We start from the raw sequence: 106,250 nt of genomic DNA on the forward strand, positions 1-106,250 counted from the left end.
CCCACACGACGGCGGCACACTATACTCAAACGGCACCATTCTCACCTCACTCTTACCACCCTCCTCCACAGTGGCCTTACCCTCCTTCGGAAGGTGAGCAGTCTCTTCTTGCGACAGGCCAACCGTTGCGCCGTCTCCCCCGACCTTGCAGTCGTCTCCGCGGCAGGATCCAGCAACAGAATCGACAGTCCGCACAACGGCGAACGGGGTAAACGCACTCACGGGAACCGCAACAATCATGACTCCCCCTGGATCGTCACAACCCGCCACCCGGAGCGCCAGTCCAATCTAAAAATGGATACGCTCTTGAGAACTTCCGGGTATCGTTTGACATTCGAACCGGATGCAGCCACTATGCTTACTGCGGGTTCAGAAGCTTCCACACGAATGAACGTCGCAATCTCAGAATACCCGGTGACATTTGATTTCTTGATCTTGTACTGCGGACCATCAAATCTTTGCTTGTGCGCGACGAAATACTTGATTGTTCCTTCAAAATTGTCGCACGATTTGCAGGACGCCAGCGCAAGTGGTTCAAGAACTCCAACCTTCGGCTCTTGACCCACCGAGTTAATGAGGCCGATGTAGTGCTCAGCAAACGCAATCGCTCCGGCCTTGGTGTGCTGCCTCGCCGGCTCGGGAACACCAGGAGCACCGGCAGCACCGGCTGTGGTGCCGCTCGATGTCGTCGGCAGAGCCGACGATGCGGCCACGCCGCTGCTCGTCGACCCGGACGAGGTGGGGGCAGGCGTCACGCGCACCGCCACCGACGTCGTGGCAGCCGTCGACGCACCCGCAGCCTGGTGTCCCGACCCGCTGCTACACCCCGCCACGCCCCCGACGCTCACCGCGGCCATAACCGCACCGATCACTCGACTCGTGCGCATGATCCGCCCTCCCTGGGTGACGCCTGGGTGTTTGGTGATTATCGACTAACCACGTTGCATGGCACGGGCCGAAACCGTCAAGACTTCGTCAAGAAGTTGTGGACAGCGCCATACCCGCCTCCCTCACATCATCCGCCACCCGGGACACCGACAATCTGTTGTCCACAGGAAGGCAACGGGTGCGCCTCGCTACACCCTCCTCCGCTTCGCTCCCCCGAGCTACTCGGCCAGCAACCAGGTGCGCCTCGCACCCCCGCACTACTCGGCCAGCCAGTCACCGGGTGCCGCTTCGCCGCCAGGAGCCGTACTTGCCAAGTAAGTGTCCACTCGGGCCTGCTGGCCACGACACGGCACTGTCCCGACCGGCACCGGCCCGGCCAGCCATCCCACCGCCGAGTCACCGCCGGTTGACGGTCGAAGCGCTCGCTGACGCTCGAAACGGCCGCTGACGCCGCTGCTGCACCGTCAGCGGCGGTTTCGGCCGTCAACCGCAACGGCCACGGTCACCCGAGGGTGACCGTGGCCGCGCGTGGGACCGGACGCTGGAGGTCAGCGCATGGTGCCGTAACTGGACGGCGTCGTCCAAATAGCCTGCTCCTGCACCACCTGGCCGGGCCTCGGCGCAGCGATCATCATGCCGGGACTGACATAGATGCCGACGTGATAGGCCGGGTAGCCGAAGAAGACCAGGTCACCCGGCTGCGGGTTCCAGGTTGACCGCATGTACGCCTGCTGCGCGCTGGCCGTGCGCGGGATGTAGATGCCCGCCTGCCGGTAGACGTATGACGTGAGCCCCGAACAGTCGAAACCCTGCGACGGGGAGGAGCCGCCCCAGACATACGGGATGCCGAGGTACTTCTCCGCGATCGAGACAACAGCGTTGACGCCCTGGTTATTGGATGGCGGCGGGGTCGGATTGCCGCCGCCACCGGACGTGCCGCACGGGTAACCGCCCAGAGCTGCCCAGGTCAGCGGGCCGATGATGCCATCGACCGAAAGACCCTTGCTGCCCTGGAACGCCTTCACCCGCGCCAGCGTGTCGACGCCGAAGATGCCGTCCGTGGCCAGGCCACCCAGGCGCTGCTGCGCGACCTGGACGTTGGCGCCGGTCGACCCGTAGCGCAGCACCTGCACCGTGCAGGAGGGCGGCGACGGCTTCGGCGGAGTGGGGCTCGTTCCGCCTCCGGGATAGCCGCCGAGAGCGTTCCAGGTGAGTGGACCGATGATGCCGTCCGGCACCAGCCCCTTGCTGCTCTGGAATGCCTTCACCCGCGCCAGCGTCAGGGGACCGAAGATGCCATCCACCTGCAGCCCGCCCAGCCGCTGCTGCGCGACCATCACGAGGCTGCCGGTCGACCCATAACTGAGGTAGGTAACGCCCGCCGTGGCCGCCGTACGTATGCCGCCCGAAGCGGCCGCCGTACGTCCGTGGCCGGCCGCGCCCGCTGACCCAGTGCCCGGGTCAGCGAAGGACGGTGCGGCCTGCACCAGGCTCATTGCGGTCGCGGGGACGCTGAGCAGCGTTCCGCTCACCACGAGCCCCTTGCGGGAGGTGATCGCGGGGGCGACCTTGGCCGAGAGGCCAGGCCGGGGTTTGCGATGTCTAGGAGTAGTAATCGTGGTCATCTGACCCTCTCGGTACTCGTCCGGTCCGGATACACGCGCAGGGGAATGACACGTGTGCCGTGTCATCCCCCGATGTCGCCTTACTCCTTCCCCGAAGAAGGCGCTGCACGAGAAAGCACTATGCCGGGGTGTGAGCGCCTGTGAAAGACGCGAAATCTGAGGGTCTAGCAGCCCGCCGTGGCCTCTGTTGCCTGTGTGACGCATGTGACTTAGAGGTGCAAGAGACCCGCACGTGGAGCATTGTTGCAATTCCAACGATGCCGCAACGAAGAGCCGCCGCAAATAACAGCACTGCCATTCACTGCGTTCGAACGACACGCCGAATTGAAATCTTTACCAAGAAATCTCACGATGCGAGACGACAGGGGCCGCCGGTTGTGGCCCGACTCGGGCGGCCGACCAGGACGGGCGTCCACCATCGCCAGGTCGGGTCGTCCGGCCCGGCACCAGCCGCCGGCCGCCATACCCCACGGAGCACCCCCCTGGACGCACATGAGCCCTCGTCGACGCGAGGTCGACGAGGGCTCCTGCCCGGGCGGCACGCTCAGATGCGGCCGAAGTAGTGGATGCCCCAGAGGTTCTGCACGCCGACGACGGTGCCGGGGTGCCGCGCAGCGACGATCTTGCCGCCGCCGATGTAGATCGCCACGTGGTATGCCGGGTAGCCCCAGAACACCAGGTCGCCAGGCTTCGGCGAGGACACCCGGGTCGAGCGCGCCGCCTGCGCGGACGCGGTGCGCGGGATGCTGATGCCCGCGCGGCGATAGACGTAGGACGTGAAGCCCGAGCAGTCGAAGCCCGAGGGCGATGCGCCACCGTAGACGTAGGGGACCCCGCGCAGGCCCATCGCGATGCTGACGATCCTGGATTGCGACTTCTTGGGAGTCGGCGTCGGGGCCGGCGTGGCTGCCGGGTAGCCGCCCAGGGCGGTCCAGGTGGCGCGTCCGACGATGCCGTCGACTGCCAGGTGGTGCGAACGCTGGAAGGACCAGACCTTCGAGCGAGTCTTTGATCCGAAGATCCCGTCGGTGGTCAGCCCGCCGAGCTTCTTCTGGAGCACCTTCACGGCAGCCCCGGTCGAGCCGTAGCGAAGGGTCGGCCCGACGCGAACCGAGGTGGCCAGCGTGCCGACCGCGGCGACGTGGCCGACAGTGGCGTGAACAGCAGCAGGAACAGCCGAGCCGGGGGCAGCCGACGCGCTCTCCATGCCGGCCACCGGAACGACCACCGCTCCAGCAGCTGCGACAGCAGCGCCGCGGCGTCCGAGTTTGCTCAGAACTTTCGACTCACGCTGCAGATGGCGCGGGGAGTACGAACCCATGAATCCAGGGACCCTTCGATGACGGAACTGCTCTGATACATGCGAGCCGGGCGACGTTGCCCCGGGGCGTGACCGCCCCACCTGCTCCTGTGCGTCCGACTCCCCGATCGCCGGTGGCACGGTCATCGACTATGGCCTACCCGCGCGCCGCACCAAAGTTGATCCAGCAAATCTGTGGACAACCGCTTCTGGACCTGTGCGTGCGGTCGTGTCCTCGCGATCATCACGTCCCCGTAATCATTCCGTGATAATCCGCGGAATGCCGCGGAATGCCGGGTCTCGCGGCCAGCATTCGGAACCCGTGACATTGCCCATTCGCCGCATCCAAATATTGAGATTCATATGTCTCATCATACGAGACATAGGGCGGTCGTGGCAACCCCTACCCGTCTGATGCGTCGAGACAACCCGCCCTACTCTGAGCGGGTGCCCGTCACTCCCGCCACATCCGGCCCGGCGACCCCCCGCGCGGTCCACCGGCAGATCCTCGCCCTCGCCATACCCGCTTTCCTGGCGCTCGTCGCCGAGCCGCTCTTCCTGCTCGGCGACTCCGCGATCGTCGGGCACCTGGGCACCGACCAGCTCGCGGGGCTCGGTGTCGCAAGCGCGGCGCTACTCACCGCCGCCAACATCTACGTCTTCCTCGCCTACGGCACCACGGCACTGGTCGCGCGCCGCCTCGGTGCCGGCGAGGACTCGGCCGCCATCGCCGCGGGAGTGGACGGCATCTGGCTTTCGGCCGTGCTCGGTGCCGCGACCACCATGCTCGTCACGCTCCTCGCCGCACCCATCTGCGACCTCTTCGGCGCGTCCGCTGCCGTCGCGGACCAGGCGATCACCTACCTGCGGATCAGCGCGTTCGGCATACCCGGAATGCTCGCCATCCTCGCCGCGACCGGAGTCCTGCGCGGCTTCCAGGACACCCGCACACCGCTGATCGGCGCCACCGCCGGCTTCGGCGTCAACCTGCTGCTCAACATCATCCTGGTGTATGGCGCGGGCCTGGGCATCGCCGGCTCCGCGCTCGGGACCGTGATCGCCCAGACCGGCCTCGCCGCCGGGCTGCTGACCGTGGTGCTGCGCCGCGCTCACCGTCTCGGCACCAGCCTGCGCCCGCACCCCGGCCGGGTGCTTGCCGCTGCTCGGTTTGGTATGCCGCTGCTGGTGCGCACCCTCGCGTTGCGGGCCGCCATGCTGGCCACCACCTGGGTCGCGACCGAACTCGGCGACGTGCCCCTTGCCGCCCACCAGGTCGCGCTGACCATCTTCGGCTTCCTCGCTTTCGCCCTCGATGCGCTCGCGATCGCGGCGCAGGCGATCACCGGGCACACGCTCGGCGCACGCGACGTCCCCGGCACCCGTGCAGCAACACGGCTGATGCTGTGGTGGGGCTGGTGGATGGGCGTGGTGCTCGGGCTGCTGCTGGCGGCGAGCCACTCCGTGCTGCCGGTGCTGTTCACCGCGGACAGCGACGTGCGTCGTGCGCTCGCGACGGCGTTGCTCGTCATGGCCGTCGGCCAGCCTGTTGCCGGACTGGTCTTCGTGCTGGACGGGGTGCTCATCGGGGCCGGAGACGGCACGGCGCTCGCCTGGCTGCAGGTCGTGGTGCTCGCGGCATACCTGCCCGTGCTGTGGGTCGTGCACCTGCACGCCGGTCCGCTGCGTGCCACGGGCGCCACCCACGCGCTCGCGGTGCTGTGGTGGACGTTCAACGGGTTCATGGTGTTTCGGCTGGTCGCGCTGTCCCTGCGGGCCCGCACTGACCGCTGGATGGTGACGGGAGCCTGAGCCGCGGCCGCCGCGTCGGAAACCGGCGACCGTTGCTGGAAACGCACGGATTTCGGGTGCGGGGCCGGCGCGGTTTCGCGTCCCTAACCCTCGACGGTCGAGCCTTCGGGACGGGATCGGCGCCATCTCGCGTCCCTAACCCTCGACGGTCGAGCCTTCGGGACAGGATCGCCGCCGAAGCCCCGCGCTCGACCGGCGACTGTTACCTGATACACCCGGGACCAGACCGCCATACATGCCACGAGCCGGCCACCCCCATCGGGGGCGACCGGCTCGCAGCTGAACTCAGGCGTTCGTCACTTCGCGGCGACGACCGCCAGCTTCACGGTTGCCTGCACCTCGGGGTGCAGCTTCACGCTGACCTCGTGGCTACCGACGTTGCGGATCGGCTGCGCAACCTGCACGGTCCGCCGGTCGATCTCGCCGGCGCCGGAAGCCTTAACCGCGTCGGCGATCTCGGCGGTGGTGACGGCGCCGAAAAGCCGGCCGCTCTCACCGGCGCGCGCCGCGAGGGTCACGACCGAGGCTTCGAGGTTGCCCTTGAGCGACTTGGCGTGCTCCAGCGACTGCACCGCGCGGGTAGCGCGGGCCTTGGTGATCGCGTCGACCTGCTTCTGGCCGCCCTTGGTCCACGGCGTCGCCAGCTTGCGCGGCAGGAGGTAGTTGCGGGCGTAGCCGTCCTTGACCTCGACCACGTCACCGGGCGCGCCGAGACCGGCGACCTCGTGCGTCAGGATGATCTTCATAACTGTCTTCTTTCAGCGATTCGGCGGATCTCAGCGCGCGGAGCTCGAGTAGGGCAGCAGAGCCATCTCGCGGGCGTTCTTGACCGCGGTGGCAATCAGGCGCTGCTCCTGGACGGAGACGCCAGTGACCCGACGGGCGCGGATCTTGCCACGGTCGCTGATGAACTTGCGCAGCAGCGCGACGTCCTTGTAGTCGATCGTCTCGACCTTGGCCAGCTTCAGCGGGTTGGCCTTCTTCTTGGGCTTGCGAATGACGGGCTTAGCCATCGTGGTGCTCTCCTTCGTTGTCCGAGAGCCCGAGCCTTCACTCGGGATGGGTTGTTCTGCGAATGTATGACGCACCCGGCCCTTCGATACGGCCACGGCTAACGCCTCGGCCTACTCAGGTGCCCCGGGACGTCCTAGAAAGGGGGCTCGTCGTATGACGGGCCGGTGCTCCAGCCGCCCTGGCCACCATCGGACTGCGGAGCCTGCTGGCCCCCGCCCTGCCGGCCGCCCTGGCCACCGCCACCGGTCGCCCACGGGTCGGACTGCTGTCCGCCGCCGTAGCCACCACCGGAGTTGCCGTTGCCGAAGCCGCCGCCCTGCTGGCCGCCGCCGAAACCGCCCTGACCGCTGCCACGCTGGGTCTTGTTGACCTTCGCGGTGGCATAGCGCAGGGACGGGCCGACCTCGTCGACCTCCAGCTCCATGGTGGTGCGCTTCTGGCCGGTCTCCTTGTCGTCCCACGAGCGGGACTTCAGGCGACCGGACACGATCACACGCGACCCGCGAACCAGCGACTCGGCGACGTTCTCCGCCGCCTCCCGCCAGATCGAGCAGCGCATGAAGAGCGTCTCGCCGTCCTTCCACTCGTTGGTCTGCCGGTCCATGTAGCGCGGCGTCGACGCAACGGTGAAGTTGGCCACAGCCGCCCCTGACGGGGTGAACCGCAGCTCCGGGTCCTGGGTCAGGTTGCCGATCACAGTGATCGGGATGTCGCCAGCGGCCATGTCTGAGCTCCCTCGGGTGTTGGTGCGAGTCTCAGGCGTCCACGCGCAGCAGCTTGGTGCGCATGATCTGCTCGTTGAGCGACAGCTGGCGGTCGAGCTCCTTGGCGGTAGCCGACTCGGCGGTCATCGTCACAACGGCGTAGATGCCCTCGGACTTCTTCTTGATGTCGTAGGCAAGACGGCGACGACCCCAGATGTCGGTGTTGTCGATCTTGCCGCCTTCGGCGGTCACGACCTTGAGCAACTTGTCCAACGTGGGCTGGACGGTGCGCTCGTCGAGCTCGGGGTCGATGATGATCATCAATTCGTACTGACGCATGCGTTAACCCACCTCCTTCGGTCTCAAGCGGTCACGGTCTCTCCGTGACAGGAGGGTTGCAGCGTGGCCCGCACCCCGGTCGCACCGCTTGCGGTGTTTTCGGAGAGTATGCCGCCCGGCACCGACAACGTCGGGCGAGCAGCCTCGGGCCGGGAGCGAGTTTATCCGCGAACGACGCCCAGGCGTTAATCGAGCGCCCACCCACTGACGGCCCCCCGCCGAGCGACGGCGCAATCACGGCGTCACTCGCCGGGGAAGCCGTCATTCGCGAGAAGAGAGTGCTGCCGCCGCCCCTGTCGCAACAGCCGGTTCGCTGTAGGCCTCGACGGGATCCTCCGGCAGGTCCCGCGCGGACTCCCACGACGCCCACGCGACGCCGACATACGCGATCGCCCGGATCAGCACGAAGAAGCTGTATGCCGCGCCCGGCATCGCCTTTGCCGGGTTGGTCGGACTGGCGATATACATCCAGGTCATCACGAAGTAGGCGATCTCCGCGCCGGCCCACATCAGGTGATCCCGCCACCGCATCGCGGACAGCGCCAGCAGCGGGAGCACCCACACGCAGGTCTGCACCGACATCGACTTGCCGGTGAGCAGCACGATCACCAGCATGGTCAGCGCCAGCGGCGCGACCTGGGTGCGTTCGGCCGGGCGGCCGGACAGGTAGAGGCCGAGCAGCACGGCGATGGCCCAGCCCAGGATCGCGACGACGGACGCCGAGATCGCCGGCAGCGGGTGCCCGGCGACGCTGAGCAGGTAGGACAGCGAACCGTATCCGGGTGCTTGGTGCCACCACATCCGGTAGGGATCCAGCGGATCACCACCCAGCAGATACGCCAACCCGAGACAGACCACGACGGCGGCAGCCACACCGGCCAGCATCCGCACGAGCGCTTCCTGTGCCCGGTCACGCAGCGCAACCATCGCGATCGCGGCAATGATCACCAGCGGGTAGGTGCGGGACATCACGGCAGCACCGAGCAGGACACCTGCGGCAAGGGGCTGCTTGCGGGCCCACAACGCCATACCCACGGTGGCCAGCGCGACTCCGAGGACGTCGAACGACACCAGCGCAGCCGTGATCAGCACCGGGCTGAGCGCGACGTGGGCCGCGAGCCACGGCGTCGAGCGTGCCATCGAAGCAGTCGCGACCGTGCTGAGTGCGATCAGCAGCACGATGATCACGGCGCCCAGTGCGAAGTAGATCCGCTGTGCTGCGAGGCCGCCACCGGTGGGGGTGAACTGCTGCACCACCCAGGTCAGCATCGCGGTGAGCACCGGCTGGCTGTGCCCGGCGCCGCCCACAGACCACGGCGTCCCACCGTGCGAGCCGGTGGCAGCAACCGGCAGATCGGAGTAGCACGCGCGCCACAGTGCGCCCGGCGATCCCCAGCCGTCCTCGACGCAGTGCCCCTTCTGCGCGACATCCAGGGCGACCAGCACCGACGCGGCCGCGGAGAGCAGGGCCGCGACATACGTCCACCCGCGCCGGCCGATCGCCGCGAACCGGCCGACCGGTCCGCCGATGATCTCGGTCGCGAGCGCGGCAGGCTCTTCCCCTTGGCTGGGCGCGGTCAAGCGAGTGGTCGCGTGCACGGACGCGAGCCTAACCCTCGATGCTGCGCCACGGGCAAGGACCGCGCACGGGTCACGGGGTGCGCTGCGGCTCCGCAGACGACGCCTGCTCGCCGGGATTGGCCGTCGGCGGCTTCACGGGGTTCGTCGGCCGAGTGGGGGCCGGCGTCGACGTGTGGCTCGGCGGCTCGGTCGTGGGAGTCGTGCTGGAGGGCGACGAGGAGGACGATGACGAACTGCTCGTCGACGAACTAGACGGCGTGCCGGACCGGGTGCTCGACGGCGTGGTGCTCGTCGGGGCCGGCTGCGTGGTGGACGACGAAGCCGGGGTGTAGGTCGTGCTGGACTTCACCTGGGTGGTCTGTGGTAGCTGAGCGACCGGCTGGCCCTTCAGCGCGGCATTCATGAAATCCAGCCAGATGGTGGCCGGCACGTCGCCCCCGTAGAACGAGGAGTTGTGCGTGGCCTTGTCCAGGCCGATGGTGCCGTTCCCGGCATACATGCCAACCGAGACCGTCAGCTGGTTCGGGGTGAACCCAGTGAACCACGCGGAGAGGTAATTGCTCGAGGTGCCGGTCTTGCCGGCGGCCGGGCGCGAGAACTGGCCGGCGGTCGAATAGGCGGTCCCTTCGGGGTCCCGCAGCGGGCCGGTCATCCCATTGACCAGATTGGCCGCGATGTCCTTCGGCAGCGCCCGGGTGGTGGCGGGGTGCGCGGTGTAGCCGTAGTCCCCGACGACGCTGGTGACCTTGCGAATGAAGTACGGATCGGCCTTCTTTCCCTCCGCGCTGATCGTGTTGTACGCGTTGGCCATGTCGATCACGTGCACCGCCGCATAGCCGAGTACGTCGGTGGCCGACGGGTCGTTCATGCTCGACGCGTTGGCCGGTATGCCGAGCTGCTGTGCCGCCGCCAGGGTCTTGCCGGTGCCGAGCGCCTGGTTCAGCCGTACGAAAGCCGTGTTGGACGACACCGCGAAGGCCCGCTGCAACGTCAGCGACCCGAACTGTTCCCCGTTGTCGTTGGAGATCTTCGTGGGCTTGGCGCTGTTCGGATTGAGGATCAGCGGGGACGCACCACTGAACTGCGTCTGCATCGTCATCCCGTCCTGTAGCGCCGCCGCCAGCGCGAATGCCTTGAAACTCGACCCGCCTTGCAACGCGGCGCTGGTCGTCGCACTCGCCTCCTTGGCGATGTCGGTGCCGCCATACATCGCCACGATCGCACCGTCCGGCTGCTCGGCGATCAGGCCCGTGCGCAGCGCGTCCAGTCGCGCGGTCTGACTCGACACGTTTGCCTCGACCGCGGACACGGCCGCTTGCTGCGAGCTCTTGTTGATGGTGGTCGTGATGCGCAGGCCACCACGGTCGATGTCCTCGGGCGTCAGCTTCAGCTTGGACTGCAGCTCGCTGCGGACTGCCGCGACGATGTAGCCGTTCGGTCCGGTGACGACGCCGGCGTTGGGGTTGTAGGTCTTGAAGGTCGGCATCTGCTGCTTGTCGCGCTCGGCCTGCGTCATCCAGTGTTCCTTGACCATGCCGTCCAGCACGTAGGCCATCCGCGCGTTCGCGCGCGCCTTCGCGGCCGCGCCGTACTGCGGGTCGTAGAGGCCCGGCGCGTTGATCACCGAGGCGAGGAACGCACCCTGGCTGGGGTTGACGTCCTCGATGTCGACACCGAAGTAGGCCTGGGAGGCGGCCTGTATGCCGTAGGCGCCCCGGCCGAAGTAGATGTTGTTCAGGTAGTCCTGCAAGATCTCGTTCTTGGAGTATTTCTGGTCGATCTTCAGCGCGATCATGATCTCTTTGACCTTGCGCTTGACCGACCGGTCCTGGGTGAGGAAGTAGTTCTTGACGTATTGCTGGGTGATGGTCGAGCCGCCCTGCTCCTCACCGCCGGACAGGGTGCTCCAGGCCGCGCGCAGGGTGCCGCTCACCGACACGCCCGGCTCCTTGTAGAAGTTGCGGTCCTCCGCGGCGAGGAACTCCCGCTGCACCGTGAGCGGCACCTGGGAGAGCTTCACATCCTGCCGGTTGACGGTGCTGAATCGCCCGATCGGGGTCTTGCCATCGCTGTAGTAGACGATCGACAACTGCTTGCCGGCGTCGGCCTGCGGCTGCGGGATCGACGTGCGCAGGTAGATGACCACCAATGCCACGAAGCAGATCACGCCGAGCCCCACGAAGCCCAGCACCGTGCGCCAGAACACCTTGAAGAACAAGCCGTGTTCCTTCTTGCGCCGCTTGCCCGGGCGACCTGAGTTGCGGGTCCGCCTTGTCATACCGCCGCGACTCGCCCCGCCCCGCGAAGGCACATCTCGCTCATCCGTCACCGATGCAGCGTAACCGGCGACCTGGTGAACCCCGGAATCTTTCGCTGCCGACACGCTATGCATGGCGGATGTATCGAACCGATACATCAGATGAGGTATGCTCACGGCAACAGCCAGGTGAACACCGAGACACGAGGAGGCTCGCATGTCACGACGCGGCGCCATTCTCGAGCTCGCGATCCTGGGCTTGCTGCACGACCAGCCGTTGCACGGATACGAACTGCGCAAGCAGCTGTCCGGTGTGCTCGGTGCGTTCCGTGCGGTGTCGTTCGGCTCGCTCTACCCCGCGCTGCGCGGCCTGGTCGAACGCGGCTGGATCACCGAGCGCCACGCGTCCGATGACGCAGGACCGGCGGGACTGGCCGGCAAGCGCAGCAAGATCACCTACGAGCTGACCGCGGAGGGCAAGGAGCAGTTTCAGACGCTCATGGCCCAGACCGGACCGGCGTCGTGGGAGGACGAGAACTTCGACGTCCACTTCGCCTTCTTCGGCCGGGCGTCCAGCGATGTGCGCCTGCGCATCCTGGAAGGCCGTCGCAGTCGGCTGGAAGAGCGCCTGGACGCCTCGCGGGAGCAGTCCCGCCAGCGCCGCGAGCGCACCGACAAGTACACCGCCGAGCTGCATCGCCACGGCCTCGAGTCGACCGAGCGTGAAGTTCGGTGGCTCAGCGAGCTGATCGAGACCGAACGTTCGGCATACCGCACCACCAACCCCGGCACGACGGCACCCGCCGCTCAGCCGGTCGATGGGGATGTTCCGGAGCAACCCTCCGACCCCAGCGAAAGATCCGACAAGGAGTAGGAAATGGGTTCCATTCGCGTCGCCATCGTCGGCGTCGGCAACTGCGCGAGCTCGCTCGTGCAAGGCGTTGAGTACTACAAGGATGCTCCGGCCGACAGCACCGTGCCCGGCCTGATGCACGTCACGTTCGGCGAGTACCACGTCCGCGACGTCGAGTTCGTCGCCGCGTTCGACGTGGACGCCAAGAAGGTCGGCTTCGACCTCGCGGAGGCGATCAACGCCTCGGAGAACTGCACCATCAAGATTGCCGACGTCCCGCCGACCGGCGTGATCGTGCAGCGCGGCACCACCCTCGACGGCATCGGCAAGTACTACGCCGAGACAATCACCGAGTCCGACAGCGACCCGGTCGACGTCGTGCAGGCGCTCAAGAACGCCCAGGTCGACGTACTCGTCTCCTACCTGCCGGTCGGCTCCGAGCAGGCCGACAAGTTCTACGCCCAGTGCGCCATCGACGCGGGCGTCGCTTTCGTCAACGCCCTGCCGGTCTTCATCGCCTCCGACCCCGAGTGGGCCAAGAAGTTCGAGGACGCGGGCGTGCCGATCATCGGCGACGACATCAAGAGCCAGGTCGGCGCCACCATCACCCACCGCGTCATGTCCAAGCTGTTCGAGGACCGCGGCGTCACGCTGGACCGCACCTACCAGCTGAACGTCGGCGGCAACATGGACTTCAAGAACATGCTCGAGCGCGAGCGCCTGGAGTCCAAGAAGGTCTCCAAGACCCAGGCCGTCACCTCCAACCTCACCGGCCCGCTCTCCGGCAAGGTGCACGACCGCAACGTGCACATCGGCCCGTCGGACTACGTCGCCTGGCTGGACGACCGCAAGTGGGCCTACGTGCGCCTCGAGGGCCGCGCGTTCGGTGACGTCCCGCTGAACCTGGAGTACAAGCTCGAGGTCTGGGACTCCCCCAACTCCGCCGGCATCATCATCGACGCCATCCGCGCCGCGAAGATCGGCAAGGACCGCGGCATCGGCGGCCCCCTGCTCTCCCCGGCCGCCTACCTGATGAAGTCCCCGCCGGAACAGCGCGAGGACACCGAGGGTCGTGCCAAGGTCGAGGCGTTCATCGCCGGCGACGTCGAGCGATGAGCTCACCGCGCTGATCTGATCGAGCGGACCCCTTCCGCATCGAGCGGACCCGCAATCCACGCCGGATTGTGGGTCCGCTCGTTCGGTCTCGGGTCCCCTCGATCGGGGCCGGGCGGTCAGGCGTTGGCGGCGAAGACCGGGAGGTAGCCGTCGGCGTGGCCCTCGGCGGTCGGGTGGTAGGACTCGTCGATGTCGAGCACGTTCACCGAATGCAGCCAGCGATCGCTGTCGCAGATCTCGTGACCGCTGAAGGCGGAGCGCACGTCGGCATACGTGAAACCGGCCTGGTTCGCGGCGGTCTGGATAATCGAGTCGAGCAGGTCAATGCCACCGTCGATGGCTGTGCGGGACTTCTGGCTGAGGCCGACGCAGTCATTGCCCAGGTCGTAGAAGTCGGGATATCCCATCACCACGACCTGCGCGTTCGGGGCGTCGGCGCTGATGTCGCCATACACGGCCGCGAGCTTGCCGGGCAGGTTCGCCCGGGCATCGGCCTCGGCGGCGTCGATCTCGCTGACGCAAGTGCTGGTCCCGTCCAGGATGCAGTCCTGCATGATGCCGCTGAAGTTCTCGTCGTTGCCTCCGACGGTGATGCTCACCAGCGTGGTGCTGCTGGACAGGGCGGACAGCTGGTTGGCGATGACGTCGGTCGTCTTGGCGCCCGAGCAGGCGACTGAGGTGTATGACGCGGGGTCGTGCTGCGCCGCCCACAACGCGGAGTAGGCGTTCGGGCTGCGATCGCACGACCCGCTGCTGCGGATGTAGTCGCCCGCGCCGACGCCCGAGGAGTAGGAGTCGCCGAGCGCGACATAGTTGACCGCCGACGCGTGCGCGCTGAGGGCAGGGACGAGGCTGAGCGCCAGTGCGGTTGCTCCGACGCCGGCTTTGAGGGCGAGCGAACCACGAGACATGTGTGGACTCCTTTGGGGGTATGGCGAGGGGTGGGCCATCTCGCATTGAAGCGCTCGGCGGCCCGGCGCCGGTGGGTATCGGACTCCCAGGTTCCGCACTTGACCGAATCTTGCCGGAGAGTTTGCGCAGGTGTGACCGTTCCAAGGCGAATCCCTTACGGATGGGGCAGATTCGGCACCTGGCGGCTGGCTGCCCGATGCCCGGGCGGCCGAATATCCGGTGGTGTCCGGACGAGGTGGCACCTACGCTCCACTCATGTCGTCGACGGTGCAGCTGATCCGATGCGCGCAGCTCGCTCCCGCGCCGTACGCCTATGCCGCGAGCGCGCCGCCCGGTGCACGCCTGATCCACTTGGCCGGAGCCTGTCCGCTGCGTGCCGATGGCTCGACCGCTGCGGTCGGAGATGTTGCCGGCCAGACGCGGATTAGGGCCTGTTATGAAAGTCGTCGGAGCCAGTGATCGATGACGGTGACGCGGACGGTGGCGGCGTAGCGGACGGCGAGTTTGTCGTATCGGGTGGCGAATGCCCGATGGTGCTTGAGGATGTTGATGCCGCACTCGACGGCGTGGCGGTCTTTGTACTTGGCCTTGTCGAATGCCGGTGGTCTGCCGCCGCGGGCTCCTTTGCGGCGCCGGTGGCCGGCTTGATCATCAGGCACCGGGATGGTGGCTCGGATGTGATGGCCGGCCAGCCAGGACCGGTTGGCACGGGAGGAGTACGCCTTGTCGGCCAGTACCCAGTCGGGGCGCGTCCGCGGACGCCCGCACCCGGGCCGGGGCACCCGGATCTGGTTCAGCACGGTGATCATCTGCGGACTGTCCCCGTGTTGGCCGGGAGTCAGCACGAACGCCATCACGCCACGATGCCGATCGATCGCCACGTGCGTCTTGGTCGACCAGCCTCCCCGGGACGTGCCCAAACAGTGGTGATCCGGTTCTCCCGCAACACGTTTCGGGCTGTCCCGGCGGGCGCCGGCGGCATGCACGTGCGCCCGAGCAGTGGTGGAGTCCACACTGACCTGCCAGGACAGCTTGTTGGCCTGCTCGGCTTGCTGCAACAGCGCGGTCTCGATGCGCTCCCACACGCCCAGCAGTTGCCAGCACGCGAACAGCGCGTAGACCCGCCACCACGGCCCGTACGAATCGGGCACGTCCCGCCAGGGGCAGCCGACCCGAGTCCGGTACCGAACGCCGTTTACCAGTGCTCGCAGCGGGTACGCGCGTGGGCGACCCCGACGGGGCGCTGCCGGTAACAGCGGCTGCAGCACCTGCCACTGCGCATTGGTCAGGTCATGACGTGCTGTTGCGTTTATGGTGGACACGAGGCCTCCCGCAGTGGCGGATTTGCTTTGACACCAACCGCGTTACTCGGGAGGCCTCACCTCATGCGTGAAGACACGCCGACACCACACCAACCACTTTCGTAACAGGCCCTAGCCTGGAAAACCTCACGATCGCGTTGTCGGCCGCCGGAGCCACCCTCACCGATGTGCTCAGCACACGAGTGCTGGTGGCGAGTCGGGATCGGGCCGATCTGGTTTCCGCCTGGGACATTGTCGCGGCGCGGTTCGGAGTGCACGCTGTACCCAGCACTCTCGTGGGCGTCACCGTGCTCGGCTATCCCGGCCAGTTGGTGGAGATCGAAGCCGTCGCGGCCGTGACGGACTGACCGGCGGCACATCCGGCAGGCGGCGCACTAGGGTCGGCCCATGAGTGGCGAACGGGTCGCGGTCTACATCGATTTCGACAACGTGGTGATCTCCCGGTATGACGCCGTGCACGGGTCCGGGCGCTGGCGCAAGGACGACGCGCGGCAGCACGCACCGGGCGAGCCCGACAGCGACGTGTCGCGCCGCCTCGCTGAGGCCGAGGTCGACCTCGGCGCCATCGTCGACTACGCGTCGTCCTTCGGCACCGTCGCGTTGACGCGGGCGTATGCCGACTGGTCGGTGCCGGCGAACGCGGCATACAAACAGCAGTTGATCGACCGGGCCGTCGACCTCGTGCAGCTCTTCGCGACGTCGGGCACCAAGAACGGTGCCGACATACGGCTGTCGATCGACGCGGTCGACGATCTCTTCCAGCACGCCGACCTCACGCACGTCGTGATCGTCGCCGGCGACTCCGACTACATCGCGCTCGCCCAGCGGTGCAAGCAACTGGGCCGGTTCGTGGTCGGCATCGGCGTGACCGGCTCGACCAGCCGGGCCCTCGTCGCGGCATGCGACGACTTCAGTTCGTATGGCGACCTGCCCGGTGTCGCGGACGCCACGCCTCCGGCCGAGGCGCCGCCAGCTGCCGAAAAGGCCATGCCGACAACGAAATCCGCGCCCGGTCGCAAGTCAGCCAAGAACAGCAGGCAGGCCCAGGCGACCGCGTTGCTACTGCGCGCCGCCCGGATCGGCGCCGAGAAGAGCGACGACGGCTGGCAGCACTCCTCCAGCCTGAAGAGCCAGATGCAGCGGCTGGATTCGACGTTCAAGGAGAAGTCGCTCGGGTTCTCCTCGTTCCGGGCGTTCGTGGAGAGCCACGACGACATCGTGGAGACCAAGCTGCTCGACAACGGGCAGTTGGCCGTACGGCTGCGGTAGCCGGATCGGACGCGCCGGCCGGGTCCGCGAGTGGGCAGTAGACGCTGCGAGCGCGCAGCTCTCAAGACAACTACTGCACACTCGGTGGGCTGGAGCGGGCGAAACGGGCGGCAGCATACGTATGGCGCGACACCCCCGAAGCTGTCGCGCCATACGTCTTCCGCGTCGCTCAGATGGTGAGCTCCGAATCCCCGCGACCGAACTTCTCGGTCAGGAAGCGGTGGTTGGCCAGCAACTCGTCGCTGCCGAGCCGCGAGGCGCGGTGCAACTGCGCATCGACCTGCGCGAGCAGCAGATCCAGCTGCTCGACGACGAGCTGGTGACCGGTCTTGCCGTCGAGGACCTCGGTGGTGTCCTCGGTGCCGGGCGCGAGGGCCAGGTAGGAGCGCAGCGCCTGCGGGCCGAAGTCGCTCTGGATTTGCTCGACCTCGAAGACCTGATCGGCCGGTGCGCCGTGCTCACGCAGGTAGATCAGCGTGCTGGTGCACTCGCGATCGAGCCGTTGCGCGCGTTCACGGATGTCGGCCGGGATGCGGGCAGTTGCGGCGAGCCCGGCCAACGTGGGTGCCGCATCGTGCTTGGCCAGGTCGACCCCGTCAGCGTGCTGCGAACGTGAGCCGTGCGACTGCTCCCAGCGGGCACGATGCCGCTCGAAGTGTTCCTGGTGACGTTCCCAGTGTTCCTGATGACGCCGAGCATGCTCTTGGCGACGCTCCCACTGCTCCTGCCGGCGCTGCGCAAGCTGCTCGCGCCGGTCGCTCTTGCTGCGGCACCCACCGAATCCGAGGCCGCCGCCGATGAAGATCGTCACCAGCACCATCGGTATGACGAGCCAGTGTCCGACGACGCCGACCATGACCCAGCCCAGCGGGATGAGCAGCCACAGCTGCGGGCGATGCATCCGTACCGGTGCCATTGCGAGCGCTCCTTCTCGACAGTTCGCGTGATTACTCCCACCGTAAGGAGACCAACGCGCTCGCACCTGTGCCGAATGTCATGACTGACCCCCGCGCCGGCTCACGGGTGCCCGGGGGCGCCGAAGCGCAGGCCGTCGTAGATGAGGTCGACCACGGCCAGGGAGGTCTCCTGCCCTTCGGGGGTGCCCGAGGCCAGGCACACCCCGCCGAGGCCGCGCACCAGCTCGGCCGGATTGGCGTCGGCGCGGACAACTCCGGCATCGATGGCGGGCTGCAACACTCGGGCCGCAGATTCGCGCATGACGCGTCGCGCGGATTCGAAGGTCTCCGGGTCGCCCTGGGTCATCGACCGCAGCAAGTTGATCAATCCCATCTTGACGGCGTAGTACTCGACGAACCCGCGCATCCACTCGTGCAGCGCCTCGCCGGGCTCCAGCTCCTGGGGCAGGTCGTAGGAGCGTTGCTCCAGGCCCGCGACCTGGTCGCCATACACGGCGAGCACCAGGTCGCAGCGGGTCGGGAAGTGCCGGTAGAGCGTGCCAATGCCGACACCTGCTCGTTTGGCGATTTCGTCCAGCGGGGTGTCGACGTCATCCGTGAACGCGGTGGTGGCGACGTCGATCAGCTTCTGGCGATTCCGTGCGGCATCGGCCCGCAGCGGCTTGCCGCACACAGCCGAATCCGCATCATTCGCAGCGGTTTTCGTCTTGGCGACAGCAGTCTCCGCAGACACCTCCGGCTTCGTCGCCGCGCTGCTCCGGGCCATCGTCCACACACCTCACGGCATCACCGGTTGCAAAACCGGAGGATGCCTCCGTATAGTTCTAAGCGGAGTTACGCTCCGCTTACCTGTCCATGGTACGCCTCGCTCTCGCGAAGGACCTATCTCGTGACCATTCCTACCAAGCTTCGCCTCACCGCGTCCGCTTCCGGCGCATCGACGTCACCAGCCCCGTCCCCCATCCGGACCAGGCTGGTCCTCCCGGCCGTGCTGGTGACGCAGCTGATGCTCGTGCTGGACGCCGCGATCGTGAACATCGCACTGCCCGACATCGGGACACAGCTGCACATGAACTCCACCTCGCTGTCCTGGGTCGTGAACGCCTACACCCTCACCTTCGGCGGCCTGCTGCTGCTCGGTGCGCGGGCCGGCGACCTGCTGGGGCGGCGCACCACGTTCCTCGCCGGTATGGCGGTCTTCGTCGCTGCTTCGATGGCCGGCGGGCTGTCGCAGGGAGAGGGACTGCTGCTCGCCTCGCGGGCCCTGCAGGGTGCTGGCGCCGCGTTCGCAGCGCCGTCCGCCCTGGCGATCCTGATGTCGCTCTACAAGCCCGGCGCCGAGCAGACCCGCGCCGTCGGCTGGTACACGGTCGTCTCCGCGTCGGGAGCTGCCACCGGCCTGCTCGCGGGCGGCATACTCACCTCCGTCGCCTCCTGGCGGTGGGTCTTCTTCGTCAACGTCCCCATTGGACTCGCGGTGCTGGTCGCCGGCTACCGAGCCCTGTCACGGGACAAGGGGGTACATGGCTCCGTCGACGTGGCGGGTGCACTGCTCGTGACAGTCGGAATGTCCTCTGTCGTCTACGGATTCATCCGGGCCGCCTCCGACGGATGGCTGGAGTCGGGCACGCTCGCCGCCTTCGGCGTCGGCCTCAGCCTGCTCGTCGCATTCCTCGTGGTCGAATTGCGCGCGACCTCGCCGGTCATGCCGCTGCGCCTCTTCGCCGACCGCGACCGAGCCACGGCATACGTCGCCCGGCTGCTGCTCGTCGCCGGCTCGCTCGGCTCGTTCTTCTTCATGAGCCAGTACATGCAGATCGTGCTCGGCTGGACTCCCTGGCAGTCCGGACTCGCCTTCCTGCCGTTCCCGGTGACCATCTTCATCAGCTCGCAGGTGGTCGCACGAGTGGTCTCCCGGCATTTCTCGACCCGGACGATCGCTGTGGTCGGCACCGGCCTGTCCACGGTCGGCATGCTGCTGCTGACGACACTGACCGCACACACGACCTACTTGCAGATCCTGCCGGCCTTCCTGGTCTTCGCACTGGGCAACGGCATCGCGTTCGTCCCGCTGACCACAGCAGGCCTCGCGCGAGTCGACAAAGCCGACACGTCGGTAGCCTCCGGCCTCGTCAATGTGACACAGCAGCTCGGCGGCGCGCTCGGTCTGGCAGTACTGGTCACCGTGTTCGCAACCGCTGGAAAGCACCCCGCTGCCGCACACGGGGCCGGCGCCCACTCCGTGGACGTCTTCGTGACCGGAGCAGACCGCGGATTCCAGGTCGGCGCACTCCTGCTGCTCGTGGCGTTCGCCATGGTGCTGCTGGTGATGCGTCGCAGCCCGGGTGGCGCGCAGCAGAGACGAGCCGCCGATCCGGTGGAGCAACTGCGCGACACCGAGGAGATCGCGCTCGAGGTCGGCTAATGGGCCGAACTAAGGGTATCCTCAGGAAGCGGATGTCAGAATGAATTCGTGCCGTTCCCGAGGAGGTTGCTGCGATGGTGTCCCTGAAGGCTGCCGACGTGCGCGCCACGATCGCTGCGCTGATCGATGTCCCGATCGACCGCATCTCCGACCAGGAGAATCTCATTGAGCACGGGATCGACTCGTTCCGGGTGATCCAGCTGGCCGAGCGCTGGTCGAAGCTCACCGGCCACGTCGTGCGCTTCGCCGATCTTGCGGCCGAGCCCACCCTGGCTGCTTGGAGCCGCATCGTCGGGGTGACCGCCGACGCCTCCTCGGCGTGACCGGCTGACCGGCCGGCGGTGCGAATGAGGTTGCCCGGCACCGTAGCGCTCGTCACCGGCAGCAGTAGTGGCCTCGGCACCGCGATCGCCCGCGAACTCGCCCGGCGCGGGGCGAGTGTCGTCACACACGGCCGGGACGCGGAGCGCGCCACTGCGGTGGCCGCCGAGTTGGGCGCGTCATACGTCCTGGGCGACCTGGCCGACCCGGAACAGCCGCAGCGCATCGTCGACGAGGCGACGCAATCGCACGGCCGGCTCGACCTGGTGGTGCACAACGCCGGCCGCGGCTGGCAGGGCAGCTTCGACACGATGACACCCGAATGCATCGGCGAACTGGTCGCGACCGACCTCACCGGGCCGATGCTGCTCTCCCGTGCCGTCCTGCCGCTCCTGCTGCGCCAGGGCCGCGGTCATCTGTGCTTCGTCACCAGCATCGCCGGACGCACCGGAGTCGCCGGCGAGGCGGTGTATGCCGCAACGAAGGCCGGACTCGACGCGTTCGCGGATTCGCTCCGGCTGGAAGCCGAAGGCACCGGTGTCGAGGTCAGCACGTTCGTGCCGGCGGTCATCGACACGGAATTCTTCGCGCGCCGCGGGACGCCCTACGCTCGACGATCGCCGAAGCCGCGCAACCCCGATCATGTTGCCCGGCAAGTGGTTTCGCTGATCGAGTCGGGCAAGACCGAACGCTGGAGCGACCCCCTGCTGCGCATCGCACCGGCGGTGCGCGCGGTTTCGCCCGCGGCATACCATCGAATGGCGAGACGTTGGGGGGAGAAGACACGCATGCCGGGAGGAGGCTGACCGATGCTCTGGCTGGTGCTGGCGCTCGCCTGTGCCGCGGCCTTCGCGTTCGCGCTCTCGGCGATGCTCGAGCAGCGTGCGGCGGCGCAGTCGTCCGCGGCGCATCCCCTCGGCACGGCGCACGGCTTCGCCGCGTTCATCCGCGCGCTGGTGCGCCGCAAGCTCTGGCTGACCGGCTTCGTCATCAACAACGTCGGCTTCCTACTCCAGGCGGCCGCGCTGCACTTCGGCAGCGTCGCGCTCGTCCAGCCGGTGATGGTCAGCCAGGTGCTCTTCACCCTGCTGCTCACCGGCCTCGGCGGCCGGCTGCAGCCGTCCGCCAGGGACTGGCTCTACGTGCTGTGCATCTGCGCCGGGCTGATCGTGCTGCTGTCGGTCAGTGGCGCAGCGCCCCTGCACGGTTCCGCGGACCGCGGTCAGGTGATCTGGGTGCTGCTCGCGATGGCCGCGGCCGTGGTGCTCCTGGTGGGCAGCGCGCGGGGACAATCCGACGCACGCATCGCGAGTCTGTTGCTGGCGATCGCGGCTGGCATGTGTTTCGCGGGCAACGCGGTGCTGACCAAACTGACCACCGAGGACCTCTTCGGGCACGGCGTTCTGCACACTGCGCTCGACTGGCCGGGGTACAGCCTTGCCGTGGTCACAGCGTCGGGCCTGCTGATCGAGCAGGCCGCCTTCGCGCACGGCTCACTGCCGTGGGCCGTCGCCGCCATGAGCATCACCAACCCGGTGATCAGCTACCTCGCCGGCATCTTCGGCTTCCACGTGACCGCACCGCACACGCCAGGTGCACTCGCGGCGGTTTCGGTGACCGCCGTGCTGGTCGGCGTCGGCATCAGCGGGCTGGCGCATTCGCCGCTGACCCGCAGCAAGACACTGGACCGTTCACAGGTGGCGGTGTCATCGTGAATCATGCCAATGCCACCCGCGGCGACCTCGCCGGCGTGTCGACTGATCATCGACAAGAAGTTCGTGCGCACCTGCGCGATCCGAGCGGTGCGCCTGGCACTCGAAGCCGCCGTCATACCCGCGCTGCTGCTGTATGCCGCGCTCGCCACCGTCGGCCAGGTGTGGGGGCTCGTGTCGGTGCTCGTGTGGTCCGGCCTGATCGTCGCCGTCCGGCTGCGGTCCCAGTCGACCGTGCCGCGAACGCTGCTGCTCGCGGTGCTCATGCTGGTGGGGCGCACTTCGCTGTCGCTGGCCCTCTCCAGCATCTACGTCTACCTCCTGCAGCCGATCGCCGGTTCGCTGCTGATGGCCGTGATCTTCCTGGGCAGCGCGGCGATCGGCAAACCGATCACCAAGCACCTGTGCCGCGACTTCATCGCGCTGCCGCAGATGCTGTTTCACGACAAACGCGCACACCGGATGTTCACCCAGGTGTGCGTCCTGTGGGGCATGTCCCGGCTGCTGGATGTCGGGATGAACCTGGGTTTCCTGCACCTGGGTGCGCGCGACGCGCTGCTGTCCCGGGGGGTGTTCAGCACCACCTTGACGGTGCTCACCGTCGCCGTCTGCATCGCCTGGGGCTGGAGCAGGTTGCGACGGATGCCGAACTTCACCATCGCCTTCGCCTGAGCCACGGCGGCCGGGCTTCCGATCGGCCGACCTAGGGCGGTATGACGTCGTGACCGCGCACTCCCAGCACCACCTGCACGTGCACCTGCCGCAGGTGCGTCGACCGCAGCTGCGCTGGCCGGGCCTGCCCAGGACCCGGCGGCCCGGGTTGCTGGGCGAACTCGGCCTGGCGGCGTTGCTGCTGGCGGCATACCTAGGTGTCGACACGATCCGCGGCGCGGGGCGCGCGGCGGCCGCCAGATCGCACGGCGAGCACGTGCTCCGGCTGGAGCAGTGGCTGCACATCGACATCGAACACGGCCTGAACGCCTGGCTCGCCACGCACCCGGGCCTGATGACCGCGGCGAACTACGAATACGCGACGACCTACGTGATCTCCGCGATCCTCCTGCTGGTCGGCACCTACCTGTGGAGTCCGCGGCTCTACCGGCAGGCGCGCAACTCGTTCATCGTGCTCAACCTGCTCGCCTTCGCGTGTTTCGCGCTGCTGCCGATGACCCCGCCGCGGATGCTGCCAGGTTTCATCGACACCGTCGCGACCGGGCGAACCGTGGGGTCGTGGGGTTCGCCGATGGTCGCGGACGCCAACCAGCTGGCCGCCATGCCGTCCCTGCACATGGCGTGGGCGCTCTGGGTCAGCGTGATGCTCGCCCGGACGTCGCGCCGGCGCTGGCTCCAGGTGCTCAGCGCGGTGCACGTACTTGTCACACTGTATGTCGTGCTCGCCACCGCCAATCACTATGTGCTGGACGTCCTGGGCGCTGCGGTCGTGGTCGCCGCGGCGGTCGTGGCGACCGAACGATGGGACGCGCATCATCCGGGAGAGCGGATGCCCACCTCCGACGCGTTCTTCCTGGACGTGGAGACCGACGACAGCACGCAGAACGTCGGCGGGCTGGCCTTGCTGGCCGGCGACGCGAGCTACGAGGAGATCCGCGCCAATCTCGACGAACAACTCGACGTGCTGCCGCATTTCACCGACCGGCTGGTTTCGGAGGAGACGCCTCGCTGGCTGCCCGCGGGCCCCATCGACTGGTCGCATCACCTCGTCGAACTCACCGTGCCGGACGGCGGTGACCTGGAGTCCGTGGTCGGTGCGCTGACCGCGCAGCGACTGCCGCGGGATCGCCCGCTCTGGCGGGTGTGGCTGATCCGCGGGCTCGGAGATCGCGTCGCGTTCTGCATCGTGATGCATCACTGCATCGCGGACGGAGTCGGGGCGGTGGCGAAACTGCTGCACCTGCTGCAGCCGTCCTACGAGCTGCCGATCCCCGACCGCGCGGGTCCTGGGCCGCTGCGGCGCGCCGGCGGCGTCATACAGGGCCTGGCGCAGCTGGCGACCGACGGCAGACCGGCGGCCCTGCTGCCTGCAGGTGGTCCGGAACGCGGGTTCGCGACCGCGCAGGTGCCACTCGCTGCGGTGCAGCAGGCGGCCCGCAGTCACCGGATGCGCGTGACCGAGCTCCTACTGGCGGCTGCGGGCACCGCGCTCGCGGAGGTCGACCCCGCGCTCGCCGATGCCTGCGGCAACCGGCTTCGCGTCTCGGTCCCCGTCATGCTTCGATCACCCCACGAAGTTTCTCCCCCGCTTCGCTCCTCCGAATACTTCGCGGGGACCCCGATGAGGAAGCGGCGATCACCCGGAGCCGATGAGGACGGCAACCTGACGGGCGCGGTGATCGTGGACGCACCGGCACTCGATGCGCCGATCGACGAAGTGCGCGACGAGGTGCGCCGAGCCACCGCGGCGCTGCGCACGCCGACGCGCGCTCTTGCCTCTCGCTGGGTGATGGCGACTGCGCTGCGTGCCGTGCCGCACGCCGGGCGGCGCTGGTTCGGCCGAACCGTTTACGGCCGCAAGTATTTTCAGGCCATCCTCTCCAACATGCCGGGCCCGGACCGGCCGTTCACGATGGCGGGATATCCGCTTGACGAGGTCTACCCGATCCTGCCGCCGGCACCCGGCATACCACTGACCATCGGCGCGCTCAGCTGGAACGGCGTCCTGGGGTTCACGGTCGTCACCGACGCGAACACCCTCGACGCGCGCACGTTCCTGGACGTCCTGCAGGACAAGGTGCAGCAGCTGCGCGGCGTGCCGGACGACGCGGAGCCCGTGCTCGGGTGAAGCGCCGTCGCGGGCCCGGATCACTCCGGCGGCGCGCCCCAGACCAGTGCGAGGAAGAGTTGTGCTCGCTGCTCGGGGTCATCCAGCGCGTCGCCGAACAGGCCGCGCAACTGGTCCAGGCGGTAGCGAACCGTCTGCGGGTGAATATGCAGTTCCGCGGCGACGGCCGAGCGGGAACCGAAGTGCCGCAACCAGCTGGTAAGCGTCTCGGTGAGGCGCTCCCGAGTGCCGGCAGGTAGCTGAGTGAGCGGTTCGAGCACGCGAGATCGCAACGCCACCAACAGTTCCGGGTTGCGATGCACCAGGACCGTGTCGATGTGCTCCGGGACGAAGATCAGTCGCGCCGGCAACACACCGGCATCCTGCAGGCGTCGCGCACCACGCGCCGCGCGCATGCTGCGCCGGGCTTCCGTCACGGGAACGGGGGCTCCCACGACGGCAGGGATCCGTCCGAGCGCTCGCTGCAGCCGGGGCTCGATGCCGGCAACCCATGGCACCAGCCAGCCCACCACGTCGCCCACGTGCACGACGAGCCACTCCGGGTCCAGCCGCGGCCGGTAGGTCAGCGGTGGCTCGTCCTGATCACGCAACAGCACGAACGCCAGCTGATCCGGCACCGCCCACCCGGCCTGATCGGCAGCCAGCAGGATGGCGTTGCTGTCGGGCACCGTCGACATCAGCAGGCCGGACAGTTCCCCGCGGGCCCGGTGCGACACGAGTCCGCGTTCGGACTGCTCGCGGACGTAGCCCTCGGTAGTGCGGGCAGAGATGTCATGCGTCAGGGTGAAGAGCGTCTCGGCCAGCCGCGACAGCCGGTATGCGTCCAGGCCGACCTCCATCGCCTCCCGGGAGATGTGTGCCCACGCGATGCGCGCACCCGCCTGGTATGCCGTGAGGATCCCGTTGAGGTCCCGGCCCTGCTGGAACTGCGCGCGCCCCAGCTGATCGAACATCTCGACCAGCAGCGGATCCAGGTCGGGAGACACCACGGCGTGCTCGAGCGGATCGCCGCTGAGACCTGCCATCAACCGCGGCACGACCTGGTCGGCCGCTTCTTCGAGGGATGTTCCACGCGCTGCGACGAACGCCAGACAGGCGGGCCACAGCACCGCGAGCTCGTCGGCAACCTCCGCCATGACTTCGGGAAAACGGGCGCGCAGCCGTGCCTGCAAAGCCTGCAGTTGCGCCGGCGGTTCCGGGGTCTCGACCGCCTTCAGAGTCTGCCCCATAACAAACATGTCTATCACTCAGTGACAAATGAACCCGCGCAACGTCACACAATCCGGTGCAGCGCATGGGTATTGGTAGGGACCATCCTGGTATTGAGATGATCGACGTAACTCCGTCCCGCGGCGTCGAAACCACGGACAGCGCCCCGAATGCAAGCACCGAGAACTTCCCGGTTGCGTTGCGGATCCTGCCTGCCGCCCGCCGGCACGCATTGCTGGCGATCTACGCGGTTGCCCGGGCGATCGATCAGTTGGGGGACGCCGCACCCGGCGACCGGACTGCTGCACTGGCTGCGTTCCGCAGCGACCTGCACCGGCTGGGCGACGGAGACACTCCCGCCGAACGGGTGCTGCGCGACCTGGCACCACATGCCAAGCGATTTGCGTTGCCGTTGCAGTGTTTCGACGACTTGATCGAGGCAAACCTGGTCGACCAGACGGTCACCCGCTACGCCGACTTCGACGCGCTGCTCGGCTACTGCGCGCTCTCGGCCCACCCGATCGGCAGGCTCGTGCTCGCCGTTTTCGAACAGACGACCCCGGCGCGCGTTGCCTGGAGCGACTCCGTGTGCGCCGCGCTGCAGGTGCTGGAGCACTGCCAGGACGTCGTGGAGGATCACGCCGCAGATCGAATCTATCTGCCGCAGAACCAACTTGCCGCTGCCGGCCTGACCGACACCACGATGCTCCGGCCCGCCAACGCTCTCGCGCTGCGGCGAGTCGTCCTGGACCAAGTACGCACCGCGCGCGAAATGCTCGGCGCAGGAACGCCGCTCGTTGCCGGCCTGCGCGGCTGGGGGCGTGTCGCGGTCGCCGGATATGTCGCCGGCGGACTGGCGACGGCCGATGCGATCGACCGCGCGGGCGGTGACGTCGTCACTGGCGCACCAGTGCGGCCGAGCCGGACACGCATGGCACGTCACGCGATACGACTGCTGGTGACAGCGCGCGCCACTGCCCGGACGCCGTCCAGGAGGCCGTGAAGTGACCATCGAACAGGCTTACGCCGCAGCCGAGACCGTCACCCGGACCGAGGCGCGCAACTTCTACTACGGCATCCGGTTGCTGCCGGTCCGCAAGCGGCACGGCCTCTGCGCGCTCTATGCGCTCGCCCGGCGTATCGACGACATCGGCGATGGCAACGCGCCCTTGGAGCACAAGCGCGCTGCGCTGGCCAAGGTCCGGAAACAGTTGTCCGACATCGACTCTGCAACCGATCCCGTGCTGGTCGCCGTCGCTGAGACCGCGCGACGCTTCCCGGTGCCGCTGGAAGCCTTCGACGAGTTGATCGATGGCGTGGAGATGGACTTGGCGGACACCTCCTACGAGACATTCGACGACCTGCGCGTCTACTGCCGGTGCGTCGCCGGGTCGATCGGCCGGCTGTGTCTGTCCATCTTCGGCAACGGCACCGACCCGAGAGCACCGCTCTTTGCCGACCAGCTCGGGATTGCGTTGCAACAGACGAACATTCTGCGCGACATCCGCGAGGATCTACTGCTCGGGCGCATCTACCTGCCGCGCGAAGAACTGGCCGACTTCGGAGTTCGGCTGCAATTGGACGACGCGGGCACGCTGCACGACCCGGACGCGCGACTCGCGTCATACATCGAGTTCGCCGCCCAGCGCGCACAGCACTGGTACGAGCTCGGGTTGCGTCTGCTGCCCGAGCTGGACCACCGCAGCGCGGCATGCTGCGCTGCGATGTCCGGCATCTACCATCACCTGCTGGTGCGGATCCAGCAGAACCCGACCGTGGTCTACGAACGCCGAATGTCGTTGCCAGCACACGAGAAAGGTCGTGTCGCACTCGTCGCACTGACCCGGGCGGTGTTGCCCGGATGACGGCGCGGACCCGGCCTTCAGTCTGCGTGATCGGCGGCGGTCTCGCGGGCATCACGGCTGCGCTCGACCTGACGGATCACGGTGTCGACGTCACCCTGCTGGAGACCCGCGCGCGGCTCGGCGGCCTCACCCACTCCTTCCAGCGCGGCGAATTGTGGGTCGACGGTGGTCAGCACGTCTTCATGCGGTGCTGCACGGCATACCTCGGCCTGCTCGACCGACTCGGCGTGCGGCACCTGACCCACCTCCAGGACCGACTTGACGTGCCCGTCGCGAGCGAGACCAGCGAGCGGCGGACACGCCTGCGCCGCAACGCAATGCCGGCGCCGCTGCACCTCGGCGACACGCTGCTGCGGCATACCTGGATGTCTCTGGGGCAGCGGGCGCGTGTCGGACGCATCGCACTGGCGCTCGGCCGGCTCGACCCGGCCGACCCGGCTGTCGACGCCCAGTCGTTCGGGCAGTGGCTGCGCCACAAGGGCGCCGACGACCGGTCGATCGAGGTGCTCTGGGAGCTCATCGGCAAGGCAACGGTCAATGCGGCCGCAGATGACTGTTCCCTGTCCTTGGCAGCGACCGTCTTTCAGGTAGGGCTGTTGTCGAGCGCGGCTGCTGCCGACCTCGGGTGGTCGCAGGTGCCGTTGCAGCAATTGCACGGGGATGCGGCGACACGGGCGCTCGCCGATGCGGGCTGTGTGGTGCACCTGCGCACCAAGGTCGTCGACGTCCGCACCGACAGCACCAGTGTGCGGGTGATGACGCCCAGCGGGTCTGCGTCGTATGACGCCGCGGTGCTCGCGATCCCGCCGCAGGCGCTGGAGCGCGTTGTGGATCCGGCGGAGCTCGGACTGCGTCACGATGTCGCGTCCCGGCTCGGGCTGACCCCGATCATCAACCTGCACCTCGTGCTCGACCGCCCGGTTCTGGACACTGATTTCGTTGCGGCAGTGGATAGCCCGTTGCAATGGGTGTTCGATCGCACGGCATCCTCCGGGCTGCGCCGCGGCCAATACCTGGTCATGTCGCTGTCGGCCGCGGACGAGCTGATCGGCCGGTCCGGTGCATGGCTGCGCGAGTGGGCGATGCCGCACGTGCACAGCCTGCTGCCGCGCGCAGCCGATGCGATGGTGCTCGACTTCTTCGTCACTCGTGAGCCGGAAGCCACCTTCCGGGCGGCACCCGGCAGTGCCCGGTTGCGTCCGACAGCACACACCACCCACGAGCGCGTCGCGCTGGCCGGCGCCTGGACCGACACCGGCTGGCCCGCAACGATGGAGGGCGCTGTGCGCAGCGGGCATTCAGCCGCTCAGGTGGTGCTCGACACGGTGCCCCGGACGGCCACCCAAGCTCCCCGAGCTGACCGTAATCCGCACGGTATGACGGAGGCAACGCCCATGAACGACTTCGCCAAGGCCCAAGAGCTGACCCGCACGCTCATCACTCCCGCACTGCACAAAGCAGTGGACACCCTCGACGGCCAGGAACGGCTGGTGGTCGCCTACCACCTGGGATTTGTTGACGCACAAGGAAACCCGGTCACGGACGACGGCGGCAAGAAGCTCCGGCCGACGCTTGCACTGCTGGCGGGCGCGGCCGCGGGCGTCGACCCCGCACAGGTCGTTCCGGCTGCGGTGGCCGTCGAGCTGGTGCACAACTTCTCCCTCGTGCACGACGACATCATGGACCGCGACCGCACCCGGCGGCACCGCGAGACGGTCTGGTCGGTCTGGGACGAAGCGACGGCGATCCTGGCCGGAGATGCACTGCAAACACTCGCCTTCGAGACTGTGCTGGCCGACGGCACCGCCCGTGCCGCATCGGCTGCCTACCTCCTGGCGACGACCACCCGCGAACTCATTCACGGCCAGATGCTGGACATGCAGTTCGAGACCCGGACACAGGTGCCGCTGTCCGAATGCCGGGCAATGGCAGCAGCCAAGACCGGCGCGCTGCTGGCCTGCAGCACCGAACTGCCGGCCGTTCTGGCCGGAGCCGACCGGGAACAGCGGGCCGCTCTGGCGTCATACGGCCGTGGGGTCGGGCTCGCGTTCCAGCTCGTGGACGACCTGCTCGGCATCTGGGGCGAACCGGAAGTCACCGGGAAGTCCAACCACTCCGACCTGCTCGCCAAGAAGCACTCGCTGCCGGTCAGCTGGGCGCTGGAGCAGCCCGACTCCGACTCACTCGCTCAGTGGTATGCCAACGGCGTGCCATCGGACACCGAACTCGCCCGAATCGCAGCAGAACTCGACGACATCGGCGCACGCGACTGGTGCCGGGAGAGCGCCGACGCAGCCGTCACGGACGCCATCGCGGCCCTTCACCGAGCCGACCTCGACCCGAACGCCGTCGCCGGTCTGACCGCCGCGGCCCACTACGTCACCGGAAGGGACGCGTGACCCTCTCATGACCGACCTGCTGACCGGATCCACCGAGACCAGCGACGGTTTCGCAGTCTCCGCACGCGCAACGCTCGACCGCGCAGTGCAGTGCCTGCGTGACCTCCAACTGCCGAGCGGCGCCTGGAAGGGCGAGCTCGAGACCAACGTGACGATGGACGCGGAAGACATGATGCTGCGCGTCTTCCTCGGCATCGACACCCCTGACACCCGGGACCAGACGGCCCGGTGGATCCGCAGCCAGCAACGCTCCGACGGTACCTGGGCGACGTTCGCCGGTGGCCCGGCCGACCTGTCCACGACGGTCGAGGCATGGATCGCGCTACGGATGGCCGGCGACAAACCCACCGCGGAGCACCTTGTCCGGGCGCGCGAATTCATCGTCACCGCAGGCGGTCTGGAGCAGACACGAGTTTTCACGCGCGTGTGGTGCGCGCTGTTCGGGTGGTGGGACTGGAAGGACCTGCCCAACTTGCCACCGGAACTCCTGTATCTCGGCAAGCACCTGCCGTTCAACATCTACGACTGGGGGTGCTGGGCTCGTCAGACGATCGTCCCGCTGACCGTCGTCGGCACGCTGCGGCCCAAGCGCCGGATGACGTGGAACATCGACGAGTTGCGGACCCACTCCGGCGCGAGCCGGGCGCCCCGGTCCGCGCGGTCCACAGCAGACAAGGCATCGGACGTGGCGTTCCAGCAGCTCGACAAGGCGCTGCACGTCTACCACCGGCACGCTCTCCGGCCGATCCGGCGGGGCGCGCTGCGCCGCGCTGCGGAGTGGATCGTCGCGCGCCAGGAAGCCGACGGCGGGTGGGGCGGCATCCAGCCGCCGTGGGTCTACTCGATCCTTGCGCTGCACGCGCTCGGCTATCCGCTGGACCACCCCGTGCTCAGCGCGGCCATCACCGGCCTGGATGGTTTCGTGATCACGCAGGACACTCCCGACGGCCCGGTGCGCCGCCTGGAGGCGTGTCAGTCACCGGTGTGGGACACCGGACTGGCGTTGAACGCCATGCTCGACGCCGGTGTGGATGCTCGCGATCCGGCGCTGCGGAAGGCGGCAGATTGGCTGATCGACGAGCAGATCACCGCGCCGGGAGACTGGACGGTGCGGCGACCGAAGCTCCCGTCCGGCGGGTGGGCCTTCGAATACGCCAATGACAACTACCCCGACACCGACGACAGCGCCATCATCGTCATGGGCCTGAGCCGGGTGCTGACGACCCGGGCGCCGCTGCAACAGCAGGCGGTCTCGCGCGGCATCGCCTGGACCGCCGGCATGCAGTCGAAGGACGGCGGCTGGGGCGCGTTCGACGCCGACAACACCAGCGGCTGGCCGGCCCGGCTGCCGTTCTGCGACTTCGGCGCGGTCACCGACCCGCCGTCCGCCGACGTGACTGCCCACGTCGTCGAAATGCTTGCCGCTGCAGGACGTTCCCGCGGTGCACGGTGCCAGCGCGGGGTTCAGTGGCTGCTCGATCACCAGGAGTCCGACGGCTCCTGGTTCGGGCGGTGGGGGGCGAACTACGTCTATGGCACCGGTGCGGTGGTGCCTGCACTCGTCGCTGCCGGCGTGTCGCCCGACTCCGCCGCCATCCGGGCGGGCGTGCGCTGGCTCCGCGACCACCAGAACGCCGACGGCGGGTGGGGTGAGGATCTGCGGTCGTATGACGACCCGGCCTGGATCGGGCGCGGGGACTCGACCCCGTCGCAGACCGCCTGGGCCCTCATGGCGCTCGTGGCTGCAGGCGAGCTGGGCGAGCCGCTGCAGCGCGGTATCGACTACCTCGTGAAAACCCAGCTCCCGGACGGAAACTGGGACGAGAACCGCTTCACCGGCACCGGCTTCCCCGGCGACTTCTACATCTCCTACCACCTCTACCGGTTGATCTTCCCGGTCTGGGCACTCGGCCGGGCACTGCGCGCGCTGCGGGGCGGCGAGCAGGGTGATCGACCGAGCCTCGGGCTGACAGCGAAGGAGAGCTCATGACGCAGACCGCGTGCAGGGCCCAGGTGCTGACGCCACTGCGCCTCGAACGGATGGCGCTCGAGCACGGAATGCGCGCTGCGCCATACGTTTCCGGGCGTGGGCCGCAGGGCCGGGCGCCGCGCACCGACCTGCCCACGGTCGTGGCCGGTGTGGCAGGTTCCTTGGCACCGCACGTCCGACCCGCCGACCTCGTCGTCGCTGACCGGCTGCGGACGGGTCGCACCGAGGTGGCGCTGCCGTCGGCGCCGTTGCTCGCCGGCGCGCTGCGCCGTGCCGGGCTGACCGTGCATGTCGGCACGGTCGAGACCGCCGACCACGTGGTGACCGGTGCCGAGCGGCGCCGGCTGGCAACGTCCGGGGCACTGGCGGTCGACACCGAATCCGGCTATCTGGCAATGCAACTCGACCCCACGCGACTCGCCGTCGTCCGGGCGGTGGTTGACACGGACGACGACCCGCTGGTCCACCCCGGCACCTTGAAACGCGGTGTCGCGGCACTGCGCTCACTGCGCGCTGCGGCTCCCGTCATGCAGGACTGGCTCGACGTCTGCGGCGACCGCACAGTCGTCCGCGCCGAGCCACAGTCCTTCTGCGCGGGCGTCGAACGCGCCATCGAAGTCGTCGAACGCGCCATCGCGATCCACGGCGCACCCGTCTACGTGCGGCGTCAGATCGTGCACAACACGCACGTCGTCGCCGACCTCGAACGGCGCGGAGCAGTGTTCGTGCACGAACTCGACGAGGTGCCCGAGGGCGCAGTCGCCGTGCTCGCCGCGCACGGTGTCGCACCGTCGGTGCGGGTGCAAGCGGCCGAGCGACACCTGCAGGTGATCGACGCGACCTGCCCTCTCGTGGCGAAGGTGCACCAGGAAGTGCGCCGCTTCACCGGCGCCGGACGCACCGTGTTCCTGATCGGCCACGCCGGGCACGAGGAAGTTGTCGGCACCACCGGCGAGGCGCCTGACCACGTCGTGCTCGTGGAGTCGACCGCCGACGCCCGCCGGGTCGAGGTGCCCGACCCGGAGCGCGTTTCCTACGTGATGCAAACCACGCTGTCCGTCGAGGAAGCCGAGGAGATCGCTGCAATCCTGCGGGAGCGGTTCCCGGCTCTGCAGGCGCCCCGCCGCGACGACATCTGCTACGCCACCAGCAACCGGCAGCAGGCGATCCGGGAAGTGGCGGCCGTGACCGACCTGATCCTCGTCGTCGGCTCGCCGAACTCGTCCAACTCGTTGCGGCTGGCCGAGGTCGCTCGCGCGGCGGGCACCCGAGCGCATCTCATCGAGGATGCGTCCGCGCTGGAACTGCGCTGGCTGCGCGGCGCGCGCCGGATCGGCATCAGCGCCGGGGCGTCGGCCCCTCCTTCGCTCGTCACCGAACTCATCAACGCCCTCGCAGCACTGGGCGACCTCCAGGTCACCCAGGCCGGCGGAGTCACCGAGACCATGCAATTCACCCTTCCCCGAGAGGTCGTCTGATGCCACACATGCCGCTGCACCAATCCCTACGTCTCGGGCAGTACCTCGCCAAGCAGAAGCTGCTGCGCCGCGACAAGTTCCCGCTATTGGTCGAACTGGAGCCGCTTTTCGCCTGCAACCTCAAGTGCACCGGCTGCGGCAAGATCCAGGAGCCGGCCGCACTGCTCAAGCAGCGCATGCCCGTCGAACAGGCCGTCGCAGCCATCGAGGAGTGCGGTGCGCCGATGGTCTCGATCGCCGGTGGCGAGCCACTCATGCACCCGCAGATCCACGAGATCGTCCAGGAGTTGCTCGACCGCAAGAAGATCGTCTTCCTGTGCACGAACGCGCTCCTGATGGCCCGCCACATCGACAAGTTCACCCCGCACCGCAACTTCTCCTGGATGGTGCACGTCGACGGCATGCGGGAGCGCCACGATGCGTCGGTCAGCAAGGAAGGCGGGTTCGACGCCGCCATCGACGCGATCAAGCTCGTGCAGTCCCGCGGCTTCCGGGTCATGACGAACACCACTGTGTTCAACAGTGATTCGCCACAAGACGTGATCGACGTGCTCGACTACCTGAACGACGAGATCAAGGTCGACAACATGCAGATCGCGCCGGGTTATGCCTATTGGAAGGCACCCGACCAGGAGGGGTTCCTCGGCGTCGAAGAGACCCGTGCGCTGTTCGCGAAGGCGTTCGGAAACGGTCGCCGGCGCAAGTGGCGCCTGAACCACTCGCCGCTCTTCCTGGACTTCCTCGAGGGCAAGGTCGACTACGAGTGCACGCCGTGGGCGATCCCGTCGTACAGCCTCAAGGGCTGGCAGCGACCCTGCTACCTGCTGGACGACGGCTACGTCTCGACCTACCAGGAGCTCATCGAGGACACGGACTGGGAGGCGTTCGGACGCGGGAAGGACGAGCGCTGCGCGAACTGTATGGCGCACTGCGGCTACGAACCGACCGCTGTGATCGCCACGATGGGTTCGCTCAAGCAGACCATCCGGGCGGCGGTGGCGTAATGTCCGCGCCGGACCTGCTGCGTCACGTCGCTTCCCCTGGCGACCTGAAAGTGCTGCCGGCAGAGGAACTTCCGGTGCTGGCCGCCCACATCCGGCGCCGCCTGGTCGAGGTGGTGACCCGCACCGGCGGACACCTCGGACCCAATCTCGGGGTGGTCGAGCTTACGATCGCGCTGCACCGGGAGTTCGATGCCCCGCACGATGCGATCGTCTGGGATACCGGGCATCAGAGTTACGTGCACAAGATGCTGACCGGCCGGGACGACCGCTTGGAACTCCTGCGCACCGCCGGTGGGATCAGCGGCTACCCCGCGCGCTCCGAGAGCGACTGCGACCTCGTCGAAAACTCCCACGCCTCAACGGCTTTGTCGTATGCCGACGGACTGTCTCGTGGGTTCGAGCTGACCGGCCGCAACCGGAGGGTCGTCGCCGTGGTCGGCGACGGCTCACTGACCGGTGGTATGGCGTGGGAAGCGCTCAACAACATCGGCGCCGGCCACCGCCCGGTGATCGTCATCCTCAACGACAACGGCCGGTCCTACGACCCCACCGTCGGCGCGCTGGCGGGCCACCTGGCGCAATTGCGGTCGGGCTCGGCCGAGTCGAATCTGCTGGAAACAATGGGTTTCGGTTACATCGGACCGGTCGACGGTCACGACTTCACGGCCCTGGAACGCGCACTGCGCAAGGCACACGCGAGCACCGGCCCCGTCGCCGTGCACGTCCTCACCCGCAAGGGACGCGGCTATCCGGCGGCCGAGCAGGACGAGGCCGACCGGATGCACACGATCAGCCCGGCGCCCGTCCCGTCCGCAGTGTCCGCGGTGTCCGCGAACACACCATCGCAGTCTCGATCCGAAGCGTGGACAACGGTTTTCGGGTCCGAACTGGCGGCCATCGGAGAAGAACGTGCCGACATCGTGGCACTCACTGCCGCGATGCGGCTGCCGACCGGGCTGGGCGCGTTCGGGGAACGCTTCCCGCACCGGCTGGTCGACGTCGGCATCGCCGAACAACATGCGGTGACCTGTGCCGCCGGACTGGCCACGTCCGGCCTGCATCCCGTCGTCGCGATCTATTCGACATTCCTCGGCCGGGCCTTCGACCAGGTGCTAATGGACGTCGGATTGCACCGGTTGCCAGTTACTTTCGTGCTCGATCGGGCAGGCATCACCGGTCCGGACGGACCGTCGCACCACGGGGTGTGGGACGTGGCGATGCTGCGCGGGATCCCGGGAGTGCGGATAGCCGCTCCCCGGGATGCGGTGCGCTTGCGGGAGCTTCTGCGTGAAGCGCTCGCCGATGAGAGCGGCCCCACGGTGCTGCGTTATCCGAAGGGAACCGCTCCGGCGCCGGTGTGCGTGCACTCTCGCATCGGGTCGGTCGACCTGCTGACCCCGCACAATCTGAGCACCAAGGTGCTGCTCGTGCCCAGCGGGCCGATGGCGACGGTGGCGGTCGCTGCTGCCCGCCGGCTCGCGTCGATGGGCGTCTCCGTGACGGTCGCCGACCCCCGCTGGATCCACCCGCTCGCGCCCGAACTGATGACCCTCGTGTCCGCCCACCAGGTCGTGATCACCCTGGAGGACAACACAGTCGACGGCGGGCTCGGTGCTGCCGTGTCGGTCGCAGCGCACCGTGCCGGGCTGGCGACCCGCGTCATCCCGCTGGGCGTGCCGGTCGCGTTCGTGCCGGTCGGTGAGCGCGACGAGCTGCTCGCGTCATACGGCCTGGACGCCGAGCACGTCGTCGACACCGTCCTCGCGACGCGCTGGCGGCGCGGCAGCAAGCACCGCTCGGTCTCGCTCGCCAGCATCTGAGCGCCGGCGCCCGACACCGAGCGGGGTAGTTCTTCGCCGAGCGGGGTAGAAATGCGGCCCCGGGACCACCGCGGATGTACCCCGGTCGATGGCTATGTACCCCGGTCGGCGAGTTGCGTCACGACGACGACGCGTCGGCCTCCGGTTGCCCGGCCCACCAGCGCAACAGTTCCTCGCGTGCTGCCGCCTCGCCGACCGGCCCCTGGTCCAGCCGGAACGCGAGCAGATGTTTGTAGGCACGGCCGAGCACGGGTCCCGGCGGGATGCCGAGGGTTTCGGCGATCTGGTTGCCGTTCAGCTCGGGCCGGATGGCGTCGAACTCCTCCTGCTCCCGCAGTGCCGCGATCCGCACCTCCAGGCTGTCGTATGCCGCCGCGAGCGCCGCCGCCTTCCGGCGGTTGCGGGTGGTGCAGTCCGACCTGGTCAGCAGGTGCAGCCGGGACAGCAACGGGCCGGCGTCGGTGATGTAGCGACGCACCGCCGAGTCGGTCCACTGCGAGTCGACCTCGCCGGACGCATCCCGTGACGGGACACCCGGGCCGCCATACCCGTGGAAACGCAGGTGCAGTTCGGTCAGCCGGGAGACCTGCTTGATCGTCTCCTTGTCGAAGCGCAGCGCACGCAACCTCTTGCGCACCAGCTTCGCGCCGACCATCTCGTGGTGATGGAAGGAGACACCGCCGCCGCTCTCGAAGCGCCGCGTCGCCGGTTTGCCGATGTCGTGCAGCAGCGCCGCCAGCCGCAGCACCAGGTCCGGCCCGGGCACGAGCTCGGGCTCGGCGAGGCCCGGCACCACCCGATCACCCTCCAGCGCCATCGCCTGCTCCAGCACGGTCAGCGAGTGCTGGTAGACGTCCTTGTGCCGGTGGTGCTCGTCCACCTCGAGCCGCAGCGCGGGCAGCTCGGGCAGCACATGGTCGGCGATGCCGGTGTCGACCAGCAGCGTGAGCCCGGCACGTGGGTCGGGCGCCAGCAGGAGCTTGACGAGTTCGTCGTGCACCCGCTCCGCCGAGATCATCTCGATCGAGCCGGCCAGTTCGGTCATCGCGGCCTGGGCCTGCGGGTCCACGGTGAATCCCAGCTGGGCCGCGAACCGGGCTGCCCGCATCATCCGCAGCGGGTCATCGCCGAACGATACCTCCGGTGCGGACGGGGTGACCAGCATGCGGGCGGCGAGCGCGGCCAGGCCGTCATACGGGTCGACGAACTCCACGCCGGGCAGGCGCAGCGCCATCGCGTTGACGGTGAAGTCGCGGCGGACCAGGTCTTCGGTGAGCGAGTCGCCGAAACTGACGACCGGCTTGCGGGTCTGCCGGTCGTAGGCGTCGGCGCGGTATGTCGTGACCTCCACGATCGCGTCGCCCTTCCGGGCGCCGATGGTGCCGAAGTCGCGGCCGATGTCCCAGGTCGCGTCGGCCCACGGCTTCAGCAGTGCCTCGATCTGGTCCGGCCGGGCCGACGTCGTCAGGTCGAGATCGTGGGAACTGCGGCCCAGGAACAGGTCACGCACCGGCCCGCCGACCAGCGCCAGCTCGTGACCGGCGGCGGCGAACATCCCGCCCAGCTCCTGCAGCAGCGGCAGCACGGGCGCGAGGTTGCGGGCGGCGCGGCGCTGAAATTCGCCGTCGGACGGGCGCGACTCGGGGGGAAGGGACGAAGGCACCACCACAGGGTAGGCGAGCGCAGCACCCGGCCCGATCAGTGTGGTGGTGCATCGCCAGATGAATCGCCGGATCCACCGGGTAGGCGCCAGGACGCGGTTTACAGTGTTGGGATGACCACCTATCCGCCGCGTGCCGACCGCCCGCTGCGGAGGCTGCCCTCGGTGGAGGAGACGTCCGCCGGCGGGGTCATCATCGACGTCGCGGGCGGCTACGCATGGATTGCGCTGATCGCCCGGCTCAATCGCGCCGGCCGCGTGGAATGGTGTCTGCCGAAGGGTCACGTCGAGCCCGGCGAGACACTCGTCGAGACCGCAGTTCGCGAAGTGCATGAGGAAACCGGCATCATCGGACGTGCGTTGGTCACTCTGGGAACGATCGACTATTGGTTCAGCACCCCGCAGTTACGCATCCACAAGCGGGTCCATCACTACATGTTGGAGGCACTCGGTGGCGAGATCAGCATCGACGGTGACCCCGATCACGAGGCCATCGACGCGCGCTGGTTCCGGCTCGACCGGGTGCAACGGAAGCTGACCTTCCCCAATGAGCGACGCATCGTCCAGACCGCCTGGCACCACCTGGCTCCTTCGGCATAACCACTTCGCCGCCGCCTGCGCGCTGCTCGCGCTGCTGGTGTGTCTGGTCCCGCTCGGCATACCCCGGGCGAACGCTGCGTCGAGTTCGGTCAGCATCTCCGTGGACACCAACGTCCCGGCGGTGTCGTCCGGCAGTCAGCCGATCGTGGTGTCCGGCACCATCACCAACACCGGTTCCACCCGCATCGCGCACCCGGTCGTCCACCTGTCGGTGAGCAAGCAGTTGCTCGACAGGCAGACGACCGCGGATGGCTGGATGTCGGGCTCGCTCGACATCCAGCCGCTGACCCAGGTCGCGACCGGATCTGCCGACGCCGTCAGCCCCGGTGGAGTGACCTCGTTCGCGGTCACCATCCCTTCGGCCAAGCTGAAGTTCGGCTACGGCCTGGCGTCGCTGCCGCTGCTGGTCACCGTCACCGACGGGAACTCGACTGCGGCGTCCGCCATCCGCGGCACGGTGCGCACTGCGGTGCAGCAACAGAACACGGCCGTGCACTCGCCCCTGCAAGTCACCATCGTCGTACCCCTGACGCTGCCCGCCGACCCCGATCTGTTCGGACCGGACAACACGACCCGCGCCCAAGCCTGGGAGCAGGCCCTCGGCCCGGACGGGCAGGTCCAGCAGACTCTCGATGCGTTCTCCGGTATGCCGGTGACGTTTGCTGTCGACCCTGCGCTGCTCGAACCTCCCGCCGCGGCGGATGACAACGTGCCGTCGCCGACTCCGACCCCGACGAGACCGACCTCGACACACTCGTCGACACCGTCGTCATCGCAGGGGACTGCCGAGTCGTCCGGCTCGGGCACGACACCGAACCCGACCAGCACGGACGCCCCGACCTCCAGCACCGACGCCACGGACCGGAGCAGCACCGCGGCACCGACCGGCGCGGAAAGCCCGGGCACGGGGTCACCCTCGCCCACCAGCACCAGCACCACACCCCCGACACCTGCCGAGCGCATCACCACCGCCGTCAACGGACTGATCAGCCGGCTGGACACACTCGATACCGGCCAGACCGTGTGGTGGCTGCCCTTCGACGACCCGGACCTGGCCGGGCTCCAGGCCGCCGGCGCCCCGGGTGCCCGCCTCCTGCAACGCGACCTGACCCGGGCACTGCCGGCCGCCGCGCGCCGGGTCAGCACCACCCGCGTGCTCTGGCCGACCGGGGATGTCTCCGCGTCCACAGTGACATCCGCCGCCCGTCAGCTGAAGAGCGACACGTCGTCCGTGCTCGCCGTCCTCCCGACCCGCGCCGTCGGCAGCGCCCAGACCGAGGCCACCTACCGGGTCGCCGGAACCTCCGGTGTGCTGACGTATGACGAGCGCCTGTCCAGCCTGTTCAGCTCCTCCACGACCTCTCCCGGTGTGCAGAGCAGCCGGCTGCTGACCGATCTGCTCGCGCTCTACCAGCAGTCGCCGGGCACGCCGCGTTCGGTGGCGCTGGTCGCGCCCCGAACCGGCGGTGCCAACCCCATCCAGCTGGCAACACAGGTGCAGGCATTGCAGGCCGCACACTGGGTGCAGCTGCGCACCGGCACCGCCACCGAGCAGGCGTTCCGCACGGCGCCGGCCACCGCCCTGCTGGCTGAGCCGACGAAGGGCACGCCATACCCCAGCGCACCCGCGGTGGCCATCACCGCCTCCGAACTGCGCGACCTCGACCGGTCCCGCCACCGGCTGGCGGCGCTGCAGAGCGTGCTGGTCGGCGGCAACGAGGTGCTGCCGGAGCGGCGCCAGGCACTCGACGTCATCGGCTCGACCCGCTGGAGGGGTGCCCGCGCTCAGCTCGCCGTGGTCGCCGACCGGGACAACGCCGCCGTGTCCAGCATGCTCTCGAAACTGTCGGTGCGTTCCTCGACGATCAACTTCTTCGCCGACTCCGGTGACATCAGCGTGACCGTCTCCAACCAGCTGGCCCGGCCGGTGCACGATGTGCAACTTCTGCTGGTCCCTCGCAACTACCTCGTGCAGGTGACCGAACCGCAGAAGGCTGCCGATATCGACGCGGGCGCACACGCCACGGCCCGGTTCCACCTCAAGGCCGTCGGCGGTGGCACCGTCCCGGTCGACGCCGTCCTGCTCGCACCGGACGGCTCGCCGCTGGGTGCGCCCGGCCCGCCGGCGCAACTGAAGATCAACGTGCATCCAACCTCGGGGTGGATCATGTGGGTCTTGGGTGCGCTCGCGGCGCTGATCCTGGCGATCGGCCTCTGGCGCGCCGTACGCCGTGGTCCCCGGACCGCGGCAGGGACGAGGTCGACCGAGAAACCGCTGTCACAGAACGCCATCGTTGACGCCGGGCCGGTGGAACCACCGACGAAGGACACGGAGACCGATGACTGACGAGAGCCGGCCCACCCTGGGCCAGCTGTATGCCGAGTCCGAACCGCACCCCGTGGTGCCGAGTTCGCCGGAAAGCGGTGCGAGCCTCGGTTCGCTCTACTCCGCGTGGATCGGCGAGGACTCGGGCTACCTGCCGCTGCCCGACCCCGATGTCGTGCAGGCACGCAAGGACGCCATCGCACGCGGCGAGGACCCCGACTCGGCGACCGGCACCGCGGCCATGCCGGTGCAGGCGCCGCCGCCGGAAGGCGGCATCGGCCGGGCCAGCGCGATCATGGCCGCGGGAACCCTGGTGTCCCGGGCTCTCGGGTTCCTGCGCAGCATCCTGATCACGGCACTCATCCTCGGGGTTGCCGGCAACGTCTGGAACACCGCCAACACGCTGCCCAACCAGATCTACATCCTGCTCGCCGGTGGTGTAATCAACGCGGTCCTGGTGCCGCAGATCACCCGCGCGCTGAAGGATCCGGACGGCGGTCAGGCCTACACCGACCGTCTGCTCACCCTCGCCATGTCGATCCTGCTCGGTGCGACGGTCGTGTTCATGGCCGCCGCACCGGTGATCTTCAAGCTCGGCTACCTCAGCGCAGGCGGCGAGGCATGGAAGCTCGGCATCATCTTCACCCTGTTGTGTATGCCGCAGCTGTTCTTCTACGGCCTCTACACGCTGCTCGGCGAGGTGCTCAACGCGCGCAGCAGCTTTGGCCCACTCATGTGGTCGCCGGTGCTGGCGAACATCTTCGCCATCGCCGGACTCATCTGGCTGCTGGTGCAGTATCCGAGCCACCCGATCACCGACCCGGGTGCCTGGACGACACCGATGGTTCTGGTGCTCGCCGGGTCCACGACCCTCGGCATCGCCGCACAAGCGATCGTGCTGGTCATCCCGTTGCGCCGCTCGGGCTACACCTGGCACCCGAACTTCTCGTTCCGTGGTGTCGGCCTGCGCAGCACCTCCACCGTCGCCGGCTGGGCGTTCGCTTCGGTGATCACCCAGCAGATCGGCCTCTATCTGGTCACCAGCAACATCCTCAACGGCGTGCCGTCCGCCAATATCGCCCAGAGTGACGCGTTCCTCTTTTTCATGCTGCCGCACTCGCTGGTGACACTGAGTCTGATCACCGTGCTGTTCACCCGGATGTCTCGCGCAGCGCACGAGGGCCGCACAAAGGCAGTCACCCAGGACTCCGAGCTGTCACTGCGACTGTCCTCAGTTGCGACCATTCCGTCGACGGTGGGCATGCTGGTGCTCGCAGCACCACTGTGCGGCGTGTTCTACCTGCCCATCGCAAGTGCGGTCGAGCGTCAGAGCATCGCGCTGCTGATCGGACTGGTGCCGTTCACGGTCTGTGTCGTCGTCCAGCGGGCCTTCTTCGCTTACGAGGACGCCCGCACCCCCTTCTTCATGCAGGTGTGGTGCACGGTCATCACGACCGTGCTCGCTCTGCCGTGCCTGTTGCTCCCCCAGTCCTGGATCGGCTTCGGAGTCAGCCTCGCTGGATCCATCGCGTACTTCGTCGAGGCCACCATCGGCTACCGCGCGTTGAAGGCAAAGCGCTTGCCGCAGCTTCGCATGGTCGGCGTCGCCCACACGTGGGCCCGGCTCGCTGTCGCCTCGGTCCTAGCCCTGATCGCTGCCTTCGTGGTGCGTTTCCTCCTCAGCGAGGCGGTCGGCACGTCTTCACGCTCCGCCAATCTGGTCATCCTGTTGCCGACTGTGTTCGTCTTCGGTGCCGTCTATGTCGCGGTCGCCCGGCGCCTGCATGTCAAGGAGATCGAGGAACTCGTCGGCGCGGTGAGCAGCCGGCTCGGCGGTGTCCGGCGTCTCTTGGCCCGCTGACCGACCAGGTTCCGCCGCGGCTCGATCGATGGTCTGCTGCGTGTCCGCGTCCGCCCTGCGGCGCGGAGCCTCCTAGTATGAGGCGGTGTGTCGGCGCCGCCCGGCACCATCGGGACGTGCACCACGACCCGTCACCGCGAACAGGGAGCCCGGAGTCAGTGCAAGCCATCGGCGAGAACACCGTGCTGGCACAGCGCTACGCGCTGACCCGCAAGCTCGCGAGCCGATCGGGCGACGAGACGGACGCCGAACCTGGCTCGTCACCTCGTGAAGTCTGGATCGCCACCGACTCGACCCTGGATCGCGAAGTCACCGCGACTGTCTTCCCCGCCGATTTCGAGTATGCCGAGGCCGCTCTCGATAGCGCCCGCCGTGCTGCCGGTGTCGAGGACCATCATCTGCCACGCGTGCTCGACGTCGGCACCGAGAATGGCACGGCATACGTCATCTCCGAGGCCTTGCACGGCTCGGAGTCCATCGCCGCGATGTTGCAGTTCGACTCGCTGCCGGCCGAGGAGGTGCGGCGGCTGATCGGGGAGTCCGCCAGTGGCCTCGGCTCCGCGGCCGTCCGCGGACTGCACCACCTACAGCTCACGCCGCACGACATCGTCTGTTCGCCCACCGGCGCGGTCTCGGTGCTCGGGCTGCCGACCGATGCGGCGCTGGCCGGTGCCGACGACCTGCCCGCCGACGAGGCGTCCCGCATCGACACCCTCGATCTTGTCCGCACGCTCTATGCCGGCCTGACCGGCCTCTGGCCCGGGGACCGGCCGGTCCCCGGGCTGCGCGACGTGACCCGCCGCGCGGACGGCGAACTGCCCGCACCCAGCGAGCTGGTCCCGGGTGTGCCCGGTGACCTCGACGCGCTGTGCCGCACCACGCTGAATGCCGACGAAGGGCCACGGACCCCGAGCGAACTCGCCCGGCAGCTTGCGCCCTGGTCCTCCGAACGCGTCACCGCGTCCGGCCGCCGTCCGACCGGCGCCGATGAGCGTTCCGGTGCGGCATTGCAGTCTCTCCCTGGTGGCAACCGTCGCCCGGGTAAAGCTCCGCGCGATGACCGGCGGGTCGCGGACAGCGCGCAGGATGCGACCGCGGAAGTGCCGGTCGGTGCGATCCGGGCCGCGGTGGCTGCCGACGGAGACGAAACCACTCAGTTGTCCGCGGTCGATCTGAAGAAGGCGCGGGAACGCACGGCGACTCCTCCCGTTGACCCGGTCGACGACTACGACCCGTCGTTCACCGAGCTCGAACCGCCCGTCCCGGGTCTCGGCGGCGACTTCGAGCCGGACCGCAAATCCAGCCGCCTGGCGCTGGTACTGATCGTGCTTCTCGTGCTGGTCGCGATGGTCTTCGCCGCCGTCGGGCTGCGCGGCATCGGCCGTTCCTCCGCCTCGTCGCACCCGAGCACGCACGCGCCGGCGCCGAGTTCGTCGGGCGCGCACGCTCGGAGTTCGTCGGCGAAGCCCGCGCCCGCCCCCAAGCTCATCCCGATCGCGGCGATCTCGGCATACGGCGTCGGCGGCGGGCAATACACCGGCTACGCCTCGCTGGCGACCGACTCCAGCCCCGACACCTACTGGCGCACCTTCATCTACCGCACCGCCAACTTCGGCGGCCTGACCAACGGCACCGGGCTGCTGCTCAACCTCGGGAGCACGCAGGCGGTCAAGAGCCTGAAGATCACCACGACCGGCGGTGACTCGACCATCAAGTTCTTCCTCAGCGACCAGATCGAGGCGGTCAGCACGCGCACCCCGGCGGCGACTGCCACCGGGTCGGGAACCCAGACGGTCGATCTGGGTGGAGCCAAGGGTAAGTACCTCACCATCTGGGTCACCTCGCTGAGCAAGCAAGCGGACGGGTCGTTCCAGGAGCGGATCAACGACGTCAAGGTCTACTCGTGACCGAGCGACCACCGAGCGAACTCGACGACCGCGAACTCCTGGCCGCGCACTGTGCCGGCGACCCGGACGCGTTCGGTGAGTTGTTCCGCCGCCACAGGGACCGCATGTGGGCTGTGGCCCTACGCACCACCCGCGACCCCGAACTCGCCGCCGACGCGGTGCAGGACGGTTTCATCTCGGCGTTCCGGCGGGCCGACTCATTCCGTGGCGACGCGCAGGTCACCACCTGGCTGCACCGCATCATCGTCAATGCGTGCCTCGATCGGCTGCGCCGGATCAAGCCGACCAGCGAACTGCCCGAATACGACCTCGCCGACCGGCACGACGCCCACTCCAGCACCGTCATCAGGCTGGACGTGCAGGAGGCGCTGGCGAAGATTCCCGAGGGGCAGCGCCTCGCGCTCACCCTGGTGGACATGCAGGGTCTGCCCGTCGTCGAGGCCGCCGCGGTGCTCGGCGTCGCCGAAGGCACGATCAAATCCCGGTGCGCTCGCGGCCGCACCGCACTGGCCGAATTGCTCCGTGACAAACACGGCGACGGGTATGTCGGTGGCACTTCGTGACCGATGGAACCTGCACCCCCTCCCACGCGTCCGACCCGCGACTGATGTTGGTGTCCCCCAACCGTGCGGTCCTCGCGACCGGACGGAACCCCAACCGTGCATTTGTCGTCTCAGCTGCTGAACCGATTGGAGGAAGGCCGTGACGACACCTCCCGAAGACTTCGAGAACGACCCGACAGGCATGCGCGATCTGCTGCGTTCGCTGCCGGACCCGGGTCCGATGCCACCCGAGGTGGCGGACCGCATCACTGCTGCCCTCGTCCTGGAACAGCAACAACGCGCGAGTTCCGATCACAGCAACGTGACTCCGCTGACCCGCCCCGACCGACCGGCCGGCACGGCACGGCCGGCGTCGCGCAAGTGGCTGCAAGTCGTCGGCGGACTCGTGGCCGCAGCCGCGGTGGCGGCGGTCGCCGTCGTGGGCGTGAACTCGCTGCACCACGACAACGCGCCGACGTCGGCCGTTCCGTCGCCGACCTCGGTGAGCGGCGACCAACTGGCCGAGCGGGTGCACGTCCAGAGCAGCGGCACCAACTACACGCCGGCGAACTTCAACGCGCAGGCCGCCAGTATGGCGACCGACACCTCCGCGACGAAGCCGGATCCGTCGCTGATCACCGACTTCGGGTCGATCACCAAGCGTGCCGCGCTGCTCGGATGTGCGCGATCCATCGCCGGCGCGCTGCTGGACGACCCGTCCAGCATCAAGGTCGACCTGGCCACGTTCGAGGGCAAGCCCGCGGTCGTGATCGTGGTCACCAATGCCGGCAAGCGCACTGCATTCGCCGTGTCGAGGACCTGCAGCCGCAACGAGCAGCCCTACGCAGCCCCGCGCGTCGTATGAACGAGACTCCGCGCAGACGGCACGGAACAATCGCCACCTAGGATCTGTTGTGCAAGCAGGCAGATTCTGCGGTGGCCTGGCGCACTCTCGTGGCGGGCCCCGCCATACGACCCGAAGGAACCTCCGTGAGCGAGCCTCGCAACCTCATCATCATCGGCTCCGGCCCGGCCGGTTACACGGCCGCTGTGTATGCCGCGCGCGCCAACCTGCACCCGCTGGTCTTCGAGGGCTCGGTGACCGCGGGCGGTGCGTTGATGAACACCACCGAGGTCGAGAACTACCCGGGTTTCGCGGACGGCATCACGGGTCCGGAACTCATGATGCAGATGCGTGAGCAGGCCGAGCGATTCGGCGCCGACCTGGTCCGCGACGACGCCACTGCGGTCGACCTGACCGGCCCGGTGAAGCGCGTCACCGACGGCGAGGGCAACGTCCACGAAGCCAGTGCGGTCATCCTCGCGATGGGATCGGCATACCGGGAGCTGGGTCTGACCGACGAGAAGCGCCTGTCCGGTCACGGCGTCTCCTGGTGCGCGACATGCGACGGAGCGTTCTTCCGCGATCAGGACATCATGGTCGTGGGCGGCGGCGACTCGGCGATCGAGGAAGCCACCTTCCTCACCCGCTTCGCCAGGAAGGTGACCTTGGTGCACCGTCGGGACGAGCTGCGTGCTTCCAAGATCATGGCTGACCGGGCCGTCGCCAACGACAAGATCGAGTTCGCCTGGAACAGCGCGATCGTCGGCATCCACGGGGACCCGAAGGTCAGCTCGGTCACGCTGCAGGACACCGTCACCGGCGCAACCCGCGACGTCGACACGTCCGCGGTCTTCGTGGCCATCGGTCACCTGCCGCGCAACGAGCTCATCCTCGGCCAGGTCGACACCGACGCCGAGGGCTACGTGCTCGTCGGCGCGAGCACGACCGCCACCAACCTGCCGGGAGTCTTCGCCTGCGGCGACCTGGTCGACCACACCTACCGGCAGGCCATCACCGCAGCCGGCTCTGGCTGCGCCGCCGCCCTCGACGCGGAGCGCTTCCTTGCCGACGCCGAGTCGGTCGCGCCGTCACTGGCCGACGCAACCGTTGACGCCTGACCGTCGATCCTGTTCATTTCCAGCGAAATTCAGCCACACCAGATAGGGAAAGGACCCACACACACCATGGGTGCACACACCAAGGACACGTCCGACGCGACCTTCGAGGCCGACGTCCTCAAGAGCGACAAGCCGGTGCTCGTCGACTTCTGGGCGCCCTGGTGCGGTCCGTGCAAGATGATCGCCCCGATCATCGACGAGATCGCCGAGGCCAACGCCGACAAGCTCACCGTCGTCAAGCTGAACACCGACGACAACCCGGCCACCTCCGCGAAGTACGGCATCACCGGCATCCCGACCCTGAACGTTTACCAGAACGGCGAGGTCGTCAAGAGCATCGTCGGCGTCATGCCGAAGCCGAAGCTGGTCAAGGAACTCGAGCCCTTCATCGGCTGAGTTCTTTCAGCAACTCCGCAGAGCGGCGTCCCGGGTTCGGGGCGCCGCTCTTCGCGTGTGGGCTCCACATCAGCGCGTGGCTGGGTCTGGGGTGGTGGCTACGCCGCGTGACCGGGCTCACTCCGCTCGCTCCGCTAGCGCTCCGCTTCGCTGCATAGGCCCGGCCCCACGACGCACCCACCACCCTTGGTTGTGACCCTGATCGTGTTGGCCACCAACAGTTTTCGTGCCACTCCTGTCCAACGACGTGATGGGCTTGGCGGATGTTGGCCGTGCCGACAATCTGCTGCGCAGACAACCCGCGCCTGACGATCAGTTCGTCGGGTGAGCCGGGGTGGAGGCAGTCACAAACTGTCGAATCTGCGTGGCGTGAGCGGTGGTGTGCCCCACCAGGCTCGTCACGATCGATGCGTAGGGTCTGCCGCCATAGCGGTGGCCCGGAGGAAGTGGGGCTGCTGCCTGCTCCTCGGTGAGGTCGGCCAGAGTGTCCTGGACCCGCCGACGGCAGTACTCGGCATACTGGCCAATCTCGATCTTCGACCAGGGCTCGCGCAGCCCGGCAAATGTCCGCCAGTGCGGGCTGCCGGTGAAAGGGGCCGGCGGAGCCCACGCCTCCAACTCGCCCGCGAGGTCGTAGTCGAGGACCTCAAGCGTGTGCCATGCCACGCTCCACGGCGTCGACCACTTCTGCACCAGCGCTTCGCGTTCTGCCGGCTCGGAGACCAGCCTGCCCTCCACGTCGCGGGTCTCCCCGATGATCTCGGCCGGATCGACCCACCACATCGGGACCCGCCACAGCTCCTCCGGACAGTCCCGCACCACACGTGCCAGCAACTCGACTACCTCGTCGAGGCCCTGCCGGACACTCGCGCACCAGATCGAGGACATATGGTCAGCCTATTGCGACTCTCGTCCACAAGCTGTTGGTCCTGCGGGAACAGCGCGCCCGAGTGGGTAGTTACTGCCGAGTATGAGAGAGATACTCGCCGGTAAGTGACCACTCGGGACAGGCGTCGCGGTTCACGCTCCGCAGCAGTTCTGCCGACGACGGCAGTTTCGATCAGTCGGCGGTCGCCACGAACAGTTCAAGCTGCTGGTCGTAATACCTGTGGGTAGACCCGAGATGCGTCATCCCGAGGCGTTGGCACACTCGTTGGGAGCGGACGTTCTCCGGGTCGGTCACGGCGACGACGCGGGTGAGGCCCGATCCGAACGCCTCGGTGAGGATGGCCGCAGCGGCCTCGGTGATGTATCCGTGGCCTGTGAATGAAGGATGCTGTCGCCATCCGATTTCAATGTCCTGCTGGTCGTGGCCAGCTGACGGTGGGATCGGCTTGAGGACGACGGCGCCGATGGGGACCCCATCGGCCGTGACAACGCACCACCAGCCGCGTCCGGGGGTTTGCGTCTCGATGACGCTGGCGATCCACTCCTGCGCCTCCCCGAGAGTCCGTTGTGCGCACGAGGGGACGAATCTGACGAGGTCGGGATGCTGATGTACGGCCAGCACAAACGGTGCGTCGTCCGCGGTGAATCGCCGGAGGAGGAGTCGCTCCGTGGTGTATTCACTCAGCGACGTCGCTCTGCCGGAATCCATCGCCGCAGTGTGGCACAGCAAGGTCTTCCTGCCGCGGCAAGCTGCTACTTGTGGGTGTCTGATCGTTTTGGCTGCCAACAGTTTTCGTCTCAGCACACGGTGGATCGACGACAAGTTTCGAGAGCGATTGGGTCAGGCGCAGCACCAGGCGGCCATGCCAACAGATCAACCCGAGCAGCGAGATCAATGCTGCCCCAAGGGATTCCAGTCAACCAGACGCTCAGGTGAGCTAGGGCAGCGGCGGGTGCGTCGTCGGGTCCGGCCTATGGAGTGGAACGGAGCGCTAGCGGAGTGCAACGGAGTGAGCCGGGCACGGCGGCGTAGCCGCCGCACACCAACGTAGCCGCCGCCGATCAACCCAGCCACCGAGTCGCCAATCCCGCGACGCCGCAATGGAATTCAGTCGCGACGCACGCCGAGCTGATCCATGATGCGATTCAGGTCCTCGACACTGGCGAACTCCACAGTCAGCCGGCCGTGAGTCTTCCCGAGGGCGATCTTGACGCGCGTGTCGAGCTGATCCGACAGGGTTTCCGCGAGCGAGTCCAGCTGCGGGTGACGCTGGCCAGCGCGTGGGGAGCGGCGCGCCGGCTTCTCCTTGTCACCGCCGAGCGCCACGATCTCCTCGGTGCTGCGGACCGAAAGACCTTCGGCGACGATGCGCTGTGCCAGCCGCTCCATGGCGGCGGCATCCGGGAGGCCGAGCAGTGCCCGAGCGTGCCCGGCCGACAGCACGCCCGCGGCAACACGGCGCTGCACCAGGGCCGGCAGTTTCAGTAGGCGCAGCGTGTTGCTGATCTGCGGCCGGGACCGGCCGATCCGGGTGGCGAGCTCCTCGTGGGTGCACTGGAAGTCGTCGAGCAGCTGGCCGTATGCCGCTGCTTCTTCGAGCGCGTTCAGCTGGGCGCGGTGCAGGTTCTCCAGCAGCGCGTCCCGCAGCATGTCGTCGTCGTCGGTGCTGCGGATGATCGCCGGGATGACGTCCTTGCTGGCGGCCTTGCTGGCGCGCAGCCGGCGTTCACCCATGATCAGCTCATAGGAGACCCCCGACGCGGCGGCTTCGTCCGCGGCCAAACTGCGGACGACGATCGGCTGCAGCACGCCGATCTCGCGCACGCTGTGCACCAGCTCGGCGAGTTCGTCCTCGTCGAAGACCGTGCGCGGCTGACGCGGGTTGGGCCGGATCGAATCCACCGGAAGCTCCGCAAAGGTTGCGCCAGGGACTTCCTGCAAAGTCTCGGTGACTGCGGACGAGGCGTCGCCCTCATTCGGCGTCCCGGTGTTGGACGCGTCCGCCGCCGTGATGTTTCCCGTGAAACGTTCGCGCGCGCCAGCCCTTTCGGTGGCGAGTTTCGTTGCGGTTCCGGGGAAAAAGACGTCGGACGGTCGTGGCGCACCCGAGGCTGGTGCTGGTGCAGTGGGGATCAGGGCACCGAGGCCGCGCCCCAGTCCGCGTCGTTTTTCGGTCACCGGGCAATCGTAGTGCTCCGCGCACCGAGCTCTTTCGCAGCCTCGGCGTAGGAGAGCGCACCGCTGCTCGACGGATCGTAGGTCAGCACCGTCTGCCCGTGGCTGGGGGCTTCGGAGATCCGCACCGACCGCGGAATCGTCGCCTTCAGCACCTGCTCGCTGAAATGCGTCCGCACTTCGTCGGCGACCTGGGCCGATAGCCGGGTGCGGGCGTCATACATCGTCAGCAGGATGGTCGACACGTGTAACTCCGGGTTCAAGTGCGCCCGGATCAACTCGATGTTCTTCAGCAGCTGACTGAGTCCTTCCAGCGCGTAATACTCGCACTGAATCGGGATGAACACCTCACGAGCCGCAACGAATGCATTCACGGTGAGCAGGCCGAGGCTCGGCGGGCAGTCGATCAGGATGAAGTCGAAGATGCCCGCGTCGCCGGGCTGCTGCTGATAGTGATCGATAGCGCGCTTCAGCCGGGATTCCCGCGCGACCAGCGACACGAGTTCCAGTTCGGCGCCCGCCAGGTCGATCGTCGCCGGAGCGCACCACAGGCCCGGTATGTCGGGGCACTCCTGCAGCACGCTTGCAAGCTCCTGATCGTCCACGACGACGTCATACACGCTCGGCACTTCCGCATGATGCGGTATGCCGAGGGCTGTGCTGGCGTTGCCTTGCGGATCGATGTCGATGACCAGGACCCGCAACCCGAACTGGGCCAGCGCAGCGGCGACATTGACGGTTGTCGTGGTCTTCCCGACGCCACCCTTCTGATTCGAGACCGTCAGCACCCGTGGCTCAGCTGGCTTGGGTATGGCGCTGCTCGCCAGCACCTCACGGCGGCGCACCTGGTCCGCCAGCTCGTCAGCGATCGGAGCCGACCGCCGGCCCGGGTCGGGTGCAGCCGTTTCACGGGAAACGACCGCGGTTTCCAACTCCGGTGTTTCCCGTGAAACATCGGCAGGCTCGGCCACACCAGCGGGCACAGGTTGCAGTGGACCCACTGCAACCGCCGGGTGCAGCAGGGCTGCGTTCTGCCAGCCCACCGGTTCCGGCGATTCGGACGCGGCCGCTGCTCCGTGCCATCCGGTGGGGAATGAAGTGGTCACAGGGGTCGCCTCTCCGAGGTCGTCTCGTCACTGGTGGCCAAGTCGCAGCCCGGAGGCCGAGGTGCCACGCTCATCTGTTCCGTGAGCTGCGTTGTGTTGCCTGCTTCTTGCGGCGCGAAGGCTTCTTCGTTGCCGACTTCGCGAGTCGACGGGGACTGCCGATCTCCAGTCGGGCGACCGTCGTCGGCTCGTCCAGGATCTCGCCGCCACACTCGATCACATCGATCGATACCACTCCGACCTTGGTCAGCACGTCACGATAACGGTCGATCTCAGCACCGACCGAGGCACCCTTCATCGGGAGCCACAGACCACCAGGCCGAACCAAAGGCACCGACCAGACCGCGAGGTTGTCCAGCGCGGACACGGCCCGCGAGGTCACCACGTCCGCTGGTTCCAGGGCATCCCACAATGCTTCCGCCCGACCCCGTACCACGCGCACATTCGTCACACCGAGTGCTTCGACGACCTCGTCCAGCCAGGAAGCCCGCCGCAGCAACGGCTCCACGAGGGTGAGCTGCAGATCCGGCCGACGGATGGCGATGACCAGCCCGGGCAGGCCGGCACCGCTCCCGACGTCGATCACCGAAGCATCATCGCCGATCAGCGACGTCATCACGGCGCAATTGAGGATGTGCCGCTCCCAGAGCCGCGGTGTCTCCCGGGGACCGATCAGTCCGCGCACCACGCCGGAGCCCGCGAGCAGTTCGGCATACTGGACGGCCACGGAGAGCCGATCACCGAACACCACCCTCGCGGCCGGTGGCGGCCCCGGCAATGCCGACGGCTCGAGTGCACCGGACTGATCCGAATCATCGGGATTCACGGGAAAACGCCTCAGCCGTCGGCAGGCAGAACCACCACGAACCGCCGCGGCTCGGCACCTTCGGACTCCGACCGCAGCCCCGCCGCGAGAACGGCGTCGTGGACGACCTTGCGCTCGAACGCGGACATCGGATCCAGTGACACGGCGTCGCCCGTCGCCTTTACCGAGGCCGTCGCGTCTTCGGCGATCGACACCAGTTGTGCGCGGCGCTCGGCCCGGAAACCCGCGATGTCGAGCATCAGCCGGCTCCGGTTGCCGGTTTCGGCCTGCACCGCGAGCCGGGTGAGCTCTTGCAGCGCGTCGAGCACCTTGCCGTTGGGACCGACCAGACGCCGTGGCACCCGGCCTTCCTCGGAGTCCACGATGGAGACCGACGCGCGATCGCCGTCGACGTCCACGTCGATGTCGCCGTCCATGTCCACGATGTCCAGCAGGGTCTCCAGGAAGTCGGCCGCGACCTCGCCCTCCCGATCGAGGTCGACCGACTTGCCCGGCGACGCCACCACCTGTGCTTCGTCCACCAGGGCTGGGTCGTGGGTGGTCACTTCAGTCATTCTTCACTCCAGTGCCGTTCGTCAGCATCGAGAATCGCTCACCGATGACATGGGGCGTAACGCTGCCACGCATCCGGATCGCAACCTTCCTGTGCTTGTTTCTGAATACACTTCGTCGCCGATGGCCGGCCTTCTCGCCACGAGCCCGAGCCGGGTCCCGATGCCGGGCGGAACTCGCGCGGCGTACGAGCACGCCGTGTGGCAGCTACCGTTTGCGCTTCTTGTTGTTGCGTTTGGGTTGCACGCGTTGGCCACCACTCTTGCCCGCGGTGCCCCCGTCAGATGTCACCAGCCCAGGCCGTCCAGGCGGAGTCTTGGCCTTGGCCAGCTCTACCGCGGACGCGTCGCCGTCACCGCTGCTCAGCCCCGGGATGCTCAGTTTCGCGATCGGCTTGCCCTTCGCGCGACGCCGTTCCTCGAGCGCCTTCTCCGCGGCCGAACCTGGCGCCGGCATCCGCCGGATCGTGTAGAACTGCTGGCCCATCGTCCACAGGTTGGTAGTCACCCAGTAGAGCAGCACGCCGATCGGGAAGTTCACGCCGGAAACGGCGAAGAACACCGGCATGATGTACATGATGTACTTCTGCTGCTTGGCCAGCGGGTTGTCGAGCGCCGACGCCGGCATGTTCTTGCGCATCAACTGGTGCTGCGTGGTGAACACCGTCACCGACATGATGACGATCAGCAGCACCGTGAGGAAACGTGTCGCCGCCATCGGCGAATCGCCAGGGTGCATGAACGACGCCGACAGCTGAACGTCGAACAGGTGCGAGCTCTCCGCCTGCTTGGCCAGCGACTTGGTCATCCAGCCGATCGGGTGATGGTTGCCACTGCCGATGTCCTTCAACCGGTCCAGCACCCGGAAGAGGGCGAAGAAGAACGGTGACTGCAGCAGGATCGGCATACACGAGGAGAACGGGTTGGTCCCGGTCTTCTTGTAGAGCTCCATCGTCTCCTCAGTCATCTTCTGACGAGACTCGGCATCCTTCTTGCCCTTGTACTTCTTCTGGATCTTCTGGATCTCCGGCTGGATCAGCTGCATCCGTCGCGACGACTTGATCTGCTTGACGAACAGCGGGATCAGCAGGATGCGCAGCAGGATCACCAGGCCGACGATGGACAGCGCCCACGTCCACCCATTCGATGCCGGCATGCCGATTGCGGTGAAGATCTTGTGGAAGCCCACCATGACGAAGGCGACGAACCATTCGAGTGGGTACAGGATCGTGTCGAAGAAGGAGTAGATGGCACAGTCCTTTTAGTTGAGCGGTGCCGGCGTTGCCGGGCCGGCGGAGTCCGCGGTGACAAGAGGCGGAACGTGGTCGACGCCGCCGGGGTTCCACGGATGGCAGCGGGCCAACCGGCGAATGGTCAGCCAGCCGCCCCGGAACGCGCCGAAGCGGGTCAGAGCGGTGATCGCATAGGCCGAGCAGCACGGGGTGAACCGGCAACTAGGCGGGAGCAAAGGCGAGATCAGAATTTGGTAGGCACGTACCAGCCAGATCAGCGGCAGGGCGAGAATGCGTCGGGGCGACATACGATCCTCACCTGCGCCGACGGGCGACGGCTGCGGGTAGTTGCTCCCGCAGATCGGCACGCAGCGACTCGGCCGACGCCGTCCCGGCTGCTGGGGTGGCACGAATCACGATGTCGTGGTCACCCGCCAGTTTCGGCAACAGGGCGGCCATCTCATGGCGGAGCACTCGTGCGGTGCGGTTGCGGACCACCGAGTTGCCCACTGCCTTCGAGACCACGAAACCCACCCGGCTACAGCTGCCGTGCGCCGGTGTCACCGTGACGATCAGTCGCGGGCCGGGTGCACGTCCGGAACGACGACTGCGCAACACTGCGGAGAAATCCGCACTGTCGCGCAGTCGATGCTTGGTCGGCAGCACGTTGTTGCCCGGACCAACGCCGAAGCCCTGTTCCGATCCGTCAGGCCGAGATCTTGGCGCGGCCCTTGCCGCGGCGGGCGGACAGGATCGCGCGGCCGGCGCGGGTGCGCATGCGCAGGCGGAAACCGTGCGTCTTGGCGCGGCGGCGGTTGTTCGGCTGGAAGGTGCGCTTGCTCACTGTCGTCTCCGTTGGAATGTCTGGGCCGGCGTCGGCCCGGTGCTACATCGGTCATCGGGATCTCTGCTGCTGGGGGCGAATCGCACCCTCCGGCCGGAAGCAACCGCTGTGGTCGAGGCAGGAACGAGCAAAGATGGTTCCAATCCACGATACGGGCCAGCGGTGGACAGGGTCAAACTGGCCTCGCACGCGTGGGCGCAACGGCAAATCCCTCAGCAAAGCAGTCCGTGGTCGTGACATCCAGCCGCCACGCCGGGTGTGGAAAAATCTTCCGGACCCGGGGTTGCCGGGACGGCATCCGAGTTGTTAGCGTCGGCGTCTTCCGGGTCGGTCACCTCCTGCGCGTGTTGCTGGTGGTGACTGAATGCACAGCCTGTGGATAACCGTGTGGACAACGTCGTATGCTGTCCTCTTTGGCGAGCCGAGGCGCGCACTTCACCGCGAACATCGCCATCTGCCCAGGGAGGACGCAGCAGTCGTGAGCGAACAGGACGTCGATCTCGCTCACTTGTGGCACGGTGCGATGCTCGGCATCGAGGACAACGGCATTCCGGCGCGCGATCGCGCCTACCTGCGGTTGGCCCGGCTCGCGGGCCTGGTCGGTGACACCGCCTTGCTGGCCGTCCCCTTCGAACAAACCAAACTCTTCGTCGAGACGACGCTGAAAGATCCCATCTGTGCCGCGCTCGGCGCCCAGCTCGGCACCGAGATCCGCCTCGCCGTCACCGTGGACGAAAGCCTGCAGCCGAGCGACGACGAAGTCGTCGAGGCGCCCCGGGTCGTCATACCCGAGCCGGTCGACGGCGAACCCGACCTGTTCACCGCGTCCGCGGCGCGCACGCGGGAGCCGGTCACGACCGCCGAACCGGTGGCCGACGCCCGGCTCAACCCCAAGTACACGTTCGAGACGTTCGTGATCGGCGCCGGAAACCGCTTCGCCTGCGCGGCGGCCCAGGCGGTCGCCGAAACGCCGGCCCGGTCCTACAACCCCCTCTTCGTGTATGGCGACAGCGGTCTCGGCAAGACCCACCTGCTGCATGCCATCGGCAACTACGTGCGCAACTACTACCCGCACATGCGGGTGCGCTACGTGAACTCCGAGGAGTTCACCAACGACTTCATCAACTCGATCCGCGACGACAAGGCGTCCAGCTTCCAAAAGCGCTACCGGGACAACGTCGACGTGCTCCTGATCGACGACGTGCAGTTCCTGCAGGGCAAGGACGGCACCCAGGAGGAGTTCTTCCACACCTTCAACGCGCTGCACAACAGCGAGAAGCAGATCGTGCTCACCTCCGATCAGCCGCCGAAGATGCTGTCCGGCCTGGAGGACCGGATGCGGTCGCGCTTCGAGTGGGGCCTGACCACCGACGTGAAGCCGCCGGACCTGGAGACCCGCATCGCCATTCTGCGCAAGAAGGCGGTCGCCGACTCGATGAAGCTGCCCGACGAGGTGCTCAGCCTGATCGCGAGCAAGGTCCCGAGCAACATCCGCGAGCTCGAAGGTGCCCTGATCCGAGTGAGCGCCTACGCATCGGTCTCCAACCAGCGAGTGACCGAGGAACTGGCCGCACGCGTGCTCAAGGACCTGATGCCATCGTCCGGATCCGGCCAGATCAGCGCGACGACGATCATGCAGCAGACGGCCAAGTACTTCGAGCTGTCGGTGGAGGAGCTGTGCGGTTCGTCGCGGTCACGGACCCTGGTCAATGCCCGCCAGATCGCGATGTACCTGTGCCGGGAACTCACCGACTTGTCGTTGCCGAAGATCGGCCAGCAGTTCGGCGGCCGCGATCACACGACGGTAATGCATGCCGATCGCAAGATCCGCCAGTTGATGGGCGAACGGGCCTATCTCTACGAGCAGATCAGTGAACTGACCACCCAGATCCGGCGCGCGACGGCCTGAATAGCCGATCCGAGCCTTCCTCCACACGGTTATCCACAGATTCTGTGGGTAACTGTCTTCGATATGCCGCGTAGCCCACGCAACGCGTCGGGACGCCTCCGACCCCACCCTGGTTATCCACAGAGATGTGGATGAACTTGTGGGCAAACACACGTTCTGCGACGCGTGTGACAGGTATGACGAACGCTCCATCCACATTCGCCGGTGGGAGATGGCCCGGACGCTGTGGAAAACTGTCTCGGCCGGAGCCGGCACACTGCGGACGAGGTGTGGACAACGGATCGCATCCACTGGGGGCAAGAGTTGTCCACAGCCGTAATACCCAGCCTGTCCACACGGCGGATCGGCGTCATCGCGCGGCGTGCGCGGGATATCCACCGTTTCCACAGCAGCTACTACGACGATCAACCAGAGAAAGATGGCGTTTTCGCCATTGCCGACTGGGGATGATGCAAGGTTGCCCCACGACCGGGCTCCGGGCGTGGGGCAGCGCAGTCGGCTCAGTGCTCGGAGTCGATCGCGGCCAGTGCCGTGAAGACGTCCGTCCAGGCGCCCTCCAGAGCCGCGTGCCCCATGAACAGGCCGAGGTGTCCGGCATCGACCAGCAGCTGGCGCTGGTCGCGCGATGGGGTGCCTACGTAGTCGGCGAGCGCGAACATCTGCTCGGCCGGCGTGATGTGGTCGGTGCGACCGGCCAGCATGAACACCGGGCAGTCGATCGACCCGAGATCGACCGGCTGTCCGTCGACGTGCAACTCCCCGTGCACCAGCTCATTGCCGATGAACAGGTGCTCGACGATCCACAGGTAGAAGGCGCCGGGCAGGTCCTGGCCCCAGGCGAACCAGTTCTCGAAGTCGGTGTAGCGCTGTGCGTATGCCGTGTCGTGAACGTGTCCCCACAAGCCGGCCAGCCGGGAGATCTCCTCGGCGGGCTCCAGCATCTTGAAGCCGAGGATCTGATTGGCGCCCAGGTGGTTGCCGTCACCGAGTCCGACGAGATGCTCGTAGAACCGCAGCTCACCGTTGCGACTCAGACTGCGCACCCACTCCTGGATCGCCGAGTGTCCCGCGTGGAAATCGATCGGGGCACCGGCAACCGCCAAGGCGGCGACCGACCCGGGCCGCAGGGCCGCGTAGATCGTGGCCAGCCAGCCACCCTGGCAGTCACCGACCAGATTGATCCGTCCGCCGAGGAGTTCGACGGCCTCGTCGAGGATCGCGATGTAGTCCTCGATGGACGACGACGCCGTCTGGTCCGTGGCCGGCTGCCACGACAGCACAAAGGCCCGCTCGAGGCCCGCTGTGCGGGCCGTGCGGACCTGACTCTGTCCCGCCGAGTAGTCGACGATCGTGGAAGCGTGCCCTGCCTGCGGCGGGAGGATCAGCGTGGGCGTGCCGGACTCCGCCGTGGAGAAGTCCAGCAGCTCCGCTTCCGGCCACGAGCGCATAACGCGGTGGGAGGTCGACCAGGACGGCGCCCTGCGGTCGGTGGCGACCTCCCACCAGCGCAGTGCGTCCTCGGCAAAGTCCAGTGGCGTCACCCGGGAGTGCGCCACCGCGGACCCTGCGTAGTCCAGCCACCCGTTCAGGCACGCGAACGCTGCATCGACCGGGGCCTGCACCCAGCGCTCCGGCTGGGTGCGAACCCGAGGAATGGCCGTCACTTCAGGGCGTCGCGGGCCGCCGAGGTGAATGCGGAGCTGACATCGGTGACGAACGCTGCGTGCGCCTTGGCCAGTGCGCTGACGAAGTCCAGCTGGGACGCGCCCGCGGCCTTCTCCTCGAAGTCGACCAGGCCCTGCAAGGTCTTCTCGTAGGCGTCCAGGGACAGGTTGCCGCTCTTCTTCGTCGCTTCGATCATCTTCTCGTTCAGCTCACGAACCCGCTCGGCGGCGGACTCGAAGTCGGGGGTGAACGCGGCGGCGGAGTCGGCGGCCGGGTTGCTCTTGCCAGTTGCCATGACAGTGATTCCTCTCGTTGCGGCCGTTCAGGTGGTTGTCCGGCCTTCTGACACTGATGTTAGCTAACTATAGCTAACTTTGCAAGCGTTCGGTGGTCATCCGGCGGACGTCTCACCCACGGACGTAGCTGCCCGGTGCGTCCTCCACCGGCCGGTACCTGCGGTTGCCGAGCCGCTTCGGCGCGGCAACCAGCGCGCCGGCCCGGGCCCCGGACCACCGCGCCCAGTCCTCCCACCACGAGCCGTCGTGCCGGGTCGTGGCCGCGCGCCACTCCGATGGTGCAGTCGGATTGACGGAGCCATCGGGCAGCGCTTCGAACCACGCCTTCGGCGACGGCGGATTGACCACACCCGCGATGTGCCCACCGGAGGTAAGGACGTAGCGCACGTGCCCGGGGAACAACTGCGTTGCCGCGTATGACGACGTCCACAGCACGATGTGGTCGTTGACCGCACCGACGACGTAGACGTCGGCATGAACGTCACGCAGATGCAGCTCCTCGCCGGCAAGCTCGAGTTCGTCTCTGGCGAGACAGTTTTCGCCATACAGCAGCCGCAGGTAGCTGGAGTGCATGGAAGCCGGCATGCGGGTCGAGTCACCGTTCCAGGCGAGGATGTCGAAGGGCTGCGACGCCTTGCCCATCAGCCAGCGGTCGGGGACGTAGCGGAAGATCAGGTCTCGTGCGCGCAGCAGGTCGAACGCGAGCGCCATGTCGTCCTCAGGCAGGAAGCCGGTCTCACCCATGCGCACGTCGATGCGATCGAGCGTGTCCGGGTCGACGAACGCCGCCAGTTCCCCGGGCTCGGAGTAGTCCAGGATCGTGTTGAGCAGGGTCAGTGACCCCAGCCGGTCGTCGCCCCGCGCGGCCAGATGTGCTGCCGTCATACTGGCCATCGCGCCGCCGAGGCACAGCGACAGGACGTCGACCTTCGGACTGCCGGTGACGTGCTGCACCACCTCCATCGCCTGCAACACGCCGTGCTCGAGGTAGTCGTCCATCGTGACGTCGGACATCGAGCTGTCGGGATTGCGGTAGCTGATCATGAAAACGGTGCGACCGTGCTGCACCGCCCACTCGACCAGGCTGCGACCGGGCGCCAGATCCATCACGTAGTACTTGTTGATCCACGGCGGGCTGGCGAGCAGCGGCACCTCGTGCACTTCGGCGGTCTGCGGCGAATACTGGATCAGCTCGATCAGGTCGTTGCGGAAGATCACCGCCCCCGGGGTGGCCGCCAGGTCGGTGCCGAGCGCGAACGCCGAGGCGTCGACCTTCTCCGGCATACCGCCACGTTCCACCAGGTCGTCGAGAGCCAGCTTCGCACCGTCGACCAGGGTCCGGCCACCGCTGTCCAGCGCTGCCCGGAGCGCTGTCGGGTTGGTGAGCAGGAAGTTGGTGGGCGCGGCCGCGTCGGTCAGCAGGTGAGCAGTCATCCTGGCCTTGAGATCGGTCAGCTCGTCCGTGTGGCCCGCGGCGAACACCTCCTCGACATACCGGCAGACCAAGTCGTAGCACTGCCGGACGGCGAAGTAGTAGGCGTTGGCGTCCCACGCCGGGTCGGCGAACCGGCGGTCTCGGGGGTCGGCCGCGATCGGCGGCGTCACCGGCACGGCAAGTGCCTTGCCGGCGACCGCGACCGGTAGTGCCGCCAGCCCGGTCATCAGTCGGATGCCGGCAACCGCCATCGGGGCGGGTTTACGCAGTGCATGGGAGACCACCTCTGCGGTCGCCGCACCCCAGCCCATCGGGTCGAGCTTCGCCTGCACCCGAGTCGCCAGCGTGGGCTGGCGACGGTCTGCGGCTCCTGGCCGGACCGCTGAATGGTCGGTCGTCATGGGAGAACTCCCTCGGTTCGTGCGCGCCGTCGAGCGCAATTCTGGACCGCCACTTGTCGCGGTGCGCTGTATTGATCCTCCGCGGAAAATGCCTGTCTGCCAAGAGGTTCGCCCATAGTGGCTGGTGCACCGGTCGCGCAATCGCATTAGATTTGGGGGGTGCCCGACCCCGATTCGATCGACGACCTGCCCACCAGCCTGGGCGAGCTCATCCGCAGACAACGGCAGCTGGCGGAATTGCCGATGCGGCAGCTCGCCACCATGGTCGGCATCTCCAACCCCTATCTCTCCCAGATCGAGAACGGCTTGCGGGCGCCCAGCGAGCAGGTGCTCGACAGCATCGCGCGGTCCCTCGGACTGTCCCCCGAAGACCTGCGGGCAGCCGAGGAGGAGGACACCGGATCCGATCTGCGGGTCGCCATCAAGGCCGACCGGTCCCTCACCGCGGCGCAACGGCGCGCACTCGTGGAGGTGTATGACGCGATGCTCGCGGCGAACAAGGCGAAAGCCGAGGGCTGATCACCTCAGCAGGCACAGGCGACTAGCGATCCCCGAGATGCGCCGACTAGGGTCGTCGTGCGCACCTGCTGTCCCGGGATCTGCAGCGATACGGCAGATGACGCCCGGGCACAGCTACGAAGGGCACCGTCATACCCGGCGGGGCCCTGGAGAACAAGGATGGTTTGTACGTGAAGCTCATCGTCGATCGCGATGTCCTGGCCGAGGCCGTGACCTGGGCCGTGCGCGGCCTGTCCAACCGGCCGCCGGTGCCCGTGCTCGCCGGAGTGCTGCTCGATGCGAGCAACGAAGGCCTGACGCTCAGCGCTTTCGACTACGAGGTGTCGGCCAAGGTCACCGTGGACGCGCAGGTCGACGAACCCGGCCAGGTGCTGGTGCTCGGCCGGCTGCTCGCCGAGATCTCCCGGTCGCTGCCGAACAAGCCCGTCACGATCACCGCCGACGAACACAAGGTGGAGCTGACGTGTGGCTCCAGCCGGTTCTCGCTGCAGCAGATGCCGACCGCCGAATATCCGACGCTGCCGACGTCGCCGGACCCCACCGGTTCGGTGCCCGGCGACGTGTTCACTCAGGCCGTCTCGCAGGTGGCGATCGCGGCCGACCGCAGTGACACGCTGCCGATCCTGACCGGCGTACGCCTGCAGATCGAAGGCGACAAGCTCAGCCTGCTGGCGACCGACCGTTACCGGCTCGCCCTGCGCGAGCTGACCTGGAACCCCGCCGACGCCGACGCCGAGCAGACGGCACTCATTCCGGCGCGCACCCTGCTGGACACCGCGAAGGCGCTCGGTGCGTCCGGATCCGTGCAGATCGCGCTCGGCACCGCCGCCGGCGGTGACGGGCTGGTCGGGTTCGAGGCCGGGCAGCGCCGGGCCACCACCCGGCTGCTCGACGGCGAATATCCCAAGGTCTCCTCGATCTTCCCCAGCAGTGTCGACTCGGTCGCGGTCATCGAAACCGGCGCGCTCACCGAGGCCGTCAAGCGTGTGTCGCTGGTCGCCGAGCGCAACACCCCTGTGCGACTTCGCTTTTCGGAGGGCCAGGTTGCCATCGAGGCCGGCCAGGGCGACGACGCCCAGGCGTCCGAAGCAGTCGAGTCGACACTCACCGGCCCGGACATCGAGATCGCGTTCAACCCGCAGTTCCTCCTCGACGGGCTCGGTGCGCTCGGCACGCACTTCGCGCGGATGTCGTTCACCCAGCCCAAGAGCCCGGCAGTGCTGTCAGGCCAGGCCGAGGCCGACGGTGACGCCGACGAGACCTACCGCTACGTGCTCATGCCGGTGCGCTTCGCGTCGTAACGTCTGCGCTCCCGTGTGGGAGTCGCCGGGGACCAGTAACCGGTCGGGTCGGTGAAATCGTGTCCGGCGGAGTAGCGTTTCGACCCGACTCGGCATACTCCAACGAAAGGCGTGGCATGCAACTCGGACTGATCGGCCTGGGCAAGATGGGCGGCAACATGCGTGACCGCCTCACGGCGGCCGGACATGACGTCGTCGGGTACGACACCAACCCCGACATCTCGGACGTCAAGGACCTGGCAGAACTCGTCAGCAAACTGGACGCACCACGCAACGTGTGGGTCATGGTGCCGGCCGGCAAGGTGACCCAGGCGGTCATCGACGAACTCAAAGGCCTGCTCGCCGAAGGTGACCTGGTCATCGACGGCGGCAACAGCAAGTTCACCGATGACGCCAAGCACGAGCAGGAACTCGCCGAGAAGGGCATCCACTTCGTCGACACCGGCGTCTCCGGCGGCGTCTGGGGCAAGGACAACGGCTACGGCATGATGGCCGGTGGCAGCGACGAGGACATCGAGCGCCTCATGCCGATCTACGACGCGCTGCGACCCGAGGGCCCCCGCGAGGAGAGCTTCGTGCACGCCGGCGACGTCGGCGCCGGGCACTACGTCAAGATGGTCCACAACGGCATCGAATACGGCATGATGCAGGCGTACGCCGAGGGCTACGAACTGCTCGAGGCCAAGGAGATCGTCAAGGACGTCCCGGCCGCCTTCAAGGCATGGACTCGCGGCACCGTCGTGCGCTCCTGGCTGCAGGAACTCACCGCCGACGCGCTCGAGAAGGACCCCAACCTGGAGAACATCGAAGGGTTCGTCAACGACTCCGGCGAAGGCCGCTGGACCGTGCAGGAAGGTGTCGAATACGGCGTCCCCATGCCGGTCATCTCCGCCTCGCTCTTCCAGCGGTTCTTCTCCCGTCAAGGCACCGCGTCACCCGCGATGAAGGCCGTCGCCGCCATGCGCAACGAATTCGGTGGACATGCCGTCACCAAGAAGGGTGAGCAAGGCATCGTCACCGACCACTGAACCTTCCTGTTCGACTCCTCACACAACAGTCAGGGGCCGTCAACGAGCAAGCTCGTTGACGGCCCCTGACTGTTGTCATCGTCGTCTCACGGAGTCCTTTCGCTTCGCTCGTCGTGGTCGTCGCTACGCGGGCGTCCAGTTGTCGACGGGGCTGGGTTGATCTGCCTGTCGGATGAGTCCGACGTAATCCTCGACGGTCGAAGGTTAGTTACGGCGGCAGCTCTCAGTGGGCGCTTTCGAGCACAGTGTTGATCCAGGCGAACAGCTTCGGCTCCATGCTCCGCCAGGTATTCCAGTTATGCCCGCCCTGCTGCACGATGTATGGCGGGGCGAACCTCGTCGGTGCCTGGATCGCCCTGGCCAGCGCGGCGATGTCGGCCGGCGTGCTCCACTTATCCTGCGCACTGGTCGCGGCATACAACTCCACTGGTGGGTGTTTCTTGGCCAGTTCCAGCGGCGCATTGGCCAGGCGCAACGCGGTGTTCTTCAGCACCGACGGGTCGCCGCTGAACGGGTCGCCGTCCATGGAGGCACCGATCCCGAAGATCTTGGGGTACTGCATCGGCAGTTTGATCGCGCAGAAGCCCCCGGTGGACAGCCCTGCCAGCGCCCAGGCCCGCGGCGATGAGAGCACCCGGAAGTGTCGGCGCAGCAGGGTCGGCACATCCTTGGCCAGCCACGTGGCCCCGCGCACCGTCGGTGTGTTGGAGCAGTCGGTGTCGACACCGCCGGGATCGATCTCGGGCATGACGACAAGGGCTGGAGTCAGCCGGTGGGTCGCCATCATGTTCGCCACCAGCCCCGGGATCTCGCCCGCTTCGAGCCAATTCTCCGGTTCCCCCGGGATCCCGTGCAGCAACTCGATGACCGGAAACTTCTTGTGGCGGTAGGCCTTCTCGAAATACTGCGGCGGCCGCCAGACCAGGACGGTCCCGGCGAGGCGGGACTGCGGTCCGCGGAAGAAGGTGCTGAGCGTGCCGTCCGGCCCGTGCGAGAACGTTGCTGTGCGTGCGGGCGGACCGGCCATCACCAGCGCACCGGTGTTGTCGGTGCCAAGCAGGTCCGACCAGGACGCGTAGAGTCCGAAGTGATTGTTGACCCACACGCCCGCCACCGCGACTGCGGTGAGTTGACACAGCAACACCAGCACGATGCGCTGCACCAGCCGCAACAGGGAATGACCGCGGACGTGCGTCCACAAGGCCAGGGTCGCGACGAACACCACGACAGTGGCGACGATCAGGGTGTACCAGAAGGTGTTCCCGGTGAGTGTCACGCCCAGCAGGCTATGAAAGCCGGCATGATGTTATCCGAACATTTCCTGGACGAATCCTGTGACCGGCGCCCCCGGGTGAGCGCACCCTCCTAGACTCAGGCGTGTGTTCGTGCGGCATCTGTCTCTGAAGGACTTCCGGTCCTACGAGTCGGCCGACCTCGAATTCGCCGCAGGAGTCAGCACATTTGTGGGTCTCAACGGCCAGGGTAAGACCAATGTCATCGAGGCGATCGGCTACCTCGCGTCCCTGTCCTCGCACCGGGTCGCCCAGGATGCTCCCCTCGTGCGCGCCGGCGCCGGTCAGGCGGTCGTGCGCGGCGCCGTCTTGCGGGATGGCCGTGAGCAGCAGATCGAGCTCGAGATCAACCCCGGTCGGGCCAACCGAGCCAGACTCGGCAAGTCGCCGGTGACTCGTCCGCGGGACATTCTCGGGAGCCTGCGCACCGTGCTGTTCGCACCGGAGGATCTGGCGCTGGTCAAGGGTGATCCGAGCGAGCGGCGCCGCTTCCTCGACGACCTGCTGGTCGCCCGGCAGCCCCGCTGGGCCGGAGCACGCGCCGACTACGACAAGATCCTGCGGCAGCGCAATGCGCTCCTCAAACACGCACGCACCGCGCCGGATCGGGCAGCCGCACTCGCCACTCTGCCGGTGTGGGACACCCACCTCGCCGCGGTCGGCGCCAACCTGGTCTACGCGCGGCTGCGGCTGTTGCGCGATCTGCAACCCTATCTGGAGCTGGCCTATGACGAGGTCAGTGCCGGCCAGTCGCGGGCCCGCATCACCTATAAGAGCTCGCTGTATGACGAACTCGCCGAGCAACTTGCCGCCGGTGAAGTGCCCGAAGTGGCCGAACTCGAAGCCGGCTTCGCCAAGAGCTTCGAGCAACAGCACCGCGCGGAGGTGGACCGTGGTCAGACACTGGTCGGCCCGCACCGGGACGAATTGGTGCTGCGGCTCGGCACCCTGCCCGCCAAGGGCTACGCCAGTCACGGCGAGTCGTGGTCCTTCGCTCTCGGGTTGCGCATTGCGGCCTTCCAGTTGCTGCGGCACGACGTCGGCACTGATCCCGTGCTCGTGCTGGACGACGTCTTTGCCGAACTGGACGCCGGACGGCGTCGGCGGCTTGCGCTGATGGTCGCCGACTGCGAACAGGTGCTGATCACCGCGGCGGTCGACGACGACGTGCCCGAAACTTTGGCCGGAAACCACTTCGCGGTGACGCTCGGGCAGGTGCGACCGATATGACGCAGCAGCCCGATGACGAAGAAACTGCTGCCGCAGAATCGCTCGACGCGATGCGCGATGCGCTGCAGCGCGCGCGAATCGCAGCGCGGGAGCAGGGATTTCGCCCCGGCTCACCGGTGCCACGACGTGTCCGCAAGGCCGCCGACCTCGGCACCGGCCGCGCACGAGACGACGGCCGCGACCCGGCACCGATCGGGGATCAACTGGACCGGCTGCTCGTCGACCGGGGCTGGCAGGTGGACGTCGCAGCAGGTTCGGTGCTGGATCGCTGGGCGCAGATCGCGGGTGAGACGGTCGCGGCGCACTCGCGTGCGGTCTCCTTCGAAGGCGGTGAGCTGACGGTCCGTGCCGACTCCACCGCGTGGGCGACCCAGCTGCGGCTGCTGTCTTCGACCCTGCTCGGCAAGATCGCGGCGGAGGTCGGTGCCGACGTCGTGCAGTCGTTGCGGGTCGTCGGCCCCAACGCGCCCAGCTGGAAGAAGGGACCGCGAGCCGTGCGGGACGGTCGCGGGCCTCGAGATACCTATGGGTGATCCACTTCGCAGGCTGCGTTTTCGATAGCAGGCGGCCGGGCACCGTACAGTTGGGCGAAGTTTTGCCCACCACGATGACCCCAACCGGCAGGAAGCAGTTTCGACGTGAGTCATGACCACCCAGGTCAAGACGACCCGAGCGGGGGCCGGGACGAATTCGACCATTTCTTCAGTGACACCAGTGCCCGCCGAGAAGCCGAGGACCCGGACTCCACCGCGTGGGCGGGCCAGCCGTATGACGCCGACCGCACTCACGCCGTCGAGCACGCGTCATACGTCCGGCCGCCACAACCCATGCACGACGAGTACGCGCCCGCCGGCCCGGACTACTACCAGCCGGAGCCGTACTACGAGGAGCCGCCACGACGCCGGGGAACGATGTGGGCGCCGATTCTCGTCATCGTCGCCTCGCTGGCGATCGTCGCGGTCGTTGTCGCGGTGATCCTGCACAACTCGACCGGCCGGATGAAGGCCAACCCGGCCACGCCGACGGCCACGGTCACCGAGACGACCACGCGTGGTGCGTCGCCGACCTCTTCGGGTCCCTCGTCGTCGCAGTCCACGGGATCGGCGTCGAGCGGTGCGAGTCCGACCAGCAGTGGCTATGCCACGGCGCTTCCGGGCGAGGCGTCGTCCTGTCCGGGATCGAGCAGCTACGGCACCGGTCCGGCCACCTCGTGTGCGTTCGCGGCCGTGGTGACCAATCTCTACAACGCCGAGAAGAACAGTGACGGCCGTGCGTCGTTCGCCGCGGAGTCGCCGACCACCCATGAGAAGTACAACGTCAGCTGCCATCAGGAGTCCTACGTCACCTGCACGACCGACACGGGCGCGGTCGTCTACATCCTGCATCAGTGATCGGGCGCTCAGCGCGCCGTTGGGGCGCTGACGACCCCTGCCGCGTGTGGGGAGTTGAGAAGACATCCGACCTGCCCGCACAATGCCGTTGACGGCACGCCAAATGCCCTTCCACGGGTCGGGCAGGGTATGCTGGGAGTCTGATTCTGATAAGCCTCTGAGCATCGCCAATTAGTGGTCTGCATCCGAAAATGAGCTACTGCGGCTCGCCGTGCCGGCGGGCCGCAGGTGTGCCCGGCTCGGCTACCCGCTGCAGCACCTCGAAGGAGCACTGTGTCCGACACGCCTGAGCTTGACCCGTCCGACGACGACACGGGCGCGACCCCGGCAGCAGCGGGCGGCGGTGGCTCGACATACGGCGCCGACGACATCCAGGTGCTGGAAGGCCTCGAAGCGGTCCGCAAGCGGCCCGGCATGTACATCGGCTCGACCGGTGTGCGCGGTTTGCACCACCTGGTGTGGGAGATCGTCGACAACGCGGTCGACGAAGCGATGGCCGGCTACGGCGACCACGTCGAGGTGACGCTGCTCGCCGACGGCGGGGTGCGTGTGCGTGACCACGCTCGCGGCATACCGGTGGAAGTGAACAAGGCGTATGGCGTCTCCACCGTCGAGCTGGTGCTGACCCAGTTGCACGCCGGCGGCAAGTTCGGCGGCGGTGCCTACAAGGTGTCCGGTGGCCTGCACGGCGTCGGTTCGTCGGTGGTCAACGCCCTGTCGACCAGGCTGACGGCCGAGGTGCGCCAGGACGGCAAGGTCCACTACATGGAGTTCGACCATGGCGGTCCGGTCGCACCGCTGCGCGTCGTCGGCGAGACCGATCCGTCCGACACCGGCACCACGATCACCTATTGGGCCGACCCGGACATTTTTGACTCCGTCGACTACGACTTCGAGACCATCCGGGCCCGCTTCCAGCAGTACGCCTTCCTCAATAAGGGCCTGGCGATCACGCTCACCGATGAACGTGCCCAGCAGGTCGACGCCGGAGCCGAGGACGAAGCGGCCGCCGGTGCCAGCGCGACCGACGAGGTCGAGGACGAGTCGGGCAAGCCGCGCACCGTCACCTACCGGTATGACGACGGCCTGATCGACTACGTCAAGCACCTGAACGCCTCCAAGCGCAGCGAGCCGGTGCACGACGACATCATCGCCTTCGAGCATGAGGACGAGGGCCGGCTGCTGTCGGTCGAGGTCGCCATGCAGTGGACCACGGCATACAGCGAGTCGGTGCATACCTACGCCAACGCGATCAATACCCACGAGGGTGGCACCCACGAGGAGGGCTTCCGCGCCGCGATGACCTCCCTGATCAACACGTTCGCGCGGGCCAAGAAGCTGCTCAAGGAGAAGGATGACAACCTCACCGGCGAGGACATTCGCGAGGGCCTGACGGCGGTCGTGTCGGTGAAGCTGGGCGAGCCGCAGTTCGAAGGCCAGACCAAGACCAAGCTCGGCAACTCCGAGGTCAAGGGCTTCGTGCAGTCGGCGGTGCGTGACGAGTTCGAGCACTGGCTGGCGCAGCATCCTCGCGAGGGCGAGGCGATCGTGCGCAAGTCGGTGCAGTCGGCGGCGGCCCGGATGGCGGCGCGCAAGGCGCGCGAAGCGACCCGGCGCAAGGGTCTGCTGGACACCGCTGCGATGCCCGGCAAGCTGAAGGACTGCCAGAGCAACGACCCGACCGTCTCCGAAGTCTTCATCGTCGAGGGTGACTCCGCCGGTGGTTCCGCAGTGCAGGGACGCAACCCGTTCAATCAGGCGATCCTGCCGATCCGCGGCAAGATCCTGAACGTAGAGAAGGCCCGCATCGACAAGGTCCTCGCCAACAACGAGGTGCAGTCGCTGATCTCGGCGTTCGGCACCGGCATCGGCGAAGACTTCGACATCGACAAGGCGCGCTATCACAAGATCGTGCTGATGGCCGATGCCGACGTCGACGGCATGCACATCCGGACGCTGTTGCTGACGCTGCTCTTCCGCTTCATGCGGCCACTGATCGAGGCGGGCTACGTCTATCTCGCGCAGCCGCCGCTCTATCGCATCAAGTGGACCAATCGCGAGCACGAGTTCGCCTTCTCTGACAAGGAACGCGACGGGCTGCTCAAGCTCGGTCAGGCGGCGGGTGGCCGGTTGCCGAAGGAGAACCCCTACCAGCGGTACAAGGGTCTCGGGGAGATGAACTACCAGGAACTGTGGGAGACCACCATGGATCCCGACTTCCGCACCCTGCTGCAGGTCACGCTCGAGGATGCCGCCGCGGCCGACGAGATCTTCGCCATCCTGATGGGCGAGGACGTCGAGAGCCGGCGCGGGTTCATCCAGCGCAATGCCAAGGACGTTCGCTTCCTTGACATCTGACGAAGCGCGCAGCGGAGGTTGGACGCGAGCGCAGCGAGTGTCCGGCCGTAGTGGAGTGCGAGGAAGATTTCACACAGGATTGACATCTGAGTTGTCTTGTCCGCCTCCTCGCAGCCCTGTCCGGGGTGTCCGCTCGCAGGCGCGCGGACACCCCGGCCCGTGCTGGTCGTCGGCTCACGACGGGCCGGCTGGGGTGCCCGAGAATTCTCTTGCGCCGTCGCCGGTGCGTGTCAAGCACGACACCGCCATACACGAACTCTGAATCACACTGAACAGCAAGGGAACTCATGACTGACGACACGACGCCCCCCACCGGCGGGGACGGCGAAGGCCCGCGGTCGAACGTCGACCCGATCGACCTGAACATCGAGATGCAGCGCAGCTACATCGACTACGCGATGGCGGTCATCGTGAGTCGTGCGCTGCCGGACGTTCGCGACGGCATGAAGCCCGTGCACCGGCGCATCGTCTACGCGATGTTCGATGGCGGCTACCGGCCCGACCGCGGCTACAACAAGTGCAGCCGCGTCGTCGGTGACGTGATGGGTCAGTACCACCCGCACGGTGACAGCGCGATCTATGACGCCCTGGTGCGCCTGGTCCAGCCGTGGTCGATGCGCTACCCGCTGATCGACGGTCAGGGCAACTTCGGCTCGCCGGGCAACGACGGTGCCGCGGCGCCGCGATACACCGAGTGCCGGATGGCGCCGCTGGCGATGGAGCTGGTGCGCGACATCGAGAAGGACACCGTCGACTTCGAGCCGAACTACGACGGCAAGACGATGCAGCCGACGGTGCTGCCGGCGCGGTTTCCGAACCTGCTGGTCAACGGCGCTGCCGGCATCGCGGTTGGCATGGCGACCCAGATTCCCCCGCACAACCTGCGCGAGGTCGCCACCGGAGCCCAGTGGCTGCTGGCCCACCCGGAGGCGACCCGGGAGGAACTGCTGGAGAAGCTGCTGGAGCTCATCCCCGGCCCCGACTTCCCCACCGGCGCGCTGATCATGGGCAAGAAGGGCATCGAGGAGGCCTACCGCACCGGCCGCGGCTCGATCGTGATGCGGGCGGTGGTCAACGTGGAGGAGATTCAGGGCCGACAGTGCCTGGTGGTCACCGAGCTGCCCTACCAGGTCAACCCCGACGCACTGGCCGAAAAGATCGCCACGCTCGTCCGGGACGGGCGGATCGGTGGCATCGCCGACCTGCGCGACGAGACCTCGGGCCGCACCGGCCAGCGTCTGGTGATCGTGCTGAAGCGGGACGCCGTCGCCAAGGTCGTGCTGAACAACCTCTACAAGCACACGCAGTTGCAGCACAGCTTCGGCGCCAACATGCTCGCCCTGGTCGACGGCGTGCCGCGCACGCTGCCGATCTCGGCATTCATCCGCTACTGGGTGCAGCACCAGGTCGAGGTCATCCGCCGGCGCACCGAATACCTGCTGCGCAAGGCCGAGGAAGAGATCCACATCCTGCGCGGCTACCTCAAGGCGCTGGACGCGCTCGACGAGGTCATCGCGCTGATCCGGCGCAGCCCCAATGTCGAAGAGGCCCGCACCGGCCTGATGGCGCTGCTGGACGTCGACGAGATCCAGGCGACCGCGATCTTGAACATGCAGCTGCGCCGGCTCGCCGCACTGGAGCGGCAGAAGATCATCGACCAGCACGACGAGTTGCAGCGCGCGATCGAGGACTACCGCGACATTCTGGCCAAGCCCGAGCGGCAGCGGCAGATCGTCAGCGAGGAACTGGCCGACATCGTCGACCGGTATGGCGACGAGCGGCGCACCCAGATCGTGCCGTTCGACGGGGACATGTCGATGGAAGACCTCATCCCCGAGGAGGATGTGGTCGTCACCATCACCCGCGGCGGGTACGCCAAGCGCACCAAGACCAGCGAATACCGTTCGCAGCGGCGCGGTGGCAAGGGTGTGCGCGGTGCGAGCCTGCGCGGGGACGACGTGGTGGAGCACTTCTTCACCACGACGACCCACCAGTGGCTGCTGTTCTTCACCAACGCCGGCCGGGTCTATCGCGCCAAGGCGTACGAGCTGCCGGAAGGCAGCCGGGACGCCAAGGGGCAGCACGTGGCGAACCTGCTGGCCTTCCAGCCGGGCGAGCAAATTGCCCAGGTGATGGCGCTGCGGGACTACGAGCAGGCGCCATACCTGCTGCTGGCCACCAAGCGCGGCCTGGTGAAGAAGACGAAACTGTCCGACTACGACTCGCCGCGCACCGGCGGTCTCATCGCGGTCAACCTGCGCGACGGCGACGAGCTCGTCGGCGCGGGTCTGGCCAGCGGGGCCGACGACGTGCTGCTGGTGTCGCGCAAGGGTCAGTCGGTGCGCTTCCACGCCACCGACGACGTGCTGCGCCCGATGGGCCGGTCCACGTCCGGTGTGACCGGGATGAAGTTCCGCGACGGTGACGAACTGCTGTCGATGAACATCGTCGTCGACGGCACCGACCCCGACGTGTTCGTGGTTTTCGAGAACGGTTTGGCCAAGCGCACTGCCGCGTCGGACTACCCGATCAAGGGGCGCGCGACGCTCGGCGTGAAGGTGGCGTCGATCTCCGATCGCGGTGGCGACCTGGTCGGTGCGCTGACCGTCGACGAGTCCGACGAGGTGCTGGTGGTGATGGAGAGGGGCAAGATCGTGCGCTCCCCCGTCATCGAGGTGCGCAGGACCGGCCGCTCCACTCAGGGCGTGCAGTTCGCGACGCCGGACAAGGGTGACTCGATCGTCGCGGTGGCCAGGAACGCCGAGCAGGAAGTCGAAGACGATCAGCCGGATGGCGTACCGTCGTCGGAGGTGCCCGAGCCGGGTGCCGCGGACGGCGAGGTCTCGACCCCTGAAGGGTCGGCCCCGGCGGACGACGAGCAGATTCCGGACGAGCCGGGAGACGATGAGTGAGCACTGACGGATCCGACGCCGCGGGCGCGGGGACGACGGCGACCGACGGGGGAGCGGTGAAGCTCCCTGCGGCAGCCGCCGGGGGTACGAAACGCGAGACGCCTCCGCAGTCCAGCGGGGCACGCGCCAAGCCCGCCGCTCGCACTCCGGGCCGGGCAGCACCGCGTCAGGGCGGTGCTCCGCGCCGGCCCGGTCGCAGCACACCCCGCCGGGTGCGGCTGACGGTGTCGCGCGTCGACCCCTGGTCGGTGATGAAGATCGCATTCCTGCTGTCGGTGGCGATCGGCATTGCCATGGTCGTGATGATCGCCATGCTGTGGACCGTGCTGAAGGGCATGGGCGTGTGGGACAACATCAACGACCTGCTCCGCACCCTGGAGACCAACGGCAAGTCGTTCGACATCATGGACTACGTCGGCTTCGGCCGGGTGGTGTCGCTGTCGGTGGTGATCGCCTTCGTCGACGTGCTGCTGATGACGGCGTTCGCGACCCTGGTTGCGTTCCTCTACAACATTTGCGCCTCGCTCGTCGGCGGCGTGCAGATGACGCTGTCGGACGACTGAGACCGCCGCGGGTATGCCGGGAGCCCTCGCCGGTCCGCGGCACACTTCGCCGGTCCGCGGCACACTTCGCCGCACGCTGAGTGGTCAGTTGTTGCGGTGAGCGCTCGCCGCTCGCAGCAACTGATGACCTCTCGGCGGCGCCCGGGGCGATCTGGCGGGGATTGGCGGCTGCGAGCGGCCCGCCATACGCACTCGTTTTGGTGCAGCCCCCCTGCGTGAGATAGTCTCGTCCGGCGCCCGGGGCATGCTGCCACGGGAACACACCGGTCGGTGTACGGGCCTATAGCTCAGTCGGTTAGAGCGCTTCCCTGATAAGGAAGAGGTCACAGGTTCAAGTCCTGTTAGGCCCACCACGACCTGTCCGCCACTGATTCGGAGCAGAACATGTTGAAGAAGATCGCCCTGTTGCTCGGCATCGCCGGTGTGGCTGTGATCATCAAGCAGAAGCTCGCCGCGAAAAACGACAGCAAGGACCTATGGGCGCAGGCCGCGGACAAGCCAGCCGACAACGCCAGCTGAATTCCCGGAGGGTCTGCGGTCGTCCGCTGCGCGGGGACTGCGAGCCCTTTCGACAACTCAATAATGGGGCGTTAACTCAGTTGGTAGAGTGCGACCTTTGCAAGGTCGAAGTCAGGGGTTCGAGTCCCCTACGCTCCACTTCAAGGTCGTCGTTCGAACCAGTGACCTTCTCGGCGTGAATTCACGATTCTGTTCCCTGGGTGTCAGACTCGGTGGATGCGGAGCAGGCATGTAAGTCGGGTGATCGCCGCGTCGCCCGAGGTGGTCTATGCGTTCGCGGCGGATCCGGACAACCTGACGAGATGGGCGGCGGGGCTGGCGCAGGGTGCGGTTGTCCGGGAAGGCGACAGCTTCCTCGTGGACTCGCCCATGGGCCGGGTCACGGTCACATTCGTTCCGCACAATGGTTTCGGGATCATCGATCACGATGTCGCGTTGCCGTCGGGTGAAGTGGTGAACAATCCGGTCCGGGTCATCGCGCATCCCGAGGGGGCGGAGATTGTCTTCACGATCCGGCAGCTTGCCCTTTCCGATGATGACTTCCTACGGGATGCAGCGGCGGTCGAGCGGGATCTCGACACGCTCAAGAACCTCATCGAACAAGGCTCGTGAGCCAAGAATCCGCCATCTCGTCGACATTCCGGGACCGAGAGTTTCGCCCGTCTCGAAGCCTCCGGGTGGATGCGCAACCCGCGACTCCGTGCGCTCATCGCTCTGGCAGGACTTCCCGCACCGGTCCCGGGATCTGCCGGGCAGGGAGCCGGCGGGCTGGAGCTACGCGACCGTCTGCCTGACTCGCGCTTCCACGGATTACGGGCACAACCCGAGCCACACGGCGCGCTCGCAACGACCGGCCGCAGAAAGCGCGGATCGATCCGCCACATGAAAGAGCTAGTTGAGCGGAGACAGTACGAGTCTTCGGTTGCCAAAGGTTGCGGTGACTTCGACGGTGCCGCCGAGTGCTTCGACGTAGGACTTGAGGGTCGCGAGGCAGGAGCGGTCGAGGTCTCCCGCTTCGAGAGCGGAGATCGTGGGCTGGGTGATGGCCATGCGGTCGGCGAGTTCCTTCTGCGTCACTCCCTGTTCCTCGCGGATCTCACGGAGCCGGTAGGCGCGCTCTTCGGCCTCCATGCGAGCGACGTGATCGGCGACGGCAGCCTCGTCGACGGGGCGCTTGGCGCGCACGTCACTCCATGGGGTGGTCTTCGTCTTGGTGCTCATCTCACTCCTCCTCATTCGTCAGCCACTCATCGAACCGGTCATCAGCGATCGGGATGTTCTGGTCGTACCACTGCTTCCATCTGTCCGACTTGTCGCCGGCGATGAGCCGAATCTTTGACCAGCACCTCGGTGCCCGGATAGATGCCGAGCTGGGTATTCCAACTACCGTTGGTCTGGCGGTGCCGGTTCAGACGCATCGCGCAACGTCGAATTCCACGATGGAGTCCGAAGAGACCGGAGGGGGGTTCCAGGTGCGGATCTGGTCGGTGCATCCCCGCTTCCTGGATGGGAAGGGCCTGGTGGCCGGCTGGCGCGAGGCTTTGCTCGCGCAGGCAGTGCTGGCCGGACGAACGCGCGGCTACATCCGGCATCCTCAGCTGGTCCGATTCCGGGCGCAGGACGATCCCATCGGTGCGATCGGCGCATATCTGGTCGGGCTGGCCGATGAGGCAGACGCACGGGACTACCGTTTCGACCGGACCCGCATCGACCGCCCCAGCGCAAGGGACGCGTCGATGGCGGTCACGGACGGACAGCTCTGGTATGAGTGGGCACATCTCCAGGCCAAGCTGGCCGCCCGCAGCCCGGAGGTTGCTACCCGCTGGCGCGACGCGGCGCCCGTGCCGCATCCGGTGTTCCATATCGTCCCCGGTCCGGTCGAGGGCTGGGAGCGGCCGAATCCCGCGTCAGCCTGAGTGGGATCGGTCAGTTGCGGTCACTCGCGGCCCTGCCAGGTCGTCAGACACGCGCGATTGCCCTGCGGATCAGCCAGCACCCAGAACACGGGGGCAGCAGTGTCGTCGACCAACTTGCCGCCGGCGTTGAGCGCGGCGGCAATGCGGTCCTGGACCACCTCGGGCGGGATGCGCAGGTCGAGGTGCCACCGCTGCCGCGGGGTGTCCTGGGCTTCGGTGGGCTGGAACCAGATGGCCGGCCGGCGTCCGGTGGTGTCGTGGAGCTGTAGCTCGCCCCAGCGTCGACCGTGTCGTAGCCGAGCAGGGGCCGCCCAGAACGGTCGCATCTGTGCTTCGTCAGCCGAGTCGAGGCCGAGCTCGAGCACACTGGTGCGTTCCGGGTGCGACGCGACCCCGGCTGCCGATGCCAGCTCGCTGACGGTGCGGGCGAGCGCCACGTCGCGTGAAGTCACTCCCCCGACGTCGTGACTGATCAGCCGGATGTCGAGCCGCCCGTAGGTGAGTCAAGATCGGGATGGTGACGCATGTCCTCGGCAGCCTGCGCGGTCGCGTCGACCAGCCGGATCGCAGTGACGAAATCGACGGTGTCGAAGCTGGCGTGCAGCCGGCCCCGGCATCGTGTGGGTGCCCGTTGAGGACGCCGAACCCAGCAGCATCGCGATCGCCCGGTCCGAACGCGATCACCGCGACGCCGTGGCCACCTTCATGCGGGCTGCCGCCACCTTCGGTGACGCGTGACCGCGCCGGCCGACCGGGGGTGGGCTGACCCACCGAAGGCGACCGCTCGCTGTATGTTTTGCTGGACCGAAGCGCTACCCGGCATACCTTGTCGCCCGGAGGTCCCGTGTCCGATCAGTCGCAGCGAAGGCCGGACTTCGCCACCACGAACGGACTGGACCAGTTGCGTTGGCTGCAGCTGCACGACAGCGACCAGATCCCGTCGATCCGGCGCTTGCTCGGGATGCGCTTTACCGAGGTCGAACCGGGCCGCGTCGTCATGGAGCTGAGCACGGAACCCGACTTCGCCAACCCGCATGGGACCGTCCACGGCGGGGTGATCGCGACCCTGCTGGACTCGGTGATGGGGTGTGCGGTGCACACGGAACTCGCAGCTGGCGTGGGATACACGACGCTGGAACTGAAGGTGAACTACCTGCGCGCCGTTGGCCTGACCGGTGAGCGACTGATCGGCGAAGGCACGACGATTCATGTCGGCCGCCGAACCGCGGTGGCCGAGGGCACCGTGCGCAATGGCGCAGGCACGCTGGTCGGGCATGCCACCACGACGTGCCTGATCCTGTCGTGACCAGGCCACCGCGCACTAGGGACTAGCTGCGTCGGCCCGGCGCAGCAGGATGCTGCGCTCCCCTTCGTTGCGCGTGCGGGCGGCTGCGGTGCGGAACGCCTCTGCCGCTTCGGTATGCCGCCCCGCCCGCTCGAGCAGGTCGCCATACACGCCGGGGATGAGGGGTGAATCGCCGAGCGCGTCCGCGGAAACCGCTGCCAGCACAGCAAGTCCGGCGTCCGGGTCGAAGGCGCGGCCGTGCGCTACGGCGCGGTTGACCTCCACGACAGGGCCCGGTGCAGCGGCGGCCAGCACGTCATACAGCGTGGCGATGCGGCGCCAGTCGGTGTCCCCGGCCCGGGTCGCGCGGGCGTGCTGCGCGGCGATCGAGGCCTGCAGGAAGTAGCGGCCGACCGGCCGGCGCCGCGCGGCGAGCAGTTCCGCGGCGCGCAGGGCGCCGAGTCCGCGGCGGATCAGCAACTGGTCCCAGCGGGTGCGGTCCTGTGCCTCCAGCAGCACCGGCAGACCGTCGTCATCGAGCCGGGCCGGCATCCGGGAACCCTGGATCTCCAGCAGCGCCAGCAAACCCAGCACCTCCGGATCACCCGGCGCGAGTGCGGTCAGCATCCGGGCGAGCCGGATCCCCTCCTGGGCCAGCGCCGGCCGCATCCAATCGGCGCCGGACGTGGCGGCATACCCCTCGGTGAAGATGAGATAGATGACCGCCATCACGTCGTCGAGTCGCTTCGTGCGGTCGGCGCCGGTCGGCAGCTCGAACTCGGCACGCGTCGTAATCAACGTCCTCTTGGCGCGCGAAATGCGCTGTCCCATCGTCGATTCGGTGACCAGGAAGCTGCGCGCGATCTCCGCCGTGGTCAGGCCGCCGACCAGCCGCAACGTCAGCGCGGCCCGAGAGTCGGGAGTGAGCGACGGATGGCAGGACAGGAAGATCAGCCGCAGGACGTCGTCCTCGATGTGGTCGACCTGGGCATCGAGGTCCGGCATCTGCGGCTCCCGTCCGCCGTGTGCGTGCTCCAGCTCGGCGACCTTGCGCCGGTGCACTTCTGCCCGCCGGAAGTGGTCGATGCCGCGCCGCTTCGCGGTCGTCATCAGCCACGCGCCGGGATTGCCCGGTATGCCGGTCGCCGGCCATTGTTCGAGCGCCGCCACCAGCGCGTCCTGCGCGAGGTCCTCGGCGAGCGCCACGTCGCGGGTCATCCGGGTGAGGGCGCCCACGAGGCGGGCCGACTCGGCTCGCCAAGTGGCCACGATCGCCTCATGCGGGTCCTGCGTCTCGCTGGGCGGCGGCATCCGGCCAGCGTAGTGAGGCCGGCTCAGTCGCCGGGTGCCTCCGGTCCGTCCGAGATTTGCCGCAGTGTCGCGACGACGGTGACCTCGGGCCAGTGTTCGGCGTGCAATTGCGCGAACTTCTCCTGCTCGGCGACGGCATCCTCGAGACTGTCGAACTGCATGATGGACCACCCGCCGACCACTTCCTTGCCCTCGGCATACGGGCCGTCAACGCGGCTCACCTCACCCCCGCGGACGACGAAGTTGACGGCATCCTCGGTGCCGTAGAGCCCGCCGCCGTCGAGGAAGACACCCTTGGCCGCCTGCTCGCCGATGTAGACGTCCATCGCGTCGAACAACGACTGCGGCGGCATGCCGATGCCTTCTTCCATCCGCACGAATCCCATGAAACGCGGCATTGCGATCACTCCTTCTAGGTTGCTGGTGCGTGCTGTCACCCGTATGTCGAACAAGCCGGCGTCGCTTCGACATCGGCGATCCGGAAGTTTTCGGAGGCGTCAGAATCTTGTGCAACTGACCTACCAGTAAGTAACTTATCCTGCGCAGGTGACCTCCCTCACACCTTCGATAGGACAAGACATGGCACGCAGCAGGACCTTCGCAGCAATCGTCACGGGTGCCGTCGCAGCAGGCGCACTCGGCGGGTTGACCGCCGCGCCGGCGCATGCCGACACCAACTTCTTCAGTTACCACGGCAGCAGACCGCTGGCGTCCTACGCGCCCGGTGCCGTGCTGGGTACCCGCACCATCGACTATCACCTGGCCGGCATCGCGCTGCCGGTGAAAGTCGAACAGATCCTCTACCGGACCCAGAACGCCGTGGGGGCACCGGACGCCAACGTCACGTCGGTCATCCTGCCGCCGGGCAGGGCCAAGTCCGGCGAGGCCGTCTCCTACCAGTCGTTCTACGACTCGCTGAGCGTTGCGGACAGCCCGTCACGGGTCTTCGCCGGAGACCAGCGTTTCCCCGGTGGAGTCATCCCTAACATCGAGACCGCCCTGATCGCGCCGATGCTGCTGCAGGGCTATCCGATCGTCGTGCCCGACACCGAGGGGCCGACCGCCGACTTCGCGGCGGGCCCGGAGTATGGCGCGACGACCCTCGACTCGATCCGCGCGGCCAGCAGCGCCGCAGGCACCGGCATCAACGCCAGCACGAAGCTCGCGCTCTTCGGCTACTCCGGCGGGGCCATCGGGACCAATTGGGCGGCGGCGATGGCACCGTCATACGCACCGGACGTGAACAAGCGACTGGTGGGCGCCTCCGAAGGCGGCCTGCTCGTCGACCCGGCGCACAACCTGAAGTACGTGTCGGGCAGCCCGGTCTGGGCGGGTGTCGCGCCGATGGCGCTTGCCGGCGCGTCGCGGGCGTACGGGCTGAACCTGGCGCCATACGTCAGCACGTCTGGCGCGAGCGTGCTGGCCGGGGTGCAGAACGACTCCATCGCCCAGGGGCTGCTGGCGAACCCGTTCATCACCTGGCAGCAACTGGTCAAGCCGCAGTATGCGAACCCCGACTCGATCAAGCCGTTCGTCGACGCCGTCAACAAGCTCAACCTCGGGCAGCGGCCGTCACCGACGGTGCCGATGTTCATCGAGCAGGGCGCGGGTGGCTTCTTCGAAGGGACGCCCGGCAACAAGCCCGGCATCGGGGCCGGCGACGGTGTGATGATCACCGGTGACGTGCGGAGTCTGGCCCGGCAGTACTGCGCATCGGGTACGACGGTGAAATACACCCAGCAGGACCTGCTGTCGCACGTGGCGACCGCCGTGCCCTGGGCCACCGCGTCCATCGGATGGATCAACGACCGCTTCGCCGGCCAGGCCGCACCCAGCTCGTGCGGGTCCATCCCGGCAGGCAATTCGCTGGCGCCCGAGGTGTATGCCGGTAGCTGACGACCGGCCTACTCGTAGACGTACTTCTGCGGGCCGGGGAAGATCCACGACAGGCCGTCGCGGAGCCGGTCGCGCCAGTCCTCCCAGGAGTGGCCGTCGCGCGCCTCGACATACCGGACGCGCATGCCGGCCCGCTCGAAGACGGGCACCATCGACCGGTTGGGCACGATCAGCGGCTCGTAGGTTCCACATGAAACGAACAGCCGGCCCGCGACCTTGCGCGGCGCCGCGCGGTAGCGGTTCATGAAGCGGACCACCGGGTCGAAGACCGGGCCGCCGTCGTGGTCGGTGCCGATGTCGGTGAAGACGAACGAGCCGGACTGCAGGATCAGCGACCCGAACACGTCCGGATAGCGGTATGCCGTAGACAGGCTCGCGACGGCGCCGAACGACGCACCCATCAGGCAACGCCCGGAAGGTGTTGTCAGCAAGGGAAACTGATCTTCCAGGGTGGGAATGAGCTCCTTGACGACGAACCGGGCGTGCTGCACCGAGTTGGCGTATTCACGGTTGCGGTCTCCGGGATTGCTGAAGACGACGACGGTCTCGGCCATGTCGAGCCGGTGGATCAGGTTGTCCAGCACCGTCTTCATTGCTGCGTAGTGCAGGTAGTCGTCGCCGTCGTGCACTACCAGCAACGGGTAGGAGTGCGTCATGCGAAACCGTGCCGGCAGGTAGACCCGCGCCTCGGTGCGACGTCGCAAAGCCCCGGACTGCACTGTCAGATCGATGATTTCACCCGGCCGCGCATCCGGGTCGGGGTGGACCCAATCGGGCACGGCATACCCGGTGGCCTGGCACACCGAGGAGGACCCCACCGGACTGTTGGCGACATGTGGGTTGAGCGGGTCATTGCCCTGCTCGTAATGCTCCCCGTGTCGCACCTCGAGCTGGTATTCCACCCGGGATCCCGCAGGAAGCTCCAGCACCACGAACCACAGCGAGGTCTCCCCCAGGCGGCGCATCGGCACCCGCTGCGGCTGCCCGACGATCCGGTGCCGCACCCAGACCTCGTCTGCCTGGCCGCGGTAGAGAAAGGTGCAGTGCTCGCCCTCCACAACCGGAACGTCGTGGAGTTGTAGAAAACGGTCAATGGACTGCTCATCCAACGGTTTTCGTGCACGCAGGCGGTGTATGGCGAGTTGCTTAGCCATCGATTGACTCCTCGGCTGGTGGCGCGGTCACCACGCAGGACAGGCCACCAGATGTCCCGATCACCGGGGTGCCGGCAGGCAGCGCTCCGTCGGCCGGCACATCCACGCGTGCGCCAGGGTCGAGCGGGACGCAGAGTGCGGGAGCAAATCGCCTGGCAAGCAAGGACATCCGGTCGGTGTTGTTCATGTGCAGGCGCTTGTGCGCCGACGGCAGGACCACCGTGTCGCGCAGCAGCGCGAGGCCGTCGTCATACACCTCCGGTGGGCGGGGGCCGCGAATCGCGTTGTCGTTGAAGAGAACCACGCGCTCGGTCAGGACCATGGCGCCCGCCGACCAGGCGATGATCGGCAACCGATCGAGCCCCGCCGGCACCACATTGAACAGGTGCAGTGCGTCCAGCAGCTCCGCCACATGACCGCCGGCGATCACCACCGCTTCCGTCTGCGCGAGCACCTGCGCGACCTCCGCCCGATGGGCGGCGATCAACGGGTGCTCGTGCGGCCGGGTCAGGTCGTAGAACTCGGCGTCGATGTCCCGCACCCGCTCCAGGTGACGCCGGTCCAGGGAGCGCAACACTTCTTCGGCATCGCGCAGGGCGAATTCCCTGGAGCGCGAAGATCTTTCGGTCTGTTCACGCAACTCGGTGATTGCCCTGGACGTGTGGCTGACGCCGATCTGGTAGAGCTCCTGCATGTCGGAGAGTTCGGCCTGCCGCGCTCGGTGGGCAGCCGCGAAATCGGGGTCGCGGTCGAGGATCTCCTGTCGGCGGCTCCACAGGGCCAGATTGACCGCTCGGCCACCGAGGTGCTCCTGCAACTCACTGTCGGCGACCTCGCGCTCCTGCCAGCCGGCCGTGATGGTCGCGAACGGTCCGTCGAGCTGGAGGCCGGCGACGACCTTGTCGAGGCCGGGACGGCGCTGCGGGCCGAGCAGCACGATGCCCGACTGGTCCAAGCTCACTCCTTCTGTCACGCCTCTGCCCTCAGCTGCGGGCCTCGCTGCGCTCGTGTCCTCGCCTCGGTCCAAGCTCACTCTGCATGCACCTGCACGGTCCGCCCGACGTCGTCAAGCATCTCGCGCAGAACGTCGAAATCGTTGTGCCGCATACGAATCCAAGCGTTTGCCATGTAGCCCGCCGCAACCGGCTGGGTCGCGCTGCCGATCGGCAGATGTGCGTCGATCACCCACTCGCCGTAGCGATGGTTGATCTCGTCGATGCCGTCGATCGAGGTGATCGTGCCGTCCCGGTCGGGCCGCAGCGCGATGATTCCGGCGGCATACCGCCGGCTGGGCACATGCCACACGTGGTGGTGCACGATCGCGTCCGCCCAGGCACGATAGATGTCCATCTCATTGCCCGCGGCGTACAGGTCCCAGCAGCCCACACCGGGCGGCCGGGCGCCGATCTCGCTGAACCGCAAGCCTTTCGGGCTGACAAAGTATTCCATGTGCGTCGGTGCGGTCTGGATGCCGAGCACCTCGTTGACCCGCTCGCCGAGCGCGCGCAACTCGCCGTAGAACGGTGCCGAGTCGACCCGGTTCGTCGCGATGAACTGCGGGCTGATCCACCGCGTGCGCATCGCCTCCAGCACGCCCGGGTAGTAGTGCGACGCGAAGTCAATGGCGATCGCGCCGTCGACGCTGAGCGTGTCATAGAAACCTTCGTGACCCTCCACGAACTCCTCGATGGCGATCGACTCCGCACCGCCGAAAGATGCTGCCGCATCGACCAATTCGCGATAGTTGTCCACGCGCACCGTGCCGGCCGCGCCCGCACCGTCGCGCGGCTTCAGAATCACCGGGTAGCCGTGCTCGTCGACGAAGTCGCGCAGGTCGTCCAGCTGGTGGGCGGCCGCCGACACTGCAGTCGGAACGCCCGCCGCGCGCAGCGCCTCCTTCATGGCGGGCTTGTCGCGGCACAGCCAGGTCGTGCGCACCGACGTGCCGGGTATGCCAAGGGCCTCCCGCACGATCGCCGCGGGCAGCGTGTGCGCCTCGATCGTCGCCTCCATCCCGTCGATCCACGCGATCGACTGGAAGTGCTCGACAGCCGTCCGCAGTTGGTCGACGTCGGTGACCGAGCCGACCTGGTAGTAGTGGCCGATCCACGACTGCAGCTGCTCGTCCAGCCACTCCCAGGGCGTCTCGCCCACGGCGAAGACGGTTGCTCCGACCTCGTGCAGGGCGCGCGCGAACTCCCGCTGGTTGCGCGGGAAGTTCGGCTCGACGAAGACGATGTTCATGACACGCCAGGCTAACGACAATCGGGCGGCGGGCACAGATGGCGCGCGTTGTCGGTGGTCGCTGCGAACATGCGTTCGTGACAGAGGGCAGTTTCCTGCACGCCGACCTCGACTCGTTCTACGCCAGCGTCGCCCAGCGGGACGATCCGGCGCTGCGTGGGCGGCCCGTGGCCGTCGGTGGCGGCATCGTGCTCGCCGCCAGCTACGAGGCGAAGGCGTGCGGGGTGCGCACCGCAATGTCCGGGCGCGTCGCCCGGAGACTGTGCCCCGGCTTGATCGAGGTGCCCCCGGCGTTCACCGCGTATGTCGAGGCGTCGCGCGCAGTGTTCGAGGTGTTCCGCGACATCACACCGGTCGTTGAGGGGATCTCGATCGACGAGGCGTTCCTGGACGTCGGCGGACTCGCCCGGCTCAGCGGCGCACCCAGTCGCATCGGTGCGACCTTGCGCCGGCGAGTGAAGGCCGAAGTCGGGCTGCCGATCTCGGTCGGCATCGCCAGCAGCAAGTTCCTGGCCAAGGTGGCGAGCGCGGCGAGCAAGCCGGACGGCCTGCTCAGCGTGCCCGTCGGCGAGGAGCTGAGCTTCCTGCACCCATTGCCGATCGAGGCACTGTGGGGTGTCGGCAAGGTCACCTCCGCCCGGTTGCACGACCGGGGCATCGCCACCATCGGGGCGCTGGCAGCGCTCGAACGAGACACTCTCGTCTCGATCGTCGGCCGCGCGGGTGGGCAGCACCTGCACGCGCTGTCGCACGGGCTCGACCCACGGCGGGTGGAGACGGGGCACCGGCGCCGGTCGGTCGGGGCGCAACGGGCGATCGGCCGCGGGCGGCATACCGGCGAGGAACTCGACGCCACGCTGATCAGCCTGGTCGACAAAGTGACCCGCAGGATGCGCTCCGGGGACGCGATCGGACGCACCTTCGTGCTGCGCCTGCGCTTCGACGACATGACGCGCGTGACCCGGTCGTGCACCATACGCCGCGGCACGGCGGGCACCGACGCCTGGCTGGCGGCCGGTCGTGCCCTGCTCGGCGACGCGATGCCGATGATCGTCGATCGCGGGGTCACGCTGATCGGCATCAGCATCACCGGCCTGGACGGTGCCGACACGGAGCAACTCGAACTGCCCTTCGACCCGCGGGAGCCGTCCCGGCTCGACGGCGCGCTGGATGCAGTCCGAGAGAAATTCGGCTCGTCAGCGATCACCCGCGGGGTGCTGGTCGGCCGCGCCGAGGGCTTCAGCGCGCCCCAGCTGGACGCGCCCTTGCGCCGATGATCGTGCGTCGGCTCCGAACGGATGTCGCCGCGGGATCAGCTGCCGGCCGCGTGCCGGCCGCGCCGGGCTCCGGCGTCGGACAACGCGTCGTCGACCTTCGCCTCCGCAGCGCCGACGAGGTCGCCCTGGGCGGCCTCGGCTCCCGCGGCATCGGCCCGCTCCACCACCGGAAGTGACCGGTCGTCCACCGTGACCACCGCGGCCTTCTTCCGGCCACTGACGAAGAGCGCGACCGCTCCCACGCCGGCCAGCAGCCCGAGCGCGATCAGCACCTTGCCCTTGCGGCGCCTCTTCTTCGCCGCGACGGCGGGCACCGCAGCCTCGACCGCGTCCCGTGCCTGCTGCGGCAGGGCGGCATACGCCTGCTGGGTGCTGGTCGCCGCGGAGTCGACTGCGGCCTGAATGCGCGGCAGCCATTCCTCGGTGAACAGGTGCGTCGCCTGGTCCTTGGTCAGCCCGGCTTCCTGGACGCGTTCGACGGCAGGCGCCACCGCATCCTGCACGCTGCCCGCCGCGTCCGTGGTGGCGTCCTTGAGCTTGGCGACCTGGGGTGCCGCGGCGTCCGCGGCGTCCTGCGCTGCCGCTTTCACCTTGGCGACTTGGGGAGCCGCGTTGTCGGCTGCGTTCTTCACCGCTTCCTTGGCCTTGGCGACCTGAGGTGCTGCGGAGTCCGCGACAGCGGCAGCGGCGTCCCCGAGGTGATCGACGACGCGTTCGGCGACCGGAGTCGCCTTCTCCTTGACCGCGGTGGCCGCTGCGGAGGCCGAAGCCAGCAGATCCTCGGCCTTGTCCGTCGCCGCGTCCTGACGGGTGGTCTTGCTGGGCACGTGAAGTCCTCCCTCGGTGGTTGGCTTTCGCCTTATCCTGCCAACGATCGGATCCGGCCGCCAACGCGGGACGTGGGGCGAAGCCTTCTGCAGGTGTGCCGGGATGCGAGACTGTCCGCATGATTGCAACGCTGCACACGAATCACGGCGACATCAAAGTCAACCTGTTCCCGAACGACGCACCCAGGACGGTCGAGAACTTCGTCGGCCTGGCGCAGGGGACCAAGGACTACCAGGACGACGCTGGCCGCACCAGCCCGACGCCGTACTACGACGGACTCACCTTCCACCGCATCATCCCGGGTTTCATGATTCAGGGTGGCTGCCCGCAGGGGATCGGCGTCGGCGGTCCGGGCTACACCTTCGACGACGAGATCTCCCCGGACAAGAACTTCACCGCACCATACATCCTGGCGATGGCGAACGCCGGCACCCGCGGTGGTCGCGGCACCAACGGCTCGCAGTTCTTCATCACCGTCGGTCCGACCACCTGGCTGCAGGGCAAGCACACCATCTTCGGCGAGGTCGCCGACCAGCCGAGCCGTGACGTGGTCGACGCGATCGCGGGCGTGCCGACCGGTGCGCAGGACCGCCCGGTCGAGCCGGTTGTGATCGAGAAGGTCACCGTCGAGCAGTGACCGAGCACGGGGGCTTCGGCCCTACCTGCCCACGCCACCCCGACCGGGTGGCGCTGGTTTCCTGCCAGCGCTGCGGCCGGCCGACCTGTGCCGAATGCCAGCGGCCGGCCGCAGTGGGCGTCCAGTGTGTCGACTGCGTCAAGGCCCAGCAGCGGCGCTCGCGCACCCTTGTCACCGCCTTCGGCGGCCGGGCAACGCAGGGCCGGCCGGTCGTCACGATCAGCCTCATCGCGATCTGCGCGGTGGTCTGGGTCGGCCAGCGAGTCAACAGCAAGGTCACCACGGACCTCTGGTATGTGCCGATTCTGTCCAAGGAGGATCCGTGGCGGTTCCTCACTGCCGCGTTCGTCCACTCACCGGACACCCCGTTCCACCTGCTGTTCGACATGTACGCCCTGTGGATCGTCGGGCAGTACCTCGAGCCAATGCTCGGCCGAGTCCGGTTCCTCGCGCTCTATCTCATCTCCGCGGTGGGCGGATCGGTCGGCTTCGAGTTGCTGGCCTCCACCCCGAAGACGGTGACCGACTACAACGTCGGCTGGCTGACTCCCACGGTCGGCGCATCCGGCGCCGTCTTCGGCTTGTTCGTAGCCGTGGTCGTGCTCAACCGTCACCTGGGCCTGCAGATCGGTCCGATGATCAGCCTGATCGCGATCAACGCCGTGCTCGGTTTCGTGGTGCCGGACGTCGCCTGGCAGTCGCACGTCGGCGGCGCGGTCACCGGCGGGCTGTGTGCGGGAGCCATTGCCGTCCTCGGCCGCCAGCGTGCCACCATGCAGTGGGCCGCGCTCGCCGGAGTGACCGTGCTGCTGATCGTGCTGGCCGTCATACGTTTCGACGCCGTGCACCTGCCAACGGCCTGATCTCCTCCGCCGTCGGCCGTATGACGGAACCGCGCCGACGCCAAAGCTTCGTGACAGGCCGTAGAGGGTCCATTTGCAGCACCTGCGCGTGAATTTCTCTCGTATTTGTCGCGGGATGCCGGGCGCACGGTCGCCCCGAGTGTCCTGGTTCGGCGGCGCACGGCGATTCGGCGGCTGAGTCTCGATCAGACGATCGAAGTTACATTGCTGTAGTTTTCCACTGCTTGTGGATAACTGTGTGGACAACTGCGCTGCGGGACACGGTGGGCCCGAGGGAGCGCCTCCGCGGTGATGCCGGTCGCGCCACGCCCCCCACCATTGACGCTCGAAACCGCCGCTGACGGTGTAGCTGCCCCGTCAGCGGCGGTTTCGAGCGTCAGCGGGCAGTTCGGCCGTCGCCGGTGGTCCGTGCGGCCGGGCCGTACCCCCAGAATTACAGCCATGTAGTTTTCCACTGGCTGTGGATAACCCAGTGGATAACTCGGGGAGCGCGACGCGGCCTCAGCGCCAGCGCGTCGTCATACCGAAGCCGACCAGGATCAGCACGAAGCCGATCGCCATATTGCCCAGCCCGATGCCGGGGATCGGGTACTTCTCCGCGGACAGGTAGTAGACGACCAGCCAGAAAAGTCCGATAACCATGAATGCGCACAGCGTCGGCACCCACCAGCCGGGGCTCGGCGCGTCGATCGCCTTGGCCGCCCGCTTCTCGTCGCGCTCGATGTCCGCGGCCTTCCGGGCGGACTTCTTGGCTTCGCGCGCGGCTTCCTTCTCGGCCTCGCGCTGTGCCGCCTTGTTCGCGGCCTGCTTTGCGGCCAGGTCGTCGATCGCCTCGGCGCGTACCTCCGCCCTGTCGCCAGGCGCGGCGGTAGCCTCCTGCTCGGCGATCAGCTCGGCCTCGTCGATGTCGGCCTGGTCGGCCGGCTCGTCGGACTTGGTCATGGCGTCGCCCTCCTACGGCGGAATGGAACAATCGACGTCAAGAGTAGTCATCGGCCCCGTCGTGCCGGTGCCGGGCGACCAGGAAGGCTGCGAAACATGTGGCTGCCGCGCAGTCGCTGGGCGTATGGCGTGCCCCTGATCGCCGGTGCCGCCGGCCTGCTCTTCGGCGTCAGCGCAGCCACCTCGCACGGCACCGACCTGCGGCCGGGCACCCGCGATCTGGTGCAGGTCGTGCAGGACGGCAACCACAAGGTCGCCGTGCAGGCCAAGACGGTGTCCCGGCTGCAGACGCAGGTCGCGCAGCTGGGCCGCCGGGACGCGCCCGGCTCGGCCCGCCTCAAGCAGACGACGCGCACGGCCGACGGCTACGCGGCAACGGCCGGCCTCAGCAGCGTCACCGGCGAGGTGGTGTCGGTCTCCCTGAACGACTCCCACCGCGACCCGTCCACCCTTCCCCCGGGCGCCAACCTGGACTGGCTGGTCGTGCACCAGCAGGACGTCCAGGCAGTGGTCAACGCGCTGTGGGCGGGCGGTGCGACGGCGATGATGCTGATGGACCAGCGGGTGATCTCGACCTCGGCCGTGCGCTGCGTCGGCAACACTCTGCTGCTGCAGGGCCGCGTCTACTCACCGCCGTTCGTCATCAAGGCGATGGGCGACCCCGCGAAGCTGCGCGCGGCGCTCGACGACGACCCGGACGTCGAGAACTACAAGGTCTACGTCACCCAGGTCGGCCTGGGCTACGACGTGAGCACGGGCAAGGAGACGTTCCCGGCATACCAGGGCGCGTTGGACCTGAAATACGCGAAGGTTGGGAAGTAACGCCGTATGACGAACATTCTGGTGATCGACAACTACGACAGCTTCGTCTTCACGATCGTCGGCTACCTGCAGCAGCTGGGTGCGCAGACGACGGTGGTGCGCAACGACGCGATCACCGCCGACGACGGTGAGGGGTATGCCGGGGTGCTGATCTCCCCCGGGCCGGGCACGCCGCAGGAGGCGGGCGTCTCGATGGCGATGATCGCCACGTGCGCGCAGCGGGAGCAGCCGATGTTCGGCGTCTGCCTGGGCCACCAGGCCCTCGGGGTCGTGTATGGCGCGACGGTCGACCGCGCGCCGGAGTTGCTGCACGGCAAGACGTCCCGGATCGTGCACGACGGCGAGGGCGTGCTCGCCGGGCTGCCGAGCCCGTTCACGGCGACGCGCTACCACTCACTGGCGATCATGCCGGGCACCGTGTCCGACGAGCTCGAGGTGACCGCACGCACCGACAGCGGCGTCATCATGGGCGTGCAGCACCGCGCCCTGCCGCTGTATGGCGTGCAGTTCCACCCCGAGTCGGTGCTCACCGAGGGCGGTCACCGGATGTTGGCCAACTGGCTCGAGCTGTGCGGCCTGCAGGGTGCGGTCGAGCGGTCAGCCGGGCTGGCGCCGCTGGTGCACAACGCCTGAGCTGCCCTGCGGATCGAGAGGACCCGCAACGCATTGAGGGGACCCCATACCCGGCCCGGATATGGGGTCCCCTTAATCAGTGTGGGGTCCTCTCGATTAGGTCACTCGTCGCCGTCGCCCGCGTCACCGGCGGTCTTGGTGGGCCCCGGTGACGGCTTCGTCGAGGGGCTGGTCGAGGGTGGACTCGACGGGCTGCTGCTCGGCGAGCTGTGGTGGCTGGTCGGCGAGCTGGGCGGCGAGACCGTGACGGTGGTGGACAGCACTCCGACAGTGAGCGTGACGGTCGAGTTGATGTCGACCAGCTTGCCCTCGGAGGGTGAGACCTTCTGCACCTTGCCGGCCTGATCCGCGTCGGTGACCAGCACCTGCTTGGACTCACCGACTTTCAGGTGAGCCTGCAGGATCGCCAGCTGGGCCGATCCGGCGTCCTGGCCCACCAGACCGGTCGGCACGTGCTCCTTGCCGTTGCTCACGGTCAGGACGACGGGTTGGCTCGGGTCGGCCGACGAACCGAGCGCCGGCTGCGCGGACACGACCTCACCCTTGGCGTACTGCGTGTCGGCGACCTCCTGGCCGGCCACCTGCACCTTGGTGAAGCCGGCCTTGTTCAGGATCTGTTTCGCCTCGTCGACGCTCTTGCCCGAGACGTCGGGCAGCTGCACGAGTCCGGGCCCGTTGCTGACGTTGAGCTGGATCTGGGTGCTCGGATCGACCGAGGTGCCGCGCGTCGGGTCGGTGCCTACGACATACCCTTTGGCGACGTCGTTGCTGTGGACCTCGTGGACGACGACGTCGTCGAAGCCGGCCTTGGCGAGGATCGCCTTCGCCTGCGCCTCGGAACGCTGCACGACGTTGGGGATCACCTCGGTCGTCGGGCCGTTGTTGCGGCCGTTCATCACGAGGTAGCCGATGCCGAGGATGGCCAGCAGTGCCACGACTCCGGCCGCGACCCACAAGCCGGTGAGCTTGCGCGGCGGCGGGCTCTCGTGGATCTCACGGGTGTTGTCCCGGCGCGTGGGCGGCGGCGGAGCCTGCGGCTCGTGCGCGAGGACCGACGCACCAGCGGCGCCGGCGCTGAGCACGGCCGTCGCGCCATCGCTGAGCGGCGCGCCGGTGCGCGCTGCCTGCAGGTCGCTGCGGAAATCGCCCGCGGTCTGGTATCGGTCTTCCCGCCGCTTGGCGAGGGAGTGCAGCGTCACCGCGTCCATCGCCTTGGGCACGGACGGCTCGTATGCCGACGGCGGTTTCGGCGGATCGGTGATGTGCTGGTAGACCAGCGAGACCGGCTCGCCGATGAACGGCGTGCGGCCGGTGAGCAGTTCGAAGAGCACGCACCCGGCCGAGTAGAGGTCGGAGCGGGCGTCGACTGTCTCGCCCTGCGCCTGCTCCGGCGACAGGTAGCGCGCGGTGCCGACCACGGCCTGCGCGGACGTCATCGTCGCGCCCGTGTCGGCCAGGGCGCGCGCGATGCCGAAGTCCATCACCTTGACGCTGCCGCCCTTGGTCAGCATCACGTTCGCCGGCTTGATGTCGCGGTGCACGATGCCCTTGTCGTGCGAATACTCCAGCGCGGACAGGATGCCCATCGTCACGCGGGCCGCCTCGTCCGGGGAGAGCTTGCCCTCCTCGTTGAGGATCTCGCGCAGGGTCTGCCCGTCGACATACTCCATCACGATGTAGGGGATGTCGACGGTGGCGCCGCCGGTCTCGGTGAAGGTGTCCTCGCCCGAGTCGTAGACGGCGACGATCGCGTGGTGGGACAGCCCGGCTGCGGCATGCGCCTCGCGCCGGAAGCGGGTCAGGAAGGTGCTGTCGCGCGCCAGGTCGGCGCGCAGCATCTTGATGGCGACCGTGCGGCCGAGCCGGTTGTCATGCCCGAGATGCACCTCCGCCATACCGCCGCGGCCGATCAGCTCACCGACCTCGTAACGGTCGCCGAGGATGCGGGGCAAGCCTTCGCCGTCGGTCACGAGTTGCCTTCCGGGCTGTAGGTGGTCAGGTTGTTGCTGAACGGTCCGGTGTTGGGCGCCGTCGGCACCTTGGCCCCGGAACCGCCGTCTCTGGCGAGTATGACGCCCACGACGACCGCGATCACGACGAGCACCGCGACGCCGCCGAGGATCAGCCACAGGGCGCGCTTGCTTCCGCCTGTGGCGGCAACCGCCTGGCTGCCGGAGGTCGCGACCGCGGGTGCCGGAGCCGAATGTGCCTTGCGCTGGGCACGGGACTTCGGCTGCTGCGTGCTGGGTGTCTGGGCCTGCCCGCCGGAGCGCGGACCGGCCGCCGGACCCGGCTGGAGGCCGGAGGGGGAGCCGGGCTGCGGACCGGACGGCGCGGTGAAACCACCGTTCGGACTGGGCCGCGGCGGGGTCGCCCAGACGTTGAGCCCCATCTGCTCGCTGTCCGTGACGGCCTGGCGCAGGGCACGCCCGAACTCCTGCGCCGAGCTGGGGCGCTGCGCCGGGTCCTTGCGCAGTCCGGCGTGCACGACCGCGCGCATCGGTGCCGGCACCTCCGTGGGCAGTGGCGGCGGCTCCTCGTTGACGTGCGCGAGTGCGAGCGCGACGGCACTGTCGGCGGTGAACGGCCTTCTGCCGCCGAGCATTTCGTAGGTGACAACGGCCAGCGAGTAGACGTCGGTGAGGGCGGTGGTCTCCCGGCCCATCGCAGCCTCCGGCGCGAGGTACTGGGCGGTGCCCATGACCTCTCCCGTCCGGGTCATCGCCGCCGAGCCGACAGCGCGCGCGATGCCGAAGTCGGTCAGTTTCACCACGCCGTCATGGGTCACCAGCATGTTGGCCGGCTTCACGTCGCGGTGGATCAGCCCGGCGCGGTGCGCAGCCTGCAGCGCCGCCGCTGCCTGGCCCATCAGGTTGGCGGTGTCGGCAGCCGAGATCGGCCCGCGCTCGTGCAGGATCGTCGACAGCGGCTTGCCGGGCACGAACTCCATCACCAGGTAGGCGAGGCTGCCCTCCTCGCCGTAGTCGTAGACCTGGGCGATGTTGCCGTGCGCCAGTGCCGCCGACAGACGGGCCTCGTTGCGGAACCGCTCGGTGAACCCCTTTTCGTCGGTCAGGCCCTCCTTGAGCAGCTTCACCGCCACGTTCCGGCCGAGGATCTCGTCGCTGGCCTGCCACACCTCACCCATGCCGCCGGCCGCGATGCGGTGGGTCAGCCGGTAGCGGCCGCCCATCAGGTCACCCGCTTGGCTCATGCTGGTCGCTCGCTTCGCTCGCTCACTTGCCGATCACTGCTTCCATCACCTGTTTGGCGATCGGTGCTGCCACCAGACCACCAGTCGCCTCTTGTCCGACCGTGCCGCCGTTCTCGACCAGCACCGCCACTGCCACCGTCGGGTTGTCTGCGGGCGCGAACGCGGTGAACCACACGTCGGCGTTGCGTCCCTTGCCGTGCTGCGCGGTGCCCGTCTTGCCCGCCACTTTGATGCCCGGGATGGCCGCAGTGGTTGCCGTGCCCTGAGTCACCACCGACTCCATCATGTCGGTCAGGGAGTCTGCGGTGCTCTTCGAGATCGGCGTGGAGAACGTCTTGGGATCGGTCGATTCGATCACGTCGAGGTTCCCGTCCCGCACTGACTGGACGAGGTATGGCGTCATCTCCTTGCCGCCGTTGGCGATCGTGGCACTCACCATCGCCATCTGCAGCGGGCTTGCGCGCACGTCGAACTGGCCGATCGACGACTGTGCGAGCTCGGGCTTGTTGAGGCTGCCCGGGAAGACGCTCGGTGTCACGGACATCGGGATGGACAGCGGCTGACCGAAGCCGAACTTGGTGGCCATCGACCGCACGGCATCCTGCCCGAGCTCCATCCCGAGCGAGGCGTATGCCGTGTTGCAACTGATCGTCAGCGCCCGTTTGAGGGTGACCTTGCCGCCCGGCCCGCAGTTGCCCGGCCAGTCGTTGGGCAGGTAGTTGTCCGTGCCGGGCAGTCGCAGCCGGGCCGGGCCGGGCAGCTCTGAATTTTCGGTGTACTTGCCGGACTCAAGTGCGGCCGCGGCGTCGATGAGCTTGAACGTCGACCCGGGCGGAGAGAGGTTGCCGTTGATCGCCCGGTTGAGCAGCGGCTGCGCCGGGTCCTTCAGGAGCGCGGTGTACGACGACTGCACCTTGTCCAAGTTGTGGCTGGCCAGCAGGTTCGGGTTGTAGGTCGGGCTGGTCACCATCGCCAGGATCGCACCGGTCTTGGGGTCGAGCGCAACTACTGCTCCGCGCTGGTTGCCCAGGGCCTTTGCCGCAGCCTCCTGGGCCTTGGCGTTGATGGTCAGTTGCACGCTCGCGCCCTGCGCCGATTGGCCGGTCAGGATCTCGGTCAGCCGCCGGTAGAACAGTTTGTCCGAGCTGCCGTTGAGCAGGTTGTCGTAGCTGCGCTCGATCCCTGTGCTGCCGTAGGTGAATGAGAAATAGCCGGTCACGTCGGCATACAACGACCCCTGCGGGTAGGTGCGCAGCCACTTGAACTGGTCGTCGGTCCGCTTCGACACCGCGACCGCGGTGCCGCCGACCAGGATGGACCCGCGTTCCTTGCTGTATGACGCGAGCAGCGTGCGCCGGTTGCCGGGACGGTCGTCCAGGGACCGGGCCTGCACGAACTGGATCAGCGTCGTGGAGATCAGCAGCGCGCAGAACATCGCGGCGATCACCATCCCGAGGCGGCGAATGGGTGCGTTCATGCCCGTCCCCTCTGTGCGTGCGGGGCTCGTGTGGTGACCACCTGGGTGTCCTCGGAGGCGAGCCGTTCGGCGCGGGTGTCGGTGGCGGGGCGCCGGGCCTGGTCGCTGATGCGCAGCAGCAGGGCGATGATCACCCAGTTGGCGAGCAGGGACGAGCCACCGGCGGACAGGAACGGCGTGGTCAGCCCGGTCAGCGGGATGACGCGGGTGACGCCGCCGACGACCACGAAGACCTGCAGTGCCATCGAGAAGGCGAGCCCGGTCGCCAGCAGCTTGCCGAAGCCGTCGCGGGAGGCCAGGGCGGCCCGCAGGCCGCGCTCGACGATCAGTCCGTAGAGCGCCAGGATCGCGAAGAGACCGACCAGACCCAGCTCTTCGCCGAACGACGGGATGATGAAGTCGCTGTTGGCGTAGTAGGTGAGTTCTGGGTGTCCCTGGCCGAGTCCGGTGCCGAAGAGACCACCTGCCGCCATGCCCATCAGGCCCTTGGCGATCTGGTCGGACATGCCCGGCGCGAACGGGTTGAGCCAGAGCGTCACCCGCTCCTGGAAGTGCGCGAAGAGGATCGACGCGACATACGTGCCGACGAGGAACAGGCCGAGCCCGATGATGATCCAGGAGCGGCGTTCCGTTGCGACATACAGCATGCCGACGAAGAGGCCGAAGAACAGCAGCGAGGTGCCGAGGTCAGACTCGAAGACGAGCACTCCGAGGGAGGCAATCCAGGCGATGAGGATGGGGCCCATGTCGCGGGCGCGCGGCAGCGGCAGCCCGAGCACGCGGCGGCCGACCAGGGAGAGCGCGTCGCGGGTCTGCACCAGGTAGCTGGCGAAGAAGATTGCGATCAGGATCTTGGCGACCTCGCTGGGCTGGAAGGAGAATCCGCCGAGGCCGATCCACACGCGAGAACCGTTGATATTGCGGCCGATCACCGGCAGCAGCGGCGTGAGCAGCAGGACGAAACCGGCCAGTCCGAAGCTGAAGGTGTAGCGCCGCAGCCGGCGGTGGTCCGGGACCAGGAAGATCAGCGCGACGGCCGCGGCGACCCCGACGACGGTCCACATCAACTGCTTGGGCGCGGCATCGTCGAGGGCGCCCGGCGCGAGGTCGATGCGGTGGATCATCACCAGCCCGAGACCGTTGAGGAGCGTCACGATCGGCAGCAGCACTGGGTCGGCGTATGCCGCCTTCCAGCGCAGCACCAGGTGGAACGCGAACGCCACGACGGCAAAGCCGCCACCGACGGTGTAGAAGTCGACCGGCAGTGAATCCTCAATGGCCAGGCCGACATTGGCGTAGGCGACCAGCACGATCGCGATCGCGATGATCAGCAGCACCAGCTCGGTGTTGCGACGGGTCCGGGGGCGCGCGAGCGACAATGCCACGTCAGCAACTCCCCCCGTCGGCGACCTGTGTCTGGCAGGTGACCATGTCGGCGCGGAGGTTCTCCACTATGCCGATCGCGGCTTGGCGGCTGCTTGCGGTCATGCTGCGCGACGACACCCGGCTGCGGTCGGAACTCGGCAGGTCGGCGACCCAGATGTCGCTGACGATGTTGACCGAATGCAGCTGGATCGGCCCGAGGTTCTGTGAAATGCCTTGGTAAATGGTCACTTTGCCGTCGTGCTCGGCGATGTAGTACTGCCGCTGCGATGCGGCATACCCGAAGATCCCGAGCGCCGCGAGGACCGCGACAACCAGCAGGGCAAGCAGTCCGCGGCGCAACCAGACGAACCGGCGGGGACCCTCCTCCGCCAGCAGCGGGCCCGCGTCGTCCTGGTCGTCCTCGTCTGCGGGCGGCGCGCTGACCGCGCGGCTGAGCGCGGCGGCCTTCTCCGCCGGGCTGCGCGGCGCGGCGGCGCTGCCGGAGGGACCGTTGCCGTGGGCTGCGGCAGCGCCGACCAGTTGCGGGGAGGTCGTGCTCGATCCGTCGTTGCCGTCCACGACGTCGGCAACGATGACGGTAACGTTGTCCCGGGTCGCCGCTTTCAGCGCGATCGCGATCAGTGCGTCGGCGATCTCTGCTGGGCTGCCCTCGCCGGTGACGATCTGCTCGATGGTGGAGTGCGCGACGTAGTCGGACAGGCCATCGCAGCACAGCAGCAGCCGGTCACCCGGCTTCGCCTCGCGCAGCGACAGGTCCGGCTCGTCGTTCTCGCGGCCGGTGAGCACGCGTGTCACCAGGGACCGTTGCGGGTGGTGCTCGGCCTCTTCGGGGGTGATGCGGCCTTCGTCCAGCAGCGTCTGGACGAAGCTGTGGTCCTTCGTGATCTGGCTGAAGACGCCGTCGCGCACGAGGTAGGCGCGTGAGTCGCCGATGCTGGCCAGCGCCAGCATGTTTCCGCTGCGCAGGAAGGCGACCAGCGTGGTGCCCATCCCCTCCAGCTCGGGGTCGTCGTCCATCTCCGCACGCAAGCGGTCATTGGCGCTGTGAACCGCACCCGCCAGGCGGCGCAGGGCCTCGTCGCTACCGTAGGACTCGCCGTCGAGGCCGATCAGCTCCTGCACGACGGTCGAGCTGGCCATGTCACCAGCAGCGTGCCCGCCCATGCCGTCGGCGAGCACCAGCAGATCGGGTCCGGCATACCCCGAGTCCTCGTTGCGGGTCTTGCTGCCGAGACCGAGGTCCGTGCGCGCGGCATACCGCAGGGAGATCGACATGGGCTACTTCCTGGCCTCGAGCACCGTCTGGCCGATCCGCACCCGCGCACCCTCCGGGAGCGGGGTGCCTTCGCCGATGCGTTCGCTGCCGACGTAGGTGCCGTTGGTCGAGCCGAGGTCGTCGATCAGCCAGCCGTCGCCGCCGGGGTAGATCCGGGCGTGGCGGCCGCTGGCGAAGTCGTCGGAGAGAACGAGGGTGCACTCGGGGTTGCGGCCGATCAGCACGCCGTTCTCGGTGAGCGGGACGCTGCCGCCGCGCATCGGTCCCTCGATGATCGCCAGCCGGGTGGGTCCGCGACGTGCGGGCTTGGCGGCGCGAGCGGGTGCCGACTGCCCGCGGCCACGTCCGCGGGCGGCGGAGTGCGTGCCGTAGAGGTCGCCCCGGAGCACGCTGACGATGCTGAAGATGAACGCCCAGAGCAGCGCGAGCAACCCGAGCCGGATCGCCGTGAGAGTGAGTTCGCTCACCGGTGTCCGCCTTCGTGCAGCAGCAGGTGGGTGCGGCCGATGGTGAGGCGGTCTCCGTCGGCCAGGTGCATGGAGCCGATCGGGTCACCGTTGACGAAGGTGCCGTTGGTCGAGCCGAGGTCGCGAATGGTGATCACCTGGTGCGGACCGTCGAAGGTGATGCGAATCTCGCTGTGTCGCCTGGAAACTCCCGGGTCGTCGAGCACGATGTCGGCGTCGTCGTCACGGCCGATGACGGTGATCGCGCCGTTCAGCGGGTAGTGGTCGCCGTCGACGTCGAGCCACGGTCGCTGCCGGAGGCGTTTCGGGGCCGCCGGTGAGGGGCGGTGGTCGTCGCGCGCGCCGGCGGGGCGAGAGGGGTATGCCGGGCCGGGTGCGGCGGGGGCACTCACGGGTGCGGCCGGTGCCTGGGGCCAGCCGCCGGAGCGTGCTCCGGCGTGGTCGGTCGAGTAGCCGGGGGGACCCGCCTCGCTCTGGCCGGTCGAGTAGCCGGGGGAGCGCAGCGGAGGAGGTGTATCGAGACCCGGCGCCATACGTTCCGGCATACGCCGCATGCCGGGTTCCACCTGCCGGGCGGTGGAGGGGCGTAACCGGAACACTCCGGTCTCGAGACTGTCGTCCTCGGTGAACTGCACGCTGACCGGTCCGCCGGGCTGGTAGCGCTGGCTCTCGGCGTGCTCGGATGCCGTCGCGATCAAGTCGTCGGCGAGTTCGCCCTCGTCCTCGGTGACCAGCACCTCGTAGTCGGTGGTCGACAGCTCGATCACGAACAGGTTGGGCACGATTAAGCGCCGGCCCTTGCCTGCACTCACTGCGCGGTCATCCATCGCCCGGCGCATCGCGCTCGCGATCTCGACCGGCTGCACCTCGGAGCGGAATGCCTTCGCGAAGGCGCCGTTGACGCCGCGCTCGATGCTGCGTTCCAGCTTGTCGAAGATGCCCACGTGTCGCCTCCTTGCTCCGGGTCGTGACGGTTCGTCCATCCTGGCGGCGGCGCCGCGCACGTCATGGTAACTGTGTGGCGTATGACGTTCCGGCATACGCGCTGGGATCCGGCCAATTCGAGACCCGCTCTCCCGGTTCTCGCGAGTGACGGCTTCCTCGCCGAGCGACGGTGAGATTGCACCGTCTGTGGGCGAACTCGCCGTCATTCGGTGCGTTTCCCGCGGGTATGACGCCAGGATTTGGTGTTCTCCCGGCTGACAGGGCACACTGGTCCGGCACTCGCGCGAGTGGCGGAACGGCAGACGCGCTGGCTTCAGGTGCCAGTGTCCGAAAGGGCGTGGGGGTTCAAATCCCCCCTCGCGCACGCGAGGCAGGTTTCCGAACTTCACGGCAGTGGGGTGACAAACTCCGGCAACGGGGTGACTTGCACAAACGGTCCGTGACGACTTGGTCGTCACGGACCGTTCTCGTATGTCGGAGTTCGTGGACCCAAGTCCGAGGAGGCGCCGTGGCTGAGGCATCTGAGGTGCTCGCTGCGTTCGGCGCGCGCGTGGCCGAACTGCGCAGGGCGCGTGGGATGTCGCAGGCTGACCTCGCCTCGGCATCCGGTGTCGACCGGGTCAGCATTAGTCGAGTGGAACGTGGCCTCTAGCTGCCCACGACGGTTAACGGGACCAGGTGGGCGCTGTCCGCGATCGCGGCGCGTACGGTGCCGACCGATCCTGGCCGCAGCCACTCGCGGTCAATGGGCAGCGAGCAAATGAGGCGTCCTACCGGTAGCTCATTGCATTTTTGAACGGTCGTCCGAAGCGCCTTTCGCTCCCCGCGAGGTATGAACCCTGTCTGCGATAGAACGGCATCGAATGCCGAACCAACTACATGGGCTGCGAGGGCAGCACCGGTAAAAGGGAGTCTTGCTGATCAGCGATCTTGAACGGTTCTTCTGCAGTACAAGTCGCACCGAGCTTGCAGGCTGCTTGTCCGACGGCGACCACGCCCGTCTGGTCTTCATACCGTTGAAAGAGCTCGTGGAGATTCGCTGGCCAGGACGAGGTTGTGGCAACCGTGACGCGTGAGTTGACGCGCGCGATCACATCGCTTGCCCCGGTCGAAGGCAGTTGCGCCATATCCATAGATCGCTCCGTTCGGGTGCGATCGCCTGCCACCGACACATTCAAGTAAACCGGCAATATCCGACAACTGTGGACTACACGCCGGACGATGTCCCACTTCCCGGGCTCGGTAGCGGTATTGCGAACCGACTGTAGCTTGAACTTCAGCATCCCTCGGCCGCGCTGTTCTGGAGCCCTTCGTCTGCAGCAGACAGGCTTCGAATTCCAGATAGAATGAGAGGTCGAGGCTCGCGCTCAGCAAAGCGTTCCGGGGCGGCGCGGCACATCTCCGTCAGTCGCGTAAATGCAGTGAGTCTTGTGTCGAATTGGAGTTACAGCTGGCTACTGGGCGGTCGCACTGGCGGTGCTGAACTTGCGGCGGTGTTCGGCCGGGCTGAGGCCGGTCTCGCGCCGGATGAGCCGTCGGAGGGTGGTGGGGTCGTCATACCCCACGGAGTGGGCGATCTTCTCGAACGAATCTTGTGTCGTGGCAAGGGCGTACGTCGCTCGTTCGATGCGCAGGCGTTGGGCGTACTGGGTGATCGAGAGCCCGGTCGCCTGCAGGAATCGTCGCTGCAATGTTCTGGGATGCGTGGCTGTCACGTTCGCGAGGTGGGCGAGGGACGGCGCCGAGGCCAACTCCAGATCGAGTGTTTGTTGCGCGAGCCGCACCACTTCGTCGTGATGCTCGGTCGAGGGCAGCAATTCGATGTAGGGAAGCTGTTGGGACCGTGGGGCGTCGGCGATCATGAACTTCGCCGTACGCAGCATGATGCTCGGCCCCAGCATCGACTCGACGATTGACAACCCCAGGTCGAGCCACGCCATGATCCCGGCCGCGGTGACGACGTCCCCTTCGTCGATCACCATCTGCTCGGCGTCGAGAAGCACGCCCGGGAATCGCTTCTTGAACTCGTCGACGAAGGCCCAATGCGTTGTCGCGTGCCGGCGTTCCAGCACCCCCGTCTCGGCCAGCACGAAGACGCCGGCGCACAGCGCGCAGAGCGTGGCACCGTTGTGGCGCTGCTCCAGTGCCCAATCGCGCAGCGCCCGAACGGTGCTCATCCGCTCGGGAGGTATCAAGCTGGGCGGGAACAGCACGTGCGACGGCTTGTGCGGTGTCCCAGGGTGTGAGTCATAGCTGCATGTGACGGCCTCCTCGGACCAGACCCAGTGACTCACCCGGATGTGCTCGTTCGACCGCCCCGCAAGTGCCAGCTGCTCAGTCGCTATGCGAAAGACGTCGGTCAGGCCGTAGACGGCCGCGAGTTGGCAATCCGGGTACTGCACGATCGCAATCTCGCGCGATCGCGTGTCGTGATCTACCTCATCCGAGTCGCTCGTGACCATGGTGAACACCCTACGTCTCGCCTTACGGTCGACACGACCGATCGATGACGCATCCGGAATGAGAGGTGGGGTCCCGAATGAGAGACGAGCGACTCTGCGTCCGGCCGTGTCCTCCACGGCGCCGATGCGGGCATCGACAACAAGGGCCACGGCCAGCTCCGGGCGAGCGGCACCTGCCACTACCCAACCCAGTGTTGACACTGCATACATTGCCTCGTACCGTAATGCGAGCACTGTTAACATGCTCGATCCTGAGGGCTCGGTGCGAACGGGTCAGGGGCAATCGGCGCAGTGTGCGTGCACCTCGGCTCCAAGGGCGAGCACTGTGCAATCGAAAGGACCAAGCCGTGCAGACGATTCTGGGCGCGAACGGACAGATCGGGTCGGAGCTGGCCCACGAGCTGCACCGCAGCTACACGAGTGAGCTACGGCTGGTCAGCCGGAGTCCGAAGCGCCTGCATGACTCCGACGACCTGATGGCAGCGAACCTGATGGACCCCGAGGCGACCGAGGCCGCCGTGGCCGGCAGCGACGTGGCGTACTTCACCGTTGGGCTGCCGCCCGACGCCAAGCTCTGGGCGGAGCAGTTCCCGGTGATGATGGAGAACGCGATCGCCGCCTGCGCCAAGCACGGGACCAAGCTGGTGTTCTTCGACAACACCTACATGTACCCGATGACCAGCCAGCCACAGACCGAGCGGACGTCGTTCGAGCCGGTGGGCAGCAAGGCGCAGACCCGGGCGTACATCGCCACGATGTTGTTGGACGCGATGGATGCCGGTCGCGTGGAGGCAGCCATCTGCCGCGCGCCGGAGTTCTACGGACCGGGCAAGACGCAGAGCCTGACGAACACGCTGGTCTTCGACAGGTTGGCCGAGGGCAAGAAGGCACGGGTTCCGTTGCGGGACGACACCCGAAGGACGTTGATCTGGACCCCGGACGCCAGCCGGGGGATGGCGCTGATCGGCAACACCCCCTCGGCATTCGGTCAGACGTGGCATCTGCCGTGTGCCGACGACCACCCGACCTACGCGCAGCTCGTGCAGCTGTGTTCGGAGGAGTGGGGTCGCGATGCCGACTATGCGGTGATGTCCAAGCCTGCGTTTTTCGTGGGCAGTCTCGTCAACAAGGGTGCTCGCGAGTTCCGGGCACTCCTGCCGCGGTATGCCGTCGACACGATCTTCGTGTCCGACAAGTTCAAGCAAGCCTTCCCCGGCTTCGAGACCACCACGTACCGCTCAGGCGTCGCCGCCCTGCGGGCCGAGCACGGGAAAGGCTGAGTCGCTGCGGCATTCCGCGGCGCGCCGTACTTCGATATCCCTAATGTTAGCATTGATTACATTGCCTGTGGGAGACCCTGCCGGCCATCGCGAGAAGGGCATGGATGATGACGGATACACAAACTGTTGAGGTGGAGCTCGGCAGCAGGAAGGTGAGCGTGCCGTGCGACGGGCTCTTTGCCCGCTACCGCATGGACACCGATCTGGATGTCGTGGAGGCTGACCCGCGGGTCAGCACCGTCGACTTCTTCCGCACGCTGCCGAAGACGAAGGTCGAGTCGGCGATCGGAACCACGAGCACACCGAACTTCTACTACGCCATGTCGAAGGCGCAGATCAGCTTCGTCGCACCGACCAAGGCGCTGCGTAGCCGGCTGCCGGACGCTCTGGACCCGCTGACCGTCGCGCCCGGACTCGGGCTGTTCTCCGTCATCATCTTCCGCTACGACGTGTGCGACATCGACTTCTACACCGAGGCCACCGTCGGGATCGCGGTCAAGGAAGTGCGACACGGCAACCTCCCGCCCGTCGACTTGCTGGCCGCCTTGGGGAACGACCACTTGTACACCTACGTGCTCTCCCTTCCAGTGAACACCGAGATCGCCCAGGTGCGCGGGCACGACGGTTACGGGTTCCCCAAGTGGGTCACCGACATTGACATCGACATCGACGCACGTCGCGCCACGGGCCGGGTCGCCAACGACGACGGGGGCACCGACATTGCCTTGTCGGTGGCGACCCCGAAGCAGAAGAAGGTCGCCAGCGGGGAGAGCGTGTCGACTCTCACGTCATACACCGAACTGAACGGCGGGTGGAACCAGACGCTCAGCCAGACCAACAACCTGGTCTTCGGCAGCGACCTGCTGCCGGGGGACGTGGGCCTTGAGCTGGGGTCGGGGAGGTTGAGCGACGACATCCGATCCCTCAAGCCCAAGCGACCGCTGCGGTTGGACGTGTTCACCGAGTGCCAGAACGCCCTCCACATCCCCGTGCCCGTGTCGTTTCCCGCGCGATGAGACTCGCCTGCGGCGAAACGAGATTGAGTCATGACATCTGTACTGATGGTGCTCTCGGCGGCACGTCACTGGACCTTGAACGACGGCACGCTGCACCCGACCGGCGTGTGGGCCGAGGAATTCGCGGTCCCCTACCAGCTCTTCGTCGACGCCGGTTTCGACGTCACGGTCGCAACCCCCGAGGGTAAGCAGCCGGTGATCGACAAGCTCAGCCTCGGTATCTCGGGCGGCCTGCCGTCCAAGACCAAGAAGGTCGCTGCCGAGGTGGAACGGTTGCAGCCGGTGCTGGACCATCCGGCGAACCTGTCCGACATGGATCCCGGCGACTTCGACCTGGTCTTCTACTCCGGCGGCCACGGCCCGATGGAGGACCTGACGGTCGACGAGGTCTCCGGCGCGCTGCTCACCAAACGCCTGGCGTCCGGCCGTCCGCTGGCGCTGCTGTGCCACGCACCCGCAGCCTCCCTGGCCGCGAAAAACCCGGACGGCAGTTGGCCGTTCCAGGGCTACCACATGACCGGCCTGTCCAACCGCGAAGAACGCCTCAACAAGTTCGCCTGGAAGGCCAAATGGCTGCTGGAAGACCGGCTCAAGGAAGCCGGCGCCGACTACTCCAAGGGCCTACCACTACGTCCCCACGTGGTCGTCGACCGCAACCTCTACACCGGCCAAAACCCCCAGTCCTCAGAGCAACTCGCGCGGCGACTCATCACCGAACTGCAAGCTCCGGCCGCGTCTGACTGACTGGCGCCTCATCCCTGAGCGCTACCTTACCCATCCCACGAAGGAGCAACACGATGTCCGAGATTCCTGCACCCATCACGCCCTACCTGGAGCCGGCAGCCAACGAGTTGGCCGATGCCACCGCCCCGCACCCGCGGATCTACGAGGTCCCGCCGGAGGAAGGCCGCAAGATCCTCGCCGACCTGCAGAGCGGAGAAGGCGTCGAGCGTCCGGACGTCGACGAGGAATGGGTCGACATCGATGCCGGCGAATGGGGCACCGTCCGCACCCGCATCATCCGACCCAAGGGCGCCACGGGCGCACTGCCCGGGCTGTTCTACATCCACGGCGCCGGCTGGGTGTTCGGTGACGACAAGACCCACGACCGGCTCTTCCGCGAACTGACCGTCGGTGCCGGCGCCACCGGCATCTTCCCCATCTATGACCGGGCGCCGGAGAAGGGTTACCCGACCCAGGTCGAGCAGAACTACGCCGTCGGCCAGTGGGTGGCCGAGCACGGCGCGGAGCACGGCATCGACACCTCGCGTCTGGCGGTCACCGGCGAATCCGTCGGTGGGTGCATGTCGGCTGTCTTCGCGTTGATGAACAAGGACCGTGGCGGCCTGGACCTCAAGGCACAAGCACTGCTCTACCCGGTGACCAACGCCGACTTCGACACCCCGTCATACATCCAGTTCGCCGACGGCTACTACCTGACCCGTGACGGGATGAAGTGGTTCTGGGACGCCTACACCACCGACCCGGCAAAGCGGGCCGAGAAGTACGCCTCCCCGCTGCAGGCGACCCTCGATGAGCTCAAGGGGCTGCCGACCACCCTGGTAATCACCGACGAGGCCGACGTGCTGCGTGACGAGGGCGAGCAGTACGCCAACAAGCTGCGCGAAGCAGGCGTCGACGTCACCTCGGTGCGCGTCGCCGGCATGGTCCACGACTTCCTGCTGCTGGACAGCCTGCGCGACACCAAGGCCGCCAATGTCGCCCGCAAGCTGGCGATCGACTTCCTGCACACCGCGCTCAACGGTGGCGGCGAGCCGTTCACCGGCTGACCCAATAACTCGGGTGGGTCAAGCGTTTGCGGGCGTTTGACCCACCCGATCTCCCTCCACAGGTCCGCGGGAAACCTCATGTTCCGAAACGCACACCCTGTTACCTATCGCGGCAGCACGGCTCTCGTGACCGGTGCGAGTTCGGGGTTTGGCGCTGAATTCGCCCAACAGATCGCCACGGCGGGGCTTCACCCGATCGTGGTGGCGCTGATCCGCAAGGTGAACGACCGGACCGTATCGCGGCTGCGCACACACCTGAACGAACGTGCCCGTACCACCAGGAAGGACCGCACATGACGACCACGGTGACCCAGGTGGCGATCAGCGAGCCCGGGGGCCCGAAGTCCTCCAATTGCGGCACGCTGCTGTCCCAGCCCCGAGACCTGGAGAGATCCTCGTCCGGGACGAAACTGTCAAGGGCCAGTGATTTCTGCCCAGGGGCGGTCGTGAGACCTGCCCGGTGACGGTCACGAGAATTGCCCGGTGATGGCCGTGGGATCTGCC

Annotated in this window: 99 protein-coding genes, 3 tRNA genes and 1 pseudogene; 55 read left to right on the plus strand and 48 right to left on the minus strand. The window is 67.6% G+C overall.

Annotated features, from left to right (window positions below; all coding sequences use genetic code 11):
* Positions 1-236 precede the first annotated feature (236 nt).
* The 3 genes from EFY87_RS20095 to EFY87_RS16010 form a co-directional block, all read right to left on the minus strand.
* On the minus strand, positions 237-713 hold the full coding sequence (locus EFY87_RS20095) for a hypothetical protein (protein WP_148043376.1): 477 nt from the start codon (positions 711-713) through the stop codon (positions 237-239).
* Between the two features lie 723 nt (positions 714-1,436).
* Positions 1,437-2,513, minus strand: coding sequence for a C40 family peptidase (locus EFY87_RS21205; protein ID WP_158607676.1), 1,077 nt, complete (start codon positions 2,511-2,513; stop codon positions 1,437-1,439).
* Positions 2,514-3,057: 544 nt separating this feature from the next.
* A complete protein-coding gene (locus EFY87_RS16010) occupies positions 3,058-3,834 on the minus strand; it encodes a C40 family peptidase (RefSeq protein WP_158607677.1) in 777 nt (258 codons plus the stop codon).
* A 426-nt stretch (positions 3,835-4,260) separates the two neighbouring features.
* Here EFY87_RS16010 and EFY87_RS16015 point away from each other — a divergent pair, with 426 nt between their 5' ends.
* On the plus strand, positions 4,261-5,622 hold the full coding sequence (locus EFY87_RS16015) for an MATE family efflux transporter (protein ID WP_245988702.1): 1,362 nt from the start codon (positions 4,261-4,263) through the stop codon (positions 5,620-5,622).
* Positions 5,623-5,918: 296 nt separating this feature from the next.
* On the opposite strand, the gene rplI is transcribed toward EFY87_RS16015, so the two are convergent.
* From rplI to EFY87_RS16045, 6 genes are all read right to left on the minus strand, one after another.
* On the minus strand, positions 5,919-6,368 hold the full coding sequence (gene rplI, locus EFY87_RS16020) for a 50S ribosomal protein L9 (RefSeq protein ID WP_123272506.1): 450 nt from the start codon (positions 6,366-6,368) through the stop codon (positions 5,919-5,921).
* Between the two features lie 30 nt (positions 6,369-6,398).
* Entirely contained in the window at positions 6,399-6,635 is a 237-nt protein-coding gene (rpsR, locus tag EFY87_RS16025; protein WP_123272507.1) for a 30S ribosomal protein S18, read from the minus strand.
* A gap of 134 nt (positions 6,636-6,769) precedes the next feature.
* Positions 6,770-7,360 carry a single-stranded DNA-binding protein gene (locus EFY87_RS16030; protein WP_123272508.1) on the minus strand — a complete coding sequence of 197 codons (591 nt, stop codon included), beginning with the start codon at positions 7,358-7,360 and terminating at the stop codon, positions 6,770-6,772.
* Positions 7,361-7,391: 31 nt separating this feature from the next.
* Positions 7,392-7,679, minus strand: coding sequence for a 30S ribosomal protein S6 (gene rpsF, locus EFY87_RS16035; protein WP_123272509.1), 288 nt, complete (start codon positions 7,677-7,679; stop codon positions 7,392-7,394).
* Between the two features lie 261 nt (positions 7,680-7,940).
* On the minus strand, positions 7,941-9,278 hold the full coding sequence (locus EFY87_RS16040) for a glycosyltransferase 87 family protein (protein ID WP_123272510.1): 1,338 nt from the start codon (positions 9,276-9,278) through the stop codon (positions 7,941-7,943).
* A gap of 52 nt (positions 9,279-9,330) precedes the next feature.
* A complete protein-coding gene (locus tag EFY87_RS16045; protein WP_158607678.1) occupies positions 9,331-11,589 on the minus strand; it encodes a transglycosylase domain-containing protein in 2,259 nt (752 codons plus the stop codon).
* Between the two features lie 145 nt (positions 11,590-11,734).
* Between EFY87_RS16045 and EFY87_RS16050 the strand changes: the two genes are divergently transcribed.
* Both EFY87_RS16050 and EFY87_RS16055 read left to right on the plus strand, forming a co-directional pair.
* Positions 11,735-12,391, plus strand: coding sequence for a PadR family transcriptional regulator (locus EFY87_RS16050; protein WP_123272512.1), 657 nt, complete (start codon positions 11,735-11,737; stop codon positions 12,389-12,391).
* A 3-nt stretch (positions 12,392-12,394) separates the two neighbouring features.
* Entirely contained in the window at positions 12,395-13,486 is a 1,092-nt protein-coding gene (locus EFY87_RS16055) for an inositol-3-phosphate synthase (protein WP_123272513.1), read from the plus strand.
* A gap of 116 nt (positions 13,487-13,602) precedes the next feature.
* On the opposite strand, the gene EFY87_RS16060 is transcribed toward EFY87_RS16055, so the two are convergent.
* Positions 13,603-14,397: an SGNH/GDSL hydrolase family protein gene (locus tag EFY87_RS16060; RefSeq protein ID WP_123272514.1), complete on the minus strand. Its 795-nt coding sequence runs from the start codon at positions 14,395-14,397 to the stop codon at positions 13,603-13,605.
* 435 nt (positions 14,398-14,832) lie between these two features.
* Positions 14,833-15,720, minus strand: a complete 888-nt coding sequence (locus EFY87_RS16070; protein ID WP_123272515.1) for an IS5 family transposase — start codon at positions 15,718-15,720, stop codon at positions 14,833-14,835.
* 116 nt (positions 15,721-15,836) lie between these two features.
* On the opposite strand from EFY87_RS16070, the pseudogene EFY87_RS16075 reads away from it, so the two are divergent.
* Both EFY87_RS16075 and EFY87_RS16080 read left to right on the plus strand, forming a co-directional pair.
* Positions 15,837-16,067, plus strand: a pseudogene (locus tag EFY87_RS16075) (RidA family protein); the annotation flags it as partial.
* A 40-nt stretch (positions 16,068-16,107) separates the two neighbouring features.
* Positions 16,108-16,989 (plus strand): NYN domain-containing protein, encoded by an 882-nt coding sequence (locus EFY87_RS16080; RefSeq protein ID WP_123272517.1) that lies wholly within the window; start codon positions 16,108-16,110, stop codon positions 16,987-16,989.
* A 169-nt stretch (positions 16,990-17,158) separates the two neighbouring features.
* On the opposite strand, the gene EFY87_RS16085 is transcribed toward EFY87_RS16080, so the two are convergent.
* The gene (locus EFY87_RS16085; protein WP_123272518.1) at positions 17,159-17,905 is read right to left on the minus strand and encodes a hypothetical protein; all 747 of its coding nucleotides are present in this window, start codon (positions 17,903-17,905) and stop codon (positions 17,159-17,161) included.
* A gap of 101 nt (positions 17,906-18,006) precedes the next feature.
* Positions 18,007-18,672, minus strand: coding sequence for a TetR/AcrR family transcriptional regulator (locus tag EFY87_RS16090; protein ID WP_123272519.1), 666 nt, complete (start codon positions 18,670-18,672; stop codon positions 18,007-18,009).
* 123 nt (positions 18,673-18,795) lie between these two features.
* Here EFY87_RS16090 and EFY87_RS16095 point away from each other — a divergent pair, with 123 nt between their 5' ends.
* From EFY87_RS16095 to EFY87_RS16120, 6 genes are all read left to right on the plus strand, one after another.
* Positions 18,796-20,331 carry an MFS transporter gene (locus EFY87_RS16095; RefSeq protein WP_158607679.1) on the plus strand — a complete coding sequence of 512 codons (1,536 nt, stop codon included), beginning with the start codon at positions 18,796-18,798 and terminating at the stop codon, positions 20,329-20,331.
* A 74-nt stretch (positions 20,332-20,405) separates the two neighbouring features.
* A complete protein-coding gene (locus EFY87_RS16100; protein ID WP_123272521.1) occupies positions 20,406-20,654 on the plus strand; it encodes a phosphopantetheine-binding protein in 249 nt (82 codons plus the stop codon).
* A 30-nt stretch (positions 20,655-20,684) separates the two neighbouring features.
* A complete protein-coding gene (locus EFY87_RS16105) occupies positions 20,685-21,458 on the plus strand; it encodes an SDR family NAD(P)-dependent oxidoreductase (protein WP_220093668.1) in 774 nt (257 codons plus the stop codon).
* A gap of 3 nt (positions 21,459-21,461) precedes the next feature.
* Positions 21,462-22,367 carry a DMT family transporter gene (locus EFY87_RS16110; protein ID WP_123272523.1) on the plus strand — a complete coding sequence of 302 codons (906 nt, stop codon included), beginning with the start codon at positions 21,462-21,464 and terminating at the stop codon, positions 22,365-22,367.
* Between the two features lie 3 nt (positions 22,368-22,370).
* A complete protein-coding gene (locus EFY87_RS16115) occupies positions 22,371-23,036 on the plus strand; it encodes a DUF3159 domain-containing protein (RefSeq protein WP_148043377.1) in 666 nt (221 codons plus the stop codon).
* A gap of 49 nt (positions 23,037-23,085) precedes the next feature.
* Positions 23,086-25,164 carry a bifunctional phosphatase PAP2/O-acyltransferase family protein gene (locus tag EFY87_RS16120; RefSeq protein WP_123272525.1) on the plus strand — a complete coding sequence of 693 codons (2,079 nt, stop codon included), beginning with the start codon at positions 23,086-23,088 and terminating at the stop codon, positions 25,162-25,164.
* A 20-nt stretch (positions 25,165-25,184) separates the two neighbouring features.
* On the opposite strand, the gene EFY87_RS16125 is transcribed toward EFY87_RS16120, so the two are convergent.
* On the minus strand, positions 25,185-26,393 hold the full coding sequence (locus tag EFY87_RS16125; protein WP_158607680.1) for a PucR family transcriptional regulator: 1,209 nt from the start codon (positions 26,391-26,393) through the stop codon (positions 25,185-25,187).
* 98 nt (positions 26,394-26,491) lie between these two features.
* On the opposite strand from EFY87_RS16125, the gene EFY87_RS16130 reads away from it, so the two are divergent.
* From EFY87_RS16130 to EFY87_RS16160, 7 genes are read left to right on the plus strand one after another with little or no spacing between them, the layout of a single operon-like run.
* Positions 26,492-27,376, plus strand: a complete 885-nt coding sequence (locus EFY87_RS16130) for a squalene/phytoene synthase family protein (RefSeq protein WP_158607681.1) — start codon at positions 26,492-26,494, stop codon at positions 27,374-27,376.
* 1 nt (position 27,377) lies between these two features.
* Positions 27,378-28,238, plus strand: coding sequence for a presqualene diphosphate synthase HpnD (gene hpnD / locus EFY87_RS16135; RefSeq protein WP_123272528.1), 861 nt, complete (start codon positions 27,378-27,380; stop codon positions 28,236-28,238).
* Entirely contained in the window at positions 28,235-30,637 is a 2,403-nt protein-coding gene (gene hpnE, locus EFY87_RS20390) for a hydroxysqualene dehydroxylase HpnE (protein ID WP_158607682.1), read from the plus strand. The genes hpnD and hpnE overlap by 4 nt, the downstream gene beginning before the upstream one ends.
* 7 nt (positions 30,638-30,644) lie before the next feature.
* Positions 30,645-32,627: a squalene--hopene cyclase gene (gene shc, locus EFY87_RS16145; protein ID WP_123272529.1), complete on the plus strand. Its 1,983-nt coding sequence runs from the start codon at positions 30,645-30,647 to the stop codon at positions 32,625-32,627.
* Complete coding sequence (gene ispH / locus EFY87_RS16150; RefSeq protein WP_123272530.1) at positions 32,624-34,105, plus strand: 4-hydroxy-3-methylbut-2-enyl diphosphate reductase; 1,482 nt, start codon at positions 32,624-32,626, stop codon at positions 34,103-34,105. Before shc ends, ispH begins: the two co-directional genes overlap by 4 nt.
* Complete coding sequence (gene hpnH / locus EFY87_RS16155) at positions 34,105-35,109, plus strand: adenosyl-hopene transferase HpnH (protein ID WP_220093669.1); 1,005 nt, start codon at positions 34,105-34,107, stop codon at positions 35,107-35,109. Before ispH ends, hpnH begins: the two co-directional genes overlap by 1 nt.
* Positions 35,109-36,929: a 1-deoxy-D-xylulose-5-phosphate synthase gene (locus EFY87_RS16160; RefSeq protein ID WP_123272532.1), complete on the plus strand. Its 1,821-nt coding sequence runs from the start codon at positions 35,109-35,111 to the stop codon at positions 36,927-36,929. Before hpnH ends, EFY87_RS16160 begins: the two co-directional genes overlap by 1 nt.
* A gap of 118 nt (positions 36,930-37,047) precedes the next feature.
* On the opposite strand, the gene EFY87_RS16165 is transcribed toward EFY87_RS16160, so the two are convergent.
* On the minus strand, positions 37,048-38,592 hold the full coding sequence (locus EFY87_RS16165) for a CCA tRNA nucleotidyltransferase (RefSeq protein WP_281276214.1): 1,545 nt from the start codon (positions 38,590-38,592) through the stop codon (positions 37,048-37,050).
* Between the two features lie 111 nt (positions 38,593-38,703).
* Between EFY87_RS16165 and EFY87_RS16170 the strand changes: the two genes are divergently transcribed.
* From EFY87_RS16170 to trxA, 8 genes are all read left to right on the plus strand, one after another.
* Positions 38,704-39,189 carry an NUDIX hydrolase gene (locus EFY87_RS16170; RefSeq protein WP_123272534.1) on the plus strand — a complete coding sequence of 162 codons (486 nt, stop codon included), beginning with the start codon at positions 38,704-38,706 and terminating at the stop codon, positions 39,187-39,189.
* On the plus strand, positions 39,137-41,536 hold the full coding sequence (locus tag EFY87_RS16175; RefSeq protein ID WP_123272535.1) for a DUF6049 family protein: 2,400 nt from the start codon (positions 39,137-39,139) through the stop codon (positions 41,534-41,536). The genes EFY87_RS16170 and EFY87_RS16175 overlap by 53 nt, the downstream gene beginning before the upstream one ends.
* A complete protein-coding gene (gene murJ, locus EFY87_RS16180) occupies positions 41,529-43,376 on the plus strand; it encodes a murein biosynthesis integral membrane protein MurJ (protein WP_123272536.1) in 1,848 nt (615 codons plus the stop codon). Before EFY87_RS16175 ends, murJ begins: the two co-directional genes overlap by 8 nt.
* 158 nt (positions 43,377-43,534) lie before the next feature.
* Positions 43,535-45,283: a protein kinase family protein gene (locus EFY87_RS16185; RefSeq protein WP_123272537.1), complete on the plus strand. Its 1,749-nt coding sequence runs from the start codon at positions 43,535-43,537 to the stop codon at positions 45,281-45,283.
* Positions 45,280-45,846 (plus strand): RNA polymerase sigma factor SigM, encoded by a 567-nt coding sequence (gene sigM, locus EFY87_RS16190; RefSeq protein WP_123272538.1) that lies wholly within the window; start codon positions 45,280-45,282, stop codon positions 45,844-45,846. Before EFY87_RS16185 ends, sigM begins: the two co-directional genes overlap by 4 nt.
* A 139-nt stretch (positions 45,847-45,985) precedes the next feature.
* Positions 45,986-46,690, plus strand: coding sequence for a hypothetical protein (locus EFY87_RS16195; RefSeq protein ID WP_148043378.1), 705 nt, complete (start codon positions 45,986-45,988; stop codon positions 46,688-46,690).
* Positions 46,691-46,815: 125 nt separating this feature from the next.
* Positions 46,816-47,787 (plus strand): thioredoxin-disulfide reductase, encoded by a 972-nt coding sequence (gene trxB, locus EFY87_RS16200; protein WP_123272540.1) that lies wholly within the window; start codon positions 46,816-46,818, stop codon positions 47,785-47,787.
* 66 nt (positions 47,788-47,853) lie between these two features.
* The gene (trxA, locus tag EFY87_RS16205; RefSeq protein ID WP_123272541.1) at positions 47,854-48,183 is read left to right on the plus strand and encodes a thioredoxin; all 330 of its coding nucleotides are present in this window, start codon (positions 47,854-47,856) and stop codon (positions 48,181-48,183) included.
* Between the two features lie 312 nt (positions 48,184-48,495).
* On the opposite strand, the gene EFY87_RS16210 is transcribed toward trxA, so the two are convergent.
* The 10 genes from EFY87_RS16210 to rpmH all read right to left on the minus strand — a co-directional run bounded on the left by EFY87_RS16210 (position 48,496) and on the right by rpmH (position 55,806).
* Positions 48,496-49,071 (minus strand): DinB family protein, encoded by a 576-nt coding sequence (locus EFY87_RS16210; RefSeq protein ID WP_123272542.1) that lies wholly within the window; start codon positions 49,069-49,071, stop codon positions 48,496-48,498.
* A gap of 172 nt (positions 49,072-49,243) precedes the next feature.
* Positions 49,244-49,780: a GNAT family N-acetyltransferase gene (locus tag EFY87_RS16215; protein ID WP_123272543.1), complete on the minus strand. Its 537-nt coding sequence runs from the start codon at positions 49,778-49,780 to the stop codon at positions 49,244-49,246.
* Positions 49,781-50,179: 399 nt separating this feature from the next.
* Entirely contained in the window at positions 50,180-51,250 is a 1,071-nt protein-coding gene (locus tag EFY87_RS16220) for a ParB/RepB/Spo0J family partition protein (RefSeq protein ID WP_123272544.1), read from the minus strand.
* Positions 51,247-52,218, minus strand: a complete 972-nt coding sequence (locus tag EFY87_RS16225) for a ParA family protein (RefSeq protein ID WP_425459370.1) — start codon at positions 52,216-52,218, stop codon at positions 51,247-51,249. Before EFY87_RS16225 ends, EFY87_RS16220 begins: the two co-directional genes overlap by 4 nt.
* Positions 52,219-52,423: 205 nt before the next feature.
* Positions 52,424-53,131, minus strand: a complete 708-nt coding sequence (gene rsmG, locus EFY87_RS16230) for a 16S rRNA (guanine(527)-N(7))-methyltransferase RsmG (protein WP_123272590.1) — start codon at positions 53,129-53,131, stop codon at positions 52,424-52,426.
* Between the two features lie 59 nt (positions 53,132-53,190).
* A complete protein-coding gene (locus tag EFY87_RS16235) occupies positions 53,191-53,733 on the minus strand; it encodes a Jag family protein (protein ID WP_123272545.1) in 543 nt (180 codons plus the stop codon).
* Positions 53,734-53,938: 205 nt separating this feature from the next.
* Positions 53,939-54,979, minus strand: coding sequence for a membrane protein insertase YidC (gene yidC / locus EFY87_RS16240; RefSeq protein WP_123272546.1), 1,041 nt, complete (start codon positions 54,977-54,979; stop codon positions 53,939-53,941).
* Between the two features lie 12 nt (positions 54,980-54,991).
* Entirely contained in the window at positions 54,992-55,270 is a 279-nt protein-coding gene (gene yidD / locus EFY87_RS16245; protein ID WP_123272547.1) for a membrane protein insertion efficiency factor YidD, read from the minus strand.
* 7 nt (positions 55,271-55,277) lie between these two features.
* Positions 55,278-55,628, minus strand: a complete 351-nt coding sequence (gene rnpA, locus EFY87_RS16250) for a ribonuclease P protein component (RefSeq protein WP_123272548.1) — start codon at positions 55,626-55,628, stop codon at positions 55,278-55,280.
* A 40-nt stretch (positions 55,629-55,668) separates the two neighbouring features.
* On the minus strand, positions 55,669-55,806 hold the full coding sequence (gene rpmH, locus EFY87_RS16255; protein WP_123272549.1) for a 50S ribosomal protein L34: 138 nt from the start codon (positions 55,804-55,806) through the stop codon (positions 55,669-55,671).
* Positions 55,807-56,284: 478 nt separating this feature from the next.
* On the opposite strand from rpmH, the gene dnaA reads away from it, so the two are divergent.
* Positions 56,285-57,715, plus strand: a complete 1,431-nt coding sequence (gene dnaA / locus EFY87_RS16260; RefSeq protein WP_425459369.1) for a chromosomal replication initiator protein DnaA — start codon at positions 56,285-56,287, stop codon at positions 57,713-57,715.
* Between the two features lie 500 nt (positions 57,716-58,215).
* Here dnaA and EFY87_RS16265 read toward each other — a convergent pair whose 3' ends face one another.
* The 3 genes from EFY87_RS16265 to EFY87_RS16275 form a co-directional block, all read right to left on the minus strand.
* Positions 58,216-59,379, minus strand: a complete 1,164-nt coding sequence (locus EFY87_RS16265) for an alpha/beta fold hydrolase (protein WP_123272551.1) — start codon at positions 59,377-59,379, stop codon at positions 58,216-58,218.
* Positions 59,376-59,675: a hypothetical protein gene (locus EFY87_RS16270; RefSeq protein WP_123272552.1), complete on the minus strand. Its 300-nt coding sequence runs from the start codon at positions 59,673-59,675 to the stop codon at positions 59,376-59,378. The genes EFY87_RS16265 and EFY87_RS16270 overlap by 4 nt, the downstream gene beginning before the upstream one ends.
* Before the next feature lie 112 nt (positions 59,676-59,787).
* Positions 59,788-61,512, minus strand: a complete 1,725-nt coding sequence (locus EFY87_RS16275; RefSeq protein ID WP_123272553.1) for a PHA/PHB synthase family protein — start codon at positions 61,510-61,512, stop codon at positions 59,788-59,790.
* 159 nt (positions 61,513-61,671) lie between these two features.
* Here EFY87_RS16275 and EFY87_RS16280 point away from each other — a divergent pair, with 159 nt between their 5' ends.
* The 3 genes from EFY87_RS16280 (at position 61,672) to gnd (ending at position 64,360) form a co-directional block, all read left to right on the plus strand.
* On the plus strand, positions 61,672-62,031 hold the full coding sequence (locus EFY87_RS16280) for a helix-turn-helix domain-containing protein (RefSeq protein WP_220093670.1): 360 nt from the start codon (positions 61,672-61,674) through the stop codon (positions 62,029-62,031).
* A gap of 170 nt (positions 62,032-62,201) precedes the next feature.
* Positions 62,202-63,332, plus strand: a complete 1,131-nt coding sequence (gene dnaN / locus EFY87_RS16285; RefSeq protein ID WP_123272554.1) for a DNA polymerase III subunit beta — start codon at positions 62,202-62,204, stop codon at positions 63,330-63,332.
* Positions 63,333-63,391: 59 nt separating this feature from the next.
* Positions 63,392-64,360 (plus strand): phosphogluconate dehydrogenase (NAD(+)-dependent, decarboxylating), encoded by a 969-nt coding sequence (gene gnd, locus EFY87_RS16290; RefSeq protein ID WP_281276215.1) that lies wholly within the window; start codon positions 63,392-63,394, stop codon positions 64,358-64,360.
* Between the two features lie 223 nt (positions 64,361-64,583).
* Here the strand turns inward: gnd and EFY87_RS16295 are convergent, their stop codons facing one another.
* The gene (locus EFY87_RS16295) at positions 64,584-65,636 is read right to left on the minus strand and encodes an alpha/beta hydrolase (RefSeq protein WP_123272556.1); all 1,053 of its coding nucleotides are present in this window, start codon (positions 65,634-65,636) and stop codon (positions 64,584-64,586) included.
* 103 nt (positions 65,637-65,739) lie between these two features.
* Here EFY87_RS16295 and recF point away from each other — a divergent pair, with 103 nt between their 5' ends.
* The 10 genes from recF to EFY87_RS16340 all read left to right on the plus strand — a co-directional run bounded on the left by recF (position 65,740) and on the right by EFY87_RS16340 (position 75,237).
* Complete coding sequence (gene recF, locus EFY87_RS16300; RefSeq protein ID WP_123272557.1) at positions 65,740-66,882, plus strand: DNA replication/repair protein RecF; 1,143 nt, start codon at positions 65,740-65,742, stop codon at positions 66,880-66,882.
* Positions 66,879-67,415 carry a DciA family protein gene (locus tag EFY87_RS16305; RefSeq protein WP_123272558.1) on the plus strand — a complete coding sequence of 179 codons (537 nt, stop codon included), beginning with the start codon at positions 66,879-66,881 and terminating at the stop codon, positions 67,413-67,415. The genes recF and EFY87_RS16305 overlap by 4 nt, the downstream gene beginning before the upstream one ends.
* Before the next feature lie 105 nt (positions 67,416-67,520).
* Positions 67,521-68,273, plus strand: a complete 753-nt coding sequence (locus EFY87_RS16310; RefSeq protein WP_123272559.1) for a hypothetical protein — start codon at positions 67,521-67,523, stop codon at positions 68,271-68,273.
* Positions 68,274-68,546: 273 nt separating this feature from the next.
* Positions 68,547-70,631, plus strand: coding sequence for a DNA topoisomerase (ATP-hydrolyzing) subunit B (gene gyrB, locus EFY87_RS16315; RefSeq protein WP_123272560.1), 2,085 nt, complete (start codon positions 68,547-68,549; stop codon positions 70,629-70,631).
* A gap of 287 nt (positions 70,632-70,918) precedes the next feature.
* Positions 70,919-73,543 carry a DNA gyrase subunit A gene (gyrA, locus tag EFY87_RS16320; protein WP_123272561.1) on the plus strand — a complete coding sequence of 875 codons (2,625 nt, stop codon included), beginning with the start codon at positions 70,919-70,921 and terminating at the stop codon, positions 73,541-73,543.
* Complete coding sequence (locus EFY87_RS16325) at positions 73,540-74,106, plus strand: DUF3566 domain-containing protein (RefSeq protein ID WP_245988704.1); 567 nt, start codon at positions 73,540-73,542, stop codon at positions 74,104-74,106. Before gyrA ends, EFY87_RS16325 begins: the two co-directional genes overlap by 4 nt.
* Positions 74,107-74,382: 276 nt before the next feature.
* Positions 74,383-74,459 (plus strand) — tRNA-Ile (locus tag EFY87_RS16330).
* 31 nt (positions 74,460-74,490) lie between these two features.
* The gene (locus tag EFY87_RS20705) at positions 74,491-74,625 is read left to right on the plus strand and encodes a DLW-39 family protein (protein ID WP_220093671.1); all 135 of its coding nucleotides are present in this window, start codon (positions 74,491-74,493) and stop codon (positions 74,623-74,625) included.
* A gap of 65 nt (positions 74,626-74,690) precedes the next feature.
* A tRNA-Ala gene (locus tag EFY87_RS16335) sits at positions 74,691-74,763 on the plus strand.
* A 102-nt stretch (positions 74,764-74,865) separates the two neighbouring features.
* Positions 74,866-75,237, plus strand: coding sequence for an SRPBCC family protein (locus tag EFY87_RS16340; RefSeq protein WP_245988705.1), 372 nt, complete (start codon positions 74,866-74,868; stop codon positions 75,235-75,237).
* Between the two features lie 279 nt (positions 75,238-75,516).
* Here EFY87_RS16340 and EFY87_RS16345 read toward each other — a convergent pair whose 3' ends face one another.
* Positions 75,517-75,846: an XRE family transcriptional regulator gene (locus EFY87_RS16345; RefSeq protein WP_123272563.1), complete on the minus strand. Its 330-nt coding sequence runs from the start codon at positions 75,844-75,846 to the stop codon at positions 75,517-75,519.
* A 251-nt stretch (positions 75,847-76,097) separates the two neighbouring features.
* Between EFY87_RS16345 and EFY87_RS16350 the strand changes: the two genes are divergently transcribed.
* Positions 76,098-76,541, plus strand: a complete 444-nt coding sequence (locus EFY87_RS16350; RefSeq protein WP_123272593.1) for a pyrimidine dimer DNA glycosylase/endonuclease V — start codon at positions 76,098-76,100, stop codon at positions 76,539-76,541.
* Between the two features lie 20 nt (positions 76,542-76,561).
* Here EFY87_RS16350 and EFY87_RS16355 read toward each other — a convergent pair whose 3' ends face one another.
* On the minus strand, positions 76,562-76,993 hold the full coding sequence (locus tag EFY87_RS16355; RefSeq protein WP_158607683.1) for a VOC family protein: 432 nt from the start codon (positions 76,991-76,993) through the stop codon (positions 76,562-76,564).
* A gap of 20 nt (positions 76,994-77,013) precedes the next feature.
* Positions 77,014-77,145: a 4a-hydroxytetrahydrobiopterin dehydratase gene (locus EFY87_RS21395; protein WP_123272594.1), complete on the minus strand. Its 132-nt coding sequence runs from the start codon at positions 77,143-77,145 to the stop codon at positions 77,014-77,016.
* A gap of 240 nt (positions 77,146-77,385) precedes the next feature.
* Between EFY87_RS21395 and EFY87_RS16370 the strand changes: the two genes are divergently transcribed.
* Positions 77,386-77,847, plus strand: a complete 462-nt coding sequence (locus EFY87_RS16370) for a PaaI family thioesterase (RefSeq protein ID WP_245988706.1) — start codon at positions 77,386-77,388, stop codon at positions 77,845-77,847.
* A 15-nt stretch (positions 77,848-77,862) separates the two neighbouring features.
* Here EFY87_RS16370 and EFY87_RS16375 read toward each other — a convergent pair whose 3' ends face one another.
* Both EFY87_RS16375 and EFY87_RS16380 read right to left on the minus strand, forming a co-directional pair.
* Complete coding sequence (locus EFY87_RS16375) at positions 77,863-79,137, minus strand: RNA polymerase sigma factor (RefSeq protein WP_123272565.1); 1,275 nt, start codon at positions 79,135-79,137, stop codon at positions 77,863-77,865.
* Between the two features lie 23 nt (positions 79,138-79,160).
* Positions 79,161-79,535: a YciI family protein gene (locus tag EFY87_RS16380; protein WP_123272596.1), complete on the minus strand. Its 375-nt coding sequence runs from the start codon at positions 79,533-79,535 to the stop codon at positions 79,161-79,163.
* A 181-nt stretch (positions 79,536-79,716) separates the two neighbouring features.
* On the opposite strand from EFY87_RS16380, the gene EFY87_RS16385 reads away from it, so the two are divergent.
* Positions 79,717-81,033 carry a lipase family protein gene (locus EFY87_RS16385; protein WP_123272566.1) on the plus strand — a complete coding sequence of 439 codons (1,317 nt, stop codon included), beginning with the start codon at positions 79,717-79,719 and terminating at the stop codon, positions 81,031-81,033.
* A gap of 8 nt (positions 81,034-81,041) precedes the next feature.
* Here EFY87_RS16385 and EFY87_RS16390 read toward each other — a convergent pair whose 3' ends face one another.
* The 3 genes from EFY87_RS16390 to EFY87_RS16400 form a co-directional block, all read right to left on the minus strand.
* On the minus strand, positions 81,042-82,187 hold the full coding sequence (locus tag EFY87_RS16390) for an alpha/beta hydrolase-fold protein (RefSeq protein ID WP_123272567.1): 1,146 nt from the start codon (positions 82,185-82,187) through the stop codon (positions 81,042-81,044).
* Positions 82,180-83,142, minus strand: coding sequence for a Type 1 glutamine amidotransferase-like domain-containing protein (locus EFY87_RS16395; RefSeq protein ID WP_148043379.1), 963 nt, complete (start codon positions 83,140-83,142; stop codon positions 82,180-82,182). Before EFY87_RS16395 ends, EFY87_RS16390 begins: the two co-directional genes overlap by 8 nt.
* Positions 83,143-83,216: 74 nt before the next feature.
* Positions 83,217-84,431 carry an ATP-grasp domain-containing protein gene (locus EFY87_RS16400; protein ID WP_123272569.1) on the minus strand — a complete coding sequence of 405 codons (1,215 nt, stop codon included), beginning with the start codon at positions 84,429-84,431 and terminating at the stop codon, positions 83,217-83,219.
* A 77-nt stretch (positions 84,432-84,508) separates the two neighbouring features.
* Between EFY87_RS16400 and dinB the strand changes: the two genes are divergently transcribed.
* The gene (gene dinB, locus EFY87_RS16405; protein WP_342769133.1) at positions 84,509-85,708 is read left to right on the plus strand and encodes a DNA polymerase IV; all 1,200 of its coding nucleotides are present in this window, start codon (positions 84,509-84,511) and stop codon (positions 85,706-85,708) included.
* Between the two features lie 35 nt (positions 85,709-85,743).
* Here the strand turns inward: dinB and EFY87_RS16410 are convergent, their stop codons facing one another.
* Positions 85,744-86,535, minus strand: coding sequence for a hypothetical protein (locus EFY87_RS16410; protein WP_123272571.1), 792 nt, complete (start codon positions 86,533-86,535; stop codon positions 85,744-85,746).
* A 119-nt stretch (positions 86,536-86,654) separates the two neighbouring features.
* Between EFY87_RS16410 and EFY87_RS16415 the strand changes: the two genes are divergently transcribed.
* Both EFY87_RS16415 and EFY87_RS16420 read left to right on the plus strand, forming a co-directional pair.
* A complete protein-coding gene (locus EFY87_RS16415) occupies positions 86,655-87,173 on the plus strand; it encodes a peptidylprolyl isomerase (protein WP_123272572.1) in 519 nt (172 codons plus the stop codon).
* The gene (locus EFY87_RS16420) at positions 87,170-88,036 is read left to right on the plus strand and encodes a rhomboid family intramembrane serine protease (protein WP_123272573.1); all 867 of its coding nucleotides are present in this window, start codon (positions 87,170-87,172) and stop codon (positions 88,034-88,036) included. Before EFY87_RS16415 ends, EFY87_RS16420 begins: the two co-directional genes overlap by 4 nt.
* A gap of 501 nt (positions 88,037-88,537) precedes the next feature.
* Here the strand turns inward: EFY87_RS16420 and EFY87_RS16425 are convergent.
* Positions 88,538-88,978 carry a cell division protein CrgA gene (locus EFY87_RS16425; protein ID WP_123272574.1) on the minus strand — a complete coding sequence of 147 codons (441 nt, stop codon included), beginning with the start codon at positions 88,976-88,978 and terminating at the stop codon, positions 88,538-88,540.
* Positions 88,979-89,074: 96 nt separating this feature from the next.
* Between EFY87_RS16425 and EFY87_RS16430 the strand changes: the two genes are divergently transcribed.
* Positions 89,075-89,800: a DUF881 domain-containing protein gene (locus EFY87_RS16430; RefSeq protein WP_123272575.1), complete on the plus strand. Its 726-nt coding sequence runs from the start codon at positions 89,075-89,077 to the stop codon at positions 89,798-89,800.
* Between the two features lie 6 nt (positions 89,801-89,806).
* Positions 89,807-90,433, plus strand: coding sequence for an aminodeoxychorismate/anthranilate synthase component II (locus EFY87_RS16435; protein WP_123272576.1), 627 nt, complete (start codon positions 89,807-89,809; stop codon positions 90,431-90,433).
* A gap of 101 nt (positions 90,434-90,534) precedes the next feature.
* Here the strand turns inward: EFY87_RS16435 and pknB are convergent, their stop codons facing one another.
* From pknB to EFY87_RS16470, 7 genes are read right to left on the minus strand one after another with little or no spacing between them, the layout of a single operon-like run.
* Positions 90,535-92,403: a Stk1 family PASTA domain-containing Ser/Thr kinase gene (gene pknB, locus EFY87_RS16440; protein WP_245988707.1), complete on the minus strand. Its 1,869-nt coding sequence runs from the start codon at positions 92,401-92,403 to the stop codon at positions 90,535-90,537.
* The gene (locus tag EFY87_RS16445) at positions 92,400-93,647 is read right to left on the minus strand and encodes a protein kinase domain-containing protein (protein ID WP_123272577.1); all 1,248 of its coding nucleotides are present in this window, start codon (positions 93,645-93,647) and stop codon (positions 92,400-92,402) included. The genes pknB and EFY87_RS16445 overlap by 4 nt, the downstream gene beginning before the upstream one ends.
* Before the next feature lie 22 nt (positions 93,648-93,669).
* Positions 93,670-95,124, minus strand: coding sequence for a peptidoglycan D,D-transpeptidase FtsI family protein (locus tag EFY87_RS16450; RefSeq protein WP_123272578.1), 1,455 nt, complete (start codon positions 95,122-95,124; stop codon positions 93,670-93,672).
* On the minus strand, positions 95,121-96,509 hold the full coding sequence (locus tag EFY87_RS16455; protein ID WP_123272579.1) for an FtsW/RodA/SpoVE family cell cycle protein: 1,389 nt from the start codon (positions 96,507-96,509) through the stop codon (positions 95,121-95,123). Before EFY87_RS16455 ends, EFY87_RS16450 begins: the two co-directional genes overlap by 4 nt.
* 1 nt (position 96,510) lies before the next feature.
* A complete protein-coding gene (locus EFY87_RS16460) occupies positions 96,511-97,785 on the minus strand; it encodes a PP2C family protein-serine/threonine phosphatase (protein WP_123272580.1) in 1,275 nt (424 codons plus the stop codon).
* A gap of 3 nt (positions 97,786-97,788) precedes the next feature.
* Entirely contained in the window at positions 97,789-98,253 is a 465-nt protein-coding gene (locus EFY87_RS16465; protein ID WP_123272581.1) for an FHA domain-containing protein FhaB/FipA, read from the minus strand.
* Positions 98,250-99,197, minus strand: a complete 948-nt coding sequence (locus EFY87_RS16470; protein WP_158607684.1) for an FHA domain-containing protein — start codon at positions 99,195-99,197, stop codon at positions 98,250-98,252. Before EFY87_RS16470 ends, EFY87_RS16465 begins: the two co-directional genes overlap by 4 nt.
* Before the next feature lie 282 nt (positions 99,198-99,479).
* Here EFY87_RS16470 and EFY87_RS16475 point away from each other — a divergent pair.
* Together EFY87_RS16475 and EFY87_RS20395 are read left to right on the plus strand one after the other, a co-directional pair.
* Positions 99,480-99,562, plus strand: a tRNA-Leu gene (locus EFY87_RS16475).
* Between the two features lie 144 nt (positions 99,563-99,706).
* Complete coding sequence (locus EFY87_RS20395) at positions 99,707-99,850, plus strand: helix-turn-helix domain-containing protein (protein ID WP_158607685.1); 144 nt, start codon at positions 99,707-99,709, stop codon at positions 99,848-99,850.
* A gap of 223 nt (positions 99,851-100,073) precedes the next feature.
* Here the strand turns inward: EFY87_RS20395 and EFY87_RS20100 are convergent, their stop codons facing one another.
* The gene (locus EFY87_RS20100) at positions 100,074-100,331 is read right to left on the minus strand and encodes a hypothetical protein (RefSeq protein ID WP_148043380.1); all 258 of its coding nucleotides are present in this window, start codon (positions 100,329-100,331) and stop codon (positions 100,074-100,076) included.
* Positions 100,332-100,652: 321 nt separating this feature from the next.
* Entirely contained in the window at positions 100,653-101,660 is a 1,008-nt protein-coding gene (locus EFY87_RS16485; RefSeq protein ID WP_158607686.1) for a GlxA family transcriptional regulator, read from the minus strand.
* A 347-nt stretch (positions 101,661-102,007) separates the two neighbouring features.
* Between EFY87_RS16485 and EFY87_RS16490 the strand changes: the two genes are divergently transcribed.
* From EFY87_RS16490 to EFY87_RS20400, 5 genes are all read left to right on the plus strand, one after another.
* On the plus strand, positions 102,008-102,940 hold the full coding sequence (locus tag EFY87_RS16490) for an NAD-dependent epimerase/dehydratase family protein (protein WP_123272585.1): 933 nt from the start codon (positions 102,008-102,010) through the stop codon (positions 102,938-102,940).
* Positions 102,941-103,071: 131 nt separating this feature from the next.
* On the plus strand, positions 103,072-103,956 hold the full coding sequence (locus EFY87_RS16495; RefSeq protein ID WP_245988708.1) for an acetoacetate decarboxylase family protein: 885 nt from the start codon (positions 103,072-103,074) through the stop codon (positions 103,954-103,956).
* 30 nt (positions 103,957-103,986) lie between these two features.
* The gene (locus EFY87_RS16500) at positions 103,987-104,700 is read left to right on the plus strand and encodes a type 1 glutamine amidotransferase domain-containing protein (protein WP_123272586.1); all 714 of its coding nucleotides are present in this window, start codon (positions 103,987-103,989) and stop codon (positions 104,698-104,700) included.
* A 53-nt stretch (positions 104,701-104,753) separates the two neighbouring features.
* Positions 104,754-105,746 carry an alpha/beta hydrolase gene (locus EFY87_RS16505; protein ID WP_123272587.1) on the plus strand — a complete coding sequence of 331 codons (993 nt, stop codon included), beginning with the start codon at positions 104,754-104,756 and terminating at the stop codon, positions 105,744-105,746.
* A gap of 126 nt (positions 105,747-105,872) precedes the next feature.
* Entirely contained in the window at positions 105,873-106,043 is a 171-nt protein-coding gene (locus EFY87_RS20400; RefSeq protein ID WP_158607687.1) for a hypothetical protein, read from the plus strand.
* Positions 106,044-106,250: the final 207 nt, after the last annotated feature.

The sequence above is a fragment of the Flexivirga caeni genome (assembly GCF_003724155.1).
Lineage (GTDB): Bacteria > Actinomycetota > Actinomycetes > Actinomycetales > Dermatophilaceae > Flexivirga > Flexivirga caeni.

Coding starts and splice junctions, on each gene's coding strand:
- EFY87_RS16110 (WP_123272523.1), top strand. CDS start 21,462: ATGCTCTGGCTGGTGCTGGCGCTCGCCTGTGCCGCGGCCTTCGCGTTC.
- EFY87_RS16115 (WP_148043377.1), top strand. CDS start 22,371: ATGCCAATGCCACCCGCGGCGACCTCGCCGGCGTGTCGACTGATCATC.
- EFY87_RS16060 (WP_123272514.1), bottom strand. CDS start 14,397: ATGTCTCGTGGTTCGCTCGCCCTCAAAGCCGGCGTCGGAGCAACCGCA.
- shc (WP_123272529.1), top strand. CDS start 30,645: ATGACCGACCTGCTGACCGGATCCACCGAGACCAGCGACGGTTTCGCA.
- EFY87_RS16385 (WP_123272566.1), top strand. CDS start 79,717: ATGGCACGCAGCAGGACCTTCGCAGCAATCGTCACGGGTGCCGTCGCA.
- gyrA (WP_123272561.1), top strand. CDS start 70,919: ATGACTGACGACACGACGCCCCCCACCGGCGGGGACGGCGAAGGCCCG.
- EFY87_RS16210 (WP_123272542.1), bottom strand. CDS start 49,071: ATGTCCTCGATCTGGTGCGCGAGTGTCCGGCAGGGCCTCGACGAGGTA.
- EFY87_RS16435 (WP_123272576.1), top strand. CDS start 89,807: ATGACGAACATTCTGGTGATCGACAACTACGACAGCTTCGTCTTCACG.
- EFY87_RS16080 (WP_123272517.1), top strand. CDS start 16,108: ATGAGTGGCGAACGGGTCGCGGTCTACATCGATTTCGACAACGTGGTG.
- yidD (WP_123272547.1), bottom strand. CDS start 55,270: ATGTCGCCCCGACGCATTCTCGCCCTGCCGCTGATCTGGCTGGTACGT.
- EFY87_RS16400 (WP_123272569.1), bottom strand. CDS start 84,431: ATGAACATCGTCTTCGTCGAGCCGAACTTCCCGCGCAACCAGCGGGAG.
- EFY87_RS16460 (WP_123272580.1), bottom strand. CDS start 97,785: ATGTCGATCTCCCTGCGGTATGCCGCGCGCACGGACCTCGGTCTCGGC.
- EFY87_RS16485 (WP_158607686.1), bottom strand. CDS start 101,660: ATGGTCACGAGCGACTCGGATGAGGTAGATCACGACACGCGATCGCGC.
- EFY87_RS21205 (WP_158607676.1), bottom strand. CDS start 2,513: ATGACCACGATTACTACTCCTAGACATCGCAAACCCCGGCCTGGCCTC.
- EFY87_RS16085 (WP_123272518.1), bottom strand. CDS start 17,905: ATGGCACCGGTACGGATGCATCGCCCGCAGCTGTGGCTGCTCATCCCG.
- EFY87_RS16050 (WP_123272512.1), top strand. CDS start 11,735: ATGTCACGACGCGGCGCCATTCTCGAGCTCGCGATCCTGGGCTTGCTG.
- EFY87_RS16345 (WP_123272563.1), bottom strand. CDS start 75,846: ATGAGCACCAAGACGAAGACCACCCCATGGAGTGACGTGCGCGCCAAG.
- EFY87_RS16270 (WP_123272552.1), bottom strand. CDS start 59,675: ATGGCAACTGGCAAGAGCAACCCGGCCGCCGACTCCGCCGCCGCGTTC.
- EFY87_RS16390 (WP_123272567.1), bottom strand. CDS start 82,187: ATGGCTAAGCAACTCGCCATACACCGCCTGCGTGCACGAAAACCGTTG.
- EFY87_RS16430 (WP_123272575.1), top strand. CDS start 89,075: ATGTGGCTGCCGCGCAGTCGCTGGGCGTATGGCGTGCCCCTGATCGCC.
- EFY87_RS16090 (WP_123272519.1), bottom strand. CDS start 18,672: ATGGCCCGGAGCAGCGCGGCGACGAAGCCGGAGGTGTCTGCGGAGACT.
- EFY87_RS16305 (WP_123272558.1), top strand. CDS start 66,879: ATGACGCAGCAGCCCGATGACGAAGAAACTGCTGCCGCAGAATCGCTC.
- EFY87_RS16275 (WP_123272553.1), bottom strand. CDS start 61,512: ATGACGACCGACCATTCAGCGGTCCGGCCAGGAGCCGCAGACCGTCGC.
- EFY87_RS16100 (WP_123272521.1), top strand. CDS start 20,406: ATGGTGTCCCTGAAGGCTGCCGACGTGCGCGCCACGATCGCTGCGCTG.
- EFY87_RS16505 (WP_123272587.1), top strand. CDS start 104,754: ATGTCCGAGATTCCTGCACCCATCACGCCCTACCTGGAGCCGGCAGCC.
- EFY87_RS16425 (WP_123272574.1), bottom strand. CDS start 88,978: ATGACCAAGTCCGACGAGCCGGCCGACCAGGCCGACATCGACGAGGCC.
- EFY87_RS20705 (WP_220093671.1), top strand. CDS start 74,491: ATGTTGAAGAAGATCGCCCTGTTGCTCGGCATCGCCGGTGTGGCTGTG.
- EFY87_RS16445 (WP_123272577.1), bottom strand. CDS start 93,647: ATGAGCCAAGCGGGTGACCTGATGGGCGGCCGCTACCGGCTGACCCAC.
- rpsF (WP_123272509.1), bottom strand. CDS start 7,679: ATGCGTCAGTACGAATTGATGATCATCATCGACCCCGAGCTCGACGAG.
- hpnE (WP_158607682.1), top strand. CDS start 28,235: ATGACGGCGCGGACCCGGCCTTCAGTCTGCGTGATCGGCGGCGGTCTC.
- EFY87_RS16010 (WP_158607677.1), bottom strand. CDS start 3,834: ATGGGTTCGTACTCCCCGCGCCATCTGCAGCGTGAGTCGAAAGTTCTG.
- EFY87_RS16450 (WP_123272578.1), bottom strand. CDS start 95,124: ATGAACGCACCCATTCGCCGCCTCGGGATGGTGATCGCCGCGATGTTC.
- ispH (WP_123272530.1), top strand. CDS start 32,624: ATGACGCAGACCGCGTGCAGGGCCCAGGTGCTGACGCCACTGCGCCTC.
- EFY87_RS16415 (WP_123272572.1), top strand. CDS start 86,655: ATGATTGCAACGCTGCACACGAATCACGGCGACATCAAAGTCAACCTG.
- rplI (WP_123272506.1), bottom strand. CDS start 6,368: ATGAAGATCATCCTGACGCACGAGGTCGCCGGTCTCGGCGCGCCCGGT.
- EFY87_RS16030 (WP_123272508.1), bottom strand. CDS start 7,360: ATGGCCGCTGGCGACATCCCGATCACTGTGATCGGCAACCTGACCCAG.
- EFY87_RS16380 (WP_123272596.1), bottom strand. CDS start 79,535: ATGCCGCGTTTCATGGGATTCGTGCGGATGGAAGAAGGCATCGGCATG.
- EFY87_RS16125 (WP_158607680.1), bottom strand. CDS start 26,393: ATGGGGCAGACTCTGAAGGCGGTCGAGACCCCGGAACCGCCGGCGCAA.
- EFY87_RS20100 (WP_148043380.1), bottom strand. CDS start 100,331: ATGGATATGGCGCAACTGCCTTCGACCGGGGCAAGCGATGTGATCGCG.
- EFY87_RS16170 (WP_123272534.1), top strand. CDS start 38,704: ATGACCACCTATCCGCCGCGTGCCGACCGCCCGCTGCGGAGGCTGCCC.
- rpsR (WP_123272507.1), bottom strand. CDS start 6,635: ATGGCTAAGCCCGTCATTCGCAAGCCCAAGAAGAAGGCCAACCCGCTG.
- trxA (WP_123272541.1), top strand. CDS start 47,854: ATGGGTGCACACACCAAGGACACGTCCGACGCGACCTTCGAGGCCGAC.
- murJ (WP_123272536.1), top strand. CDS start 41,529: ATGACTGACGAGAGCCGGCCCACCCTGGGCCAGCTGTATGCCGAGTCC.
- EFY87_RS16175 (WP_123272535.1), top strand. CDS start 39,137: ATGAGCGACGCATCGTCCAGACCGCCTGGCACCACCTGGCTCCTTCGG.
- EFY87_RS16055 (WP_123272513.1), top strand. CDS start 12,395: ATGGGTTCCATTCGCGTCGCCATCGTCGGCGTCGGCAACTGCGCGAGC.
- EFY87_RS16160 (WP_123272532.1), top strand. CDS start 35,109: ATGTCCGCGCCGGACCTGCTGCGTCACGTCGCTTCCCCTGGCGACCTG.
- EFY87_RS16215 (WP_123272543.1), bottom strand. CDS start 49,780: ATGGATTCCGGCAGAGCGACGTCGCTGAGTGAATACACCACGGAGCGA.
- EFY87_RS16235 (WP_123272545.1), bottom strand. CDS start 53,733: ATGACTGAAGTGACCACCCACGACCCAGCCCTGGTGGACGAAGCACAG.
- EFY87_RS16500 (WP_123272586.1), top strand. CDS start 103,987: ATGACATCTGTACTGATGGTGCTCTCGGCGGCACGTCACTGGACCTTG.
- EFY87_RS16375 (WP_123272565.1), bottom strand. CDS start 79,137: ATGCCGCCGCCCAGCGAGACGCAGGACCCGCATGAGGCGATCGTGGCC.
- hpnH (WP_220093669.1), top strand. CDS start 34,105: ATGCCACACATGCCGCTGCACCAATCCCTACGTCTCGGGCAGTACCTC.
- EFY87_RS16130 (WP_158607681.1), top strand. CDS start 26,492: ATGATCGACGTAACTCCGTCCCGCGGCGTCGAAACCACGGACAGCGCC.